The following is a 115343-nucleotide window of genomic DNA, read 5'->3' as shown; positions in this document are numbered from 1 at the left end:
ACGGTGGAGCAGACAGCAGATGACGCGCTTGAACGTCTCCAGCGGGGCGAGTCGGCTGCACGTGATCACATCGGAGACGGTGGTGTGCGATACGGACGCGTCGGGGTCCGCCATGGCGCTGACATCGGCGGCGAGCTTGTGGTAGGACCGCTTGCCGGCGGCTTCGTGCAGTGCCTGCACCTCGGCGTGCAGCCTGGTCAGGGCGCTGCCCGACCCTTGCCCAACCGGAGTGTGAGCGGGCATGGCGGGCATGGCCGGGGCTCTCCCTGCTGTCAGATCCTGTCAGAGAACCGCAATGCTGCCGCCCCTCCACCGCCCATGGCGATGATGCGACAAGCCTTTCACCCGTACGAGTGCGTTAGGCACGTCGGAACGTGGTGTCGACTGGTGAGAGCCGGTTGGTGCTCCGCCGCCGGCTTCGCACGACCGGGCCGCCGCAGACCGCTTGGGCAGCAGGGACGGCGGCCCGGTCCCCACCCGCAAGGGGGTACGTTGCATCCTAGGAAGCAGCGTCTTCAGCACACCGTTCCTGTTCAAACCCACCACCGGACGGCACAAGTGCGCTACCGTGCGCGCTGCCTTCTGCTCCTGTCGGCCCTCGTCGCGGCACTGACCCTCACGGGCCCGGCCGAAGCGGCCCCGCACGACGTGCCGGCCGCGCGCACCGCGGCGGCCTTTGCGCACCCCGCTCCGTCGGTCTCCGCCTCACCGGTCCGGGAGCCGTCCCCGCAGCCGGCGGATCTGAGCGCCGCCGGTCTCCTGCGGGCCAGTCTGCCCGGCTTCCTCGCGGGCCTGGCCTCCGGGACCGTCCTGGCCGTCGGCGGATGGATCGTCAAGAGACTGACGCGCCGCCGTTCGGCACCGTAGCCCGCCAGTCGGTCGCCTCCCGGCCGGCGGGGCCGGGAGGCGACCACTTCTCCTGACGTTCACGCGATCCCCCCATGAATGCGTTTATCCAGAAGACGATCCGGCATCGATCCGGCATTGATCCGGCGTATATCCAGCGTAGAAAAGCGATCCCTAACGTGGTGTTTGTCGCCGGGGAGAAGCCCGGGGCCGCCGCCGGAGACGGGGGCGCATGGGCACAGCTTATTGCCCGGGCAAGAACCGAGATTCCCGAGAGGAGGGACGCGATGAATCTGGCTCAGATCGACGCTTACTGTTTGGCCGACCCGGTGTTCTTCGATGCGCCGCAGCGCATCCAGGACGAGGACTCCCGCTGGACGCCGCCGCCGGTGGGCGACGGCACCCGGTCGGAGGACGCCGAGGACGTGTGGGTGCGGGTGTTCTTCGACCGGCCGCTGCCGACGCAGGGCTGGAAGATCCACATATCGGCCGCCGCCGACGCCGCCCAGGACATCCTCGACGCGACCGCCGCCGTCTGCACCTCCCGCCGCGTGACCTTCAAGTACCTGCGCAGCGGCCGACTGCTGTCGGCGTTCAACTCCAAGTACGCCCACCGTGGTTCCTCGGGGAAGTTCATCACCGTCTACCCCGCCCACGACGGGGAGCTGAAGGCGCTGCTGGACGACCTCACGGCCGCACTGGACGGGCAGCAAGGTCCCTACATCCTGTCCGACCTGCGCTGGAGCGACAGCAGCCCGGTGTTCGTGCGCTACGGGGCGTTCGCCGCGCAGTGGACCCACGACGGGGGCGACGTTCCCGTCATGGCCATCGTCCGGCCGGACGGAACAGCGGTTCACGACCCGCGTACCGCCGCGTTCACCCCTCCCGGCTGGGCACCGGTGCCCGACTTCATCCAGGACCGCATCGAACGGTTCACGGTGACCAGCCGCGTCGACCTGCCCTACGAGATCGTGCGACCGCTGCACTTCTCCAACGGAGGCGGGGTCTACCTGGCCAAGGACCCCGCAAGCGGGGACCAGGTCGTGCTGAAGGAAGCACGGCCCCTGGCCGGGCTCGACGCGGAAGGACTCGACGCCGTCGGCCGGCTGCAACGGGAGCACCGCATGCTCACCGCGCTGGCCGGAACCGGCCTCGTACCGCGCGTGCTGGGCTACGAGACCTACTGGGAGCACCACTTCCTGGTCCAGGAGTACATCGACGGCGACTCGCTGGCGAAGGCCACCGTGCTGCGCCTGCCGCTGGTGCGTTCCGACGCCACGCCGGATGCGTACGAGGAGTACACCCGCTGGGCGCTCGGCATCCTCGACAAGGTCGCCGCGGCGATGGCCGTCGTCCACCGCGAGGGGATCGTCTTCGGCGACCTGCACCCGAACAACATCATCGTGCGCCCCGACGACACCGTCACCTTCATCGACCTGGAAGCCGCCCACCCGGTCGGCGAGCGGCGCACCGGTCTCCTGGGCGCACCCGGATTCGCGGCGCCCGCCCACGTCACCGGCACGGACATCGACGCCTACGGCCTGGCCGCCCTGCGACTGGGCCAGTTCATCCCGCTGGGAGCACTGGCAGGGCTCGATCCGTCCAAGCCCGAACAACTCGCACGATGGGCACACGAACTCTTCCCCCTGCCCGCCGACCACGCCCATGACGCCGCCGGCGCCATGACGGCGATCGCCCGGACCACCGCACCGGCACCACACGGTCCGGACCCGGTCGGCAAGGACTGGGAGGAGAACCGGGCACGGCTCGTCGCGGCGATCACCGGCTCGGCCACCCCCTACCGGGGCGACCGGCTCTTCCCCAACGACCCCGAGGGATCACGGGAAGGCGGTGGCACCAGTCTCTCCCACGGCGCTGCGGGCGTCCTGTACGCCCTGCACGCCACCGGCCACGCCGTCGACCCCGCATGGACCGACTGGCTCACCACCACAACCCTGCGGAACATCGCCACCGCACCCGTCGGCTTGTTCAACGGCTCCTGCGGGGTGGCCACCGTCCTCGATCTCCTCGGACGGCACGACGAAGCCACCGGCATCCTGGACCGGGCCCTCGCCCGCACCGCCGAGCCGACCAGCCTCGGCCTGCTGACCGGACTGCCCGGCACGGGCCTGGCCGTCCTCGGGTTCCACGGCCGCACCGGCGACAGCGCCTACCTCGACCACGCCCGGCGCATCGCCGACCGCGTCGAAGCCGCACTCGCCCGCCCGACCGGCCCACGCCCGGGCGCGGGCCTCACGACCGGGGCAGCCGGATCCGCCCTGTTCCTCGCCCGCCTCCACGAACGAACCGGCGAGAACGGCTACCTCGACCTGGCCGACAAGGCGTTGCGCCGTGACCTCGAACAGTGCGAGGACACCGACGGCTCCCTGCAGGTCAACGACGGCTGGCGGTCCGTGCTCTACCTCGGCACCGGATCCACCGGCATCGGACTCGCTCTGGCGGCCTTCCTCCAGCACCGCGCCGACGCGGGCTTCACCGAGGCCCTCGGCGCGATCCGGAAGGCGGCACGCTGTCAGTTCACGGTGTTCCCCGGCCTGTTCGACGGCCGCGCCGGACTGCTGTACTTCCTCACGGCCGCCGGCCAGGACGAGGCCGACGACACCGCGCTCCGAGGCCACCTGCGCGACCTGTGGCGGCACGCCGTCCCCCACGGCGACGGCCTCGCCTTCCCCGGACAGCACCTGGTCCGGCTCTCGATGGACCTCGCCACCGGATCGGCCGGCGTGCTCCTGGCGATGGACGCCGCCCACCGCCGCACCGATCATCTCCTCCCCCTGCTCGGCGGTCCGGCACCGACCACCGCCGCCTAAAGCCTGCTGGGCCGATCCCGGCTCAGTGAAACCCCCCTACGAAAGGGAACCATCATGTCCATCCTGAACCTTCAGCAGCTTGAGATCGCCGAGGAGAACGAGGTTCTGCTGATGAGCAGCGCCAGCTTCCAGTGCCACAACACCAGCTTCGTGGGCTAATAAGCCGGCTCGTTTCTCATCACTGAAATCCACCGACGAAAGGGAACAACGATCATGTCTATCCTGAACCTTCAGCAGCTTGAGATCGCCGAGGAGAACGAGGTTCTGCTGATGAGCAGCGCCAGCTTCCAGTGCCACAACACCAGCTTCGTGGGCTAATAAGCCGGCTGATCTGGAACAGTGACGGTCCGTTCGCGGATCTGGACAGGCTGCGGGGCACTGCCCCGCAGCCTGTCCCGCTTGTGTGCAACCCAGGTCACGTCCTAGCGCCGCGGCCGCCAGCGCGGACCGGCGAAGCGTTGGAGGGCTGCTGCGAGGTCCGCCGGGACGGCGTCGACGACGGACAGGGGAAGGATGAAGAACCAGCCGTCGTGGCCGCGGAAGTACCGGGCCGGCTCGGGCGCGCCGGGGCGCAGCCGGACGTGCAGGGCGTAGATCTTGCTGTCCTTCTTGCGGTGGATGAGCTTGCGCACGGCGACGTCCTCCACGTCCGCCCACGCCAGCCGGTGCCGGCGGCGCCCCATGGTGAACGCGACGCTCTCCGCCGTCATGTGCAACTCCAGCAGCCGCGGCGGCATCAGCCAGCCGAGCAGCATGATCAGCACGCCGAAGCCGCAGCAGACGACTGCGGACAGCAGTGCCCTCGGCCAGTGGCCCTCCACACCGAAGCGGATGAACGCCATGGCGGCGAAGACCAGGAGCGACGGCCAGTGGGCGATGCGGAGCTGGCGCCGGCGGCTCCGGGCCGTGAACGTGTGCTCGTCGGCGTGGACCGTCCAGCCCTTGCGCGAGGACAGCGCGGACCGCTCCGCGTCGGCGACCAGGTCGCGAAATCCCGTGCCGGCCGTGGACGTGCCGGCCGTGGACGTGCTCGCCGGGGACGCGCCTGCCGCACGGGGCGACGGCTCGACGGGCTGCAGGGGCCGGCCGTGGACGGCGGGCGAGTACGACGCCGCGTGCGCCGGAGCCCCGGCAGCCAAGTGCTCCTGGAGCCGCAGGTGACGGAACCGGTAGACACCCCCGCTGCGCTGCAGCAAGCCCCCGTGGTGGGCGTCGCGCAGGAACTCCATCAGCGACCAGGGCACCCGCCCCACGGTCGCCAGGCATCCCTTCGCCATCAGCCAGCGGCTCCACGAACTCATCAGCAGCAGCATCGCCGAGGCGCCGAACCAGCCGGCGACGGCCCGTGCCAGACCGTCGTCGAACGTCCCGTTGCCGTACCAGCCCAGCGCTCCCTGCCCGATCCCGATCGCCACGGCGACCGTGCCCAGGGACAGTAGGGCGGCCGTGCGCTCGCTGCCCAGCACCTCGTCGGGCGTGCTCGCGTCCTCGGTGTCCGCGGGGGCGGCGATCGTGACCATGAGCAGGGGACCCACGACGGTGCTGCAGAGGGCCATCACCAGATAGGGCCGCGGATCGTGCGTTCCCAGAGCCATCGAGGTGAACAACCCGGCCGGGAGGACGACCACCGCGGACGCCTTCAGGGCCCGCCCCACGGAGGCGGCGCGGCCCGCCGAGCGCAGGGCCGCACCGATGCGGAACGGGTTGGCGCGCCGGCGCGGTTGCCCCCGCTTGAAGCCGAACCACACCTCCACGGCGATCCACACGCCCATGGTGTGGATCAGGCCGCCGCTCACGGCGAGCTCCAGGCCCCATCTCGTGGTGAACCCCGCGAAGGTTCCCGGCCGGGCGTCGGCTCTCTGGTGGTCCACGAACCAGCCGCCGGCCGTCGTGGCGACCTGTGACAGGGCGAGGCACACCACGAGGAGCGTGAGCGGCGTCATGAGGCGCACCAGGAGCGTGCGGTGCAGGTCCCACCAGGCCAGCTCGGTGGTACGGCGGCGGGAGAGGTGGCCCGCGAGACAGGAGAGCCAGTGCCGGGCACGCCGGTGGTTCCACTGCCGCGGGGCGTGCAAGCGGTCCGGAGCGTGGGGCTGCTGGGTGAACACCGCCGGAATGATCAGGTCGAGCAGGTGCTTCTCCACCTGCTCCCGGGAGGGGAACGGCCGGCGCACCAGGTCCAGCGGGTCGGCGGGCGGTGTGCGGAAGCCCTGCCGGGCCAGCCAGATCATCAACGGACTCGACAGGGCCTGCGCGACGGGACCGTCCGGCTGCCGGTCCACCGCGTCGAGCATCAGCTTCCATCTGCGGCGGGTCTGCGGCGCGGCGGAGTGCAGCAGATAGGCGGTGGCCTCCGCCAGCCCGACAGGCCGGGCCTCGATCACCGCGGCCCCCGCGATGGCCGCCCCCGTCCCCTCGCCCGCGCGGTACTCCCGGGTGCGGGACGTCAGGACGATCGCGTCCTCGTCGCCGAGGGCACGGTCGATCTCGCGCACCACCGCAGAACGCCGGTGCTGGGGCAGTTCGTCGAGCCCGTCGAGAACGGGAAGGATCCGCCGGTCCTGGACCAGCCGCGCCGCAGGATGCCTGCCGTCGACACGCGGCAGACCGGGATGGTCCTCGGCGATCCGCCGGGCCAGCCAGGCACGGAAGTGCTCGCGGTCCGGATCCCAGGATTCCAGGGTGAGGACGACGGGAACGGGAGACGTCTCACCGCCGCGCCCGTCCCCGGGCCGTGCGCATGGCCCAGGGGCGCCCGGTAAGCCCGGCGCGCCCGGTATTCGCCTCGCCCCCGGCAGGCAGCGTTCCACCAGCTCCAGCGTCAGCAGCACCGACAGCGTCGACTTGCCCGCGCCCGGTGCACCGAGCACCACCAGACGGCGGCGGGCCAGGCTGAGGAAGGTGTCCGCCATCCTCGCGATCTGAGAGCCGTGCTGCCGGCCGGAGTCCTCCTGACCGTCGTGCGGCGCGCCGTGCCGTGGCCCGGGCCACGATGCCTGCCAGTGCACGGACAAGGGCTCGGCCGATGCCAGGTCCCAGGCAGTGAGCTCCGCCGTCCACTGGGCGCGGATGCTGCGGGCCAGGGCCCACGCGGCACGCTCCAACGGCTCGGCGCCGGGCGGTAGGTGCACGCTGACGTTGCCGTGGACGTGCCCGATCTGCAGTACGTATTCCGCCGTGCCCTGCATGACGTTGTGGATACGTGACTCGTCTGCCATGACGGCATTGTGGGCCAGGATGACGCCTGATTCCCCTGTGTTGCACGGCACTTGGTGGGGCGATGTCCCCAACGGCCGTAACAGAACCGGGCGAACGTTCCAAGAAGGGCACTGCTTTCGTCGTCGGCGTCAGGACAGGGTGCCGACTACACCCTCCCGGGGGACCCGTCCCAACACGACTGGGTGATCGGGGGATTGGGACGTTTCCTGCATTCGCATTCCGCGTAACCTCCCGGAGGGATGACGAGGTCATGCACGGCTCCGGTGACGGCGCCGCACGCGCCGGGGTGGTCCGATGAGGGCCGGTCGTCATCGAGTCATCCCACAGGGAGGGAGCAACGATGGGATCCGCCGTGACGTTCGCGGAGCTGGGCCGCCTCTTCGGAGAGGAATTGCCTCCGCGGACGGTGCTGTCGAGCTTGTCGCCGGCAGGCGCCGATCACCCGTTGGAACCCATGCTGGTGAGGACGGAGCACGGTACGACCGTGCTCTATGCCTGCCAGTACCGACAGGATGCGGCCAGCCCCGGTCTTCTCGCCGCACTGGGATTGGCACCCAGTACCCCGGGGCACACCACGACGTGCATTCCCGCGGCCGTCTCCCGCCACTGACCGCCATTCGTCAAGGATGGCCGCTCGGATTACTGACCTGGGAATCCGAGAGCACAAGACCAGCGAGTGCGGAAACCAGAGAAAGGGAATGGAATGGAAAACGCCATCAGCTTCGAAGAGCTCGACGCCATCGCGGGAGAGGTGCTGCCGGAGCGCACCGTCATGGGCATCGTGGCCACTCCGTTCAACGCCCTCAGCGCCGGCCCCGACGGCGGCGCCGGCGCCGGCAGCGCCAGCAGCAGCTCCGCGGCGAACGCGGGCGGCGGCGTGTACGCCCCGGCCCCGAGCGACCACGGCACCACCATCCTGTCGTCCTGCCAGTCCATCGACCGGCAGGGGACACCGGGTCTGCTGGGCTCTCTCGGCCTGGGCTCCGAGAACCCTGCCAACAGCCTGACCTGCACCCCCGCGGCCGTCTCTAGCCACTGATCCCCTAGCGGACCGCCGAACGCGCCCGGCGGGGGAGGGCCGCTCCTTGGGCCCTTCCCCGCCGCGACGCGAGCCGTCGTCCGCCCCCACCTCCTGGAGAGCGCCCATGTCCCTGCCCTCCGCCTCGCGCACCGGCGAAGCCGGGCCGGCACCGGGGCGACGGCCGGCCCCGGCCGACCGGACGGGGGAGCCCGCTCTGGTGCCCGGCACCGAGCTGGTCGGCGAGTTCGAGGACTCCGGATACCGCGAGCCACCCCAGCTGGTCTGCCGTCCCGACGGTCAGCTCGTACGCCTTCCCACCCTGCTCTACCAGGTCGTCAGGGCCCTGGACGCCCGGCGCCAGGGCCGGGACGACCGGTCACCGCCCGACCGTGAACCGGTCATGGCCCGCGTCGCGGCCGAACTCAGCCGGGAAACGGGCCGGCAGTTCACCACGGAACACGTCGCCTTCCTCATCGACGAGAAACTCGCCCCGCTCGGCGTCACCAGCCACAGCGACGGCTCGCCGCCGCCCCCGACCCCCGGAAGCGACCCGTTCCTCGCGTTCCGGTACCGGATGGCGGTGCTGCCGGAGCGCATCACCTGGATCGTCTCCGGGCTCTTCGCCTGGCTCTTCCGCCCGGTGCTGGTCGTCCTCACCGTCGGTGCGTTCCTGGCGGGCGAGGCGTGGCTGTGGACGACACAGGAGACCGGCGCCGCACTGCAGGACGTGCTCACCTCCCCGGCGAACATCCTCCTCGTCGTCCTCCTGGCCATCGCCTCCTGCGCTTTCCACGAATTCGGCCATGGCGCAGCGTGCCGTTACGGAGGGGTGCGGCCCGGTGCCATGGGATGCGGCATCTATCTGGTCTGGCCCGCCTTCTACACGGACATCACCCACTCCTACCGGCTGGGCCGTGCGGGACGCATCCGGGCCGACCTGGGCGGCGTCTACTTCAACGCGCTGTTCGTCCTCGGTCTGCTGGCGCTCTATGGGGCAACCGGATTCGGGCCGCTCCTGGTGGCGATCCTCTCCGTCAACCTGGAAATCATCCAACAGCTGCTGCCCACGCTCCGGTTCGACGGCTACTACATCGTCGCGGACCTGGTCGGCATTCCGGACCTCTTCACCTACATCGCCCCCATCCTCAAGCGGGTCCTGCTGCGGCAACCGCAGGACGACCGGCTCCGGTCCCTCAAACGGTGGCCCCAGATCGTGGTCGCCGTCTGGGTCATGTGCCTGGTCCCCGTGCTCGTTCTGCAACTGGGCATGCTGGTCCTCAATCTTCCGCAATTGCTCCGGGCCGACTGGCAGAAGGTCAACCTGCTGATCGAGAACGCCGGTGCATCGGGCAACTACGCCCTCGGCATGACGTCGGCATGCCTCCAGATCCTGCTGCTCGCTCTTCCGCTCGCAGGCATCACGCTCGTGCTGGCGGGGCTGTCGCGTTCCCTCATCCGCTTCGCCTTCCGGCGCAAGAGCGCCGGTGGGGACGACCGCACCGTCCGGTCGGTGTCGTCGGTGTAGACCTGCGTGGATACGATCAAGGAGGTGAGGGCAGCCGGAAGCGAGTGCCTCGGGCCACGTGCCCTCCGCACCGCTGTCCCGCAAGGAGACCGACATGACCGACTGGATCACCACGCCGATCGAGCCCCACATCCTGCGCGGCGCCCTCGACGTGGAACGCACCGCGCACGGCGTACTGCCGCACCGGCTGCCCGCCCGGGCCCGAAAACAGTTCCCCGACGACGCCATCGCCATGGCCGAGACCAAGCCCTCCGGCGTGCGCCTGGCCTTCCGGACCCGGGCCACCGTCGTCGAGCTGGACGTGCTTCCCACGAAGATCGTCTACAAGGGCCTGCCCGGACCGCAGGACGGCGTGTACGACCTCCTGGTCGACGGCCGCAAGACCGCCCAGGCCACCGCGGCCGGCGGGAACGTCCGCACCCTCGACATGGCCACCGGGGCCGCGGCCACCACTCCCGGTCCGCCCGGCACCGTCCGGTTCGCCGAGCTGTCCGACGGCGAGAAGGACGTGGAGATCTGGCTGCCGCACGCGGAGACGACCGAGCTGATCGCCCTGCGCACCGACGCCCCGGTCGAGGACGCCGTGGACCGCGGTCGCAGGGTGTGGCTGCACCACGGCAGTTCCATCAGCCACGGCTCCTCCGCCGACAGCCCGACCGGGATCTGGCCGGCGCTGGCCGCCGCCCGGGGCGGCGTGGAACTGGTCAACCTGGGCCTGGGCGGCAACGCCCTCCTCGACCCCTTCATCGCGCGCACGATGCGGGACACCCCCGCGGACCTGATCAGCATCAAGATCGGCATCAACCTGGTCAACACCGACCTGATGCGCCTGCGCGCCTTCGCCCCGGCGGTCCACGGCTTCCTCGACACCATCCGCGAGGGGCACCCCACCACGCCGTTGCTGGTCGTCTCGCCCGTTCTCTGCCCCCTCCAGGAGGACACCCCGGGCCCCCTCGCACCGGACTTCGAGGGCGGGAGCATGCGCTTCCGGGCCATGGGCGACCCCTCGGACCCCTCACGGCTGACCCTCAACGTCATCCGGGCCGAGCTCTCCCGCATCACCGCCCAACGGGCGGACGAGGACCCGAACCTGCACTACCTCGACGGACGCTCGCTCTACGGCGAAGCGGACTTCGCCGAACTGCCGCTGCCCGACGGGCTCCACCCGGACACCGCCGGTCACCGCCGCATCGGCGAACGCTTCGCCGAGTGCGTCTTCGGCGCCGGCGGCCCGTTCGCCGCGGACACCGGTCGGTGAGCCGGAGCCGGGCCGCGAGCGCCGGCCGGACCCGTCCCGGCCCCCGGGTCAGGAGGTGAGGCGCTGCCGTTCGCGGTCCGGCCAGTCGGGCAGGCTCATCAGGGGCGGCAGTTCCGCCGTCCGGGCGGCGCGCGGGACGACCTCGCCCGGACGGTCGCCGGGCGTCATGACCACGCTGCCCCAGTGCTCGGGGAGCTCGCCGCCCAGGGCGCGGAACTCCGTCCGCAGGGCCACGTACAGGAGCTCGAACGCCTGCAACGAGATGTGGGCCCAGTTCCCTTTGACGTGTTCCTTGTAGCGGAGGTCGACCTGGCCGATGGCCGCGGCGCCGTGCCGGCGGCTGATCTGGTCGAGGATGCTGAACTCCGTGCCCCAGCCCACGGGGAAGACCAGCTCGGCCAGCGTCGAGCGCCGCGTGGCGTGCTCCCCGCTGAGGGGCTGGCGCATGCCGGCCAGTTCCGGGTGCAGCAGGGACAGCACCGGGCGGGCCATGGCCTCGGTGGTGCGACCTCCCTCGTAACGGTCGTAGAAGGCCCGCACGTGCTGGAGGGAGGCGTCGCGCAACAGCGGCCCGACCAGCCGGGAGACCTTGGTGGAGTCGAACTTCAGGTGGTCGCCGTCGATGAAGACGACGATGTCGCCCTCGCTGGCCCAGATGCCCTTCCACATGACCGAGCCCTTGCCGGAGTCCGGGATGTCGGCGACGGGCCCGGCCGTCGAGAAGCCGATCAGCCGGGCGCCGGCCCGGGCCGCGCGCTCGGCCGTGTCGTCGGTGGAGTCGTGATTGACGACCAGGACCTCGTCGACGGCGCCGACGGTCACGAGGTCCTCGACGACCGGTGCCACCACCCCCTCGATGGTCGCGCCGCAGTTGCGGGCCGGGATGACGACGGAGACGCGCAGGGGAGCCCCGGTGGCCGTCGTGCAGGCCCGCTTGGCGGCGGCGAGCTCAAGGGGACGGTCCATGCCGGACCTGAGGAAGGTCTTGATCGTCACTGTGCCCAGTCCCTCGTCGTTCCCATGCGACTCACCTCCCACAACGACCGTAAGCGGCGTGACAGCGCATCGATAGGCGCGCGCACCCATCCGGATGGAACCCGGGCGGCGTGCCCCCGGCTACCCCAGGCCCAGCGCCGGAGCGACCGTGCTGACCTTGGTGAAGACGGAGACCGGGTACTGGTCGTCGCAGTACTTGTTGCCCGTCGAGACGATGCCGATCAGGACGCCGTCGGCGACGAGCGGGCCGCCCGAGTCACCCGGGCAGATGCTGTCGGTCCGGCCCTTCGCGGACGTGCCGCAGACCTTCAAGGCGGGGTCGGTGGTGTTGGAGAACGGCTCGCAGGCCGCAAGCGGAGAGAGGGCGAGCGTGGCCTTCCTGAGCGTCCGGCCCTGGGTGGTGCCGTCGGTGTGGCCCCAGCCGTAGACGGTGGCGGTGCGCCCGGTGGCGTACAGCGCGGCGTCCTTCTCCGTCGCGACGCGCAGCGGCTTGTACGGGAGCTCCTTGTCCAGGGTGAGGACGGCCGCGTCGTGGACGAGGTCGGTGGTGTACTGCGGGTCCAGCTCGATGGCGGTGATGCGCCGCACCTGGCCGGCCGTCGACAGCCGGTCGGTGCGGCCGCCGACCACGGTCATCGCCGAAGGGCGGGCGGCGTTCGTCACGCAGTGCGCGGCCGTGAGCACCTTGGCGGGGGCGACGAGGGTGCCGCCGCACCACGCGCTGTCCTTGCCCTCCGGCGCGTCCGGGTTCTTGATCATCACGATGAACGGTGCGGCCTGGGCCGTGGTGGCCGAGCCCTGGTGCACGGCGGCGGCCGGCGTGGCGGCGACGCCGGTGACGGCCAGGAGGCCGGCGGCGGTCAGGAGGGCGGCGGTGAGGCGGCGCTCGGGCTTGGACATGAGGGATCCCCGCTGTCTGTCGGTGTGGTGCCGGTGGGTCCGGCCGATCTGGCCACGACCCTGCCCCGGGGACCGTCCCGGCTGCCAGAGGGGACGGCCGATGCGGGAAGCCGGAACGTTCTACGGCACCTCACCTGCGGAAACGGACGATCCTGGAACGCCCGGACGGGACGGCGACCGCGTCGGTCCGTGCAGGACGGTGCGGACCGTACGGTCCCCGGTCTCCTCGACCCACAGGCCGAGGAGACCCAGGGGGGCCCGGGCCCGTCGCGGGCGTCGACCGGTCAGTGACGCGGTGCCTTGTCCGGGCCGGGCGCCGGGACGGGATCCGGCTCGGGTTCGGGGCTGGGCGGCCGGGGGAGCGGAGCGGGATCCGGTGGGGTCTGGGCCCGGGGTGCCCGGCTGTCGGCTCCGGCCGGCTCGGTCGCTGTGCGCATGGGGTTCTCCTGTCGGAGCACGGGCCGCCGCCCCGGCCATGGGTCACAGCGGTGGCCGTCCTGTTCCCCACCAGGCTGGGCCTCCCGCCGCGGCCGCGCCACCCGTCACCGTCCGGGAGGGTCTGTCGAGCGGCGGGCGACGTCAGGAAGCGACCGATCTCGCGGGCCACGGTTGCGGGCTCGTCGAGCATGGACAGCACGTACGCGCCGGGCACCTCGGCGTACCGTGCCGCGGGCAGCAGCTCGGCCGACGGCGGCCGTGCTCGGGCGGCATCACACGATCGTCGGGCGACCGGGCAGGCCGGGCGGGAAGTTGCCGAAGCACCGGCGGCCCGGGCCGGCGGTCCGGAGCTACACGCAGAGCTTCTGCTCCCGCACCCACTCGGCGAGGATCTCGGCGCAGCCGTCCACGGAGTCGCGCCACGTGCGGTCGGCCCCGGCCCCGGCCTCGTCGCTGACGTGCTTGATCAGGCGGAGGGGGACGCCCTCGCGGTGGGCGACGGTGGCGAGCGCGTAGCCCTCCATGTCGACCAGGTCGGCCTGCTCGGCCAGGCGGGCGCGGGCGTCGGGGTCGGAGACGAACAGGTCACCGGTGGCCAGGGTCGGCCCGTCGGCACTGTTGAGGGTGACGGGCGCGCCGTACGTGCGGCCGGTGAGCGCCTGCAGGACGGGGGTGTCGAGGTCGTGCTGGATCACCTTGGCCACCTCGTGGATGCCCTCCCAGCCCGGGCGGAGGGCGCCGGCGGTGCCGAGGTTGATGATCTCGGAGGGCCGCTCGCCCCGGGCCAGCACCGTGGCCAGCGCGGCCGTCGCGTTGACCTTGCCTATGCCGGTGAGGAGGACGGGGAGATCGCCGTCGAGATGGGCGGCCTCCTCCCGGACGGCCACGACGAGCAGGGGGCGGTTGGGGTCGATCGTTCCGAGTAGACGCATGCGATCATGCTATTGACCCCGGAGGGCGAGCGGTGACCGGGTGCGGGTGACGCTTTAGGATCTTGTGGTCGGAGACCACGGGAGGAGCACGTTGCTGTGACGGGGCCGGCTGACCATCTGCCGCCGATGCCGGTGGCGGCGCCGCCTTGGTCGGCGCCGAGCGACATCGAGCAAGCGCTGCACGAGGCGAAGACGCGCGGCGACTGGCCCGCGTACTTCGACGTGCTGGCCGGCACCGACCTGTTCATGGTCGTCGCGCGCGCGAGCGCCGACGCCCACCCCGACTCGGTCGTCTTCACCCCGTCCTGGAACCCGCAGGCCCACATCGCCTGCCTGGCGGTCTTCACCGAGGGCATGCTGCCGGCGCCCGCCGAGGACCCGGTCTTCCAGGGGTACTCCCTGGGCTGGTACGCCCGGGTGTGGGAGGACCGCGACCCGCCGTTCCTCGTCGTCAACCCGGGCAGCCCCTGCGAGGGCGTCCTCCCGGCCACCCCCGCGCACCGGGCCGTGTGGCACCAGCACGCCGAACGCCTGACGACCGGCGACAGCTGCTGCAACCGGGTGCACGGGCGGCTGCGCGCCCTGCACGTGGGCGGCCCGCTGCACGGCCCCGTCGCGCACGGCCTCGCCTGCGGAGCACATCTGTCCGTCCGCAACGGGGAGCTCTGGAACGCCCTGGCCTACCACGGCGGGGGCTACCGCCACGAAAGGCGGCGGCTGGAGGACTCGTGGGGGGTCACCGGCCGGCAGGGCTGGCTGAATGCCCAGGAACAGCTGCTGAAGGCGGACATGGTCAGCGGCGTCTGGGAGTTCACCCTGGGCATCCGGCGCTCCCTCGCCCGCGACTTCGCGGGCCACGTCGACCTGGAGTACTGGCGCAACGCGGCCGAGCGCGTGATCCGGCAGCGGTCCGACCGGTCGGGCGATGTGGAGATCACACCCGAGGGCGTCACCACCGTCGAGGCTCCCGACGCGGCGGAGGTGGAGTCGCAGGTCACCGGCGTACGGAAGCTGATCGGCCGGATAGCCCGCTACGAGGCCCGCTTCCGCGCGGACGGGGTCCTGCCCGAGGGAGCCTTCGTGCGCACGGCGCAAGCATGGGACTACGGGCGGGCCTCCGGCATGGCCCGTTGGGGGCTGGGCGCGCGCTACTGCACCCTGCCGGAGGCCGAGCAGGCCGTGCTGCGCGCCGGCCGTGCGGCCCGGGCGAACTACCGCTCGTGGGAGGAGTTCTCCGCCGCCTTCATCCTCGGACGCTGCCTCCACTTCGACGAGGAGGAGTTCGGTCCCTGGTACACGGACATGCTCGCCGCGCACCAGGTCCTCAGCACCGACCCCGCCAGCCCTTGGCTCAACATCCCCTGGAAGTAGCGGCTCGCCCGGGCACGCGGGTCACGGTCCCTCGCCCCAGATCTTCCGGTAGGCGGCGCGGTAGCCGGGCGGGTCCCAGGTCGTGTGCCCGGCGCTGTTCGCGGCGGTAGCGATGTGCACGGGGGTGACGTAGTCGCTGGCCGGTTCGCCGGAGAAGGCGCGGTTGAATTCGTCGACGATCTGCCAGCCCTGTGCGGAGAGCGGCTCGGGAACGGTGGCCGCCTGGAACTGGCCGCCGTTGATGCGCTGGAAGGCGGAGGGATCGCCGTCGCCCGCGCCGATGTTGAAGGGGGCCGCGGTGCCCTTCCTGCGTGCTGCGCGCAGGGCCGGGGCGGCGTCGGCGAAGTACACGTCGTTGATGGCGACGGAGTGGGTCCACCGGTCCCCGAAGCGGGACAGGAGCGAGGAGACCGCCTGGGGGGTGCGGCTGCTCGTGTCCGGGATCGGGATGTTCTCCTCGTCCAGGACCTTCACGCCGGAACACGTGGCGAGCCCCTTCTTGATGAGCTCGGACTTGTTCCTGGCGAACGGGATGGAGGCGTCGGTGAAGACGACGGCCCCGGCCGTGCCGTGGGAGTGCGCGATGATCCAGTCCGAGCTGGCCTTCGCGACGTCCTCGACCCTGGTGGTGACGTTGGTGAAGAGCTCGGGGTCCTTGCTCGGGCCGGGGGAGCCGACGGCGTGCCAGCCGATGAGCGGGATGCGGTCCGCATGGGCCTTCGCGACCTGCTGGGACGTCAGCCGGGGGTCGAAGCCGCCGATGACGATGCCGGACGGCCGGAGGGCGATGGCCTGGCTGAAGGCCGCCTGGATGCCGGCGGGGGTGCCCTGGCCGTCGATCACCCGGGCGTTCCAGCCGATGGCCCGTGCGGCTTCCTGCACGCCCTGGGCGGTGCCCGCGACGCCGGGGTTGACCATGGTCTGCGCGACGTAGACGACGGACTTGCCGGGAACGGCCCGAGGCCCCCCGGCGGGAGCGCTCCCCCCTGCGGGATCGCTCTTCTCGGCCTGCCGGACGGCCGCTTCGGCCCTGGCCAGGGCGGCCGGGCAGCCGGCCCGGGCCGGCGCTGCGGAGGAGGGCGCCGCACCGGTCGAGGCACCGCGCTCGCAGCCGACGAGGAGGCCGGCCGCCAGGGCCAGCACGGCCGTGCCGAGGGGTGCGGTCGTGCGGCGTGCGCGCCCGGGCGGTGGTGCAGGGGAGGCGGACGGCCGGGTCACGGGGTGACCCTGGGCAGGTCGTGGAGGGACCGGGAGGGTTCCGCCCGCCGTTGCCGCAGTTGCCGGCGGGCCTCGTAGCCGGCCAGGCCGACGGCGATGAGCAGGGTGGTGCCGTTGAACAGCGGGGTGACCCAGAACTGGGCGCCGAGCTGGCCGATGCCGGCGAGGCCGATGGCGAGGACGGTGACGGCGACGAGGGTGCCCAGGGCGTTGGCCCGGCCGGGCCTGATCGCGGTGGAGCCGAGCAGGGCGCCGACGAAGGCGGGGAGCAGGTAGTCCATGCCGACGCTGGGGTTGCCGATCTGCTGCTGGGCGGCGAGCAGGACACCGGCGATGCCGACGACCAGGCCCGAGCCGGTGAAGGCGTGGACGACGTAGCGCCGGGAGGGGATGCCGACCAGGTCGGCGGCGCGGGGGTTGGACCCGATGACGTACAGGTACCTGCCGAGCGGCAGCCGCTCCAGGAGCAGCCACAACGCGGCGGTGAGGGCGAGGACGTAGAAGGCGGACACCGGCAGGCCGAGGAACCGGGAGTCGTAGAGGGCGGTGAAGCCGGCCGGCAGGCCGTCGGGGCCGGGGACGATGCGGGCCCCACCGGTGATCCAGCCGGTGAAGGCGTACATGATGCTGCCGGTGCCGAGGGTGGCGATGAAGGAGTCGATCCTCGCGAATTCGACGACGACGCCGTTGACGGCGCCGACGACCGCCCCGCCGAGGACCACGGCGAGGCAGGCGAGTGGCCAGGGCCAGCCTTCCGCGACGACGAGCTGCATCGTCATGACGTGGGCGAGTCCGAGACCGTAGCCGATGGACAGGTCGAACTTGCCGGTGGCGATGGGGATCGTCGCGCCGAGCGCGAGGAGGGCGGGGATCGACTGGCTGGAGAGGACGGCGGAGACGTTGTCCAGCGTCGGGAAGGTGTCCGGCAGGGCGAGGGAGAAGGCCAGGAAGAGCAGGGCGGTGAGGCCCAGGAGGCCGTAGGCGCCGACGAGGTGCCCGAACCGGCGGCTCAGCGGCGGACGCTCACGCGCGGGACGCGCAGGGTGGGGCCGGGGCGAGGAGGACGACGGGGAGGGCGGGGTCATCGTCCGGACGTCCCGGTGACGGCGGGCATGGCCGAGGCGGCGCGGGCGAGCGCGGTGACGGTGAGGGCGTCGCCGCTCAGCTCCACCGTCATGGTCCCGCGGACGAACACCAGGGCTCGATGGCACACGTGGGCGATCTCCTCGAAGTCGGTGGAGAGGAGCAGGACGGCCACTCCGCCGGCCAGCGCGTCCTGGAGCAGGCGGTAGATCGCCGCCTTGGCGCCGACGTCCACTCCGGCGGTCGGCTCCTCCAGGATCAGCAGGCGCCGGCTCAGCCTGAGCCACCGGCCGATCATGACCTTCTGCTGGTTGCCGCCGGACAGGGTGGCGATCGGCGCCTCGCTGTCCGGCGGGTGCACCGAGAACCGCTCGATCAGGCCGGTGGCCTCGGCGCGCTCGCGCCCGGGGCTGATCCAGTGGGTGGCGTGCAGGGCGCCCGCTTTGGGGTTGGCCAGGAAGTTCTCGCGCACGGTGAGCTCGGCGGCGCAGCCCTCGTCCTGGCGGTTGCTGGTGACGAAGCCGGTGCCCGCGCCGACGGCGTTCGTGACCGTGCCCGGCCGGTACGGCCGTCCGTCGAGGAGGGCCCGTCCGGCGAGGATCGGCAGGGAACCGGCGAGGGCGCGGCCCAGCTCCATGTGCCCGGCGCCGGTGAGGCCGACCATGCCGAGGATCTCGCCGGCGTGCAGCTGCAGGCTGACCGGCGCGGTGTTCTCGGTCCGCACGCCGTCGAGGACGAGGACGGCCGGGCCCGGGGCGGGAGGCGTGATGCGGTAGTTGTCCGGTTCGCGGCCCACGATGTCGTGCACCAGCCGGGCGGGGCCGTAGCCGGCGAGCGGGCCGTGGCTGACGATGCGGCCGTCGCGCAGGACGGCGAAGGTGTCGGCGACCTTGTGCACCTCGTCGAGCCGGTGGGTGACGAAGACGATGGCGTGGCCGTGGTCGCGCAGGGTGTGCAGCACGTCGAAGAGCCGGGCGCAGTCCGCGGCCGGGAGGCTGGCGGTCGGCTCGTCCAGGACGATCAGTTCGGCCCGGGTGCACAGCGCGCGGGCGATGGCCACGAGGGAGCGTTCGGCTCGCGTGAGGTCGGCGACGGCCGTGTCCGGGTCGAGGTGCGCGGCGACGATGCCCAGGGCCGCGGCGCACTGCCGGCGGGTCCGCCGCCAGGAGACCAGTCCCGCCCGCCGCGGGTACCCGGTGCCCAGGGCGATGTTCTCGGCGACCGTCATCCACTCCACCAGGCCCAGGTCCTGATGGATGAAGGACATGGTGCGGGTGGCCGCCTCGCTGCCGAGCGGATGCCCGGCCACGGTCACCCCGCCCTCGTCCGCGTGGTGGACGCCCGCGAGCACCTTGATGAGGGTGGACTTCCCGGCACCGTTGGGGCCGAGCAGGGCCAGGACGCTGCCGTGGTCGATGTCGAGGTCGACCGCGTCGAGCGCGAGGGTGCCGCCGAACCGCTTGGTGAGTCCGCGGATGCGGACGAGGGGCTCCGGGCCACGGCCTGGGGGAGGGGCGATGTCGGGGGTGTGGTGCACGGACTTCTCCGGGAGTGGGCTGTCCGGGCCGTCAGGGGACCAGCTGGTGCATATCCGTCATTTCTGCCATGCTACGGCCCGCTCCGCCCCGACGCCGGATGGGCCGTCAGATCGCCGGAATGTCGTCGATGTCCTCGAAGGACAGCTCGGCGAGGCCGGACTTCCCACCGGGCACCTCCAGGGGGCACTCGGCCCAGATGACCTTGCCCCCCGGGGTGTAGCGGGTGCCCCAGGACTGGGAGAGCTGCGCGACGAGGAACAGGCCCCGGCCTCCCTCGTCCGTGGTGGCCGCGTGGCGCAGGTGCGGGGCGGTGCTGCTGGCGTCGGCGACCTCGCAGGTCAGGGTGCGGTCGTAGAGCAGGCGCACCTGGATGGGACCGGAGGCGTACCGGACGGCGTTGGTGACCAGCTCGCTGAGCAGCAGCTCGGTGGAGAAACTGATCTCCTCCAGCCCCCACTCCGTCAACTTGCGGGTGACGGCCGAGCGCACGGAGGACACGAGCGCCGGATCGGCGGGCAGGTCCCAGGTGGCGATCCGGTGGGGATCCAGGACGTGGGTGCGGGCCACGAGCAGGGCGATGTCGTCGTCGGGGTGCTCGGGCACCACGCCCTCGACGACCGCCCGGCAGGTCTCCTCGGGCGGCCGGTTCGGGTGGGCCAGGGCGCGGCGCAGCTGCTCCAGGGCCTCGTCGAAATCGCGGTCGCGGTCCTCGATGAGGCCGTCCGTGTACAGCACGAGCTGGCTGCCCTCGGCGAGGTGGAACGCGGCGGTCTCGAAGGGGAGGCCGCCCAGCCCCAGGGGCGGGCCGGCCGGCAGGTCGGGGAAGGTGACGGTGCCGTCGGGGCGGACCAGCGCGGGCGGGCAGTGGCCGGCCCGGGCCATGGTGCACTCCTGCGACGTGGGGTCGTAGATGGCGTACAGGCAGGTCGCGCCGATGATGCCGGTGATCCCGGTGAACGGGTCGTCGCCGCACTCCTCCCGGTCCAGGCGGCCCACGAGGTTGTCGAGGTGGGTGAGGACTTCGTCCGGGGGGAGGTCCAGCTCGGCGAAGTTGCGTGCGGCGGTGCGCAGCCGGCCCATGGTGGCGGCGGCGTGCAGCCCGTGGCCGACGACGTCCCCCACGACGAGCGCGACGCGGGCGCTGGAGAGGGGAATGACGTCGAACCAGTCCCCGCCGACCCCGGACTCGGCGGGCATGTAGCGGTGCGCGACCTCGACGGCGTTCTGCTCGGGGAAGCCCTGCGGCAGCAGGCTGCGCTGCAGGGCGAGGACCATGGCGTGCTCGCGGGTGTAACGGCGTGCGTTGTCGATGCAGATGGCCGCGCGCGTGGCGAGTTCCTGGGCCAGCGAACGGTCGTCGTCCCCGAAGGGGGCGGGGTCCTGCGCCCGGTAGAAGCTCGCTATGCCCAGGGCGATGCCGCGGGCGAGGAGCGGGACGGCGATGAGGGAGTGGACGTTGTGGGAGAGGATCCGCTGGGCGGCCGAGCGGTCCTGGGAGACCCAGCCCGCGGCGGACCTCAGGTCGGGTTCCAGTACGGTCCGCCCGCTGGTCAGGCAGCGAAGCTGAGGGGTGGTCGGCCGGAGGTGCACCCGCTCCCCGGCGGGGTAGAAGGGACAGTCGTCGCGAATGCCGTGGACCACCGTGCGGTGGAGGTCCTTGGTGGGGTCGGTCGGTTCGTCACCCCGCAGTACCGCTTCGGGGAGGTCGATCGTGACGAAGTCGGCCAGGCGCGGGACGGCCATCTCGGCGAGTTCCCGGGCGGTGCGGCTCACGTCCAGGGTGGTGCCGATGCGGGTGCTGGCCTCGGACAGCAGCTCCAGGCGGCGCCGGGCCGCGACGGCGTACGCTCCCACCCCGGGCTCGCCCACCAGCACGAGTTGGCCGGCTGCCGCGTCGGCCGCACGGTCGGCGGCGCCGGGGAGTGCAGGAGCCCCGGGCCCGTGGGCCGTCGCGGCGGACCGGCCGGGTGCCGCCGTGCCGGGAGGGACGCCGCGCAGCTGCGCGGCGTCGGCCGGGGCCTGCTGCCCGAGGAGGCCCGGAGGGGCGTCGGCCGGGGCGGAGAAGGTCAGACGCTGCCGGCCCGAGGGGAGGATCGCCTCGATGACGACGCCCTCCACCCCGGAGGCACTGGTCACCGGGCGACTCAGCAAGGTGACCCGCCGGTCGCCGGGCAGGACCACCTCGACGGCGGCCCGCCGGCCCGAGGAGATCAGCTCGGTGGCCTTCTCCTTGAGGATCATCTGGTCACGCCAGCCCAGCCCGCTCGTGGTGAGCCCGCCCAGCTGCCCGTCGCCGGCCGGGACGCGGCGCCTGGCGTCGAGGTACGCCTGCAGCAGGGCGCGTTCCCGTGCCGAACTCTGCTCCAGCAGCCGCGCTTCGATGGCACTGGCCGCCTTGCGGATCACGATGTCGAGCGCCCCGTCCACATCGGTGTACGGGTAGCCGAAGCAGAGGACCCCCTCGATACGGCCGCTGAGCAGGTCCCTGATGGGAGTCGCCGAGCAGGCGTTCGACTGGGAGCGTTCGGCGAAGTGTTCGGCGCCGTAGACGTTGATGTGCCGCCGCTCCGCGAGCGCGAGGCCGATGCCGTTCGTCCCGCCGAACTTCTCGGCGAAGATGAAGCCCGGGACGCTCTGGATCGCGGCCAGATGCCTGACCTGGGAGGTGTCGCCGAAACGGCGCTGCAGCACCGCCCCGCGGCCGTCGGCGAGGGCCACGTTCATGTTCCTGCCCGCGAACCTGGCCTGCAGCCGGTCCAGGACGGGAGCCGCCGCGCGGACGAGACGCCCCTCCAGGTCGAGGTCCTGGGTGAAGGGCAGTTCGCACCCGTCGGGCGTCAGGCCCAGGGACTGGGAGCGCTGCCACGAATCGAGGATCTGGCTCCGTACCGTCCCCTCGACCGTCCCCCCGCGAAGGAACTGTTCACGGGCGAGCACGGGGCCGATGTCCTCTGCCACGAGCCCCATCCGGATCACTTCCCTCATCGGTACGCGCGCCCCTGGCCGCCACACCTGCGCCGGGCAGCTGCACTGTTGTTCCATTTTAGAACTTTGCTCACATAGCGGAACCGGGCACGGACGGCCGACCATCGCTACGGTCCGTCACAGGACCGCGACCGGAGTGACGGGCGAGCCCGTACCGCCCGGGATGTTCAGCGGGGCCACCAGGAACAGGAACGCGTGGCGGCCCGCCTCGGCGCAGGCGGCGGACAGTGCTTCCAGGTCGAGGTTGTCCAGCAGCGGCACACCCATCGCGGCGACCGCGAGGGCGTGGACGGGGGAGTGCACGCCCTCGACCGGCGAGGGGCGCACGTCGCTGTCGCCGTCGCCGCCGAGCAGGGCGATGCCGCGTTCCGCCAGCAGGGGCACGGAATCCGCGTGGAGGCCCGCGCACGCCGCGTCGGCGTCCCAGGCGCCCCGCTCCCGGCGGCGACGGAACCGGCCGACCCGCAGCAGCACCGCGTCGCCCTCGCCGATGTCCACGCCGAGCGCCGCCTCCGCGGCGACGATGTCCTCGGCGTGCACGGCCTCTCCCGGCTCCAGCCAGGCGCGCCCCTGAACGGCGGGCAGGTCGAGGAGCACCCCCCTGGTCACCAGGGGACCGAGGGTCGCGACGTCGCCGAAGCGGGCGCCGCCGGCGCCGACCAGCTCCCGCGCCGCACCGCCGTCGTAGAGCCGGCCGCGCAGGGCGACGTGGGAGAGCGCGTCCAGATGGCTGACGCTCTTGCCGTGGTAGTCGGCGCCGATGAAGTCCTTGTGGGTGGTGGGATCGGGAGCCTCGACGTCGCCGAGGTCGGACATGTAGTGCAGGGCGGGCCTGCGGTTGTCCGGCCCGCTCGCGGTGTCCCACGGCCGCGCCATCGGGACGACGACCCCGGACCGGACCAGGGAGGCGGCCTGCCGGACGCGGTCCGCGGTCACCCGGTTCCAGGCCCCCCGGCCGGCGTCCGCCCACCGGCCCCACGTACGGACCCTCGCGAAGAGGGCGTCGAACTCCTCGCGGGAGACGGCCGGGCCGTTGCGGACACCGGCCGGCGGGGGAGTGGGGTCATCGGTGGAGTGGCCGCTCGCCATGCGTCAGACGCTAACGCCCGGCCGGCGCGCCTGCGCGTCGGCCGGGCGAGCGGTGTCACTCCTGGCGGGGTGGGCGATGTCATTCCTGATGGCCTGCGGTCGCCTCCGGATGCACGCTGTCGCGGAGGACGCGCAGGCTGGCGAGGAAGGCCGGGAGCTGTTCGGGCGTCAGCAGGCCGGTGTACCAGCGCTCGATCGTGGCCAGGTAGTCCGGCAGGAGCTGCACGAGCCGGTCCGCGCCCTCGTCGGTCAGCACCGCGTAGGTGCTGCGGCGGTCTCCGGGGAAGGACTCGCGGCGCACCAGGCCGGTGCGCTGCAGGCGGTCGACGACGCGCGTGATGCCGCTCGTGGACAGGGACGTCTGGGCGGCCAGGTCGCCCAGACGCAGGCGTTGCCCGGGGGAGCGGCTCAGCCGCATCAAGGCGTTGAGGTCCAGTGACGACACGCCGTTCTCGTCCAGCACGGGCTGCAGTTTGGCGCTGAGCCCGGCATGGGCTTCCAGCAGGAGCCCCATCGCCGTGAGGCGGGGGTCGGTGAAGAGTTCCTCGGTGTCCACGTCCCGAACCCTACCCGAGACACTTGATGCGCGGATAGTTGACGCGAGGAATATCTCCGTGTAGTTATTTGCCTCAGCGATATTCCTCGCATCAACTAACTAGCTCTTGGAGAGTCGAGTCCCATGGCATCTCAGATGTTCGCGATCACCCAGCGTTCCTTCGGCGGCCCCGAGGTGCTGCACGGCACGCAGGCCGAGCGCCCGCAGGCCGGCCCGGGCGAGGTGCTGGTCCGGGTGCGTGCGGCGGGCGTGAACCCGGTCGACTCGGCCGTCCGCGCCGGGCGTTTCCCCCTGTTCACCGAGCCGCCCTTCGCCCTGGGCTGGGACGTCGCGGGCGAGGTCGTGGCGGTGGGCGAGGGAGTCACCCGGTTCGAGGTGGGGGCCGAGGTGTACGGCATGCCGCGGTTCCCGGAGGCCGCAGGTGCCTACGCCGAGTACGTCGTGGCCCCGGCCGGGCAACTCGCCCTCAAGCCCGCCGCACTGACGATGGCGGAGGCCGGCGCCCTGCCGCTGGCCGGGCTGACGGCCTGGCAGGCGCTGGTGGGCATCGCCCGGATCGAGGCCGGGCAGCGCGTGCTGATCCACGCGGCGGCGGGCGGTGTCGGTCATCTCGCCGTGCAGATCGCCAAGGCCCGCGGAGCCCACGTCATCGCCACGGCACGGGCGGACAACCACGCGTTCGTGACGTCACTGGGCGCGGACGAGGTGATCGATTACACGACGACGGACTTCGCGACCGCTGCCGGCCCGGTGGACGTCGTCCTCGACCTGGTCGGCGGCGAGTACGCCCCGCGCTCCGTGCGCACGCTCCGGCCCGGCGGTCTGCTCGTCACCACGGTCGGTCACCACCCTGGGATGACCGCCGAGGAGGCGGAGCAGCAGGGCGTCCGCTTCGAGACCGTGTTCGTCCAGCCCTCCGGCCCGGACCTGGAGAGCCTCGGCGAGCTGGCCGAGGCGCGGAAGCTCCGCGTCCACGTCGGACGGGAGCTTCCCCTCGCGGCCGCGGCCGAGGCCCATGAGCTCGGTGAGGCCGGCCGCGCCAAGGGCAAGACCGTCCTCATCCCCTGACGGTCCTCATTCCCCGGCGAGATTCCCCGGCGAGCCGGTCCCCTCGGGGGAGGACCGGCTCGCCGGGCGGGCGGATCAGGCCGACCGGCGGCGGCGCACGTACAGGACGCCCGCCCCCAGCGTTGCCAGGACGAACGCGCCGGAGGCGCCGGAGGCGAGGGGGACCCAGGAGCGGGACGGCGCGGCGGGCGCGGCCTGTTCCCCGGCCCGCGCCCCGGCCTTTGCTTCCGCCTGGCCCTCGGCTTGTGCCGTGGCCGGGGCGTAGCCGCCGGCGAGGCCCTTGCGGTCGTAGGACGAACCGGGCAGCTTGTCGCCGTAGCGCTTGGTGACGAGCTGTTGGTACGCCGCCAGGGTGATGCGCGGCTTGCCCTGCAGGGCCACCTCGGCCTCCTTGTTGAGGGGCTCGACGGTGCCGCTGCCGCTCAGCCGGTACCAGGCGTGGATCTGCGGCTCCATGAAGGTCTGTGCCTGGTCGGTGCCGCGTTCGGCGGCGCTGATGTCCGTGTCGCCGTCGCGGATGCCCGCCAGTTGCCAGCTCTGGCCACTGCCCTGCCCGCGGGCGAGCAGGACGGCGGCCTGGTGGCCGTTGGCGGCCGAGACGCGCGAGGCGAGGTAGGAGAGGCGCAGGGCGGACCCGGCGGTGGCCTTGGTCCTGCCCGTGACGAACTCGGGCGCGAGCTCGTAGAGGGGGACGGGCTTCTTGAGGTCGAAGCCGGGTGCGGCGCCGGCGGCCTGGGGGTTCTGCACGAGGCCGCGCGGGGCGCCGGCCGTGCCGCCGTCCGCGCCGGCGGCCGGAGTACGGCGCTCGGCGGACGTCAGGAACCGGGAGACGGTGTCGTGGACCTGGCCGGAGCGCAGCACCTGCTGGGCGGCGGTCACATCGGCCGGGGCAGGGGCGGCCGGCCCGTCGGCGGCCCGTGCGGGCACGCTCGCGCAGAGCGTGACGGCGGTGGCGGCGGCGAGCAGGGCGGCGGAGCGTCTGGTCGTACGGGTGCGGTTCATGCTCATGATGTCTCGTCTCCTAGCCGTGGATGCCGATGCGCGAGTGGGTCCACCGGAAGGAGTTGTTTCCGGCGTAGGTGTTGTAGTTCCACCAGGTGTAGGTCTGGGTGCTGGGCCAGGGGTCGCCGACCGCGACCATGTTGCTGGCGCTGTCGTAGCCGTAGATGACGTTCATGTGGCCGCCGCCGGAGGTCCAGCCGATGCGGACGGCGAACGGCCGCCCGTTCGCGATCTCGCTCTGGGTCTCGCCGAAGGAGGCGTTGCGCCACAGGTCGGTGCCGCTGTTGCGGAAGCCCATGTTGCGGAGGCCGTTGGCCATGTCGCCGAGCGTGGCGGGCTGGTTGTTGCAGTCCAGACCACCGTTGTTCTGGGCGGCCAGGCGGCAGAAGTCGTACTGGTTGTACTGGGTGTAGCCCCAGTAGTTGGCGATGGTCAGACCGGAGGCGTCCCAGCACCACTGGTCCCGGACCTGCTTCTGCATGCCGATGTTGAGGATCTTCTGCCCGGTGGGGCGGGAGGTGTCGCAGACCGGCAGGCCGCCGGTGTCCTCGCGGATGAACGCGTCGGCGAGGTAGTAGGTGCCGGACCAGATCCAGCGGGAGTTGTTCTCGACGACGTCGCCGGTGGTGCGACAGGCCATGGGAATGCGGTCGCCGACCCGGGAGGTGCCGGTGATGCCGGCGGAAAGGGACGGCGCGGAGCGCTGGTTGACGGTGCTGAAGTTGCCCTGCCCGCCGACGACCGTGCCGGAGACGACGGCCTGGGCCTGCGGGGCGATGCTCAGCAGCAACCCGCCGGACAGCGCGGTGGCCATGGTGGTCAGAAGCGCCTTCCTGCCCCTTCTGCGCCCTGGCGCATGAGCCGGTGTGCGGGTTGATATACGGGTTGACCTGCGGAATCTCTGCATGGGGGGTTCCTCTTTTGCTGCTGTGCCGTGGTGCTGCTCTGTCCGATGCGGCCGATGCCGCTGATTCAGGGGCGGTGGGCCCGGCGGCGCCGCAGGAGCCAGAAGGCGGCGATGCCGCCTGCGCCGGCGACCACCGCGACGGCGCCGAGAGCCACCGCTCCGGGCGCCGGCCCGTCCTCGGACGCGGTCCGCGGGGACCCGGCGGCCGCGGCCGTGTGCGCGGACGGGTCCGCCGCGGCCGGCGAAGCGGGGGCGGGTGCCGTGCTGCGCTGCGGCGCGACCGGGCCCGCCGGTGCGGGGGGGCCCGTGAGGGACGCGGGCGTCACCTCGGCCCGTTCCTCGGCGCGGCCGAGCGCCGGGAAGGCCGTCTGGGCCGTGAGCGTCCACTGGCCGGCGGGCAGGGCCTCGCTCGTGGTGAAGGTTCCGGGCTCTCCGGGAACCGGTACGAACCGCCAGGGGCCGAGCGTGGTGCCGTCGGCCGAGGTCGCGGTGATGGTGCCGGCGACCTTCTCGCTCACCGGGTGGCCGTCGTCCTCCCAGGTCGCCTTGGTGGTGGGATGGCCGGCGACGACGCCCGTGACGGTCAGATGGATGGTGTCGCCGTGGGCGTGCGCCGCCGTCCCGGACCCCAGGACGAGCAGGCCCGCGAGGGCGGCGGCCGCTGCCGTGAAGCGGCGATCGGGCATGAGGTGGTGACTCCGGTGTGTGGGGGTGTGCGGGGAAGGGGGAGGCGGGAAGGACGGCAGGGGCTCCCGCACGGCGGCCCCTGCCGTCGAGGAGTGGTTCAGGAGGCTTTCTGCAGGGCCCAGGTCTGGTAGCCGGAGCTGTCCGGCTTCTGGAGTTCGAGCAGCCACGCCCCGTAGTACGGCCGCTTGCCGACGCTCAGGACGAGCGAACCGTCGCCCGCCGCGAGGTGCAGGCCGTCACCGGAGCGCGTCAGCTTCCACTGCTGGGCGGCGTCGCCGGAGCAGGGCCGTTGCGCGACCCACTGGCCGGGGCTCGGAGCGCCGCCGAGCTGCAGGCACTTGCCGGACACCGCCGAGCGCAGCCGCACGCTGCCGCGACCGTTGTCGTCGAGGTACCACTGCTGGGGCGTGAAGCCGTTGGGCTGGGAACCGACGAGGACGGTGCCGTCCGCGGTCTTGCCGCCCCAGATCTCGGCCGCCAGTCCGGTGTGCCCGTTGGTCAGCGTGTACCGGGTGTCGGGCTTGGTGGTGGTGCTGCTCACGGGCGGGGTGTGGAACGTCACCGCACGGCCGGGCTTGGCGTCGCGTCCGGCCTGGTCGCGGACCGCGACGGCGATCGTGTAGTCGGTGTCGGGCCGCAGGTGGTGGATCCGCGCCGAGTTGGGCTGGACCCACGCCAGGTGGCTGCCGTTGAGCAGCAGCTGGTACCAGGCTGCGGAGGGCGCCGCGGGCCAGCTGACCACGGCCGAGTCGGACGTCAGCTGTCCGACGACGGGCACGGGGCCGGTCGACGGTCCGGTGCTGCCGGTCGGCTTGGGCGTGGGCGTGGGCGTCGGGTTGGGGCCGGGGTCGGGCCGCGTGCCGTTGCCGGTCATCAGGAACTGGTTGTTCGCGACGTTCCAGTGCGTGGCCAGGTAACTGCCGGGCTGCGGACTGGTGTGGAAGTAGTCGTCGTGGTTGCAGTCCAGACGCTCGTCGTGGCCCCGCTCGGTGCAGACGTTGCGCATGGCGGGGTAGTACGGCGCGTCCGAGTAGCACATGACGTCCCACTCGTCGGTGCAGTGCGCGGCGCGGCTGGTGTTCGGGGCGCTGTTGTTCACCGCGCCGAGGTTGTGCCCCAGTTCGTGCGCGGCGGTGGAGCCGCCCCAGCATCCGGCGTCCGTACGTCCGTAGGAGGGACCGAAGTTGCTGAGATTGCTGGGGCCGGGGCGCTCGTCACCGTTGAAGGTGCCGATGCCGCAGTACACCTTGGCGTCCGCGAAAATCATGTACTTGCGGTCGCGCCGGTCGAAACCCTTCGCCGCGAGCGCCGAGTTCATCGCGCTGAACTCCGACAGTGCGGAGTTCGGCACCTCGACGTTGAGCACGGACGGGGTGCAGTCGGCGCCGGTGACGAACCGGATGTGCCGTACGCCGCCGGTCTCCTGCGCGCTGGCGAAGTAGATGGTGTCGGCGTCGGCGGCCCACTTGCGGAACGAGCCCAGGTATTCGGCGTACCGGTCGTTGCCGGGAGCGTGCGCGTACACCACCTGCACGCGGTTGCCGGTGGTCCCGTCACCGTCGCACTGCACGGTCTGGCCGGAGGGCGCCGCCTTTCCGCCCGAGGTGCCCGGGGTGGGGGCCGGGGCGGCGGGTGGCGTCTTGGCGGCGGCGCTGCCGGCCTGGCGGGCGTCGACGGTGGCCGTGGTGCCGGCGGAGGGCTGCCCCGGGGACGCCTTCTCGGTGTCCGTGGCCGGGCGCTCCGGTGATGCGGCCGTGTCCTGGGTCTTCACGGCGGGCGGGGTGTCCTTGGCGATGTCCACGCCCTTGGGCGGCTTGTCGGGACCGTGCGTGCACCGGCCGTCGGTGGTCCGCAGGACACCGGCGCAGCGGTCGCCCTTGGGCGCGGGGTCCAGGCCCTTGTAGACGAGGCCCTGCGCACGGTCGTCGTTGGGTATTCGGGTCACCGGCTCCGGCGTCTTGTCGTGCGCGGGTGCCGGAGCCGGACCGTCGGCCGTCGCCTGTGCGGCGACGGTCCCGGGCCGGGACGACTCGTGGTCGAAGACGCCGCCGAGCACCGCCGCACCGGCCAGTGCTCCCGCTGTGACGGCCACCGCCGCGACGAACATGCCGCGTTTTCGTCGCCGTTGCCGAACCTGTCTTCTGCGTCCAGGCAAAGCCACTCCTCATTTCTGTGGGGGAGTTGTGGGGGTGGCCGGAAGTGTGCCAGAGCAGACGCTCCGTCAGACAGGGGCGTTTAGTGCGGCGTATTCGGGTGCATGCTTCAGGGAGATGAACGCGCGGCGGCGGAAGTGAAGTTCAAGTCCCCTTATTTTAAGGTTACTTGAATGGGCGGCCAGGAAAGGTCCATCCCAATGAGTGGCGATCCCCGCGGCCCTGCTTAATAAGATCGTTACCTCGGAATGACTGATTCCGATTGTGTGCAATTGCACAGCGTGGTGGGGTTATCACCCCTTGATCATCTTCTTGGGGAATTCTTTGAAGTAACCCGCGAGTAACTCAAGGGAGACGCGTGGGCCGCAATTCCGGCCGACCCGGGCAATCCCGGCCCCGGCCTGTCCGGGCCCGATGAGAGGGACGGGAGAGCCCCACGGCACCCCGCATACGCCGACGGCCGGCGGGTGGCCGTGGGCGGCACCGGATGCCGGAAGGCATCGGTTGCCGCACCACCGCCACCCGCCGGCCGCTGTGCCGGTTCGGGCGGGTCTGTCCGGATCAGGCCATCGGGGCCGGGTAGGTCGGGTACTCCACCCCGGAGACGTGCTGGACGACGCGGATGACCTGGCAGGAGTAGCCGAACTCGTTGTCGTACCAGAGGTAGAGGATGGCGTTGTCGCCGTCGACCTTGGTGGCGCCGGCGTCGACGATCGAGGCGTGGCGCGAGCCGACGAAGTCCATGGACACGGCGTCGGGGGCGGTGGTGAAGTCGATCTGGCGCTTCAGCGGCGAGTTCAGCGAGACGTCGCGGAGGTACTCGAGGACCTCCTCGCGGGTGGTCTCGCGCCCGAGCCGCAGGCTGAGGATCGCGATCGAGACGTCCGGCACGGGGACGCGGATCGAGCTGCCGGTGATCGGCGCCTTGAGGTCCGGCAGGGCCTTGGCGACGGCGGAGGCGGCGCCGGTCTCCGTGATGACCATGTTGAGCGGCGCGGAACGACCGCGGCGGTCGGCCTTGTGGTAGTTGTCCAGAAGGTTCTGGTCGTTGGTGAACGAGTGGACGGTCTCCACGTGGCCGCGCAGCACGCCGTACTCGTCGTCCATGGCCTTCAGCGGCGGGACGATGGCGTTGGTGGTGCAGGAGGCGCAGGACAGGATCTGCTCGTCCGGCTTGATCGTGTCGTGGTTGACGCCGTGGACGATGTTGGGGACGTCGCCCTTGCCCGGAGCGGTCAGGACGACCTTGTCGATGCCGGGACGGAGGTGCTTCGACAGGCCCTCGCGGTCGCGCCACTTGCCGGTGTTGTCGATGAGGATGGCGTTGTCGATGCCGTACGCCGTGTAGTCGACCTCGGACGGGTCGTTGGCGTAGATCACCTTGATCTCGTTGCCGTTGGCGACGATCGTGCTGGTCGCCTCGTCGACGGTGATCGTGCCCTGGAACTGGCCGTGGATGGAGTCGCGGCGCAGCAGGGAGGCGCGCTTGACGATGTCCTGGTCGCCGCCCTGGCGGACCACGATGGCGCGCAGGCGCAGACCGTTGCCGGAGCCGGCCTTCTCGATGAGCAGGCGGGCGACGAGGCGGCCGATGCGGCCGAAGCCGTAGAGGACGACGTCGCGCGACTCGCGGCGCTCGATCTTGTTGGCGCCCGTGGCGCCGGCGACGGCCTCGGCGGTGAATTCCTCCACCGAAAGACCGCGGTCGTCGGTCTTGTACGTCGCGGCGAGCATGCCGATGTCGATCTGGGAAGGGCCGAGATCGAGAGTGGTGAGAGCCTGCAGGAACGGGAGGGTCTCGGTGACCGAGAGCTCCTCGCCGGCTATCTGCCGGGCGAACCGGTGGGTCTTGAGAATGCTGACCACCGACTTGTTCACCAGGGAGCGGCTGTGAAGGAGGACCGTTACGTCCCGCTCCCGCTGCAGCTTCCCGATGATCGGGATCATCGACTCCGCGATCTCCTCGCGGTTCTTCCAGTTAGTGAACGCGTCTTCGTTGACAGTCACAGGCTTATCTCTCGATCGAGCTAGGCGGTGCTCATATGCTAACCCCACGCCGCTTTGATCAATCGAGCGGTGCCCCTGGGTGGGGTGCCGCGCTCCGAGGTCGGCTGCGTAAGGGGGGCGGGGATCGGGGGCCGCGAGGGGAAAGAATGCCCCGGTTTGACGCCTTTCGCCCCGATGTGGCCTTGCGTGATCTTCATCGATCACGGCTCTGATGTGATCCGCGTCAAGCGGCACGACGAGCCACCGCCGGGGGCCGGGGCCGGCGATGCTCGCGCGGCGCTCGTCCGTGACCGCCGAGCGGCCCCGCCGGGTCTCGCACGGCTGGGCGCCCTGACGGCGGCGCGCCGCGCTCTCTCCTCCCGGACAGCCGGCCGCAGCCCCGGCGCCAGGGCCGCAGCGGGTGCGCGGTGAGCTCGGGCCCCGGGCCCGTAGGCGGCTGTCGCCCGAGGGCAGCTGACTGTCCGTCGGCGGACGGGGCACCGGGCGTGCGGAGTCGAAAGGCCCGTGGTGCAGGATGACTTCTCGCGCCGGGTCATCTTCACGGTCCGGCGCGATCGTGATTTCTCGGAACAGGCAGGTACAAGGTGACGCATCGTTACTCCGGGCTTACGGCGGCGCTCGGCGCCGGCGCTCCGGTCTCCGGGAGCGAGAGGGGACGCCGGTGAACCGCGATCTGACGGCGCACGACGTCATCGTCGCCGGCATCGCCCTGGCCGCCGGCCTGGCCGCGGCCCTCGTGCTGCGGGTCATCCTGCGCTGGCTCGCCGAACGCGCCCGCAGGACCAAGTGGGCCGGGGACGACATCATCGTCGACTTCCTGCGCACGCTCGCCCCCTGGTGCGCGGTGGCGGGCGGTGTGGCCTCGGCGGCCGCGGCCCTGCCGCTGACCCGCTCGGTGGGCCACGTCGTCAACGAGATCCTGACGACGCTGGTCATCTTCACCGCGACGGTCGCCGCCGCCCGGGTGGTCGGTGAGCTGGTGCGGTCCGTGGCGCAGTCCCGGTCGGGTGTGGCCGGTTCGGCCACCATCTTCGTCAACATCACGCGCATCGCGGTCATGGCGATGGGCTTCCTCATAGTCCTGCAGACCCTGGGCATATCCATAGCCCCGCTGCTCACCGCCCTGGGCGTGGGCGGTCTCGCGATCGCCCTCGCGCTGAAGGACACGCTGGCCAACCTGTTCGCCGGCGTGCACATCCTCGTCTCGAAGACGGTCCAGCCCGGCGACTACATCCGGCTCAGCACCGGTGAGGAGGGCTACGTCGTCGACGTCAACTGGCGCAACACGGTGGTGGAGCAGCTCAACAACAACCGGGTCATCATCCCCAACGCCAAGCTCGCCGGCACGAACATGACCAACTTCACCCGGCCCGAGCAGAAGCTGTCGGTCACGTTGCAGGTGGGCGTCGCCTATGACAGCGACCTGGAGCACGTCGAGCGGGTCACGGTCGAGGTCGCCGAAAGCGTGATGAAGGAGGTGGCCGGCGCGGTCGCCGACCACGAGCCGGCCGTCCGGTTCCACACCTTCGGGGACTCGCGGATCGGCTTCACCGTGATCCTCGGGGTCGGCGAGTTCAGCGACAAGTGGCGCATCAAGCACGAGTTCATCAAGCGCCTGCACCAGCGGTACCGCACCGAGGGCATCCGCATCCCCGCGCCGGCGCGGGCCGTGTCCGTGCAGCAGAGCGCGGAGGCCCTGATCCCGCACCCCCGCGTCTCCCTCGACGCCCTGCCGGACAGCCCCGCAGCGACCGGCTGAGTGCCGTTCCCGCCCGTCACATGGCGTCGTCTCGCGCAGGGCTCTCCGGGACGGCGTCATGGGCGGGCGGCCCGTAGGAACGCCTGCCGGCCACGTACCACCAGACGGTCGCCAGCAGCAGGACGGCGGCCAGGGCGACGGGGGCGTAGTTGAAGCTCCGGGACGTCACGGGGTAGCTCTGCGGGAGCAGGAAGAGCACGGTCACGAACGCCACCCACAGCACGGCGATCCAGCCGACGAGCGTGCCCCGGCTGCCGAGCGTCCACGGGCCGGGCCGGAAGGCGCGGCGATGGCGCAGCCTCAGGTAGATGGGGACGGCGTAGGCAGGGGTGATGCCGATGACGTTGATGGCCGTGATCGCCCCGTACGCCGTGGGGCTGTAGAGGGAGGGCAGGGCGAGGACGCCGGCGACGGCGACCGACAGCCACACGGCCGGGCGCGGGGTGCCGGTACGGGCGTCGACCCGGCGCCAGGTACGGGAGCCGGGCAGGGCGCCGTCGCGCGAGAAGGCGAAGATCATGCGGGAGCACGCGGCGACCTCGGCGTTGCCGCAGAACAGCTGGGCGACGACGACGATCAGCAGCAGCGCCTCGGCGGCGGAGGTGCCGAGCGCGTCGAGGAAGATCTGGGCGGGCGGCACGCCGGTGCCGGAGTTCCGGGTCCCGGCGTAGTCCTGGATGGCGAAGGTCAGACCGGCCAGCAGGAGGAGCCCCGCACCCCACGACCACGCGATGGCGTGCATGATGCCGCGAGGCGCGTTGGTCCGGGCCCCGGTCGTCTCCTCGGACAGATGGGCGGAGGCGTCGTAGCCGCTGAAGGTGTACTGCGCGAGCAGCAGACCGATGAGGACCACGTACCACTGCGCGCTCCACCCGGTGTCGTTGACGAACGTGCCGAAGACGAAGGACGGCGACTGGTGGTGGCTCGGTACGAGGGTCAGCGCGCCCACGATGACGGTGACGCAGGCCAGATGCCACCAGACGCTGACCGAGTTGAGGACGCTGACGAGCCGCACGCCGAAGAGGTTCAGAACGGCGTGCAGCGCGAGGATGCACAGGAAGATCACGAACGTGGAGCGGGGCGTGGGGACGAAGCCCCACTGGAGGCCGGCGAAGGCACCGGCGAACTGGGCGGCCCCGTAGTCGATGCCGGCGATGGCCCCCAGCAGCCCCAGCAGGTTCAGCCAGCCCGTGTACCAGCCCCAGCGCCGTCCTCCGAGGCGGTCGGCCATGTAGTAGAGGGCGCCGCTGGTCGGGTAGGCGCTGGTGACCTCGGCGAGACCCGCGCCGACGAACAGCACCATCGCACCGACCGCGATCCAGCCCCACAGCATCACGGCCGGCCCGCCGGTGGCCAGCCCGAAGCCGTAGAGCGTCATGCAGCCGGAGAGGACCGAGATCACGGAGAAGGAGATGGCGAAGTTTCCGTGCCGCCCCATGCGCCGCGTCAGCTGGGGCCGGTACCCCAGCTGACGTAAGAAGGCGTCGTCCGACGGGGCGTCCTGTAACGATCGGCGGGCGGCACTGGACGATCTCGGGCCGAACACGGCAGTGACCTCCTGGGTGCGGAATCCGGATTCCGTCGCCCTGTGGGGGCGACGGAGTGACGGTGCGCGTCCGGCCGCGGCGGAGTGCCCGTCACCGAGCCCCCGCCGCAGCCCTTGGAACGTCTAACAGGACGATTGCGGCCTCTCCCGGCCGGCTGCGTCGAGCAGGAGTTTCGCGGCCACCGCCGCACCGTCGGTGCGGATCGTGCCGGCCACGGCGGTCGCTCGTGCGCGGGTCCCGGGGGTCAGGGCCGTGGTGAGGGCGGCCGACAGGGAGTCGACGGTCGGGGCCGGACCGTCGTGTGCCGCACCGATGCCCAGCTCGGCCACCCGGGCGGCCCAGTACGGCTGGTCCACGATCTGGGGCACCACCACCTGCGGCGCGCCGGCCCGGGCGGCCGTCGTCGTGGTGCCCGCGCCGCCGTGGTGCACGACGGCGGCCACCCGGCCGAACAGCGCCTGCTGGTTGACCTCCCCGACGACGTGGCAGTCGTCCCGGTCGTCGATCGGGGCCAGGCCGGCCCAGCCGCGAGCGAGAAGGACCCGGTGGCCCTGCGCGCGGACCGCCTCGATGGCCACCCGGGCCAGGTCCGTCGAGAGGTGCACGGCCATGCTGCCGAAGCCCACGTACACCGGCGGTGCGCCGGCGTCCAGGAACGCCTCCAACTCGGCCGGGAGCGGGCGTTCGTCCGGCAGGATCCACGCCCCGGTCTGGACGAGGTCGAGCTCCGTCATCGCCTGCCACGGGCCCAGGACCGGGTCGGCCGCCAGCCACGGCCGGTCGGTGAAGACGTGGTCACGGACGTTGTCCACCGGCGGCAGGCCGATCGCCGCCCGGTGGCGGTTGAGCGCCTCCCCGTACAACGCGTTCACGCGCTGGGCGTCCTGCTCCCACAGCACCTTGTGGTCGGTCTCCTCCCGCGGGGACGGGGTGCCCGGCCGCGGCCCCGGACGGAAGTGCCGCGACGGCAGTCCGAACGGATGGAAGCACGCGTACACGTAGGGGATGCCCAGTTTCTCGGCCACCGCGCGTGCGCCGGCCGGCATCAGGCCGGTGGCCAGCAGCGCGTCGCTCCCCTCGGCCGCCGCGGTGAGCGTTTCGAACCGCGCGGCGACCAACTCGGGCGCGAGCCGGAAGGCGTCCTGCGCCGTCGGCGGCCTCTTCCCGGTCACCACCGAACGCACCGACGGACCGAGCGGCACCAACTCCACGCCGACACCGGCCAGCAGCGCCGCGAACTCCTCGTCCGGAGGCGCGCACACCTGCGCCTCCGCACCGAGTTCCCGCAACCGCACCGCGAGTGCGGCCAGCGGTTCGACGTCCCCGCGTGAGCCCCACGTCGACAACACCACACGCATGTCGTAAATCCCCGTTTCTGCAGGTCCTGGCCTCGGCCGACCATGCTGGGGCACGACCCGGGTCTTGCCGCAAGCCCCCCGGTGCGCTATAGGTTGAGAAGGGCAGGGAGGAGAACTCCCTGCCTTTGCCCTGTGTCGTGTGTCAGCTCAGATGGCGGGCGAAGAACCGCAGCGAGCTGTCCACTTCGAACGCCGGCACCTCCCCGTGCCTGCCGGGGTTGGCGTGCAGGGTTTTCTCAGCCGAGGCCAAGGCGTCGAACAGCGCCAGGCTTTCGTCCCGCGGAACCATCTGGTCGTCCCACTGGACGAGGAACTGCACCGGCACGGTGATCCGCTCGGCGTCCTCGGCCAGCCCGTGCACGCCGAGCAGGCCCAGCTCCGCGGCGCGGATCCGCGGCTCCGCGGCGATGAGCGGGATGCCGAGGCCGCAGCCCATCGACATGCCGCAGTAACCCACCGGGCCGACGCCGACCCGGTCGAGGCGCTGGACCGCAGTCAGGACCGCCTGCCAGTCCGCGACGGCCTGACCGGCCAGATGGTGGTGCACGCCGGCGACCAGTGCGCCCGGACTCTCGCCGGCGGCCATGCCGGCCCGCATCCGGGCCGCTATCCGGCCGAACTCCTCGTCCTGGGGCCGGTCGCCGTGGTGGGGCGCGTCGATCGCGACGACCGCGAAACCCTCGGCGGCGTAGCGGCGTGCGCGGGACACCGTGCCGGGGGCCGTCTTGTGCTGCCCGCCGCCGTGGCCCAGCAGAATCAGGGGACGAGTACCGCAGGCGCCTTCCGGCGTCCACAGCACGCCGGGGATCTCGTCGAGGGTGAAGAACTGTTCGGTGACGCCGTCCGACGACGTCTGGGAGGTGAAGCGCATCAGCGTTTCAAGCCTTTCGGGAATGCCTTGTGCGGGCGCTCCCTAGGCCATGCAGAAGAGGGAGCCCCGACGCGTCACAGTGTTGATCGGACTCACCTCCTCGAATGTGCAGTGGTGCACGGCGACGCCGAAGCTATCACAAAGATCATTACGCGTCCCCGGCGTCAGGGGTGGATGCTCAGGTGGGTGAAGGCCGTGGTGTGACGGATGCCTCCGGCCAGCACGCAGTCCGTCGGCAGGCTCGCGGGGAGCGTCTGGATGACCTTCCTGGCGGTGGATCCCTTGCCGCGGCCGGAGATGACGACGCCGTCGAGCACCGCGGTGTTGACGCCCAGGAGCCGGGCGGACGGGCCGCTCCTGTAGGCGATCACCGAGGTGGAGCCGTCGGCGTAGCGCAGCTTTTCCCGGGACCGGTTGGAGGCGAGGAGCAGGCATGTTGCGGTCGTCGTGCCCTCGGTGTGGTACTGCGCAGTGATCCTGTGACCGGCCGGGTCGGCGCAGTGGTAGACCCCGTCGACGGTGACCGAGGTGGGTGCGGAGGAAAGGCCGAGCCCTCCGTACGTGATGTTCTCTCTGCCCGTGCAATCGAGCGGGGCAGGGGCGTGTGCCTGGCCGGCCGGGGCCCACGTGGTGGTCACTGCGACCAGGGCGAGGGAACACAGAGCGATCCGGACGCCGCGCTTACCGATCATCATGGGTCACCCTTCGGTCTGCTTCACGGCGCTGGGAACGGCGCCTTCTCCGGTCATCTCGCTACCCTCCGGCACCGGGGTTCCACCGGGTTCCCGCCGCCTCACCGAAGCACTGCCGACCACAGCGCCGCAGCACGCGCCTCCTTCACCCGGTGCGGTCCCGGGCGCCCCCTCGCAGCGGCTTCACGCCCTGTGCGCGCGCGACGGCGCGCGCCATGGTGAAGGGCTGTTCCACCGGCCGGAGCCCCGGCCCTGCGGAGGTGAGGGACTTGTGACCAGTGACGCGATCCCGCCGGGTCCGCAGGTGGCTTCCGTCGCGGTGGCCGCGCCACCGCACCGGCACCGCCAGCAGGACATCGCCGCCGTGTTCAGCGAAGCGTTCCTGTCCGCCGGCACCGCGGTGCGCCGGCAGTTCACCGGCATCGCCGCCCACACCGGCATCGAGTACCGCAACCTGTCCCTGCCCCTGGCCGAGTACCGTCGCCGGCGCAGCTTCACCGAGTACAACGAGGTGTGGGCCGCCACCGCCGCCCGGGTGGGACAGGAGGCCCTGACCCGAGCCCTCGCGGCGGCCCGCGTGCAACCGGAGGACGTCGGAGCCATCGTCAGCACGACCGCCACGGGCGCCTCGATCCCCTCCTTCGACGCCGGCCTCGTCCAGACCGTCGGCCTCCCGCGGGACGTCACCCGGATCCCCATGCTCGGCCTGGGGTGCGCCGGCGGGGCCGCAGGTCTCGCGCGAGTCCACGACTACCTGAGGGCCTTCCCGGACCGGGTGGCCGTCCTGGTGTCCGTCGAGCTGTGCTCGCTGGACTTCCAGTGCACGGACACCTCGCCACCCAATCTCGTGGCGACCAGCCTCTTCGGTGACGCCGGCGCCGCCGTCGTGGCCTTCGGCGCCCACCGCGCCCAGGCGGCCCCCGGCCCGGCCCTGCTGGCCACCCACAGCTTCCTCCATCCCGGCACCGAGCACCTCATGGGCATGCGCGTGGGCAGCAACGGCTTCGCCGTCTTCCTCTCCCCGGACACGCCCGACGTCATCGAGAAGCACCTCCCGGACGAGGTGCACGCCTTCCTCGCCGACCACCACGTGACCACCCGGTCCATCGCCACCTGGGTCGTCCACCCCGGCGGCCCGAAGATCATCGACGCGGTGTGCCGCTCCCTCGGCCTGTCGCCCGCCGCACTCACGCACACACGCGCCTCGCTGGCCGAACACGGCAACATCTCCTCCGCCTCCGTCCTCGACGTCCTCCGCAGAACCATGTCCACACCTCCCGGCCCGGCTCCCGGATCCCACGGTGTGCTCATGGCCTTCGGCCCCGGCTTCACCGTCGAGCTTCTCCTCCTCCGCTGGTGAGTACCCGGTGAGCACCTGGTGAGGCCGCGAGGGGTACGAGGTGCTCGTTGCACCCATGGAGTGGAGCCTGCTCCCCACAGGGAGTAGTGCAAGCCTGTTGCGCCGAGTACGACCCAGCGGCTGCTTTAAGGATGGGCACATGCCACTGCCCGCCCTGCCCCCGCTGCGCCTTCTGGCCCGTCGCATCGTCCCCGCCGTACTGGCCGCTCACGCCGTACTGGCCGCCGTCGCCCCCGCATCCGCTGCGCAGACGACCACCGGCTGCACACCGGCCGCCTGTGGTTCGGTCATCGTCGCCCCCCTCTCCCAGGCGCCCCCGGACAAAGGCCCCTGCACCAGCCCGGAACCCGTCGTGTGCATGATCCGCAGCGAGACGCCGAAGGAGCGCAGGGTCTCCCGTGAACAGCGGATCCGCTACCACGGGCTGCTGGAGGACATGGAGCGCAAGGCGTGCAGGATGCGGGCCCGAGGGCGCTCGGAGGAGGACATCGCCCGCACGCTGGTCCAGATGCGCAACGACGCCAAGGACATCGTCCGCGCCGGCATGACCCCGCAACAGGTCGCGGAGCTGGAGGCGCGCAACCAGGCGAAGTACGGCAACCCTCTCGGCCCGACGGCAGACCAGCTGTACGCCAAGTACGGTTCCTGGGAAGAGGTCAGTGCCGCCGCCACGCGCACGAGCGAGGCCGTGGACCACGAGCTCGGCCTGGAATTCCGCCACTGCTCCTGCGACGCCCTCCGGGCGGCCTGACACCGGTCGGAGACCGGCGGCCGAGGGCCGGAAAAGTGTTTGACGCCCGTCGGCCTCCGGCGATCGGATGGCCGCCCATGAGCACAGGGCAGATGCATCCCGGCCGGCACCCCATCGACGAGGACCTCGTGCGGCGGCTGATCGAGGGGCAGTTCCCGCAGTGGGCGGGGCAGACGGTCGAGCGGTTTCCGTCCGGTGGCACCGTCAACGCCATGTACCGCCTCGGCGACGACAGGGTCGTCCGGCTGCCGCTGGTACAGGGCGGAGCCGGGGACGTACTGGCGGAGCGGGAGTGGCTGCCCCGCCTCGGGGCCCGGCTGCCCACGGCCGTCCCCGAGGTGCTCGGGGCGGGGGAGCCCGCCGAGGGATATCCGTGGCCGTGGTCGGTGTACCGGTGGATGGCGGGGGAGACCCCCGAGGCGGGGGCGCTGAGCGAGCCCGTGCTGCTGGCCGGGGACCTTGCCGGGTTCGTGGCGGCCATGCGGAGCATCACCCTGCCGGGGGCGCCGCGGGCCCACCGCGGCGGCCCGCTCGCCTCGCTCGACGCGTCGACCAGGGCGGCGATCGAGGAACTGCGCGGGATCCCGCAGGAGGGCGTCGACTGCGATGCCGTTGCCGCTGTGTGGGAGGACGCGCTGCAGGCCCCGGCCTGGGACGGGCCGCCGGTGTGGCTGCACGCCGATCTGATGCCGGGCAATCTGCTGGTGGACGGCGGCAGGCTGACGTCGGTGATCGACTTCGGGTGCATGGGAGTGGGCGATCCGGCCTGCGACCTGTTCCCCGCGTGGAACCTCCTGCCCGCCGGAGCGAGAGGGGTCTTCCGCGAGGCGCTCGGCGTGGACGACGCGACCTGGAGCCGCGGCCGGGGCCGGACGCTCTCGCAGGCGCTGATCGCCCTGCCGTACTACCGGAAGACGAACCCGGCGATGGCGGACAACGCCCGGCACGTGATCCGGGCGGTGCTGGGAGAACGCCAGGCACGGCGGCAGCGGTGAAGGCGCCGGTTCGCGGTTCCGGCGGCCGGGGAGAGGGCCTCACGGGTGTGCGGTGCGGTGGAGGAGAAGGTAGCCGGCCGCCCGGGCGGTGATGCCGTAGCCGTGGGTACGGGCTTCCTCGATCAGCCGGGCCTGGTCGGCTTCGCCGATCGGCCAGCCCGTCGGGGGCACGGTGTCGAGCATGAGCCACTGTGGGTCGGGGCGGCTCCCGGAGAAGCCGAACACCGAGACCGTGGTGCGGTTGGCCAGCTGGGGAGCCAGGCGGTTGGACGCGCCGACGGTGGCCCCGTCCGGGATCAGGTGCATGATCCGGTGGGCGGTGGCGACACGCGGGGCGGTGCGCCAGGTGCCGGGGCGTGCGAGCTGGAAGAGTGGGAAGAGGGGCAGGAGCAGGGCGGAGACGAGCGCGGTGACGATCAGGCTGTACCGCCTCGCGCGCCGGTCCCGCGTGCCTTGCCGATCCCGCCCGTCGCTACCGTCCCGCTGGTCCCGCCCGTTGCGCGTACCGGCCGGGCGCCGGGTGAGGGCGTCCACGTATGCGGCGAAGACGATCGGCATGAGCACGGCGCTGTAGTGGAAGCCGGTGCCCCAGAAGAGGGGGTTGCCGGAGGTGAACCGCCAGCCGAGGGTGGGCACGACGGCCCAGAGCAGCGGTGAGCGCACGGCGAGGAACGCGGTCGGGGCGAGCAGGAGGATCAGGGTGAGGACCTTGTCCCCGGGCGCGAACAGGCCGAGCGTGTACCTGTACACCTGGCCGGTCGCACCGGAAGGCGTTCCGGCGGGCGCGGAGAGCATGCCCAGATAGGTGAAGTCCCCCTGCCGGAAGGCCGGGACGACCACCAGCACCTCCAGGAGCGTGCCGGCGAGGCCGGCCACGGCGAGGGCGGCGCCCAGCCGGCGGCCCCCGCGCCAGGCGATGAGGGCGCCGGTCACCGCGACGGTCAGCCCCAGGTCTTCCTTGACGAGCAGCAGGGGCAGCGCCCACAGTGCCGCGGCCCGCAGGCGGCCCTGGCCGAGCGCCGTCAGGGAGAACGCCAGGAGCGGGACGGCGAAGCAGACCTCGTGGAAGTCGAAGCCCACGGCGGAGGCGATGCCCCAGGACAGGCCGTACCCCAGCCCGATCACCACGGCCGGCCTCGTCCCCAGGTCGCGCTGCGCCCACCGGGTGAGGGGCACGACGGCCACGGCCATCAGGGCGGCCTGGGCCAGCAGCAGGACGAGCGGTGAAGGCCAGAGGCGGTAGAACGGCGCCAGGGTCGCCAGGATGGGAGAGAAATGGTCGCCCAGTTCCTGGAAGCCGGGACCCTTGAGCTCCACGACGGGCAGGTGTCCGTGGGCGTAGGAGCGGACGGTCTGCTCGAAGATGCCCAGGTCGTAACCCGCCGTCAGCATCCGCTGCTGGCGGCGGACCGACACTGCCGCGTACACCGCGAAGAGCAGGAGGCCCAGGAGCAAGCTCAGCCGGAGGCTCCCGGCCCGGTCCGGGCCGGCCCCGGTGGCCGTCGCCGAGCGGTGCCGGTGGATCAGACGCGGCACTGCGGCTCGTGGAGGCGTCATGAGCCCTCCGGGTGGCGGGGTCGACCGTGCGCGGAGCCGGGGGTGCCCGTGTACGTCGTGTTCAGGGCCGGACGGTCCGGCCCTCCACGATCATCATCGACCCGTCCCGGGCCCGCTACCGGCGCCGACCCGGGTGGGTGGCCGCGTACTCCGCCGCACCGCTGTGAAACGCTGCACCGAGATGCCCGGCAGGCCGGATCGCCGGGCCGGAAGCCAGGAAGCGCGGCGAAAGACACATGTCGAATCATTCGGGTCGTTCGAACTGGGCGTCTGCCCCTGCGGCCCACCGTGATGCCATCGAGGCGGAGACCGCCAGGTTCGTGGAGGTGGTCAAGGGCGCAGACCTGGCGGCCCCGGTGCCCGGCTGCCCGGGCTGGACGCTCGTGGACCTGGTCCGGCACGCCGGCAGCGTGCAGCGCTGGTTCTCCGTATTGCTGCGGCAGCTCGTCCAGGAGGCTCCGCGGAGCCGTGACGTCGACCTGCAGCTGCCGGCTCACGAGGACGGCTACGCCGACTGGCTCGCGGCGAGTGCGGCCGAGGCCCGGAGCGTCTTCGCGGTCACCGACCCGGACGCCCCGATGTGGGCGTGGGGCGCCGACCAGCATGCGAGGTTCTGGGTGCGGCGGATGCTGTTCGAGACCCTGGTCCACCGGGCCGACGCGGAGCTCGCGCTGGGACTGCGACCGGTGATCGACCGCGACCTCGCGACCGACGGTGTGGACGAGTTCCTGGTCAACCTGCCCTTCGCCGCGTTCTTCGCCCCCAAGGTCGCCGACCTCCGGGGTGACGGCGAAACGGTGCGCTTCCGCTGCACCGACACCGACGGCGACTGGCTGGTCCGTCTCCGGCCCGACGGCTTCGGCATCGACGGTATCGACGGGGGCGACGAGGGCGCCGCAGACGTCGCGGATGCTGCGGACGCCGCCGTGCAGGGAACGGCCGGGGACCTGCTTCTCCTCATGTACGGCCGTCTCGACCGGCGTTCGGACGCCTTCGAGGTCCGGGGGGACGAGGAGCTGCTGACGCGCTGGTTCGCCAACTCGGCGTTCTGAGGCCGGCTTCGCACACGGGCGGCCACGGGACGACGCCGAGTGGCCGCCCCACCCGATCGCTCCCACCCGGTCGCCCCCGCCCGATCGGCTACCCCGCGCGCCGCGTGATCAGCGCCTCCAGGCCGTCCAGGATCCGCTCCAGGCCGAAGGCCAGGGCCTGGTCCTGGGCGAGGGGCTCGGCCGCAGAGGCCATGGCGGACAGCAGGGACGGGTAGCCGTCGCCATGTTTCCGCATCACCTCGCCCAGAGCCGCCATGAGTTGGGCCTCGGGCCCTTCCGCGCCGGTCGCGCGTGACTGGAGGGCGATGCCGCGGACGTGGCTGGTCAGCAGGACCACCGCGTCCAGGCGCTCGGCGCCCGTGAGCCCCGTTCCGTCCAGCGCGGCCAGCGCGTGCTCCATCCAGGACAGCTCGTTCGGCCCCATGAGGCGCGGCCCGACCGTTGCGTCCAGCAGCCAGGGGTGGCGGGCGAAGACCCCGGCGAGGGCGCGGGACCAGCCCGTCAGACGGGCGCGCCAGTCGCCGGCCGCGGGTTCCGGCGCAGCGGCGATCGCCGTCTCCACCATCAGCGCGACGAGCTCCGCCCTGCCCGGGACGTAGCGGTACAGCGACATCTTCGTCTTCCCGAGCTGCTCCGCCAGCCGCTGCATCGACAGGGCGGACAGGCCCTCCGCGTCGGCGATCGTGACGCCCGCGCGGGCGATGCCGTCGAGGGTCAGCGCCGGCTTGGGGCCGCGCTTGGGCTGGGGATGCGGGCCCCAGAGCAGCCGCATCACGTCGTCGGCCATGACCTCTCCTCTTGTCTTCTTGCGGGAATCCAAAACTGTGTCTACCGTACACAATCAAGAAACAGTGTCCGCCGGACGCAGTTATTGAAGGGGTGGGTCCCATGGGCGAGAAGGTTCTGATCTCGGGTGCGAGCATCGCCGGTCCGGCGCTGGCGTACTGGCTCGGCCGCCACGGCTTCGACGTGACGGTCGTCGAGCTGGCCCCGGGCCTGCGCGAAGGCGGGCAGGCCGTCGACTTCCGCGGTGACACGCACCTGACCGTGCTGGAGCGCATGGGCGTGCTCGACGCCCTCCGGCGGATCCAGACCGGTGGCAGCCCCATGGTCTGCGTCGACGAGCGGGGGAAGACCCGGCTGCGCCTGCCCGCCGACTTCGCCGGCGGCGACATCGAGGTGCTGCGCGGCGACCTCGCCCGCGTCCTCTATGAACACAGCCTGCCGTACGCCGACTACCTCTTCGGCGACTCCGTCACCGAGCTCCGGCAGGACGCCGACGGCGTCCACGTCCGGTTCCGCAGCGGCCGGACCGGCACCTTCGACCTCGTCGTCGGCGCCGACGGGCTGCACTCCACCGTCCGCCGTCTCGCCTTCGGGCCGGAGGACGACTACGTCAGCCACCTCGGCTACTACGCGGCCACCTGGAGCCTGCCCAACCACACGGGCCTCGGCTTCGGCGAGGGGTCCGTCGGCGTCAACGTGCCCGGGCGCTTCGCCAGCGTCGGCACCGACAACCGGAATCCGGAGACGGCCCGCGCCTTCTTCGTCTTCGCCGCCGACCGGCTGACGTACGACCGCCACGACCAGGAGCAGCAGAAGGCGATCGTCGCCGAGGCGTTCGCGGGGGTCGGGTGGGACGTTCCGCGGCTCCTGGAGACCTTGAAGGGTGCGGACGAGCTGTACTTCGACTCCATCAGCCGGTCCGACGTGCCCCGCTGGTCCAACGGCCGGGTCGCCCTCATCGGCGACGCGGCCTGCGGAGCCACCATCGGCGGCATGGGGACGGGCACCGCCGTCGTCGCCGCGTACGTACTCGCCGGCGAACTGGCGGCGGCCGACGGGGACCACGCCCTTGCCTTCGCCCGCTACGAGGATCTCCTGCGGGAGTACGCCCAGGGCTGTCAGAAGGGCGGCGACCGCACCGGTAAGTTCCTCGCCCCGGGCCGGCTGGGAATCCGCATCCGCAACTGGATGCTGAGCCGGCCCCGCGTCCTCGACTGGATGCTGGAGGAAGGCAGGAAGGTCACCGGCATCGACCTCCCCGACTACGGGGACCCCGGGGCTGCCGGGTGCGGGCTGCGGGCCGGAGCCGGAGCCGGAGCCGGAGTCGAGGTCGGGGCCGGGGCTAGCTCTGCACCTCGCTCACCCAGGCCGTGAGGCCCGCCACGAACCCGTCCCGCTGGGTGGGCGTCAGGCCGTCCAGGGCGCGCAGCAGGGGTTCGCCGCGCAGGGCGACGAAGGTTTCGAGCGGCCGGCGGTACGACTCGGCCAGGGACACCAGGATCCGGCGGCGGTTCGCCGGGTCCTCGGTGCGCTCCACGATCCCGGCCCGGCTCAGGCCGCCGACCAGCTCGCTGGCGGTGGGCACCGACACGTGGAGCCGTCGGGCGATCTCGCTCACGGTCAGCGGCTCTCCGGCCATCAGCTGCGGCAGTACGGCACCGTGGCGCGGCGTCAGCCCGTGCGTCTCCATCGCGTCGCGCAGGGGTGCCGGCATGAGTCCCCGCACGACTGCACTGCGGAAGTACGGCTCCAGGAGCGGCACAAGGCCGACGATGCGGGCTTCGTCCGCGGTCGGGGTCCGGGGCGTCTTCCCGGTCTCGTGGGTGTCGTGCATACTACGAGTGTAGATGCTTTGGATATCCAAACTATTTGGATAGTCGAAAGGTGGTCTCTCGATGCCGTCGCTCAGCTACCGCGATGCGGTCAACGACGCACTGGAACGGATGGAAGACCTCGGGTACGAGCGGGGGAAGGGGGTCGACGTCGCCAATCACGGGCCGATGGGCGCCGAGGCGCTGGCCCTGCTCGGCCAGGAGGACGCGGTGGCCCGGTGGGTGGGGCGCTACCGGCGGGCGATGGAACACCACGAACCGCCCGCCGCCCGCTTCGGCCTCGACCCCGCGGACGAATCCTCCTGGCGTTCCGCGCTGGGGGAGTTCCACCGGGCCGGCGACTGGGAACTGCTCTTCGCCCGTGAGCTCGCCGAGGCGCACTGGCGCGAGGTCCTGGTCCGCTGGTGGCCGCGCCTGCTTCCGGGTCTCTTCGCCGGCCTGACGCACGGCCTGATCCGAACCGCCCACGCGGTGCGTGGACTGTACGCCGCGGGCGAGAAGCCGGAACCCCTCCAGCTGGCCGAATTGTCACGTGGGCTGGCGTACTGGGCCGCCCGCTACGCCGAGCTGCCCGGGCAGCCGCGGCTGCGTGGTTCCTACGGGCTGCCCGCCGCGGTCGCCGCGCTGCCCCGCATGCCGCAGGAGGGTGGCCTCGGTCCGGAAGGGGCCCGCCGGCGCCTGGACTCCCTTGCCCAGGTGCCCGCCTACGGCGACTCCTTGCAGTGGCTGGCCCCCGAGCAGGCGCCGCGCCTGCTGAGCGAGATGACGGCCCAGTTCGCCGACGTCTACCTCGGCCACCCCGAGGTGCCCCCGGTGCCGCTCATCCACGGCGTGACCGCGCCGGCGGCCGTACGCATCCTGTTCCCGCACCTGCCGGAGGCACTGCACGTGCCGACCCTGGCCCGGCTGTGGCAGGTGCAGGCGGCCTTGCTGCTGACCTTCACCGTCGACCGGCGCGACGAGGGCACGACGGCCTGGCGATCGGAGGTTCCCGACCTGCCCCCGATCGGCGAACTGGGCGCCCGGGCCGCCGAACACGGCGACGAGCACGTCATCAAGTTCACCGAGGCGTGCCTGCGCGAGTACGCGCTGAAGCCCGACCCGCGCTATCCGGCGGCCGCATACGCGGCGCTGCGGCGCATCACCCCGCTCGACGCCGGGGGTGGTGTCGGGGGCTGGAGCCGGACCGCGCCCTAGTCGCACGGCAGCATTGCCACCGCCGCCACCATCAACTTAGGCTTACCTAAGTAATGGTGGCGGTGGTGCGCGTGCGTCGTGCGCTCCTGCCGCGCCATGCCGCGCGCCGGGACGCGGCGCGAGACGGGCCACTGCGGAAGGGGCTGCACATGACCAGCGCGAAGCGTGACACGGGACATGACGCGACACCGGTGGGCTGGGCGGAGCGGGCCGCCGTGATGCAACTGGCCTTCGGGCAGATGGGGACGTACGTCCTGGGCACGGCCGTACGCCTGGGAGTCTTCGAGCAGGTGGGCGAGGGCGAGCGCACGGTCGCCGATCTCGCCCGCGTGCTCGGCACCCAGCCCCAGGCCACGCACCGCCTGCTGCGTGCACTGGCCGGCCTGCAGCTGCTCACCGAGACCGCACCCGGCACCTTCGCCACCACTCCGGCGGGCGATCTGCTGCGCTCCGGGGTCCCCGGCACGCTGGTGTCGGTCGCCCGGGTGTTCACCGATCCTTCGATGACGCGCGGCTGGGACTTCCTGGAGCAGAGCGTCCGGACCGGAGAGGTCGGATTCGAGGCGGCCTTCGGCACGGACTTCTTCAGCTACCTCAAGGAACGGCCCGAGCTGTCCGCGGAGTTCAACGCGGCGATGGGCCAGGCCACGCAGGTCGTGGCCGAAGTGCTCCCTGCACACTACGACTTCGGCCGCTTCGGGACCGTCGTGGACGTGGGCGGAGGCGACGGAACGCTCCTGGCCGCCGTCCTTCGCGCACACCCCGGGCCCCGGGGCGTCGTCTACGACACCGCGGAGGGACTCGCCCAGGCCCCCGCCCTGCTCGCCGACGGGAAACTCGCCGACCGCATCACCCTCACGGTCGGCGACTTCTTCGCGTCCGCTCCGGCCGGCGGCGACCTCTACCTGCTCAAGAGCGTGGTCCACGACTGGAACGACGAGCAGTGCGTCACCATTCTCCGGAACATCAGGGAGGTCATCCCCGACCACGGCTCCCTGGTGCTGGTCGAACCGGTCCTGCCGGCCGTCGTATCGGCCGAAACCCACGCCCTGACCTACCTCAGCGACCTCAACATGCTCGTGAACCTCGGCGGCAGGGAACGCACCGCGGACGACTTCGCCGGCCTGTGCACCGCGGCGGGCTTCACGCTCGACACCATCACCCCGCTGCCCCAGCCGAACGTCTTCCACCTCATCGAGGCGAAGCCGTCCTGAGTGGAGGGGTGTGGGCGTCCCGGTGCCGCTGTGCGACACCGGGACGGATGCACGAGCCACCCGGCCTGCGGCGGGGCCGGTCAGGGGCCGGTGTCGCCGGGGTGGGAGCAGAGCCCGCCGCGGTAGGTGCTGTCGTACCAGGCTCCCGTCGCGTCGAAGTCCAGGTTGGTGCGGCCCGGGCCGACGCAGCGGTGGTAGTCGCCGCGTGGCCACCGCTTGACCTGGATCCAGACGTTGGTGTCGTTGGCGCAGTGCTCGTAGAAGGCGCGTTCGCCGCCGGTGCCCTTGTTCCAGCCGCAGGCGTTGATCCTGTCGGGGGCCGCGCTCGCCGGCGCGGCCACCGCACAGGCCAGCGCACCGGCCAGCGCGAACGCGGCCAGGCCGAGCCGGGGGCCGCGGCGGGCGAACCTGGTGAATGATGAATCTTGAGCCTTCATGTCTCTTCTTCCTCTCGACCGAGGGAGGCGGTTGATGCCTTCGACGCCAGACTGGCCCGTATGCGCGCATCGCGGCCAGAGGCTTCGAAGGTGGTCGAAGAGGGAGAAAAGTATTACCGCGCTACGCCTTGCGGAGGCGGTCGATGATGCCGTCGAGATCGCGCGTGAACATGTAGTCGCGGACGAAGTGGCCGCCGGGCTCTTCGTGCCACTCGTGCGGGATGCCGGCGTTGCCGAGGAGGCCGCGGAACTCCCGCTGACCGGCCAGCACCTGGGTCTCGTTGGCCCTGTCGAACCAGTTGACCGGGTCGGGACTGGTTCCGGCCACGAGGAAGACCCGCTTGTTCCGGTAGCTCTCGATGCGCTCGACCGGGTTGTCGGCGCTGACCCTGGCCTGGTCCCACAGCGGCGCGCCGTAGACGGTGCCGCCACCCAGGTCCGCGGCCGCGGACGACAGGTTGGCCCAGTGGACGACGAGGCCGGAGTCGCGGCGCAGGCTGGCCGGGCCGGAATGCGCGCTCACGGACGCGAAGTGGCCGTAGTACTTGGCCGCGTACTTCAGCGCGCCGAAGCCGCCCATCGAGAACCCGGAGACGGCACGGCCGTCGTATTCGGCGTACGTCCGGAAGTTCGCCTCGATCCAGGGGAGCAGCTGGGCGATGTGGAAGGTCTCCCAGTTCCGCGGGCCGGTGCGGGAGCTGACCGGATTGGAGTACCAGCCGGCCCGGCCGCCGTCGGGCATCACGACGATGATCGGCTTGCCGGCCGTCCAGGCGCGGATGCCCTTGCGGTCGAAGTCGATGAAGTCCTCGGCGCCGCCGTGGAACAGGTAGAGGACGGGGTAGGTGCGGCCACTGGTGTGGTAGTCGTCCGGGAGCAGGACGTTGACGCCGGGGTTCCAGCCGATCGCGTCCGTCGCGAACCGGTAGTACCACATGCGGGGGTCGTTCTCGTTGCGGTCCACGATGCGCAGCCCGAAGCCGTCGCCGGCCGCACTGGCCGCCGATGCCGCGGCGACGACGCTCCCGCCGCCGAGAGCCATGGCCGCGGAGATTCCGCCGACGGCCTTCAAGACGCCTCTACGCGTGGGACGGTGCTCGCTCACCATGACCTCCTGGTCGGAACGTTCGGAAGGTGGGAAAGTGCGGAAAGTGATGACCTGGACTCGTGCGCGACGGTAGCCACGGCCGATGAAGGAACGATGACCCGACGCCGGGTGCGACGCCATGAACTCATGGCTCAAGGGGGAGTGACGACGTGAGCGGCAGGGAGCTGGTCTTCGGTCTCTACGCGGACGAGGCCGGCATGGAGTGGGTCCGCAACACCGTGAGGTCCGCGGCGGCCTCGCGCGGTGTCCGTGTGGTGCGCTGGGAGGAGAACGGGATCCCGGAGCCGGACGCGCGGGTGGAGGACCTGTACGAGGACCTGGCGGAGCAGTGGTCGTGCGAGCACCCGGGGGAGGACCCGGCGGGGCGGCGGCCGGTGGAGCTGCGCATCGGCTTGGCCTGCTCCCTGCGGATGTGGCGGTCACTGCGCAAGACAGTGCTACGGCGACTGTGTCCGCCGGACGGCACGCCCCACGTCTGCCGGGTCCCCTGGGCCGCCATGTGACGCGCCGGCGTCCACGGTCGGCCGGAAAGCGCCCCCGGAGGGCGCGTCGGCACGCTGTGCGGGGCGACACAGTGGCTGTACCGTGCCCAGCGTTTCCCATCGGCATGGGCTCCGTTCCCGAGCAGGAAAGGGCATTCGATGAGAAAAAGACACAGACGCATCGGCCGACTGGTCAGCGCCCTCGTGGCGTCGGCCTCGGCCGTGATGCTGCTGGGCACGGCCCCGACCCCCGCGACCGCCGCGAACCGGGTCGGCGTCACCGTCTTCGGTTCCTCCATAGCAGCAGCCCGCAACGCCGACGGGCGCCTGGAGCTCTTCGGCACCAACAGCGGTGACGGCGTCTTCCACCGCTACCAGACCCGTGCGGGCGGCTCGTGGTCGCCCTGGGCGCAGTTCGACGGCGCGCTGCGCGCCGTGGCCGCCGAGACCAACGCCGACGGCCGCATGGAGCTGTTCGGCGTGAACGGCGCCGGGAACATCTACCACCGCTGGCAGACCCCCGATTCCAGCACCCCGTGGTCCAACTGGGAGCAGCTCGACGGGCTGCTGACGTCCGTCGCCGTGGCCCGCAACGCGGACGGACGGCTCGAACTCTTCGGCACCAACAGCGTCGGGAACATCTTCCACCGCTGGCAGACGGCCATCGGCGGCCCCTGGTCGGGCTGGGAACAGATCGAGGGCGGCCTGACCCAGGTCGCCGCGGAAGCCAACGCCGACGGCCGCATCGAGCTCTTCGGCGTCAACAGCGCCGGATCGGTCTACCACAAGTGGCAGACCGCCCTCGGCGGGCGCTGGTCGGCCTGGGAGCAGCTCGACGGCCAGCTGACGTCCATCGCCGCGGCCCGCAACGCGGACGGACGCCTGGAGATCTTCGGCACGAACAGCGCCGACGCCGTCTACCACCGCTGGCAGACCGCCATCGGCGGCCCCTGGTCGGGCTGGGCGCAGTTCGACGGCGCGCTGAGCCAGGTCGCCGCCGAGACCAACGCCGACGGCCGCATCGAGCTCTTCGGCGTCAACAGCGGCGGCTACCCCTACCACCGCCGGCAGGCGGCCATCGGCGGCCCGTGGTCCGGCTGGGAGCTGTTCGACGGCCTGCTCAGGCCCTGATCAGGCCCCTGGTCCAAGGCGAAGACCTCCTACGGGCCGCCGGCCCGGGAGGTCTTCGCACGTCGTTGAACCGCGCCCCGGAGCGCCCGGCGCGACCAGGGCCTCCGGCCGCGCCGGACGGAGGGACGGAGCATGGACACGCACACGGACCCCGTCCCCCTGCACCGGCTGCAGGTCCCCCTCCCGCAAGTGCCGCCGTTCGCCATGGGTTCCTTCGACTCCCTCGGCCCCGACTCCCGCGCCGGCTATCCCCACCGGCACACGTTCTACGAGATCGTCTACGTCACCGGCGGTTCCGGGGCCCACGTCATCGACCTCGTCCGCCGGCCACTGAGCCCGCCCCACCTGTGCTTCCTGCTGCCCGGCCAAGTGCACTACTGGGAGCGGACGAACGACCTGCGCGGCGTGCTGATGCTGTTCACCGAGGACTTCCTGCTGGCCCGTCCCGGCGACCGGCAGCTCCTTCGCGCCCTCGGCGAGCGGTCCTGGCTGCACCTGACCGACGGCCCCGCCGCACCCGCCGCCCCGGGCGACGACCGCTGCGGCATCGGCTCGCTGGTCCGGTCCATGCACCAGGAGTACACCGCCAAGGGCGACGGCTACATCTCCGTCCTGGAGGCGTACCTGCACATCCTCCTCGTCCGGGCGCTGCGTCTGCCCGCCGTACGGGAGCCCGGCACGGCACCGGGCCGGGCCGCGGAGGTCTCCCGGGAGTTCGGGCTGCTCCTGACCGAGACCGCGGGGGCCGAGGGGACCGTCGGGGCCTACGCGGCACGTCTGGGCGTTTCGGTCGGCTACCTGAACGAGGTGGTGAAGCAGGCGACCGGACGGACCCCCGGCGAACTGGTGCGCGCGGCACGGACCCTGGAGGCGAAGCGGCTGCTGACGGGTTCGAGCCTGGGCGTGGGCCAGGTCGCGCGGCGGGTGGGCTTCACCGACCCCGCGTACTTCTGCCGCTTCTTCCGGCGGGAGACGGGGGTCAGCCCGGGAGCCTTCCGGCGCACGGCGGCAACGGCCGGGGGGCAGGACGCGCCCGCGACCCGCGGGAATCACCACGTTCACTGAACGGAGTCCATCGATCCGCCCGGCCGCCCTCCCTAGGTTCGTCCACGAGCCACTCACCCCCAGGAGGCCGACCATGGCGGACGAGCACACCCACACCGGCGACCCCGTACCCCCGGGGCGGCACCCGTTCAGCCGCAAGACGCTGCTCAAGGCGGCACTCGTCGCGGTGCCCATGCCCGCGCTGCTCGGCAGTGGCGTGGCCCTCGCGCGGGACCACGGCCCGTCGGACGCGCCCCTCGCCCCGACGCCGGTCTGCGACGACGGGGACGACCCGACGCCGTCACAGATCGAGGGCCCGTACTTCAAGCCGAACTCCCCCCAACGCGCCTCCCTGCTCGAACCCGGGACGCGGGGCACCCGGCTCACGGTCGGCGGCTTCGTCTTCGGACTGACCTGCCGCCCGGTCGCCCGCGCCCTGCTGGACTTCTGGCAGGCGGACGCGACAGGTGCCTACGACAACCGGGGATTCGGGCTGAGAGGGCACCAGTACACCGACGCGCGCGGGGCGTTCACCCTGACGACGATCGTCCCCGGCCTCTACCCGGGCCGCACCCGGCACCTGCACGTCAAGGTCCAGGCGCCCGGTGGCCCCGTCCTCACCACCCAGCTCTACTTCCCCGGCGAGCCCCGCAACAACACCGATCCGATCTTCCATCCGGCGCTGCTGATGAACGTCCGTCAGGCCGGCCCCGCGCTGCAGGCGACGTTCGACTTCGTCATCGGCGGAAGCCGCACGTAGCCGGCCGTGCCCGGCCACGGCCCGGTGCGGGTGCCGTCCCGCCGGACGACCGCCGCCCGCCCCGGGACGTACGGGGCGGGCGGCGGCGTGCGGGGTCAGTGGCAGCGGCCACCGGGTGCCGCCTCGCGGTGGCGGGCCACCGCACGGCGCAGGGCCCGGTCGACGGCGGGCAGCGCGTCGGCGACGTCCGTGTGGAGGACGTACTCCACCGTGGCCACGGTGTGCAGGCCCTGGACGAGGAAGGTGTACTCCCGGTCCCTCTCCAGCAGCAGGACGATCGGTTTGCCGAACGCGCTGGCCCAGCCCACCTCGATGTGCGTGCCGGGGGAGGCCGGGCAGCCGGGCAGGGCGACGAACGCGTCGGCCTTGCGGATCTCCTCCTGGTCGATGCGGGTGCACTCCTCCGGGCGCATGAGTTCCGCCCCCCACGCCTCCCGGCGGTGGGCGTTGTGGACGGAGAGCCCCTGCGCCTCGAAGTGTTTGATCAGGGTGTCGAAGGGGGCCCGGGCATCGCCGGGCATCTCCCCGGTGGCCGGGTCCAGGAGCTGGAGGAAGGGACCGGCGAGGAAGACCGAGCGGATGCCCGGCCCCTCCGCCGCACCGGGGCCGGCGCCGGTACTCGATTCGGTGGTCATCGGTCAGTCAGTCCTCGTCCTTGTCGTCAGTCCTCGCGGAAGCGCTGTCAGTCCTTGCGGAAGCACTGGATGTAGGCGTCGCCGCTCGTGCCGTGCGTGTACTCGGTGGTCTCGTACGCGACGTACGGGTGACGCTCGACGCGGATGCTGCGGAAGTGCGGCAGGTACTGCCAGCGCAGCTCCGGCCTGGTGCTGAAGAACGGGATGAACACCCCGCCGGGGCGCAGCACGCGCACGACCTCCGGCATGGTCCTCGCCCAGAGCTCCTTGTCCGTCCAGACGTCCATGTCCAGGGCCGGGTCGAAGAACATGCCGTCGATGCTCTCCGACGGCAGCTCGAAGACGCGCCGGAAGAAGTCGCCGCGCTCGATGGAGAGGGTGCCGGGCAGTTCCGGATGGCGGGCGCGGAAGAGGTCCTCGACCTCGTCGAAGAGCTCCAGCACCGTGTGGCTGCGCGTGGTGGGGTTGCCCGCGATGCGCAGGGCGGACAGCCCGAGGCCCAGCCCCACTTCGTAGAAGTCGTGGCCGTACTCGCACAGCATGTCGGCGCTCGCCCACATCAGGTCGCGCTCCCAGGCCTGCATGGCCTGTTCGCCGCCGATGCTCAAGGTCACCTCGCCGTCGTTCTCGACGAGCTCGATGGGGGGTGTGGTCTGGTTCTGCATGACAACCGTCCTTCGATCGGATGGATGGTGCCGGTGCTGCTGTCTTCACGTGCTGCGCGGGACGACTCCGAAGTGGCGCCGGGCGGTGGAGACGGCGAGGTCCTGCACGGCGAAGACCGTGAAGTAGTACGCCTGCGGCGCGGTCCCGGCCGCGAACCGCACCCGGAACGTCACGTCCCGGGGACGGTCGGCCGTGCCCCGGACCTTCACCGTGCGCGGCTCGACCACGGTGTCGTCGCGCAGGTAGGTCGGGACGAACAGGCCGAGCCGCACGGGACCGGGCCGGGACGCGGTGAGCTCGGCGCGCACCTCCAGCACGCCGCCCTGCTCCACCTCGTCGTCCGCGTGGGCCAGAAGGGCGGGCGCCCCGGGCACCCGGAACGTGACGTCACCGCAGCGCATGCAGACCGCGCACGTGGTGTCCAGGACGTACGGGAGCAGACCGCGCCGGGTGAACTCCTGTGCGGGCCGCCCGCAGTGACAGGTCACCTCGCGCACCCGTGGGTCGAGGGAGCTGCGGTCGCCGAAGTAGGCCGGATAGTTCATGATCTCGTTCTCGGGGTTCTCCGCGACCTGCTCGGTGACGGCGTGGTCGAGGGACTGCAGGTCCGCCGTGAGCGAAGCGAGGATCTCGTCGGGCGACTGGTCGGCGAGATGCGTGGGCCGGGCCGCCCAGAGGTCCACCTTGCGGGCGAGCTTCGTCAGCCGCGGGCGCAGCGCATGGTTGTGGGGCAGCAGCTCGGAGGCGAGCAGGGCGGTGAGCCGCCGGCCCACGGTGATCAGCAGCGGGTCGGGCCGGTGGTCGGCCGGCCGGGGCGCGGGAGGCGCTTGTCCCCCTTCGCCGTCCGGCATGCCGAAGCGCATGAACGCCGGGTACGGGTGCGACCCGGCCAGACTGGCGTTGAGGGTGTCGACGGAGTCCGCACCGGTGAGGGCGGCGCGCATCCACGCCACGTTCTCCGGCCGGTCGGAATCGTGGACGGACACGGCGGAGACGACCGTGCGGGCGGGGCCGTCGAGGGCGTTGAGCAGCAGCTGGTACTTGGGGTCGTAGAGCGCGAGGTCGGCGAGCGGGCCGCTGTTGCAGGCGCTGAGGACCACCTCCGCGGCCTCCACGCGGTGGAGGGGGACCAGCTTGTCCTCGGGCTTGTAGCACGGCAGCCCGTACGCGCAGCGGGGACCGAGGAGGCCCGGGACGGCGGGGACGGCGGGGTTGAGCCCGCAGATGGTGAACTCGCCGAGGTTGACGCTGTCGTCCTTGCCGTGGCCCTGGAAGACCACCCTGCGCCACCGGGTGCCGAGGATCTCGCCCTGGATGTCGGTCCGCTCGAAGTCACGGTCGTCGAAGACCCGCACGCCGGGCAGGTGGGGTGGGCGGTCGGTGTCGGTGAACAGGCCCAGCGCGTCCACCTCCTGCCTGGCGAAGGCGTACTGCTTGGCCACGTTCCAGGCCACCGAGGCGCCGTCGCGCCCGCTCAGCAGGGTCAGCGCGTGCCCGGCACCGCGGTAGGTGGCCAGCAGCAGCGCCCGTACGGGGGAGAGGTTGAGGCGGTCGTAGCGGCCGACGACGAGCAGCGTCCCGGGGTGGCGGTCGTGGAAGGAGGCCGCATCGTCGAGCTCCTTCTCGTCCACCCACCGGCGGGCGAACGGACCGGCCAGCTCTGCCACGCCCCCCGGCAGGTCCTCGGCCCCGAGCACGACACCCAGGTCCAGGGGCGCGGGCGTGCGGAGGCCGTCGTAGAGCCCGTTCGCCGCGGCCACGCCGGAGACGAGATCGGCACGGCCGTCGACCGGTACGGGAACGGGCGTCCGGCCGGGGGCCGCCAGGAATTCCGCAACGGCATCGGAGAACCGGTCGAGGGCGACCGGGCGGAACACTCCGGGCCCCGGTACGGCGGACGACCGCTGGTGCCGCTGGTCGCTGACGGCAGGGTTCATGGGGAGACACCTCGTGTTCGTGCGCTGACCCGGGGCCGGCCCGAGCGCGGGCCGGCGCGGGAGGGGGAGGGACGGGAAGGAGGGGAACGGGCAGGACCGGAGGGCCGGCAAGGCGGTGGGGCCCTGGCGGGCCGGCGGCCGCTCACGCCGCGTGCTCCGCCGCGACGACCGCACCGCGGCCCAGCAACTCCCGGCAGGCGAAGGCCAGAGCCGCTCCGGCCGCGGCCACCACCGCCGCCAGCGCGAACACTCCGCGCGGTCCGGCCGGATCCATCAGCAGCCCGCCCGCCTGCTGCCCCAGGGCGTCGCCCACCACGGTGGCCAGGGAGGCCCAGGTGAACGCCTCCGTCAGCAACCGGCTGTCGGCGACCCGGCTGACCAGGGTCATCTCACTGGCCGACACCAGGGCGATGGGCACACTGCCCACCGCCAGTGCCACACCCAGCGTCAGCTCGGACACGGCCAGCAGAGGCAGTGCCGTCCCCACGGCATAGGCCGACACCAGCCGCGGGAACCTCCGGTGCACCGCCACCTCCGACTGCGAGCGCCCCAGCCACAGGGCCCCCACCGCACTGCCGACGCCCCAGCAGGCGTATACGACACCCGTGCTGCCCGGCGATCCGTGGTCGTCGACGAACGCCGGAATGGCCAGCGTCATCAGCCCGATGGGCACCGCGCACACGGCCATCACTCCCGTGAGCGCCAGCATGGCCGGCTCCCGGAGAGGCCCCAGCAGGTGGTGCGGACCGTCGTCCGGCCGCGCGCCCTTCTCCCGGGGCTCCGAGGGAAGCCGGCTCATGGCGAGCCCCAGCGCTCCGACGCCGCCGATCGTCGCCACCGTCGCCAGGGCGAGCCCGGCGGACCCCGGGAGCATCAGGGCCGCCAGCATCAGCGGCGCACCGATCACGAGAACCTCGGTGAGCAGGGCCTCCCACAAGTAGGCGATCTCCCGCTCGTCGTCACGGAGCGGCAGCCGCGCCCACAGCGAGCGCATGCACGCGTTGGCGGGGGGCAGGGCCACGCCGGCGACGACGGCACCGACCGGCTGCGCCCAGTCGCCCGGCCGGGTGACCCCCACCAGCAGGCCCAGCGCCGACGGATAGACCAGCCCGGTCGCGACGAGCACCGGCCGCCGGCCCCTGCGGTCGACGTACCGTGCGACGAGGGGACTGCCGGCCGCCATGCCCAGGGTGTACAGCGCGGCCACCAGCCCGGCCTGTGCGTAACTGCCGCCCTGTTCCCGGACCACCAGCACCACGGCCAGCGACATGAGGTACACGGGCAGCCGGGAGACCACGCTCCAGCAGGCCGCCCCCACCACATGATGGCGCGTCAGCAGATTGATGAACCGGCGGGGCAACCCGTTCGTCACTGTCTCGGTCTCCGTTCGCTGGCGGTGCGGTCCGGCCGGGCACGGGGGTCACGGGTGCGCGGCGCCGGCCTCCCGGGGCCGCACGCTGGGCGCCACATCGATGGTGAAGGCGCCGAGGACCTCGCGCATGCGGTGCTCCACCTCGCCGATCGATGTGCCTGTCACATGGACGTACCCGGACGCGTTGTGCGAGGCGCGGCGTGCCGCGACCGCGTCACCGACGCCCACCTTGAGAACGGCGTCGACGACCCCGGGGATGCGCAACAGCTCCTCCCTGGGGGTGATGGCGCGGACGACGCCCGAGCCGGGCAGGGGGAGCAGCAGGTCGCCCGCGCAGCGGCGCTCACCGTACCGGAGGCGGGGGCGCCGGCCGAGGTAGACGTCGAGCGTGGCACCGAAGACGTCGAAGCCGTAGGCGTGCCCGTGGTTGGCGGTGATCTCGCAGCCCGCCAGCCGCACGCCGATCTCGCCCGCGTACACCGTGCCGTCGATCACGAAGAACTCCATGTGCACATAGCCGTGGTCCAGGCCCATGCCGGTGGCGATGCGCTGGAGCATGCCCCGCAGGTCCACGGGCGGGCCCTCGCCGGTGGCCACGCTGATGTTGGCGTTCATCGCACCGTCGACGATGTCCAGCGGACGGCACGGCATGGCGCTGGGCCAGGCGTCCAGCACCTCCCCGTCGTGGACGAGCGCGCACACCTCCCACTCGGTGCCGCCCAGGTACTCCTCGACCATCCACTCCCGCGTGCCGAAGACGGCCCGGTCCAGGCAGGTCGGCCCGGCCAGCCGGAAGGTGTCCACACAGGCGAAGGAGTCCACGGGCTTCAGGACCAGGGGCCAGCCGCACACCGCCGCGAACCGTTCGACGTCGGCCGCGTCCGTCACGCGCGCGTACCGGGCGGTGCGCAGCCCCACTTCCCGGAACTTGTCCTTCATGGCAGCCTTGTCCCGCACCCACGTCACCTGTCGTTCCGTCAGGTGCGGCAGGCCGGCCAGCGCCGCGAACCGCTGGGCGACGGCCTGCCGGGGCTCCGAGGGATTGCAGAAGCGGCCGGGCCGGGCGGGCAGTGCGGCCGCCCACTGCGTGTAGCGCCGGGCCTCCTCCTCCAGCGGCACGCCTTCGCGCACCCAGAACGCCGGCAGGTGCGCGGTCTCGCGCAGGTAGTCGTCCGGCAGGTCCCGGCGCACCTCGGCGAAGCGCAGCAGGACCAGCCGGCCGGCCAGGGCCCCGGCCGCGTAGCGGGTGAAGGTGCAGGGCCGGTCGTCGGCCATCAGCAGGACCGGGGCGCTCCCGTTCATACGGCCTCCAGGGTCTGGCGCAGGGTCTTGACGGCCAGGACCTGGTCCTGTTCGGAGAGCTCCGGCGACAAGGGCACGCACAGGGTGCGGCCGAGCAGGTCCCGGGTGCGGGCGAACCCGTCGCGGCTGAGCATCAGGGGCCGGTCGGGGGCGAGGCTCCAGGGGAAGCCGTCGGCGTAGAGGGAGCGCCGGCCGGTGATCACCGGGTGTTCCGGCAGGAGGTACTTGCCGAGGGTCCAGTTGGCGATGCCGCGCGCGGTGAGCGCGGCGACGGCCGCGTCGCGCAGTTCCCGGCTCTCCCAGCGGAAGCGCAGGCTGATCTTCACGTCCCCCGCGGCCCTCGGCAGGACCGTGAGGTCCGTGCGGTCCGGCAGGTCGTCCATGGCGATGGCGTACTGCCGCTCCAGGCCGGCGAGCAGCTCGTCGAGGTGGCGGAACTGCTGGAACTGGATGGCCGCCACGCCCTCGCTGGTGACGAAGTTCTCCCCGTAGTGGGCGTCCGCGTTCCACGTCGGGTAGCAGCCGGGCACCCGGGCGGACCCGTGGTCGTGGTAGCAGCGCATGGTCGCCCACGCGGCGGGGTCGCCGGTGACGAGCAGTCCGCCCTCGCCCGAGGTGAGCACCTTGTTGTGGTGGAAGCTGAACGTGCCGGCGTACCCGGCCGTCCCGGCGTGCCGGCCGTCGGGGAAGGAGGCGCCCAGGGCCTGGGCGCAGTCCTCGACGACGTACGGCACGCCTTCCGGCAGCCGGGCCACCGTCCCTTCCATGTGGGCGACGATCACCCGCTCGGTGCCGGGCGGCAGCAGCGCGGGGTCGAGGGAGAGGGAGTCGTCGACGTCGACGAGCACCGGGACCAGCCCGCTGGAGAGGACCGCCCCCGCCACCGCGACGAAGGTGACCGCCGGGATGTGCACGAGGTCGCCGGTGCGCGGCCGGGTGGAGATCAGCGCCAGCCGGAGGGCCTCGGTGCCGTTGTGCAGGGCCAGGACGTGCCGGGCGCCCAGGCGCTCGGCGACCCGGCGCTCCAGCCGGGAGGCGATGGACTCGCCCTCCGTCTGGTAGCGGAAGAGCACGGCGTGCTCGATCGCCTCGCGCAGCTCGTGCATGTCCGACCAGTCGAGGTAGTTGGCCCCGTAGGGCAGGAATCGCTGTCCCAGGCGCTTGTCGAGACTCATGGCGTATCAGGCTCCGTGATCGGGTACGCGGCGGCGTCGACGACCATCTCCTGGCCCCGGTAGTTGCGCAGCAGCAGGCCGTCGGGGTGGGGGGTGAAGTACGGCTGGGCGATGGGGATCTTGCCGATCATCGTGGTGAGGACGTACTGCGGCACCCCGAACCCGGTGATGTGGCCCTGCAGGCCCTCCATGATCTCCCAGCCCTTCTCCACGGAGGTCATGAAGTGCGAGACACCGGTGACGTTGTCGCAGTGGTAGAGGTAGTAGGGACGGACGCGGATGCGCAGCAGCTCCGTCATCAGCGTGCGCATCGTGGTGACGTCGTCGTTGATCCCGCGCAGCAGCACGGTCTGGTTGCCCACCGGGATGCCGTGGCGCAGCAGGCGGTCCACGGCGGCGGCGGACTCCGCGGTGATCTCCTTGGGATGGTTGAAGTGCGTGTTCAGCCACACCGGGTGGTGGCGCGCGAGCATCTCGCACAGGCCGTCGGTGATGCGCTGCGGCAGCAGCACGGGGAACCTGCTGCCGATGCGGATGATCTCCACGCTCGGGATCGCCCGCAGCCCGGAGACGATCTCCTCCAGCCGGGCGTCCTGGTACGACAGCGGGTCGCCGCCGGTGAGCAGCACGTCCCGGATCTCCGGGTGGTCGGCGATGTAGCGCAGGTCCTCGTCGAAGGACCCGCCCTCGTCGTCACGGAAGTAGGTGCCGGACACGTCGGTGGTGTGGAACTTGCGGGTGCAGTGCCGGCAGTAGACCGGGCACGCCTCGGTGATCAGCATGATCACCCGGTCCGGGTACTTGTGCACGACCCGGTTGGTCTTGCGGTAGTACATGTCCCCGACCGGGTCGACCTCGGAGCCGGGGAATTCCGTCAGCTCGCCCGGCGCGGGCACGGCCTGCAGCCGGACCGGGCAGGTGGGGTCGTCGGGGTCCATCAGGGACGCGTAGTACGGGGTGATGCTCCACCGGTACTTGCCGGCCGACCCGGCGACGGCCTTCTCCTCGTCGGGAGTGAGGCGGATCCAGCGCCGGGCCTTGCCGAGGGTGTTGATGCGTTTGCGCATGTGCCAGCGCCAGTCGTCCCACTCCGCCGCGGGGATGCGGGGCCGGAAGCCGGCGGGGTCTGCGGGCGCGTCGTGTTCGCCGGGTGTGCCGGACATGGCGGCTCCAGTGTCGACAGGCGATCGGTGACTCGAAGGAGGGGCGGCACCCCGGTCCACCGGTGGGTGGTCCTCGGGGCAGCGCGTTCACGGCGGGGCGAGCGAGAGCTGACGGACGCTGCGGGCGATGCGCTGGGCACCGCGGAGGTCGTCCGCGGCGGGTTCCGCCGCACGCCACAGCGCCTCGGGCGGGGGCGGCTCCGGCAGGGGGCCGCGGCCGTCGGCCACGGGCACCGGCACCACCCGGCTCACGCGCCCGGCCAGGGCTCTCTGTGCCTCGCCCAGTGGCGGCAGGAAACAGACGGGGGCGTGCCGCGCCCGGGCCAGCCCCACCGCCGCCAGCGTCGGGGAGGCCAGGAAGACCTCGCCGGCGGCGTGCAGCGCGTCGACGTCCACGTCGGCGGCACGGCTCAGCCGCGCCTCCCCGGGTGCGCCGAGGCCCCGGAGGGCGGAACGGACGGCGGCGAGCCCGGTGTCGCACACCACGTCGCAGTGTCCCGCCCGGTCCGTCGCCGCCCGGACCAGCGCCTGCAGCGGTCCGTCGGTGAACGCCCGCGCCTCGCCGCCGGGAACGCCCCACAGCGACAGGAGCAGCAGGGCGCCCGTACGGCTGCGGTCCCTGGCCGTGCGCGCGGGCGCGAGCGTCCCGGCGGCCCGGACGCCCGGCCCCGGCGGCCCGGGGGCCGGCAGCCAGCCGGGACGGTGCAGCCATCGCACCGCCCGGCCGGCCGCACCGGGCCTGCCGGGGTCCCGTTCGCCGGAGAAGAGGTGCACCACCGGTACGCCCAGGGCCAGCAGCCGCTCGGTGGCCGCCTCGTCGTCGCAGACCAGGGCTGCGTCCGGCGGAGCACCGGCGGACGCCTCGGTGGTGACGGCGAGTTCGCCGAGGTGCGCGGCGACGCGACGACGGGCGAGCAGGGAGTCCAGCTCGTCGTCCCGCGACACCAGCAGCACCCGCTGCCGTGCCGGGCCGGACCCCGGCGGCACCGCTGCGCGGCGGCCGGCGCCGTGGGTGCTCCGCCCGGCCCCCGGGCGGCTGCCGGAGGGCGGCGGGGCGTCCGCGCCGCCGGGGGTCAGTACCGCCACGGCGGCACCGTCCCGAGCCGGGCGATGTCGTCGCTGTATCCCGCGGCCGTCGTGGAGCAGCCCGAACACAGCTCGGGCCCGTGGGCGCGGAAGAAACCGGCGTGCGCCCGGAAGACGGGCGTGTCGAGCGCCACCGCGCCGTTCTCCCGCAACGGGGCACCGCCTGCCGGGCCGTGACCGGCCTCGCGGTGCGGCAGGCAGCTGCAGGCGTACATCCGCCCGAACCGCCCGTCGAGGTAGATGACGTCGTCCACGACGTGACACAGCGGCCGGGAGGCGCGCGGGGTCAGGGACTCGGTGAAGTACCGTTCCCGCTCCTCCTCGGTGTCCCCGTAGAACCGCTTGCCCAGGGGGACCAGGACGGTGTGCGGATCGGCGTCGTAGAGGGGGTCGCACACCTCCCGCACGTGGGAGGGGTCGGGGTAGGTGATGGTGCGGTCCAGCTTCAGGGCGGACAGCTCCCACTGCACCACGCCCGCTTCGGTGAGGACCTTCTGCAGCTGTGGCATCTCCGTGTAGTTGTGCGGCCCGACCACGGTGTTGACCCTCGGCAGCACGCCGAGCGCCGCGGCGGCGCGCAGCCCGGTCAGCCCGTTGTCGAACATGCCGGGGGAGCGGCGGTAGACGTCGTGGGTCGCTCCCGAGGCGCCGTCCAGGCTGACGATCACCTGGGCCAGGCCGGCTGCGGCGAGCCGTTCCGCCATCCTCGGCAGCATCATCCCGTTCGTGATGAGGGACATCCGCATGCCCGCCGCCGTGCCCCTGCGCACCAGCTCCACGACGTCCCGGTGCATCAGCGGCTCGCCCCCGGTGAAGCGCACGTACCGCACCCCGGCCGCAACGGCCTCGGGCAGCAGCTCGTCGAGGTCCTCGACGGAGAAGCGGTACGCGTCGCGGGAGAGCGCGAACTCGCACATGAAACAGTCGGCGTTGCAGGCTTCCAGGATCCTGATGAAGAGGTAGCGGTGACGCTCACGCATCGCGGCGGGGCCTTTCGGGTCGTTCACGGCAAGGGAAAAACGACCGACCGGGGCTGGCCCGGGGCGGACGGGTGCGGGCGTCAGGCGCCCGGGGCCGGCGTCCGCCCCACTATGGCCAGCAGCGCGTCGGCCACCTGGGCCGCGCCGCCGGTGCCGACGGCCGCGGTGAGAGCACCCCAGTCGGCGCCTCGCTCCGCCCGGCGCAGCGCGGCCAGGACGGCGGCGCGCAGGCCGGCCGTCCCGGGCGAGCCGTCCGCTCTCGCGGCCATGCGGCCGATGCCGCCGTAGATCAGCTCCAGGGCGTGGTCCTCGCCCTTCGCGCGCAGCCCGAGCGCCTCCTCCTCCCGGAAGACGCCCCCGGACCAGGCCACCCGTACGTCGGCGCCGACGGCCCGGCTGTGGGAGCGGCCGTTGAAGATCTGGCTGAGGTTCTGCGGCGGCAGGCAGACCGTGGGCACCCCCAGCCGGCCCGCCTCCAGCAGGGTGGTGAGTCCCGGAGAGGCGAGGAGGACGTCGCAGCGGGTCAGTTCGGACAGGAACCTGCTGTGGGGGAGCGGCCCCGCCGTGACCCGCAGCCCCGCAGGGGGACGCTCGACGAGGCCGGCGAGGAGGCCGGCCGGGAGGTTGCCGGCCAGGTGGGCCTCCTGCACGCCGTGGTCGGCCAGCGCGTCGAGGGCGGCGGGGACGACGACGCGTGGGTACGCCGTCCAGTCGGGGAGGCGGGGGGCGCCCAGGCCGCCCAGGCTGATCAGGGCCTTGCGCCAGGGCCGCGTGCCGGCCGTGCGGGGCGTCGTGGAGCAGGGGGCCGGGGAACCGGAGGGGACGCCGGCCGGGGGAGCGCCGATGACCGCCTCGACCCAGCGCAGCGACGCAACGGACGCCAGGATGCCCTCGCACTCGGGGGGAAGGCCGATGCACTGCTGGGCGCAGTAGACGGTCGCGTCCAGCGGCAGCGCCGCACGGTCCCCCTCGGTCCACAGGAAGGGCAGGCTGTCCACGAACACCGTCGGCACACCGGCCGCCTGCAGCGCCCTCGCGACCGCGCCGTCCAGGACGACCACGGCCGCCCGCACCCTGTGCGACCGCACGATCCGCCCGACGGCGGCACGCCGCTCGGCCGCAGCGTCCGGCAGGTCGTACCAGCGCTCGACGGAGTGCTCGGCCAGCAGGGGACGGCCGAGTCCGGAGGCGAGTCCGGTGAACCGCAGCGGCAGCCGTGCACGCTCGCGCAGCGCGGCGAGGACCGCGCTCAGCTTCCCCGAGCTGCCCCAGCCGAACTCCGCCCCCGCGAGGGCGACGGTGACGGGCTCGCGGCGGGGTACCGGCACCGGGAGAACGGCGGCCGGCCACAGGGCCGGCGGTCGTACGTCGGGAACACGGCGCATCGGTGCCTTTCCGGTTTCCTCGGGCGGGCGGCTGCCCGTCGGGCGAACGAAGGACGGACGCGCCGCGGAGAGCGGGAGCGGACGCGCTGCGAGCGAAAGGTGCCGGGGCCAACGTTCACGCATGCGTCCCCGCCGCACAAGGGCCCTATCGGCAGATTCCAGTCAGCAGAGGATGAGTCAGCTGACAGTAGATAAGTACGTTAAATCCTCTTTTAGTTGTCTCGGTGGCATGGGGCGCGAGGCCCGGGACGGCTCGTGTCGTATGAGGCGTCAGTGACGAGGGCGGGGGGCGCCGGGCCATGGCGTGCGCCGGGGGCGTGCATCCCGGCGAATGCCAACGGAGTGGCCTTAATGAGCCGGAGCCGGGCTTCCTGTGGCTAGGCTGCCCGCATGGGCTACCTAGAGGCCGGCGCCCTCGCCCACACCCTGGCCGACGGGCGCGAGCTGTTCCGTGACGTGTCCTTCCGCGTGCCGGGAGGCGAGACCGTCGCCCTGATCGGTGACAACGGCGCGGGCAAGACCACCCTCCTGCGCATGCTCTCGGGAGCACTGCCCGTCCCGCAGGGCACCGTGCGCCGCCAGGGGGCCGTTGCGGTCATGCCCCAGTTCATCGGCAGCGTCCGCGACGGCCGGACCGTGCGCGACCTGCTGCTGTCCGTGGCACCCCCGCCCCAGCAGGCGGCCGCGGCCGCCGTCGACGCGGCCGAACTCGCGCTCATGGAGAACGACGACGAGGCCGCCCAGCTGCGCTACGCCGAAGTCCTCACCTCCTGGGGGGAGGCCGGCGGCTACGAGTGCGAGGTGCTCTGGGACACCGTCACGGTCGCCGCCCTCGGCCTGCCCTTCTCCACCGCCCAGCACCGCGACGTCGCCACGCTCTCCGGCGGCGAGCAGAAGCGCCTCGTCCTGGAGGCGCTCCTGCGCGGCCCGGCCGAACTGCTCCTGCTGGACGAGCCGGACAACTACCTCGACGTCCCCGGCAAGCGCTGGCTGGAGGAACAGCTCCTGCGCACGCGCAAGGGCGTCCTGCTCGTCACCCATGACCGGGAGGTGCTGAGCCGCACGGCCACCCAGGTCGTCACCCTCGAAGGAGGTTCGGCCTGGACCCACGGAGGCGGCTTCGCGACCTGGCACACCGCCCGCGAGGCCCGCTGGGAACGGGTGGCGGAACTGCGGCGTCGCTGGAGCGAGAAGCACGACCAGCTCAAGGAACTCGTCCGCACCCTGCGGCAGCAGGCGTCGATCAGCGACGAGATGGCCTCCCGCTACCACGCCGCCCAGACCAGGCTGGCGAAGTACGAGGCGGCCGGCCCCCCACCGGCCCCGCCCCGGACCCAGCGCGTCGCCCCCGCCCTGCGCGGCGGCCGCACCGGCCTCAGGGCGATCACCTGCCGGAACCTCGAACTGACCGGCCTCATGCGCCCCTTCGACCTGGAGGTCTTCTTCGGCGACCGCGTCTGCGTCCTGGGCTCCAACGGCTCGGGCAAGAGTCACTTCCTGCGCCTGCTGGACGAGTCGGCCGACGACGCCCCGCCCACCGTCGGGCACTCCGGCGCATGCCGCCTGGGCGCCCGCGTACGTCCCGGGCTGTTCGCCCAGACCCACCGGCACCCGGAGTGGACGGGTCGCACCCCCGCCGACATCCTCGGCCGCGGCGACGGCGACCGGCAGGGGGTGGACCTGCAGGACGCCATGTCGGCCCTGAGCCGCTACGGGCTCGCCGGCGCCGGCCGGCAGCCCTTCGAGACCCTCTCCGGCGGGCAGCAGGCCAGGTTCCAGATCCTCCTCCTGGAACTGGCCGGCGCCACGCTCCTGCTCCTCGACGAGCCCACCGACAACCTGGACCTGATCTCGGCCGAGGCCCTGGAACAGGCCCTGAACGCCTTCACCGGCACGGTCGTCGCCGTCACCCACGACCGCTGGTTCGCCCGTGCCTTCAGCCGCTACCTGGTCTTCCGGGAGGACGGCCGGGTCGTGGAGACCGCCGAACCCGTCTGGGACGAGGGGCGCGTGGTGCGCGCCCGGGGGTGAGAGGACGGCTTCAGCGCCAGGCGGTCGTTCCCTTCGCCATCGAGGGCCCGGGCCGTTCCGGTGGGGCGGCGGGCGCGGCGAGGCGCCCCGTGCGGTGCAGCCCGTGGAGCGCCGCGGCGCAGGCGAGCCCGAGGGCGAGGAGCGCGAGCCAGGGGAGGGCGGCGGCTCCGGCGGCGCGGGCGGCGTCGAGTGCCGCGCCGGTGAGGAGGTTTCCGAGAGTGATGCCGATTCCGCAGATGGTGTTGTAGAGCCCGTAGTGGGTGGCCACCAGGCGGCCGCCGGAGAGCCGGACGATGGTGTCCATCTCGAAGGGGTAGGCGATCATCGTTCCCAGAGCCAGCAGGAGTGCGGCGAGGCACGGCGGCACGGCGGCGAGCAGCCACAGGCCGGGCCCGCCGGCCGGTACGGGCACGGCGGTGGCCAGGAGCAGGGGCACGAACGCCGCGCCCATGGTGAGCAGTCCCCTGCCGAGGGCCCGGCCCGGTTCCCTGCGGGCCTTGCACCAGGCGGTGACCTTGGTCTGGAAGAGGATCGTGCTCAGCCCCGAGACCGCGAAGAGGGCGGCGACGGCCGCGGTGCCGAACGTGCCGTCGCCGCCCAGCCGCCGTACCTCCAGGGGCAGGGCGAGGTAGACCTGGAAGGACAGCACGTACGAGCCGGTCATGGCTGCGGAGAACAGCAGGAAGGGCCGGTTGGCCAGGATGCCGCGCCACTGGGCCCGCAGGCCCTCCGCACCGGGGCCGGCGTCCTCCGTTCCGGCGCCCCGCCGGGCGGGCAGGGAACGGATCTGCACGAGGCTCAGCAGCGCGAAGATGCCGGCGGCGGTCAGGCAGGTGATGCGGAAGCCGACGCCGGTGAGGGCCATGCCTGCCAGCGGCCCGAGCAGGATGCCGGCCTGGTAGAAGACGTTGAACAGCGCGAAGGCTTCCACGCGGCGTTCGCCGGCGTCGGTGGCCAGGTAGGCCCGCACGGCCGGGTTGAACAGGGCGCCCGCGAGACCGGTGGCGGCGGAGGCGGCCAGCAGGGCGGGGAGCGAGTCGACGAGGCCGAGGGCCGCGAAGCCCGCCGTCCGCAGGAGACAGCCGGTGACGATCAGTGGTTTGTAGCCGAACCGGTCGGCCAGGGCGCCGCCGGCCAGGAACATGCCCTGCTGGCTGAAGTTGCGCACGCCCAGCACGAGTCCGACGAGCCATCCGGCCAGGCCGAGCGTTCCGGACAGGTGCGCGGCCAGGTAGGGCATCAGCATGTAGAAGCCGAGGTTGATGGTGAACTGGTTGACCATCAGCAGTTGGACGCTGCGGGGATGGGAGCGTATCTGCGTGAGGGTGTTGTTCACTTCGGACGCTCCTGCGTGCCCGTCCCGGCGGGGGCGCGGTCGCTCCGGGCGTCGTCGTCGGCCGGTGTGGTGCCGGTGAGGGTGAGCGGGTCGACGACGTCGGTGCAGCGTGTCCAGCGGGTGACTTCCTTCTCGTCGAGCCGGCCGACCACCTCCGGTTCGGACGCGGGCGGCTGGTCGAGCAGACCGTGGGCGGCGCAGTAGTCGTCGTCGTAGACGGTGCCGAGGTAGCGCTGCGGGCCGTCGGGGAAGACCGCCGCGATGCGGGTGTCCGCGGGCAGCGTGCGGGCCAGCCAGCCGGCGACCAGGGCGACCGCGCCGACGCTCCAGCCGCCGGTGGCGTAATGGGACGCCGCCAACTGGCGGCAGGTCCACACGGACTCGGCGGGGGCGACCCAGTGGATCTCGGAGAACTGGTCGTACGCGACGTTGCGGGGGTGGATGCTCGAACCGAGGCCGCGCATCAGCCGGGGCCGCGCGGGCTGGCCGAAGATGGTCGAGCCGATGGTGTCGACGCCGACGAGTTGCAGGCCGGGGAAGAGCTGGCGCAGCACGCGCGAGACGCCGGCGGAGTGGCCGCCGGTGCCGACGCTGCACACGAGCACGTCGATGTGGCCGAGCTGGGAGGCCAGTTCGAGGGCGAGGGGCGTGTAGGCGGTGGTGTTGTCCGGGTTGTTGTACTGGTCGGGGGACCACGATCCGGGGTGCCGGGCCAGGAGCCGGGCGACGCGGTCGCGGCGGGCCTGCTGCCAGCCGCCGGTGGGGTGGGGCTCGGAGACGACGTTCACCTGGGCGCCGTAGGCGGTCAGCAGCCGGGTCATCGACCGCTCCAGGCCGGGATCGGTGACGACCGTGACCGGGTGGCCGTGGACCATGCCGGCCAGCGCGAGGCCCAGCCCGAGGGTGCCGCTGCTGGATTCGACGATCCGGCCGCCGGGGCGCAGGTCACCGCGGGCGCGGGCTCGTTCGACCATGTGCAGCCCGGGGCGGTCCTTGATGCCGCCGGGGTTGAAGCCCTCCAGCTTCGCCCAGAACCCGCGGCCGGCAGGGGCCAGCGGCTCGGCCACCCGCAGCACGGGGGTGTTCCCCACCAGTGCGGACATGTCCTGCGCGCGGGCGGATCCCGTGGGGGAGGAGGCAGCAGGGATTGCAGAATGCATGGTTGTCGCTTTCGCTCGATGAGTGTCGGAGGGGGAGTGCTCATCTCGCGCCGGCCCGACCGGGAGAGGACCGTGCTCTCGGGGTGGTCGACGGCGCGGCGGTTACGCCGTGGCCGGTGCGTACGGCACGGCGGACAGGTGTCGGCGCCGGCAATCCGGGCACGCCCGGCCGGCTACGCGCAGGGCGTCGGGCGGTCGGTGAGAGCTTCGTGCGCCGGTTGCGGCAGGTGAGCGGGCCTAGATCCGCAGGACCGTCGAGCCGCCTGTCGTCGGCGGGTGCTCCATGGCGTCACCGGCCCCGGTCGTGCCCGTCACCGACGGATGCGGCGGCGCGGAGACGCCTCGGCACGACAGGCAGGAGAGGGGGAGGCCGACGCCGTGCTGCGGCTGGCCGGACATGCAGGTCTGTGCGGTGTGGCCGGGCTCGTGACCGTCATGCCCCTGGACGCCGCAGCGGTCCCCGGCCGCGTCGCCGGTCGCACCGCCGCTCGTGGGCTGCACCGGCCCGGACGGCCCGGGGCCGTCCGGGGCCGGGGCCTGGAAGGACGACGCGGCCGAGAGCGCGGAGACATGGCCTTCGGCGGATTCCGCACTCAGCCCGTGGGTGTAGAGCAGCCCCAGAAGCAACGCGGCCCACCACAGCATGCGCCGCGGACCCACCCGGGACGAGCGGGAGCGCAGCACACAGGAGGTGGGCCGGGCTGTGACCATGCCGTGATCGTACGGCTTTTCGTGTGGCCTGCCTATAGGGATGGCGGCCAGGGGACGCGGGTGGCGCAGGTGGCGGGCACTCGCTTGCGCGTTCGCTGCTGTTAAGGTAAGCCTTACCTACTCCGTATCGACATCGATCACCCTCTGGGGGACTCCGTGACGACTGCAGTTGCCGCTTCCGGAACGGTTGCCGTTCCCGGGGCAGCCGGCCGCGTGGACGTCCTCCGGGAGACCTACGCGCGGTTGACGGACGTGCTGCAGCCCCTCGTCCGCCTGGACGTGACGTCCCGGGCGCACGGTGCACAGGTCACCGGCGAGCGGCTCGTCCAGGACGCAACCCTTAGGGAGTGGCTCGTCGACATGGCGGGCCGGCGGATCGCCGACGACCACGGGGTGACGCCCCGTCGGGACGTCGCGGCCCTGGACGTGCTGCACCAGTACGCCTTCCTGGCCACGTCGGCCATGAGCGGGCCGTGGTTCCTGGAGCGGCGCGTGCCGTGGGTCGGGCCGGACGGCATCGGGTACGACGCGGCGTCGGGCTCCCTCACCGTCTCCCCCTCCTACATCAGCTGCCTGCCCGACGACCCGGCCGCCGGGCTGCCCGGCGTCCGCGTCGTCGCGGACGAGGAGCAGCTGCGCACGGTGCTGCGCCACGCCGTCGCCCACCACCTCGGACCGGTCCTGGAGGAGTTCCGGCCATTGCTGCGCCGGGGGCCCCGCGCGGTGTGGGGCCTGGCGACCGACGAGCTCGCCGAGAGCGTCTGGTACGTGGGCCGGATGACCGGCCAGGAGCGCCGTGCGGTGGAGGCGGCGAACGTGCTGCTGCCGGGCCGCACCGCGCCCTTCGTGGGCGTGGCCGGCTTCCGGCCCGCTGCGGACGCGGCCGAGGCGGCGACGGGCGAGGCCGCCCGCACCCGGAACACCTGCTGCATGTGGTACACGCTCGGCCCGGAGAAGGTCTGCGTCACCTGCCCGCGCCGCAAGCAGGGCTAGAGCGGGCGCTCCACGGGCAGCGCGGGCCGCCGGGGGGCGGGAGCGGAGAGCCGGTCGGCTCCCTGTGGCACGGGAACCGCGGCGAAGATGGCGTCCTGCTGTTCCTGGAGCTCCTTGGCCCGTTCGGGAGTGGTGCCGGGCAGGCGCTGCTCCTCGTACAGCTTGTGCGTGACCTCCTGGGCGTACTTGCTCGCCGGAGTGTGGAACTGGACCTCGAAGAGGTGCCCGGAGAAGGGTGCCTTCCAGGCCGAGTTGATCCCCTTGTAGCCCTTGGGCCGGCCCCACGTGTTGGACCACTTGGCGCTGTCGTTGCCCCATACGGACAGCAGGTGCGAGGCCGTGGCGACGCCGGTGGCGTAGCGGCCGTCGGGCCACTGCAGGGTGTAGCGCACCGAGTCCTTGATGTCGGCCAGGGCCTCGTTCACGCTCTGCCCCTGATGTTCCTTCAGGGACGTGGCGACCTTGCGCTTGAGCGAGTCCGGCGACTTCAGGCGGTGGTCGAAGCCGACCAGCTCGGCCGAGCTGAGCCGCGCGGCGGCCCGCACCTGGGGGCTGATGGCACGCTCGGCCTTCCTGGCCTGCGCCACGAACGCGTCGACGCGGGCGTTGTCCGCGGCGTTCAGCTCCAGACCGCCCTCGCCGTGCCAGCCGCCCCCGTCGTCGGCCCGGCCGGCCTTGCCCACCTTGTCGGTGAGGGATGCCGCCGTCTGTACGGCCGCGGCCTGGGCGCCGGGAGCCGTGCCCAGGCCGAGTGCCAGGGCGAGCGCGGCCGCGGCCACGGTGCGGGACGTCAAGGTGCCGACGTTCATGGGCGTTCTCGTTCCTCTCCCCAAGGGCGGTCCCGCGTGCTGTCCTCGCGGGGCTGACCGCATCCGGTGACTATTCCACCGGCTGGATCAACGGACCACTGCGTCCAGAGGGAACGGCTGGGTGGCCTGCGTCTTCCGGCCAGGTGCGGTGAGCGTGGGGTAGTCGGTGTAACCGGTGGCTCCGCCCACGTACATCGTGTACTTGTCGCGCACCGGGTTGAGGGGCGCGTCGACGCGGAGGCGTTCGACGAGGTCGGGGTTGGCGAGGAAGCCACGGCCCAGGGAGATCAGGTCGGCCCCCGCGTCCAGCAGGCGTTCCCCGGCGCTGCGTCCGCCGTCGGCGGGCAGCGGGGCCGGCCAGCCCAGGTCCGGGTTGGCCATCAGGACGCCGGGCCAGGCGTCGCGGACCGTGGCGAAGAGAGGGTTGGCGGGGTTGGCGAATTCGAGGTGGAGGTAGGCCAGGTCCATGTCCGCGAGGGCTTCGAGGAGTGCGGGGTAGAGGTGCCGGGTGTCGCCTTCCTCGATGCCGTTGACGGTGTTGGCCGGAGAGATGCGCACGCCCACCCGCTCGGGGCCTATCGCATCGGCCACGGCGCGGGTCACCTCCACCGCGAAGCGGATGCGGTTCGCCACCGGGCCGCCGTAGCCGTCGGTGCGGTGATTGGTGTTGCGTGCCATGAACTGGTGGAGGAGCTGCCCGTTGGCGGCGTGCACCTCCACGCCGGCGAAGCCCGCCGCGACGGCGTTGCGGGCGGCCCGGGCGAAGTCGGCGACCGTGGACCGGATGTCCAGTGCGGTCATCTCGCGAGGCGTGACGGAGGGCACGCGCCCGTCGGGGGTGTGGATCGTCTCCGGGAGCGGAACGGGGGAGGGCGCAACGGGAGTCAGTCCGCTGGTGAGCGGGTGGCCGATCCGGCCCCCGTGCTGGAGCTGCAGGAACATCCTGCCGCCCGCCGAGCGCACCGCCTCGGTCACGCCCCGCCACCCGGCCACGTGCGCCGGGCTGTGGATCGCGGGGATATGGGGGTAGGTCTGGCCCACGGCGTTCGGCGTGGTGCCCTCGGCGATGATCAGGCCGGCCGAGGCGCGCTGTGCGTAGTACGCGGTCATGAGGGACCCGGGGACGCCGTCGGCCCCGGCCCGGTTCCGGGTGAGCGGTGCCATGACCAGGCGGTTGGGCAGGTGGAGGGGGCCGAGGCGGGTGGGCTGGAAGAGGCTGGAGTCTACGGTCGTCTGCGTCATGCCCGTACCGTAGGAACTGACACAGGTGTCAGGTTCAAGTGCGGGGCGCGGCGGATGCGGCCGGGCCGCACGGACGAGGGGGACGGATGCGGATCGGAGAACTGGCCGAGCGCACGGGCGTGAGCGAACGCTCACTGCGCTATTACGAGAAGCAGGGACTGCTCACGGCCGAGCGGACCCCGGGCGGTCACCGCGAGTTCGGCGAGTGGGCCGTCGACCGGGTCATCCGCATCCAGGCCCTCTTCGCCGCAGGCCTGAGCAGTACGAAGATCGGGCAGTTGCTCCCCTGCATGCGGGACGCGGACGGGGGGCCGTCCGCGCGGGCGACGGGACGGCTCGTCGCCGAACTGGCCGAGGAACGCGAGCGGATGGACCTGCTGATCAGGGACCTGATCCGCTCCCGGGACGTCCTGGACGAGGCGATCGGCATGGCGGCCCGGCCTCATGAGGAGCTCGTCGGACCCTGAGCCCGGCCCCGCCCTCCCACGTCACCGTGCGCGCCCCGGAAGCATCTCCGCAGGCAATCCCCGCAGGCATCACCGGAACGCACCCCTCCGTATAAGTGGCCGAATCTGCTCTGGCAAGATCGTGCACCGCATCGTGCATCCGGCCGCCCGGGCGACCCGCTTCGGCCGGGCACGGGGAACAACCAACGGGGAAAGAGAGAAGAGACGCGCGCGTGGACTCGTGCCGTCCCGGCGACCGTGGGTGCCCTGGCGCTCACCCTGGCGCTGACCGGCTGTAACGATTCGGGTTCCGGGAAGAAGAGCCACGGCGGCTCCAGCTCCGGTTCGTCCGGCTCCCGTTCCGACGCGAAGGCGAAGGACGAGAAGAAGACCTACCGCCTGGGCGAGGCCAGCCCGGAGCAGGAAAGCGCCAAGCAGGCGTCCGACGGGGCCAAGTTCACCGTCACGCCGACCAAGGTGGAGACCGGCACCAAGGCCGACATGGACAACTCCGGCCTCAAGAAGGACGACGAGAAGGACGGCGCGAAGATCCCCGTCTACGTCTGGTCGACGCTCACCCACAAGAGCGGCAAGCCCATGGAGCTCGGCGACATGGACGACGACCTGGTCGTCCGCACCGACAAGGGCCAGCGCACCCGTGCCCTCATCGTCATCATGGGCGAGGCGAAGTGGCCCAACTGCCCGGCGACGGACCGCAGCAAGCAGATGAACCCGGGCCAGTCGGCGGAGGTCTGCACCGCCTTCCTCATCCCGGAGGGCCAGAAGGCGGCAGCGGTGGAGGTGACCCGCGGCTGGTACAAGGAGCCGCTGGAGTGGCCGGTCGCTTCCTGACCGACCGTCGCCCCCGGCGCGGGAAGGCCGGCCGCTCCCTCCCGGGAGCGGCCGGCCTTCCGGTTCTCGCACCGCCTCGTCGCGAGGCGTGGCGCGGCCGGTGCCGTCAGGCGCGGGCGGCGTCGACGTCGTACGTCTTGGCGACGTCGTCGAGGACCGAGTTGGCGCCGTAGAGGCCCACGGCGAGCATCCAGGTGATGTCGTTGGCCTCGTGGACCTGGCCCTTGAGCTGCTTCCAGAGCGGGTTGGCCTGGAACTTCTCCTGGCTCTTCTTCGAGGCGCCCTGCGGGTCGGGGTAGGCGGTGACGAAAATGTCGTCCGCGTCGACCTTCTTGATCTGCTCCTCGGAGATGTCGGCGTTGAAGCCGGTGCCCTTGGCGTCCTCGGGCTTGCCGAAGCCGAGGTCCTTCACGATGACACCGATGTAGGTGTCCTCCTTGTACAGGCGCGTCGGGCCGTCGACGAAGCGGACGACGGAGACGGAGGGGTTGGAACCCTTCTTCTTGCGGACGGCCTCGCCGACCGCCTTGGCGCGCTTGTCGAAGGCGGCGACCTTCTCGTCGGCGAGCTGCTCCTTGCCGAGCGCCTTGCCGACGAGCTTGAGGTTGTCCTTCCACGTCGCGCCGGTGTCCTCGGTGAAGACGGTGGGCGCGATGCCCGACAGCTGCTTGTACAGCTTCTCGTGACGGACCTTCGCGGAGAGGATCAGGTCCGGCTTGAGAGCCTGGATCTTCTCCAGGCTGGGCTCTTCGAGCATGCCGACCGGCTTGGCCTTGCCGCCGTACTTGGCCGCGTCGTCACCGAAGTAGGCGGGCAGCTTCTCGTCGGGGGAGGCGAAGGTCGTGTAGCCGACGACCTCCGACTGCAGGGCCAGCGTGGCGTCGACGAACGTCATGTCCAGCGCCACCACGCGCTTCGGAGCCTTCTTCAACTCCGTCTTGCCCATGGCGTGGTCGATGGTGCGCGGGAACGCAGCGCCGACGGCGGACGAGGACTTGTCGCCCTTGTCGTCCGTATCCTTGTCCGAGCCGCCGCCACAGGCGGCGGTGGCGAGCAAGCCTGCGGTGACAGCGACGGCTCCGACAGTGCGGCTGAAACGACTGAGCCACTTGGCTCTCATCGGCGAGGTCCCTTCATCTGTTCGCGTTGTGCGCCATAAGGATAGGCTCACCTAAGTGGCCAAAATTCGCCGTGGAGGGGATCGTGATCGAAGCGCTACCTGCGCCACCCGTAAAAAAGGGGAGGATGCAGCAGGTTGCGTCCGAAAGGGCAAGAAAACGGCGAATATGGACATTCGTCTTGGTGGGGCTGCTCGCCCTGGCGGTGCTGCTCAGCATCGGGCTGGGCGCCCAGCCGCTCGGCCCGGGCCAGATCTGGCACGGACTGTGGAGCGCCTCCGGCACCGAAGGGGACGTCATCGTCCGCTCGCTGCGCCTGCCCAGGACCGTGACCGCCCTCGTCGCCGGTCTCGCGCTGGGCGCCGCGGGAGCCCTGATGCAGGGGCACACCCGTAACCCCATCGCCGACCCCGTCCTCCTCGGCATCAGCGCCGGCGCGGGCATGGGCGTCGTGGCGTCCCTCTTCCTGATCGGCGTCAGCAGCCTGTACGGCTATGTGTGGTTCGGATTCCTCGGGGCCGCGCTCGCCGGCACCTTGGTGTACGCGGTGGGCGCGCTCACCCGCGGCGGTGCCACGCCCGTGACCCTCGCCCTGGCCGGCGCCGCCGTCCACGCCCTGTTCACGGCGCTCACCGCCGGCATGGTGCTCTTCGACCGGCAGGCCCTGGAGACCTACCGCTTCTGGACGGTGGGCTCGGTCAGCGGACAGCCCCTCGGCCTCACCCTGCAGGCCCTGCCGTTCATCGCGGTCGGACTGGCACTGGCCGCGCTGAACACCCCCGGCCTGAACGCGCTCTCGCTCGGCGAGGACGTGGCCCGGATGCTCGGCGTGCGCATCGGGCTGAACCGGGCGCTGGGCATGGCGGCCATCACGCTGCTGACCGGCACGGCGGTGGCCGTGTGCGGGCCCATCGGGTTCGTCGGCCTGGTCGGCACGCACATCGCCCGGTACCTCTCCGGGCCCGACTACCGCTGGATCGTGGCCCAGGCCGCGCTGATCGGCGCGACCCTCATGCTCACGGCGGACACCCTCGGGCGGCTGGTGGCCCGCCCCGGGGAGCTGCAGGTGGGCATCATGCTGGCGCTCATCGGCGCGCCGGTCTTCATCCAGCTCGTACGCCGCCGCCAGGCGGTGAGGATATGAGCGACACCTCGACACGGAACGGCGCGCCCGGGGCCGTCGTCCCCGGGCGCATTCCCCTGCGGGCCGGGCCCGTCTCCCTGGTGTGGCGCCCGCGCACCCTGTTCGTTCCGCTGCTGACGCTCGGCGTCCTCTTCCTCGGGGTGCTCGTCAACTGCGGCCGCGGTGACATCGACATCCCGGTCGGCGACGTGGCCCAGGCCCTCTTCGGCGGCGGGGACGAAGGCAACCGCATGGTGGTGACGGAGCTGCGCCTGCCCCGCTCGGTGACGGGCCTGCTCGTCGGCGCCGCGCTGGCGCTGGCCGGGGCCGTCATCCAGGGACTCGCCCGCAACCCCCTCGCGAGCCCGGACATCCTGGGCATCACGGCGGGTTCGGGCGTCGGCGCGGTGACCGTCATCGTCTTCGGCGGCGCCTACGGCGGCGTCGGCGGCACCCTCGCCAGCGTCGGCATCCCCACCGCCGCGATGGCGGGCGGACTGCTGGCGGCCGTGGCCGTCTACGCGCTGGCCGTGCGGCGCGGCCTGTCCGGCTACCGCGTGCTGCTGGTGGGCGTGGGCGTCAACGCCATCCTCACCAGCGTGCTGTCGTGGCTGCTGCTCAAGGCCGACATCGTCGACGCCGGGCGTGCGCTGTTGTGGCTCAACGGCAGCCTCAACGGCGCCTCGTGGGACACCCTGCAGCCGGTCATGTGGACGCTGCTGGTGCTCATGCCCGTGGCCCTGCTGCTCTCCTTCCCCTTCGGCGCGCTCGTCTTCGACGACGACACCGCCCGCGGCCTCGGCGTCCGCATGACGGCGACCCGGGTGGCGCTGCTGTTCACGGCCGTGCTGCTGACCGCCGCCGCGACCGCCGCCGCGGGGCCGATCGCCTTCGTGGCGCTGGCCTGCCCGCAGCTCGCGGTCCGGCTGCTGCGCACGGGCACGCCGCCGCTGCTCGCCTCCGCGCTGATCGGCGCGGCGGTCACGGTCTGGGCCGACGTGCTCGGGCGCACCGCCTTCGGAAACATCGAACTGCCCGTCGGCGTCCTCACCGCCGCACTGGGTGCCCCGTACCTGCTGTACTTGCTCATTCGGAGCGGAAGGGCCCGCACGTCATGACCGAGACCACCCGTACCCCGTCCGCGGCACCGCAGGACGCCGGCGCCGTGCGCCCCGAGGTGCGGTTGCGCGCCGAGGGGCTGACGCTCTCCTACGGAGAGCGGACGGTCGTGCGCGAGCTCGACCTCGACATCACCAACGGCACGGTCACGGCCATCATCGGGCCGAACGGCTGTGGCAAGTCCACGCTCCTGCGGGCCTTCGGGCGGCTGATGAAGCCCACCGCGGGGACCGTCCTGCTCGACGGCCGGCCCATCCACGGCATCCCCACGCGCGAGGTCGCCGAACGCGTGGGCCTGCTCCCGCAGTCGCCGGCGGCCCCCGAGGGGCTGAGCGTCGCCGACCTGGTGGCGCGCGGACGGCACCCGCACCAGAGCTGGTACCGGCGGTGGTCCTCGGACGACGAGGCGGCCGTCGAGCAGGCCCTGCGCGCCACGGGGATGTTCGAGCTGGCGGAGCGGACGCTGGACGAGCTGTCCGGCGGACAGCGGCAGCGCGCCTGGATCGCGATGGCGCTCGCCCAGGAGACCGAGCTGCTGCTGCTGGACGAGCCGACCAACCACCTCGACCTGGCGCACCAGATCGAGGTCCTGGACCTCGTGCGCGAGCTGCACCTGACGACGGGCCGCACCGTGGTCGTGGTGCTGCACGACCTCTCGCTCGCGGCGCGGTACGCCGACCGGCTGGTGGCGATGAAGGACGGGCGGGTGGTCGCCCAGGGCGCGCCGTCCGAGGTGCTCACCGAGGACCTGGTGGCGGAGGTCTTCGGGCTGCGCGCCCGGGTCCGGCTCGACGAGGAGACGGGCTCCCCGCTCGTCATTCCGCTGAGCCGGCACGGGGCCAAGGCGGCTGACGGGGCGTGAGGTCCTGCGGGGCCGGGGCGGTGCACGCAGGGTGAGAGTTGCACACGGCAGGCAATAGGTTAGCCTTACCTAAGTCGGTGGGTGGCGAGAAAGCACCTCCCCCCACCGGGCTTCACTCTGCCCGCCCAGCTCCGCTCGTGACCGAAGGATCCCACCATGCTGCGTGCTCGTCTCCTCGACCGACAGGCGCAACGTGAGTCCGCTGCCCGCACCTACGCCCGGTCCATCCCGGTGGCGCCCGTCGCCGCCTCCGGCGCCGAGGTGACCGGAGCCGACGGCCGTACGTACCTCGACTGTCTCTCCGGTGCGGGCACCCTCGCCCTCGGCCACAACCACCCGGACGTCGTCGCCGCGTTGCAGGACGTCATCGGCTCCGGCGCCCCGCTGCACGCCCTCGACATGATCACCCCGCAGAAGGACGCCTTCAGCGAGGAACTGCTCAAGCGGCTCCCCGGCACGCTGCACAACAACGCCAAGCTCCACTTCTGCAGCCCGGCCGGCACCGACGCCGTCGAGGCGGCGCTCAAGCTGGCCCGCAACGCCACCGGCCGCCAGGGCATCTTCGCCTTCACCGGCGCCTACCACGGCATGACGCTCGGCGCGTCCTCGGTGTCCGGCCCCGGCCGGATGCGCCGCGGCTCGGCCGAGTTCGGGCCGGCCGAGACTCAGCCCGTGACCCGGCTGCCCTACCCGTACGGCTACCGCTGCCCGTTCGGCGTCGGCGCCGACGAGGCGGGCGTGCTCTCCGCCCGCCTGATGGAGAGCTACATCACCGACCCCAGCAGCGGCGTCGGCAAGCCCGCCGCCGTCATCCTCGAAGTCATCCAGGGCGAAGGCGGCGTCGTGCCCGGCCCCGACGCGTGGCTGCGCGAGGTGCGCCGCATCACCGCCGAGCACGGCATCCTCCTCATCATCGACGAGGTGCAGACCGGCATCGGCCGCACCGGCGACTTCTGGGCCTGCGAGCGCGCCGGCGTCACCCCCGACATCCTCGTCACCTCCAAGGCCGTGGGCGGCGGCCTGCCGCTGGCGCTCATCGCCTACCGCCCCGACCTCGACACCTGGCAGCCGGGCGACCACACCGGCACCTTCCGGGGCAACACCCTGGCCATGGTCGCCGGCGAGGTCACCCTGCGGACCATAGCCGAGCAGCAACTGGCCGAGCACGCCGCCAAGCTGGGCGAGCGGATCCGCGCCGGCCTGCGCGAGCTGGCCGCCGACCACCCGCAGATCGCCGAGGTCCGCGGCCGCGGCCTGATGATCGGCGCCGAGCTCGTCGACCCCGCCGCCGAGCCGGACGCCCTCGGCTCCCGCCCCGGCAACCCGGCGTTCGCCCGCTCCCTGCAGCAGGCGTGCCTGGAGCGCGGCCTCATCCTCGAACTCGGCGGCCGCGGCGACACCGTGCTGCGCCTGCTGCCCCCGCTGGTCCTCACCGACGAGCAGGCCGACGCCGTGCTGAACCGCATCGCCGATGCGCTGTCCGCCGTCGCCGCGGAGCGTGCCGCATGAGCCAGGCCCCCCGCCCCGACGCCGTCGCCGACCCCGCGTCCCCGCACGCCCTGCGCCGGCTGACCTCCGTCGCGCTCGACGCCCTGGCCGACGGCGCCGCCGCCCGCGGCGGCCCGCTGCCGGCCGGCGGCCCGGACACGGTCGCCGCCCGCACCCGCGCCCTGTGCGCACCCGTCCTGCCCGACGAGGGCGTGGGCGCGGAAAACGCCCTCTACGGCATCGCCCGCGCGGCCGCCGAGGGCGCCGCCGACCCCTCCGACCCGCACTGCGTGGCCCACCTGCACTGCCCGCCGCTCGCGGTCGCCGCGGCGGCGGACCTGGTCGCCTCCGCGCTCAACCCGTCGATGGACTCCTGGGACCAGGCGCCCGCCGCCGCGGTCATCGAGGAGGAGGTCACCGCCGCCCTCGCGCACCTGGTGTACGCGGGCCGCCCGGAGCCCGACGCGGTCATCACCAGCGGCGGTACCGAATCCAACCTGGTCGCCCTGCTCCTGGCCCGGGAGCGGGCCCGCGCCACCGGCGCCCGGGCACTGCAGGTGTTCGTCGGCGCCAACGCGCACCACAGCGTGCGCAGGGCCGCGTGGATGCTCGGCCTGCCCACCCCGGTCGTCGTGGACTGCCCCGGCGGCCGGATGAGCCCGGCGGCACTGGACCGGGCGCTGGCCGACTGCGGCCCGGGCCCCGCCCTGGTCGTCGCCACGGCCGGCACCACGGACGAGGGCCTCATCGACCCGCTGCCCGAACTCGCCGACGTGGCGCGCACGCACGGCGCCGAGCTGCACGTCGATGCGGCCTACGGCGGACCCCTGCTCTTCAGCGAGCGGCTCGCGCCCCGCCTGGCCGGCATCGAGCACGCGGTGTCGGTCACGTACGACCTGCACAAGCTGGGCTGGCAGCCGGTCGCCGCCGGGGTGCTCGCGGTCGCCGACGCCGCCCTGCTGGAGCCGCTGTCGCTGACCGCGGACTACCTCAACGCCGACGACGACACCGAGGCCGGCCTGCCCGACCTGCTCGGCCGCTCCATCCGCACCTCGCGCCGCCCCGACGTCCTGAAGATCGCGGCGACCCTGCGCGCCCTCGGCCGACGGGGCATGGGCGCCACGGTGGAGCACTGCGTCGGGACCGCCGCGGAGTTCGCCCGCGCCGTCGACGACCACCCGGCGCTGCGCCTGCGGGCCGGCAGCCCCGGCATCAGCACCGTGCTGTTCCGGCCGGTGGCCGCCGACGCGCTGCCCCGCGAGGCGGGCGACGAGCTCGTCGCCGCCGTCCGGCGGGACCTGCTCGCCGAGGGACGGGCCGTCCTGGGCCGCGCCCTGGTGGCCGACGCCGACGGCACCCCTCGCCTGTGGCTGAAGGTGACGCTCCTTCACCCGCGCACCACCGCGGACGACCTGGGCGACCTCCTCAAGCTCGTCACCGAGCGGGCCGAGGCCCCCACGGCGGCCGGCATCGGCGGCTAGCGGTTCCGGGCGCGGCTTGGAATGCCGCCGGGAATGATTTAGCTTAGCCTCGCCTAACTAGTCGGGGGTGTCCGGTCGCACACAGGTGCGCCGGGCACCCCCGGGCCGCCCCGAGGGGAACCATGAACACCATCGCCATCGACGGCGGCACCGCCGTCATATCCAGACCGGACGCCCCGGCCCTGCGCGTCGAGCGTCACGACGGCCCGGCCGCCGCCGACCGCCTCCCGCTCTGGGTGGGCGCCTACGAGGACGTCTACGCCCACGCCCTCGACCTCAGCGACCACAACGACCCGCCGATCGCCGAGCGCCTGGAGCGCCACTGCGCCCGCCCCGGCTTCGAGCTCGTCGCCGCCTTCGACGAGGACCGCGTCGCCGGCCTCGTCTACGGCTACACCCTGCCCGAGGACTCCCTGTGGTGGGAGGGCCTCGCCCCCGCGCCCGACCCGGAGTTCGTCCGCGAACACCCCGGACGCACCGTCGGCGTCTGCGAACTCCTCGTCGGCGTGGACTGGCGCCGCGACGGCATCGGCGGCAGCCTCCTCAACGCCTTCCTCGCGCAGCGCCCCGAGGAGCGGGCCGCCGCCCTGGTCGCCGACGGCAACGCCGTCGTCCTCGGCCGCTACTCCGGCTACGGGTTCACCCCCGTCGGCACCATGGAGCCCTACCCCGGCTGGCGCCCGCACACCATGATCGTGCGCCCGCTGCGCCAGGGCTGACCCCGCAGGCCCCCGCACCGAACGTCCCTCCCCAGCAGCAAGGCAGCCGCCGTGTCCATAGAACTCCCGCCGTCCGCAGCGCCCCGCTCCGCCCACCCGCAGGACACCCTCCCCGCACACGTGCAGCGCCGGCTCCTCGAACTCGCCGGGACCGGAACCCCGGTGGCCGCCTACCTCTACGACGGTGACGTCGCCGCGGCCCGCGCCCGCGAGCTGCGCGCGGCCCTGCCCGCATGGGCGGCCGTCCACTACGCCGTCAAGGCCAACTCCTTCCCCGGCATCGTCGAGGCCCTCGCCCCGCACGTCGACGGCTTCGAGGTCGCCTCGCTGTCCGAACTCGCCCTCGCCACCGCCGCCAAGCCCACCGCGCCCGGCACCATGACGCCCGTCCTCGCGGCGGGCCCGGCGAAGTCCGTGCCCGTCCTGACCGGCCTGGTCGAGGCGGGCGCCGAGGCCATCAACGCCGAGAGCCCCCTGGAGCTGCACCGCATCAGCCGCATCGCCCAGGACCGCGGCACCACCGCCCGCGTCGCGCTGCGCGTCAACCCGGCCGAGATCCCCGTCACCGGCTCCCTCCACATGGGCGGCGCGGCCTCCCAGTTCGGCATCCCCGAGCCCGACGTCGCCGACGCCGTCCGCATCGCCCAGAGCCTGCCGGCGATCGACCTCATCGGCTTCCACATCCACGCCGCCTCCAACAACCTCGACGCCGAAACCCACGCGGCCTACGTGCGCTGGTGCCTGGAGTGGAGCGCCGCCACCGCCGCCCGGCACGGCATCGACCTCCGCCACATCGACGTCGGCGGCGGCATCGGCGTCGACTTCGAGGGGGACTTCCACGGCGAGAAGCCGTTCGACACCGTCCGCTTCGGCGAGCTCATGGCCGCCCTCGAACCCCCGGCCGGCGTCAAGGTCGCCTTCGAACCCGGACGCTTCCTCGTCGCCGACTGCGGCTGGTACGCCGCCGAGGTCACCGACGTCAAGCACTCCTACGGGCAGTCGTTCGCCGCCCTGCGCGGCGGCATCAACCACTTCCAGCTCCCCACCTCCTGGGACATCGTCCACAACGTCGCCGTCCTGCCCGTCGACACCTGGCCGCAGGACTGCCCGCGCCCCGAGGCCGCGGACGCCCGCGTCACGTTCGTCGGCGAGCTGTGCACCCCCGAGGACACCCTGCTGCGCGACGTCCGCGTCGACCGCGTCCGCGCCGGCGACATCGCCGTCTTCCCCTACGCGGGCTCCTACGGCTGGGAGTTCGCCATGCACTCCTTCCTCGGCCACCCCGTCGCCGACCGCATCCTGCTCTGAGCCGGGCCCCGAGCCCCGCCCGCACCCCGGAGTCCCCCGATGACCCACTCGACGCAGCCGCCCGCGGCCGCCGCCCCCGCCGGCCGACCCGACCCCCTTGACCACCCCGACGTGCTGCGCGCCGCCGACTCGGCGGCCACCGAGACGCTGCTGCGCGCCTACGTCCGGGAGACCGCCACCGACGTCCCCGCCGCCGGCCACGACCTGCAGCTCGACTTCCCCGCCAGCGGGCTGCGCCTGGGCGTGCCGGTCCGCTACCGCTCGGCCACCGGCTGGCACCGCTTCGGCGACCCGGTCGTCCTCGGCACGGGCCGGGACGTCCCCCCGCCCGCCGACGTCACGCTCGTCGCCTCGGCGGCCGTCCGCGAGTCCACCACCGGCCGCGGACACCCCGCCCACCTGGGCACCGACGCCGCCGGCCGGGTCCTGAACTCCGCCGGCCGCGTCGCCGCCCACCTGGCCGCCCGCCGCGCCGAGGGCGACGGCACCACCGGCCCCACCCCCCACCTCGACGCCGAACAGGCCCTCCTGCTCGGCCACCCCTTCCACCCGGCGCCCAAGAGCCGCGAGGAAGCGACCGAGAGGGAACTCGCGGCCTACTCGCCCGAGCTGCGGGGATCGTTCGCCCTGCACTGGTTCGCCGCCCACCCCGACATCGTGGTGGGGGAGAGCTGGGACGGCCGCCCGGTCGCCGACCTGCTGCGCCCGGCCGCCGCCGGCCTCGACCTGCCCGCGGGCACCGTGCCCGTCCCCGCCCACCCCTGGCAGGCCCGGGACGTCCTCGACCGGCCGGAGGTGCGGCAGCTCATCGAGGACGGCCTGCTCACCCCCCTCGGCCCCGCCGGCGCCCCCTGGTACCCGACGTCCTCGGTACGCACCGTCCACCGCCCCGGCGCCGACGTGATGCTCAAGCTCTCCCTCGGCATGCGCATCACCAACTCCCGCCGCAACAACCTCCGCGGCGAGATGCGCCTCGGCGTCAGCGCGGCCCGGCTGCTCGCCGCCGGCCCCGCCGACTGGCTGCGCGCCGAACACCCCGACTTCGCGATCCTCCGCGACTTCGCCTGGATCTCCGCCGGCGCCTCCGGCGCCGAGACCGGGCTGGAGACCGCCGTCCGCGACAACCCCTTCCACGGCGGCGACCGCGAAGGACTGTGCGTCGCCGGCCTGCTGGCCGAACGCACCGGCCCCGGCGACGGATCGGCCCCCCGCCACCGCTCGCTGCTCGCCGAAGCGGTGGCCCGCGCCGCGCACACCCACGCCACGTCGGTCGCCGAGGCCGCCGCCCGCTGGCTGGAGCGCTACCTCGACGTCCTCGCCGTCCCCCTCGTCCGGCTCCAGGCCCGCTACGGCATCGCCCTCGAACCGCACCACCAGAACACCCTCGTCGCCCTCGGCGAGGACGGCCTGCCCGCCGCCGGCTGGTACCGCGACAGCCAGGGCTACTACCTCGCCGAGTCCCGCGCCGCCGACATCGAGCGCCTCCTGCCCGGCGCCACCGACGACGTCGAGCTCGTCTTCGCCGACGCCTTCGTCGACGAACGCGTGGGCTACTACCTCTACATCAGCAACCTGCTCGGCCTCGTCGGCGCGCTCGGCGCCCAGGGCCTGGCCGACGAGCGGGACCTCCTGCGCGTGCTGCGCACCCGGCTGGAGCGGCTGCGCGCCGCCGAGCCCGGCGCGAAGGGCCTGCTGGACCTGCTGCTCGACACCCCGGTGCTGCGCTGCAAGGGCAACTACCTCACCTGCGTGGACGGGCTCGACGAACTCGTCGGCGACGTGCACACGCAGTCCGTCTACATCGACCTTCCCAACCCCCTCGCGGAGGCCCTGCGTTGAGCGCCCAGACCCCCTATGACCTCGTCGGCGTCGGCATCGGCCCGTTCAACCTCTCGCTGGCCGCCCTCGCGGACGGCGTCGCGGACCTGAACGCCCTCTTCCTCGACGCGAAGCCCGCCTTCTCCTGGCACCCCGGCCTGCTCATGGAGGGCACCACCCTGCAGGTGCCCTTCCTCGCCGACCTCGTGACCATGGCCGACCCCACCAGCCCCTGGTCGTACCTGAACTACCTGCGGTCCCACGGCCGGATGTTCCCGTTCTTCTTCTCCGAGCGCTTCCTCATCCCGCGCCGCGAGTACGACCACTACTGCCGCTGGGTCGCCGAGAGCCTGCCCTCCTGCCGCTTCGACGCCCGCGTCACCGCCGTCGAGTGGGACGAGGGCGCCGACGCCTTCGCCGTGACCCACCACTCGGCCGACGGCACCACCACCCGCGTCCTGGCCCGCCAGGTCGTCCTCGGCGTCGGCACCACCCCGGTGGTGCCCGAGCCGCTGCGCCCCCTGCTGACCGGCGAGCACCACGGCCGGGTGCTGCACAGCGCCGACTACCGCACCCACCGCGAGGCCCTCGCCGCCGCCGACGACGTCACCGTCATCGGGGCCGGCCAGTCCGGCGCCGAGGTCGTCCTGGACCTCATCCGCCGCCAGGACGGCCAGGGCCTCGGCGGCCCGTTCACCCGCTGGCTCGCCCGCACCCCCGCGTTCGCGCCGATGGAGTACTCCAAGATCGGCCTGGAGCACTTCACACCGGACTACATCCGCTACTTCCGCGGCCTGTCCGAGGAGCGCCGCGAGCAGCTCGTGCGCGAGCAGTGGCAGCTGTACAAGGGCGTCAGTGCCGACACCCTCGGCGCGATCCACGACGAGCTGTACGAGCGCACCATCGGCGGCGGCCGCCCCCGCGCGGACCTGCACCCGGGCGTCGAACTGCGCGCCGTCGAGACGGACGGCGACGGATACGTGCTGACGTGCCGTCACAGCCCGCAGGACAGCGAGTTCACCTTCCGCACGTCGGCGATCGTCGCAGCCACCGGCTACGCCGCCGTCCGCCCCGCCTTCCTCGACGCCATGGCAGACCTGGTGGACTGGGACGACCGGCAGCGCTACCGCGTCGACGGCGACTACCGGGTCGCCCTCGACCCGCGCGTCGGCGGCACCCTCTACGTCCAGAACGCCGAGATGCACACCCACGGCGTCGGCGCCCCGGACCTCACCCTCGGCGCCTGGCGCGCAGCCAAGATCCTCAACGCGGTGTGCGGCAGCGCCGTACTGCCCGTACCGGAGCAGGCCGCCTGGACGACCTTCGGCGCCCCCGGCACCGCCCCCGCGCCCGCCGCCGCGGAGCTGCGACCCAACCCGATCGGAACCCTCCGGTGACCGCGGCCCGGCAGGCCGGGGGAGCGGCACCCGCGCGATCGGGCCTGCCACTGCGGGCCGTCCTGATCGCCGTGATCGCGCTCTACCTGATCGCCGAGACCGCACTGGCCCCCTTCCTCCCCCAGCTCTTCGAGCGCCTCTACGGCGTCGACGACCCGGGGGCGACGGGCCTGTACCTGTGGATCTGCCGCATCGTGGGGCTGATCGCGCTCCCGCTGTGGGGGCTGGCGGCCCGCCGCCGGCCCCTGCACCAGCTCGTGGTCACCGGACTGTGCTCGGCGGCCGTCGTCGACGTCGTCCTCGGCTTCGCCCCGGGCTACGCCGCCTTCACCGCGCTGTCGGCGGCCTCCGTGGCCGCCAACGCCTCGCTGCTGCTCGCCTACCCGGCCTTCATCGCCGAGCACACCCGCAAGGCGGCCGCGGAGCAGAACGACGCCGAGCACGCCGAACTGGCCGCGGTGCGTTCCATCGTCCTCGTCTTCCACGTCGCGGCGGTCGCGGCGACCCTGGTGGGCGCGGGCGTGCTCGCCCTGCCCGACCCGCGGCTGGGCGTCTCGGCGTTCGCCGTCGTCGACGTGATCCTCGCCGTCCTCATCCTGCGCGTCCTGCGCCGGCTGCCGGCCGGGGAGAAGGAGGAGCCGGGGCCCGCGCCGGCCCGGACCGCCGGACCGCGCCGCAGCCGCTGGCTGCTGCTGGCGCAGGCCGCGCTGATCGGCGTCGCCTTCGACTTCGCGCTCGCCGTGGCCCGTCCGTTCTTCACCGAGTTCGCCGAGGACCTGGGCAGCGGCTCCCTGGGCGGCGCCGTGCTGTTCTTCCTGCCCAGCGTGGGCGCGCTGGCGACACTGCCGCTGGCACGCCGCTGCCACGACCGGTTCGGCCGCCGGCTGCTGCCGGTGTCGGCCCTGGTCTGCGCGGCCGGGTTCCTGTGGCAGTACGCCGCCGACGGCCTGCCCGCGCTCGTCAGCGGCCGGCTGCTGGCCGGCCTGGGGCTGGGACTCGCCCAGGTGGCCGTGGAGATGCGGATGTTCCAGACCACCGGCACGGAAGGCCCCGCCTTCACCGCCGTGGAGACCGTACGCTCCGCCGGCCTGCTCGCCGCCCCCCTGATCTCGGCGGCCGTCGTCTCCCACGACCTCGCCCTGCCGCTGACGGTCGCCGCCGCGGCCCTGGCCTGCGTCGCCGTGGCCTCCCTCGCGACGGCCCCGGCCCTCGCCGCCCCGGGCCCCGCGCCCCTTCCCCCCGCCCCCGAACCGATCCCCGTCACCGTCCCCGCCGACGCACCCGTGTACGCCAAGGAGTACGACCGATGAACCGCGCCACCCGAGACACCTGGGCCGAGGCAGGACGACGACTGCTGGTCAAGGCCGTCGAGGAGTTCGCCTACGAGGAGCTGCTGACGCCGCGGCCCGACGCGGCGGCCGGCGCCGACGCGTACCGCCTCGACTTCGCCGACGGCGTCCACTGGACCTTCCGTGCCACCCGCGGCACCTTCGCCACCTGGCGCCTCGCCGGCACGCCCGTACGCCACCCGGCCCCCGCCGACGGCGACGCCGGCCCCGAGCGGTTCCTGCTCGACGCCCGGGCCGTGCTCGGCTGGGACGGCCCCACCACCGCCGAGGTGCTGCGCGAGCTGACCGCCACCCGCCGCGCCGACGCACAGGCCCTCACCCGGGCCCTGCCCGCCGCCCGCCTCGCCGACCTGGACCACCTCGACCTGGAGGCCCACCAGGACGGGCACCCCTGCATGCTGCTCAACAAGGGCCGCCTCGGCTTCTCCGCCGCCGACTCGGCCGCGTACGCCCCCGAGACCGCCGACGCCGTCCACCTGATCTGGGCCGCCGTCCACACCGGCCTCGCCACCTACGCGGGCGTCCCGGGCCTGGACGCCGAGACCCTCCTGAAGGAGGAGCTCGACGACGACGTCCGCGAGCGCTTCGCCGCCACGCTGGAGACGGCCTGCGCCGACGGCCCCCACGCCCCGTCCGACTTCGCGTGGCTGCCGGTGCACCCCTTCCACTGGGACGAGGCCGTCGAGACCCTCTTCGCCTCCTACCTCGCCGACGGCCGCATCGTCCGGCTCGGCGAGAGCCCGGACCGCTACCGCCCGCTGCAGTCGATCCGCACCCTCGCCAACCTCGACCACCCGCACCGCCGCAACGTCAAGGTGCCCCTGCTCATCCGCAACACCCTGGTGTGGCGCGGCCTGAAGACCGAGCCCACGCACGCCGCCCCGGACGTCAGCGCCTGGCTGCACGGCATCCGCGCGAACGACCCGTTCCTGAGCGAGGAGCTGCGCTTCCACCCGCTCGGCGAGGTCGCCGCCGTCTCCGTGGCCCACCCCCTCTACGACGCGGTGACGGACGCCCCGTACCGCTTCCACGAGCTGCTGGGCGCCGTCTGGCGCGAGCCCGTGGGCGCCCTGCTCGGCGACGGCGAACAGGCCCGCACCATGGCCGCCCTGCTGAAGACCGGCTCCGACGGCCGCGCGCTCGTCAGCGAACTCGTGGAGCGCTCCGGCCTGACGGCCGAGAAGTGGCTGGGGACGTTCTTCGCCGCCCTGCTGCCCGGCCTGCTCCACTACCTCTACCGCTACGGCACCGCCTTCTGCCCGCACGGTGAGAACACCGTCGTCCTCTACGACGCGAACGACACCCCGATCGGCATCGCGGTCAAGGACTTCGCCGAGGACGTCAACCTCCTGCCCGGCGACCACCCCGAATACGCGGACCTGACCGAGCGCGCCGACCGCATCCTGCTCCGCTGGCCCGCCCACGAGCTCGCCCACTCCCTGCTCAGCGCCGTCTTCGCCGGACACTTCCGCTTCTTCGCACCGCTGGTCGCCGAGCACCTGGACGTGCCCGAGGACACCTTCTGGGCCATGGTCCGCGCCGAGATCGAGCGCTACCACGCCCGCTTCCCGGAGCTCGCCGACCGCTTCGACGGCTTCGGCCTCCTCGCACCCGACTTCGACCGGGTCGCCCTCAACCGCGAGCAGCTGCTCGGCGGCGGCTTCCACGACCGCGCCGAGAAGGACGAGGGCTTCGACGTCGTCCACGGCCGCGTCGCCAACCCCCTCGCCACCGCCGCTTTTGAGGAGGAGAAGTGATGACGGAGACCACCCCCTTCGACCGGCTGCGGGCCGAGGCCGAGGCCGGCCGCCTGGAAGAGGTCGTCGTCGCCGTCCCCGACCTGCAGGGCCGGCTCCAGGGCAGCCGCCTGGCGGCGCCCTACTTCCTCGACGAGGCCGCCGCGAACGGCTTCAACGCCTGCGTCTACCTGCTCGCCACCGACGCCGAGATGAACACCGGCCCCGGCTACGCCATCGACGCCTGGCAGAGCGGCTTCGGCGACTTCGTGCTGCGCCCCGACCCCGGCACGGTGCGCATGCCCGGCTGGGACCAGGGCACGGCCTTCGTCCTGGCCGACGCCACCTGGCCCGGCGGCGAGCCCGTACGCGTCGCCCCGCGCCGCATCCTCCGCGAACAGCTCGACCGGCTCGCCGGCCACGGCCTGACCGCCTTCGCCGGCACCGAGCTGGAGTTCCTGGTCTTCAACGACACGTACGCCCAGGCATGGGACCGCCGCTACCACGGCCTGGAGCCCGCCACCCGCTACAACGTCGACTACTCCCTCCAGGGCCTCTCCGGCGTCGAACCCCTCGTGCGCCGCATACGCCGCGAGATGACCCGGGCCGGACTGCGCATGGAGACCGCGCGCGGGGAGGTCCACCCGGGTCAGTACGAGATCGTCTTCCGCTACGACGAGGCGATGACGACCTGCGACAACCACGTCTTCTTCAAGAACGGCGTCAAGCAGCTCGCCGCGGAGGAGGGCAAGGCCGTCACCTTCATGCCGAAGTTCGACGAGGGCGAGGGCAACTCCTGCCACATCCACCTCTCGCTGCGCGGCACCGACGGTTCGGCCGTCCTCGCCGACCCGGCGGCCGAGGACGGCATGTCCGACCTCATGCGGCACTTCATCGCCGGACAGCTCGCCTGCTTGGCCGACTTCACGCTGCTGATGGCGCCCAACGTCAACTCGTACAAGCGGCTGCGCCCCGGGGCGTTCGCCCCGACGGGCATCGGCTGGGGCCGCGACAACCGCACCTGCCCCGTCCGCGTCGTCGGCTCCGGCCACTCCCTGCGCATCGAGCACCGCGTCCCGGGCGGCGACGCCAACCCCTACCTGGCCATGGCGGCCACCGTGGCCGCCGGTCTCTACGGCATCGAGAACGAACTCCCGCTCCCGGCGCCCCACGAGTCCAACGCCCTGGCCGACCCCTCCGTCCCCCGCCTGCCGAGCACGCTCACGGCGGCGCTGCACCGGTGGGAGAACAGCGCCTTCGCGGCCAAGGTCTTCGGCTCCGACGTCGTCGGCCACATCGCCCAGGCGGCACGGACCGAACTGGAGGCGTTCGAGAGCGCGGTCACGGACTGGGAGCGGGTGCGGGGCTTCGAGCGTCTGTGAGGTGACAGGGCCCCCGGGGCGCTGCGGCCGGTCCCGACTCCGGCCCACGGCGCCCCGGGGGCTTTTTCGGACCCGGAAGCGGACCGATTCCATCCGCCGACGCCGGGCCGCCGCCAGGTCGAGTCCGTCAGCGATTTCATCGTGCCTTAAACGCCTCTCGTAAGGATCACCGTGCCCCGGGCGGCCGTCCGGCCTCCCGGGGCCGTGGCGCAGCGAGCGCCGCGTTGGTGCCGCAGCCGCAGGCTGCCGGAGCGTGAGGAAGCACGTGGAATTCACCGACATGGCCGGCCTGAGCGTCCGGCCGGGGACGCTGACCGTCTGGCGCCCGGTAGCCGTCGACGAGCACCCCGCGTCCTGGAGGGCGGACGCGCGGCCCGCCTCCCACGCGCAGGAGGCGCACGTCACCCAGTGGCCGGCGGCGCCCCGCCCCTCGCCCTCCTGGATCGCGACGGCCTTCGAGCTCCCCGGGCCCCTGAGCACCGAGGCGCTGGAGACCGCGCTGCTGCTGTGGATCGACCGGCACGAGTCGCTGCGCAGCCACCTCGTCCCCGACGGGACGGGCCTGCGCCGCACCACGCTGGCACCGGGAGCGGCGGCCGTCCGGGGGTCGGTGGTCGGCACCTACCTCAGCGGTGACGCGCTGGCGCACCGCATCGAGGAGCTGTTCGACCGTGAAGCCGTGCCGCCGGGCTGGCCCTCGTACCTCTTCGCGACCGTGACGCACCCCGAGGCCACCACCCTCTACCTGGGCTGCGACCACTCCAACGTGGACGGCTACTCCATGGCCCTCGCCGCGTACGAGATACGCCGTCTGTACGAGGCCGCGCTGCACGGGATGCGGCTGGAGCTGGCCGAGGTGGGCAGCTTCCCGGACTTCGCCGCGCGCGAGCGGCAGGCGGCGGAGCTGGTGGGCGGCGACCACGAGACGGTGGTCCGGTGGCGCGCGTTCATGGAGGCGACCGGCGGGCGCATGCCGGACTTCCCCGCACCGGTCGAGGCGGACGAGGCCGGGTCCGCCCCCCAGCACAACGGCCTGGAGTGGCTGCTCGACGCCGACGAGGCGGCCGCCTTCGGCGCCCTCTGCCGCCGCGCCGGCGGGAGTTTCTGCGCCGGGCTGCTGGCCTGCCTGGCCATGGCGGCCGACGTGCAGGGCGAAGTCGCCCGCAGACGGGGGAGCTTCAGCACCCTCATGCCGTTCCACACGCGCAACCAGGCGCAGTGGACCTGGTCCGTGGGGTGGTACGTGGGACTGGCGCCCCTGCGGTTCGCGGCCCGCGCCGAGGACGGCTTCGCCGCCCTGACGGGGCGCGCCATGGCGGCGCTGCAGGAGGCCCGGCCGATGGCGGAGGTACCGGTCGCCAGGGTCACGGAGCTGCTCGGAGCGCCGGTGGAACCACGGTTCGTCGTCTCGTACATGGACTTCCGGCACGTACCCGGGGCCCGGCAGTGGACCGACTGGAAGGCCGCCATGGTGCGCAGTCACCGGATCCATCCGCACGAGGTCTACCTGTGGATCAACCGCACGCACGAGGGGGCCTACGTGAGTTTCCGCCACCCCCGTACGGAGCAGGCCGAAAAGGCGGTTCTGCGCTACGTCGAGGACGTCCGCCGGACCATGGCGGACGTCCTCGGCGGCCAGGAGGCGGCCGCATGAGGATGATCGAGATAACGGGCTACGCTCCCCGGCCCGGCGAACTGATCGGGTTCCGGCCCGTCGCCGGGGCCGTCGCCGCCGCGGCCACCGCGCCGGTGCACCCGGCCCCGCCCTCGCACCTGCAGGAGAACCACATCCGCCGGATCCTGGCCAACCGGGCCGCCGGCCGGGCCCAGTCCTCCTGGGTCGGCGTCGCCTTCGACGTACCGGGCCGGCTCGACACCGCCGCCATGGCCAGGGCCTTCGGCACGTGGGTGCGGCGCCATCCGACGCTGCTCACCTGGTTCACGCCGGACGGCGACCTGTTGCAGCGGCGCGCCGTCCCTGCCGAGGTCTTCGCCGTGGAGCCCGTCCCGCTCGGCACGTACGGCTCCGGCACGGACGTCAGGGACCGGCTGTGGCAGCACATCGCCTCGGGGACGAGCCCCTTGAGCTGGCCGTCCTTCGTGGCGGGCGCGGTACTGCGGGACGAGGGCGACACGTCGACCGTCTGGTTCGGAGTCGACCACAGCCACTCCGACGGGTACTCCGCAACCCTGGTCTTCGCGGAGCTGCGCGCCCTGTACGAGGCCGAGCGCTCCGGCGGTGAGGCCCTCCTGCCGCCCGTCGACTCCTACGTCGACTACTGCGTCCAGGACCGCGAACGCGCCGCGCTGATCGGGGCCGACGACCCCGGCGTGCGCCGCTGGGTGGACTTCTACCGCGCCGGACCGCCCCCCGGATTCCCGCTGGACCTCGGCACGGAGCCGGGCGCCGGCCACCCCGGCGTCCCGGTCGAAAGGGAACTCTTCGACGCCGCGGAGGCGGAGGCGTTCTCGGAGGTGTGCAAGCGCCTGGGGGCCGGGTTCATGGCCGGGGTGCTTGCCTCGCTCGCCGTCACCGGACACGACCTCGGCGGCGTCGAACGCTACCGGGGGCTGAGCGTCGTCCACACCCGGACGGAGCGGCGCTGGCAGCGTACCCAGGGATGGCTCGTCAACCTGATCCCGGTCGAGTTCCCGGCCGCGGACGGCTTCGGGAAGGCCGTCATCGAGGCGCAGGAGGCCCTCGCGACCGCGAGGGAGGCAGCAGGAGTGACACCGATGCGGGTCATGGAACTGGCACCCGAGCTGGCCGGCACCGTACAGCCCGGCACCGCGGCCGCGTACCCCATGGTCTCCTACCTGGACGGCCGGCACGTGCCGGGCTCACGCGACTGGGCCGCCGCGGACTACAACGGCCTGGAGGGCCCCGGCACCAGCGGGGAGGTGAACCTGTGGGTCAACCGCCTGTGGGACCGCACCTACGTCAAGACCCGCTACCCGGACACCCCCGCAGCCCGGCGCAACGTGCCCCGCTTCCTGAACCATCTGCGCGATGTGCTCCGCACGGTGGCGCGGACGGGAGACACCGTGACACGACTGTGACCGGAAGCGTGGCTTCCGCCACAGCCCGTCGTGGTCCGCTCTGATCTGCTGGGGCAGATGCGCCGCGCTCCCCTCTCCCTTCCCGCCCTCATGGCCGGCGTCCTCCTGCTTGCGGGGTGCGGATCGGAAGGGGCCGGGTCGCACAGCGGCGGCCCGGAGCGCCCACAGGTGCCCGGCTCCCCCAACCGTCCTGACGGTTCGTCCTGCGGGGCCGGGTCCGCCGGCGGCGCGTCCGTCCCGCCGGGAGACCCCTCCGAACGGGAGAAGGACGGGGTCAGGATCACCGGTGTGAGCCGGGGCGCAGGTCACTGCGCCGAGTTCGAACTCACCAACCACGAGGCCGGACCGTTCACCTACACGATCACCTTCACCTTCCTGTCGGGTGCCGGAGAGGCGCTGGCGAGCCAGAAGGAGACGGTCCCGTCCGTCGGGCCCGGCCGGACCGTGAAACGCGCCGTCACCATGAGCGGTACGGGCCCGCTGCCCTCCGGCACGCGCGGGCCGGCCCGGGTGAAGATCGCCGAAGTGAGGAGCGTCCCCACCGGCGAAGCATCCTCCCGGGGCGGCCCCTGCCCGCCCTCGGGAGTCCGCGTGTACGCCGATGACGGCGATGCCGCCATGGGACTCCGCGTCGTGGGCATCCACCTGGAGAACTGCGGAAGCGGTACGACACGGCTCAACGGCTACCCCCGGCTCCAACTCCTCGACAAGGCCCACCAGCCCGTCGACGGCGTGACGATCCTCCAGGGCGGCGGCTCCATCGCCACCGGCACCGGAGCCGACGGCGCCCCTCAGCCGCTGGCCCTGGAGCCGGGCGAGCGCGCCCACGCCACCCTGGTCTGGCGCAACACCGTCGAGGGCGGCGCCGGCGACCCCGTGAACGCCCCGTACGTGAGGGTGCGGGCGACGCCCGGCGACGCCCCGGTGATGGTGATCCCGGAGCTCGACCTGGGTACGACGGGGAGACTCGGCACCGGTCCCTGGAAGAAGGACGGGACGAAGCCGCCGGGACGTCCGTAAGAGGGCCCTCGCCGGCGTGGAGACGGCTTTGGCCCGCGTCGTGTCACGACTCGCTGCGGAGCCCTTCGACGAAGGTGTCGACCACCGCGGCCTGCGTGTCCGCGGGGAACCGCTGAGGGTCGAACAGGGCCTGGACCACCAAGCCGTGGACGAAGGCGACGGCCGCCGCGGCGAGGTGGTCGACATCGGCGGTGGCCGGGATCTCGCCGAGCGTGCGCGCGGCTTCCAGGTGGGGGCGGAGTGCGGCGCGCATGCGGACGTAGCGCTCTCCCTGGTCGGCGCAGAGGCCCTCGTCGGCCAGGGCCAGATCCCATGAGCTGACCCAGATCCGGTTGCGTGCGGTGTTGTCCCGGCCGATCGGCAGGGTGTCCAGCAGGACGACGCGGAGCGCGGCCAACCCCTCCTGAGGGCGGGCGCGTCGGGGGCGGTCGGCGCTGCTCTTCTCCAGGAGTTCGAGAGCGTGGACGACCAGAGCGCGTTTGGTCGGGAAGTAGTGCATGAGCAGTCCGGTGGAGACGTCCATCTCGGCCGCCACGGCGCGCAGCGTCAGGCCGCCGAACCCCTTCGCGGCCAGCACGCGCCACACGGCTTGCGAGACGTCCCCACGGCGGGCTTCGTGATCGACAGGAGCAGGTGCCATGGGGCTAGGATACGTACCGAACGCTCGTTATGTATCTCGATCGCAGACGGAGGACCACGTGTTCGCCCTACCGCTCGACGACAACGCCCAGCTGCGCCCCCTGGAGACTTGGCAGGCCCAGGAGTTCCTCGACCACATGGATCGAGCGCGGCCCACGGTGGACCCCTGGATCCCGTGGGCGACGCGCAGCACCGACCTGGAGTCCGCGACCGCCGTCCTCCAGGGCTACGCCGACAACCAGGCCAAGGACGCGGCCCGCATCTACGGAATCTGGCTGGACGACGTGCTGGTGGGCGGCGTCATGTTCCCGCACTTCGACGCCGCCCTGGGCGTCTGTGAGGTCGGCTGCTGGCTGGAGGCGGCGGGGGAGGGCCGCGGACTGGTGTACCGCGCGAGCCGCATATTGATCGACTGGGCCTTCCGGGAGCGCGGAATGAGCCGCGTGGAGTGGCGGACCACCCCCGCCAACCAGCGCAGCATCGAGGCGGCGCGCCGCCTCGGGATGACCCGCGACGGCGTGTTGCGCCAGGCGTACCCGTACCGGGGAGTCCGGCACGACAAGGAGGTCTGGTCCGTCCTCGCCGAGGAATGGCGCGGCTGAAGCGGTACCGCGTGGTCAGGGGCGGGGCCGGATGCCACGTGAGTGCGTGACCCGGCCCGTCAGGAGGCGCCGGCGCGTCGGTGGCGGCGCGTTCCTGGGCGGCAGGAAGAGCCAGACCAGCACCGCTCCCGCCAGCGTGATCCCGGCTGCCGTCAGTGAGGTGACCCGCATGGCCGAGACGAAGGCGTCGACGGCCCGTTCGGCGAGGGCGTCGCCCCTGATCCCGAGGCCGTCGGCGACGGTGAGCGCACCGGCGACCGACTCCTCGGCGAGCGGGCGCAGCGCGGGCGGCACGGGGCGGAGGTGACCGTGGACGCCGCTGCGGTACTGGGAGGCGAGGAGGGAGCCGAGGACGGCGACACCGAGTGCTCCGCCCACTTGCCGGAGGGAATTGACCAGGGCGGCGCCCGCACCGGCCGTGCGGGTGGGCATCGCCGCCATGGCGGAGGCGGTTGCGGCGGGCATGACGTAGCCCATGGCACTGCCCATGAGGAAGAAGAGCGCCTCGCACTGCCACAGGGGCGAGTGCTGGTCGAGGGCGCTCACACCGAGGAAGGTCACGGCCGTCATCACGAGCCCGGCCGTGCACACGGTGCGCACGCCGAGGCGGCGGGCCAGAGCGGTGCTGTGCGGGGAGAAGGCGAGCTGGGCGACGGCGAGGGGCAGGAGGCAGCAGCCGGCCTGCAAGGAGGAGTAGCCGCGCGCGCTCTGGAGGTAGAAGATCATGTAGAAGGACGAGCCGAGCAGGCCGAAGAAGACCACGGTGATGGCGCCGACGGCTGCGGAGAAGCGGGCGCGGCGGAAGCAGCGCAGGTCCATCGCGGGGTGGGTGCTGCGGCGTTCCCACAGGACGAAGGCGGTCAGCAGGGCGAGGCCGCCCAGGGTGCCTGCCCACACGCGCGGTGAGGTCCAGTCGTCGAGTTCGCCGCCTTCGATGATGCCCAGGACGAGCAGGCCGAGGCCCGTGACGCACAGCAGCACGCCGACCGGGTCGAAGCGCCGGGGTGCGGGGTCGGCGGATTCGGGCACCACGAGAGCGACGGCCACGGCCCCCACGAGCACGATGGGGAGGTTGATCAGGAAGAGGGAGCCCCACCAGTAGTGCTCCAGCAGCAGCCCGCCGGTGACCGGCCCGATGGCCACGGCGAGGCCGGCCGATGCGGCCCACACGCCGATGGCCTTGGGGCGTTCGGCGGGCGGGAAGACATGGGTGATGACGGCGAGGGTGGCGGGTACGACCAGCGCGGCGCCGATGCCCATGCCGCCGCGGTAGAGGATGAGCTGGCGCGCGTCGGGGGCGTAGGCCGAGGCGGCGGAGAAGGCGCCGAAGACCAGCAGCCCGGCCAGGAGGGCGCGCTTGCGGCCGAAGCGGTCGGCGGCGAGCCCGGCCGTGATCAGGAGGGTGGCGAAGACGAGGGTGTAGGAGTCGACGGACCACTGCAGGTCACCGGAGGACGCGCCGAGTCCGTCGGGTGCGGGGAGGGCGAGCGTGCGCAGCGCCACGCTGATGATGGACGTGTCGAGGACCGTGAGCACCAGGCTGACGACCAGACAGGCCAGGATCCGCCACCGGTGCGGGTCGGCCGTGGGCTTCGCCAGCATGAGGTCGTCGCGCTCGTTCTGTAACACGGACTCCGCATCTCCCCCCCGGCCGGGCGGCCCGTCGCCACGACAACGGTAGGCACATGCGAAAAACAGATCAAGTACGCCTAAAAATGGGATAAGCATCCTTTCTGGGATCGCTTGACGGCGCGCCGCCCCGGTCGGGACTGTTGGTGACGGCGCACCGCAGGGAGCACACCGCAGGGGGGCGAAGAGCGCGCAGGCGTGCCGCGGCCCTCCAGCGCTGTGCATCCACTGCTGTGCGTCCGTGACACCCCTGTGCCGATCGGAGGGCCTGCACTCTGAATGCGCCGTCGTCTTCCCCGCCCCCCTCGCCCGGGCCGTCCTTCGAGGACATCCGCACGGTCGTCAACGACCTGGTGCCCTTCCAGAAGTTCGCTGGTGTCGAGGTCACGGACCTCGCCGACGGCCGTGCCGTCGCCGCGCTGCCGGAAGGCGGCGACACCCTCAACCACGTGGGCACCCAGCACGCCGCCGCCCTCTTCCTCGTGGCCGAGGCCGCCGCGGGGTCGGCTCTCGCCGGCGCACTGAGGGAACGCATCACCGGCATCTCCTTCGTCCTGCGGCAGTCGGCGATCTCCTACGACAAGAAGGCCGGGGGGACGATCCGGTCGGTGGCCACCGTGGTGGACGCACACCTGCCGGCACGGGTCGCCGGGCTCGCCGCCGGCGAGCGGTTCGAGGCCGTGGCGCGGTCCCTCCTCCACAACGCCCAGGGGGAGACCGTGGCCGAAGCCGTGTTCACCTACCACTGCCGCGTGCTGGCCGCATGACGCAACGCCGCACGCACGAAGGGAAGAAGAGCCCGGTGAGCTCCCTGGAACGGTACGACCTGCCGGCCGCGAAGATCCCCAAGCGCTGGTACAACGTCCTCCCCGACCTGCCCCGCGTCCCCGACGACGTCCTCGACCCGGACACCGGGAAGCCGGTCGGGCAGGAGTTCATGGAGCAGCTGCTGCCCAAGGCCCTCGTCGCCCAGGAGACCTCCCTGGAGCGCTGGATCGCCATCCCCGAGGACGTCCGCGCGGCCTACCGCCTCTGGCGGCCGACCCCCCTCTACCGGGCCCACGCCCTCGAACGCCACCTGGACACGCCCGCGGAGATCTACTTCAAGTACGAGGGGGCCAGCCCCTCCGGCTCGCACAAGCTCAACTCCGCCCTGGCGCAGGCGTACTACGCCCGGCTGGAGGGCTGCGACCGGCTCGTGACGGACACCGGCGCCGGCCAGTGGGGCAGCGCCCTGTCCATGGCGTGCAGCGTGTTCGGCATCAAGGCGCTCGTCTACATGGTCCGTGCCAGCTACGAAGGCAAGCCCTACCGGCGGCACTTCATGGAGACCTTCGGCCAGCAGGTGCTGCCCAGCCCGGGCCCGCACACCGAGTTCGGCCGCACCCTGCTCAAGCAGGACCCCGACCACCCCGGCTCCGAGGCCACCGCGGTGACCGAAGCGCTGGAGACCGTCCGGCAGAACCCCGGCGACCGCTTCTCCATGGGCGCCTTCGCCGGCCACGTCCTGCTCCACCAGACCGTCGTCGGCCTGGAGACCCGCGAACAGCTGGAGGAGCTCGGCAAGCACCCCGACTTCCTCGTCGCCTCCGTCGGCTGCGGCAGCAACATGGGCGGGTTCGCCTTCCCCTTCGTCGGCGACAAGCTCGCCGGGCAGGACATCACCATCCTCGCCGCCGAACCGGCCGCCTGCCCCACCCTGACCAGCGGCACGTACCGCTACGACTTCGCGGACGCCGGCGGCCTGGGCCCCATGGTCCGCACCTACACGCTCGGCCACGAGTTCGTCCCGCCGCCCATCCACTCCGGCGGTCTGCGCTACCACGGCGCCGCCCCGCTCGTCGGCCTCGCCCGGCACGAGGGGCTCCTCCAGTCGCGGGCCTACGCGCAGAAGGCGGTCTTCGAGGCGGGCACGCTCTTCGCCCGGCTGCACGGTCTGCTGCCCGCGCCCGAGACCGCACACGCCATCCGGGCCGCCATGGACCTGGCCGTGGAGTGCCGCGAGCGGCGCCGCCCCGCCGTCATCGTCTTCTGCTACAGCGGCCACGGGCTCCTCGACCTCGGGGCCTACGGCTCGTACCACGCCGGGGAGATGGCGGACGCGGAGCCGTACGAGACGACCCCCGCGGACGACCCCGGCCCCGGCCCCTGCCCCGCCGCCGTCCAGGCCGGGAGGTGACGTGATGTACACCTACGACCAGTACATCGACGGCAGGGACCGGCCGGGTGCGGCCTGGACGTACTGCCTGGACGCCGGCGCCTTCCTGACCGACCCGCGGGAGACCTTCGGCCGCAAGCGCCGCCTGGAACGGGCGGGCGGCCACGGCCCCGGGGACGACCTGAGCGGGATCACCGGCCGGATGGCGCTCAGCGGGCCCGACGACATCGCCGACGCCCTGCGCGCCGCACACGCGGCCCGCCGCGAGTGGGCCCGCACCGACCTCGACACCCGCATGGAACTCGGCCCGCGGCTCCACGCGGCCCTCAAGGCCCGCCACGACGAGCTGCTGTCCCTCCTGATCTCCGAGGGACACCCGCGCCGCCTGGCCGAGTGGGAGATCGCCGGCATGCTCACGGGCAGCAGCAAGGAGACCGTCTCCTTCTACCGCAGCCAGCTGGAGCAGCACTTCGACAGCACCGGCCGCTCCCTGTCCCTGCTGCGCAAGCCCGACGGGGTGGTGTGCCTCAACCCGCCGCAGAACGCGGCCGCGTCCAACTCGTTCCTGGGCACGGCCGCTCTCGGCGCCGGCAACACCCTGGTCGTCAAGGCCCCGCGCACCGCCCCCCTCGGCGTCGCGTTCATCTACCGGGAACTGGTCGCCCCCGTCCTCGACGAGCTGGGAGCGCCACCCGGCACCGTCAACCTGGTCTCCGGCGCCACCCGGCCGATGCTGCGCCAGTGGCTGGCCAGCCCGTACACCGACGACATCATGTTCTTCGGCGACAGCGCCACCGGCCTGGAATTCGGCACCGAATGCGTCACGCACGGCAAGAAGCCCGTTCTGGAACTGTCCGGCAACGACGTCCTGGTGGTGTGGAACGACGCCGACCTGGAGGGCGCGGTCGAGGCGCTCACCGAGTGCTTCTACGGCTCCGGGCAGATCTGCATGGTGCCCAAGTGCGCCGTCGTCCACCCGGACGTCGCCGACGCCCTCCTGGAGGAGCTGACCGCCCGCTGCGGTGCCCTGCGCCCCGGCTACCCCGACGACCCCAACGTCCTGCTCAGCCCGGTACTGAAGACCGGCGCCTTCCACGAGGCGCTCGCCGACGCCGAACGCCACGGCTGCACCGTCCTGTGCGGCGGCCGCCGGGTGGACGTGATGGGCGAGCCGTCGCCGACCGGGGCCTTCGTGGAACCCACCGTGGTCCGGGTGGACGGACTGCGCGACGCCCGCCGCATCCGGGCCGTGCGCGAGGAGACCTTCTTCCCGCTGCTCCCGGTCGTCGTGCCCGACGAACGCGACGACACCCGCGAACTCCTCGACTCCGTCATCGACTTCGTCAACGACAACGAGTACGGGCTGCGCAACTCCCTGTGGTCCGGCGACGAGAAGGTCATCACCGCGTTCGTCCGCCAGGTCACCAACGCCGGCCTGCTGAAGGTCAACGACTCCCACATCGGCTTCGTCCCCTACCTCGGCACGCACGGCGGCACCGGCCGCACCGGCGGCCCGTACGGCGAGCTGAACTACCCCATCCTGCGCACCTCCCACCTGCAAGGGGTCTCCGTACGGACGGACGGTTCCCGCCCTGCCCCCGCATGACCCGGGCCGCCTCCCACCCCGCGCAACCGAAGGAAGGACCCGATGCCCACCCCCTGCGACCAGGAGCAGCCGGCGCGCGCCGCGCAGCGGCGGTGGAGGCGGCCGCGCCGCCCGGACCGGCTGACCGCCCGGCTCGCCGGAACGGTCGGCCGCCGCAGGGTGGTCGTCACCGGTGCCTCCGGCGCCATCGGCGGGCAGCTGGCGGTGCTGCTGGGACAGGCCGGTGCCGATCTCGTCCTGCTGGGCCGGAACAGGACGGCGCTGGCCGAGACCGCCCGCCGTACCGAAGAGGCCGGCGGCACGGCGCGCGTCTGTCCCGTCGACCTCACCGACCCCGCGGCCGTCGCCCGCTTCGCCGACCGGCTGACCGCCGAGTGCGGCGCCGCCGACGTCCTGGTCAACAACGCGGGACGCTCCATCCGGCGCGGCGCCGTCAACGCCCTGGACCGCGCGCACGACTACCGCAGGATGATGGCCGTCAACTACTTCGGCGCGGTGGACCTCACCCTGCGTCTGCTGCCCGGCATGCACGAGCGCGGCCACGGCCACATCGTCAACGTCGCCACGATCGGACGGCAGCTCGGCATGGGCCGCTTCACCGCCTACAACCCGTCCAAGGCGGCACTGGAGGCGTTCGGCCAGTCGCTCGGCGCGGAGCTGCGCCGCGAGGGCATCCGGGTCAGCACCGTGCACCTGCCGCTGGTCCGCACCCCGATGAGCGCCCCCACCACCGCGTTCGCCCGGCTGCCCGCCCTCGACGCCCGGCAGGCCGCCCGCATGATCGGCACCGCACTGGTCACCGGCACCCCCCGGGTCTCCACCCCGCTGGGCACCCTCGGCGAACTCCTCGGTGTCGTGGCCCCCCGCGCCCTGCTGGCGCTCGCCGCCCTGGAATACCGCTACCTGCCCGAATCCCCCGGTGCCGCGCGCAACCCCGCACGCACGACGGGGAGGGACGCCTGATGAGCGAACGGCCCCCGCACGCCGACGCCCTCCGCCGCGCCCTGGACGCGCCCACCGTGGCCGACGCCTTCGACCTGACCGCCGACGCCGTCGCCGACCACCCCGCACTGCGCGGACCGGACGGACAGCACTACACCTGGGGCGCCTACCGGTCCGCCGCACGGCGGTGCGCCGCCGGGCTGGCCCGGCTCGGCCTGCGGCCCGGGGACACCCTCGGGCTGCTGCTGGGCAACCGGCCCGAATTCCACATCGTGGACGCGGCCGCGATGACGATCGGGGTGACCACCTGCTCGCTCTACCCCACCGCCCCCCAGGAGGAACTGCGCCACCAGGCCGACGACTCGCGCATGAGCGTCCTGGTGTGCGACGCGGCCGGACGGGAGCAGGCCCAAGACCTCCTGCGCGACTGCCCCGGGCTGCGGGAGACGGTCACCGTCGGCGGCCCGCACGGCCTCGGCGCACTCCTCGACGCCCCCGGGTCCCACCCGTACCGCCACCGGGTCCGGCCCGACGACATCCTGACCGTCGTCTACACCTCCGGGACCACCGGAGCGCCCAAGGGAGCCGAGCTCACCCACGGCGCGGTGCGCGCCACCGGGCGGGCCTTCCTGGAACGGGTGCCGCTCCCGGCCGGCAGCCGGCTCGTCTCCTACCTGCCCATGGCGCACATCGCCGAGCGCTGCTGCTCGCACTACCTGCCCATGGTGCTCGGCGCCGACGTCACCTGCTGCCCCGAGGCGGACCGCCTCTTCTCCGTGCTGCCCCGGGTGCGGCCGCACTGGCTGTTCTCCGTCCCCCGCATGTGGGAGAAGCTGCGCACGCGCCTGCTCGCCGAACTCGCCACCGCACCCGAGGACTTCCGGCGCGGGGCTCTGCGGGCCCTGGAACTCGGCGAGGCCCTGGCCCACGGCGAGGACGCGGCCCACGGCGAGGACGCGGCCGTGCGCGCCGAGTACGCGCGGCTGGAGGCCGGCCACCTGGCGCCCGTCCGCACCCTGCTGGGGCTGGACGAAGCACGGTTCGTCCATGTGGGCGCGGCGCCGGTCGCCCCCGCCACGATGGCCTTCCTGCGCGCCCTCGGCCTGCCCGCCGGCGAGATCTGGGGCATGACCGAACTGTGCGCGGCCGCCTGCGTGACCGTCTCCGGACGGCACCGGATGGGCTGGATCGGACCACCCCTGCCCGGTGTCGAGCTGCGCACCGCCGACGACGGCGAGGTGCTCGTCCGCGGCGCCACCACCATGCGCGGCTACCGCGGCCGGCCCCGGGAGACCGCCGAGGTCCTCGACGCCGAGGGCTGGGTGCACACCGGGGACCTCGGCGAGGTGGCGGACGACGGCGCGCTGCGCATCACCGGCCGCAAGAAGGACCTCATCGTCAACGCCTACGGCAAGAACATGTCGCCCGCCCGGATCGAGGAACGGATCGGTCACGGCGAACCCCTCATCGACCAGGTGTTTGTGATCGGCGACGGCCGCCCGTACAACACCGCTCTCATCACCCTCGTCGCCCTCGGCAGCGGCAGCGGCAGCGGGAGCAGCGACACCGACACCGACACCGACCGGATCCGCCGCGCCGTGGCCCACGGCAACCGGCACCTGTCCCGCCCCGAACGGGTCCGGCGCTTCGCCGTCGTCGAGAACACCTGGACACCGCACTCCGGGCTGGTCACGCCCACCCTGAAGATGCGGCGCCGGGCCATCGGCCGGCACTACCGCGACCTCATCGACACCCTCTACGCCGGCGGCGGCCTGACCCCCCTGGAGGACTGACCATGTGCCCCCCGGCACCCACCTCCCGCTCCGCCCCGCCCGTCGCCGCCACGGCCGCCCGGCTGGGCGAGCGACTGGCCGGCAGCGGCCCGCAGGCCACGCCCCGGGCGCCGTTCACCCTGGACGCCATCGCCTGCCTGCCCACCGCCACGCCCGGCGACGTCGCCCTGGCCTGTGAGCGGGCCCGCGCCGCGCAATGCTCCTGGGCCGCGCGGGACGCGAGCGAACGGGCCCGTGTCCTGGGACGCGTGCACGACCTGTTGCTGGACCGGCGGCGCGAGGCCATGGACCTGCTGCAGTGGGAGACCGGCAAGGCCCGGGCCCACGCCTTCGAGGAGGTCGTCGACGCCGCCGGCGTGTGCCGCCACTACGCGCGCCGCGCCCCGAAGTTACTCGCCCCGCGCCGCCTGCCCGGCGCGCTGCCGCTGCTGACGACCGTGCGCGAACTGCGGCACCCCAAGGGCGTCGTGGCCGTCATCACCCCGTGGAACTATCCGCTCAGCCTGAGCGTCACCGACGTCGTCCCCGCCCTGCTCGCGGGCAACGCCGTCGTCCACAAGCCCGACACCCAGACCGCGTGCACCGCCCTGTGGGCGCGCGCGGTGTGCGCCGAGGCAGGGTTGCCGGAGCAGCTGTGGCAGATCGTCGTCGGCGAACCGGCCGACGTCGGGCCCGCGCTGGTGGCGGGCGCCGACCACCTGGCCTTCACCGGCTCGACGGCGGCGGGCAGGGTGCTGGGCCGCATGGCAGCGGACCGGATCATCGGCTCCATGCTCGAACTGGGCGGCAAGAACGCCCTGGTGGTCCTCGCCGACGCCGACGTCGAACGGGCCGCGGCCGGCGCCGTGCGGGCCTGCTTCACCAGCGCCGGACAGCTGTGCATGGCGGCCGAACGGATCCTCGTCCACGCCGGTGTCCACGACCGCTTCCTCGACCGTTTCCTGGACCGCGTCGCCACCCTGCGCCTCTCCGCCGCGTTCGACTTCGGCGCCGACATGGGCTCGCTCACCACCCACCGCCAGCTCGACCGCGTCACCTCCCACATCGGCGAGGCCCTGGACAAGGGGGCCCGCCTGCTGAGCGGCGGCCACGCACGCCCCGACATCGGACCGCTCTTCCACGAGCCGACCGTCCTGGCCGACGTCGCCCCCGGCACGGCCGTCCACGACGAGGAGACCTTCGGCCCTGTGGTGTCCGTCCGCCCCTTCCACGACGACGAGGAGGCGGTCGCGCTGGCCAACGACGGCCCGTACGGCCTGAACGCCAGCGTCTGGAGCCGCAGCCCGGCCCGGGCCGCCGCGCTCGCCGCCCGGCTGTCGGCCGGCACCGTCAACATCAACGAGGGCTTCCGCACCGCCTACGTCTCCTACGCGGCCCCCATGGGCGGCCGCGGCCACTCCGGGACCGGCCACCGGCACGGCAGCGGGGGCCTGCGGCAGTACACCGACCGTCAAGTCGTCGCCCGCGCCCGGGCCGAGTTGTTCGACCCCCGTCCGGGCGCCGATCCCGAGCGGCACACCGAGCGGCTGACCGCACTGCGCCGGACGATGACGAGGCTGGGACTGGGATGACGCACTTCAGCTGCTTCCTGGCCGGCGGGAACGCGATGGTGGCCTCCTGCGCCGAACTGCTCCTGGACCGCGGCCACCGGGTGCTCGGCGTGGTGTCCGCCGACGCCGGCGTCCGCGACTGGGCCACCCGCAGCGGGCTGCCCGTGACCGGGTTCGGACCGGAGCTGGAGGAACGGCTCGCCGCCGAGCCGTTCGACCACCTCTTCAGCGTCGCCAACCTGCGCATGCTGCCACGGCGCGTCCTGGAGCTGCCGCGGGGCCTGCCGGTCAACTTCCACGACGGTCCGCTGCCCCGGCACGCCGGTGTGCACGCCACCACGTGGGCGCTCCTGCAGGGCGAGGCCGTCCACGGCGTCAGCTGGCACGTGATGACGGAGGAGGCCGACAGCGGCGACGTGCTGGCCTCCCGCGAGGTCCCGGTGGCGCCGGGGGAGACCAGCGCGACGCTCAACGTGAAGTGCCTGGAGGCGGGCATCGACGCCTTCGCCGAGCTGGCCGACGCGCTGGCGGCCGGCCGCGTGCGGCGTCGGCCCCAGGAGCTCGCGCGACGCACCTTCCACGGCCGCCACGAACGGCCGCCCGGCGGCGGCCTCCTGTGCTGGGACCGGCCCGCGGAAGCCCTGGACGCCGCCGTCCGCGCCCGCGACTTCGGGCCGCACGCCAACACGTTCGGCACGGCCAAGGCCCTCCTCGGCGACCGCCCCGCCATCGTCAGCGGACTGACCATGTGCCCCAGCCGCTCGGGACGGCCTCCCGGCACGGTCCTCGCCACGCCGGACAGCGGCACCGTCACCGTCGCCACGGCCGGCCACGACGTACGGCTGACCACGCTCACCACCCCACTCGGCGCACCCGCCCCGCACGCGCTGCGGCCCGGGGACGTGCTCCCGGTCCCGGACGCCGCCCTGCTGGACGCCGCCGGCCGTGCCGAGGCGGCGAGCCTGCGCGACGAGCCGCACTGGGTGAGGCGGCTCTCCTCGCTGGAGCCCGCCGACCTGCCCCACCGCGCCGACGGCGGCCCAGCCGAGGCCGACGTGCCCGTCCCCGACGGCGCACGGGACCCCCACTGGCTGCTGGCGGCCCTCCTCGCCTTCCTCGTCCGCGTCGGCGTCACCCCCGGCACCGACGTACGACTGCGATCGGCCGGCCCGGGCACCGGCCACCCGGCCGTCGACGCGCTCTACGCGGACTGGATACCCCTGCGCATACCGCCGCTGGACGGGCGCGGCATCACGGCACTGCGGGACCACGCGGTCCGGGAGACGTCCGGCCGCGCGCCGTTCCCGCACGACCTGTGGACCCGGCACCGCCGGCTGCGCACGGCCGCCCGGGAACTGCCCATCACCCTGGAGATCACCGACGACGGCCCCGCCGAGGCCCCACCCGGCACCGCACTGCTGATCCGCATCCCCCGCAGGACGGGCCCCTGCCGGTGGGTGGGCCCCGCCGGCCCGCTCGCCGCATACGCCGCCGCCTACCTGCGCGCGCTCGACCGGGCACCCGACAGCGATCCCGCCGCCATCCCGCTGGGCACCGACAAGGCCCGGCGCGCCATGGCCGCCTGGAACGACACCACCGCCGACCTCCCGCCCGGCACCACCGTCCACCGCATGGTCGCCCGGCAGGCCCGGCTGCGCCCCGGCGCCCCCGCCGTGACCTGCGCCGGGCAGACCCTCACCTACGGCGAACTCGACCGCCTGTCCTCGGCCTGCGCCGGACACCTGCGGGCCCGCGGCGTGGGGACCGGGCAACGGGTCGCCGTCCACCTGGACCGCACCACCGACCTGACGGTCGCTCTCCTCGGCATCATGAAGTCCGGCGCCGCCTACGTGCCGCTGGACCCCCTCTACCCGCCCGCCCGCATCGCCACCATGGTCACCGACGCCGCGCCCGCCCTGCTCGTCACCGAGGAGCGCCTGGCCGGCACCCTGCCCACGACGGACGCCGACATCCTGATCCTGGACCGGGAGCGGGCCGCCGTCGAGGCCGCCGCGCCCGAGGACGGCATCGACGTCCGGCCGGAGACGGACGCGTACGTCATCTTCACCTCCGGCTCCACCGGCCGCCCCAAAGGCGTGCGGATCAGCCACCGGGCCCTGGCCAACTTCGTGCGCGCGATGGCCCTGACGCCCGGCTTCACCACCGGGGAGCGGCTGCTCGCCCTCACCACGCCCTGCTTCGACATCGCCGGCCTGGAGCTCTACGTCCCCCTGGCCACCGGCGGACAGGTCGAGCTCGCCCCGGCGGAGACGGCGGCCGACGGCTTCCGGCTGCGCACCCTGCTGGAGCGCTGCCGCCCCACCACCGTGCAGGCCACGCCCGCCACCTGGCGCATGCTGCTCGACGCCGGCTGGCAGGGACAGCCGCCCGGCGCACCGCTGCGGATGCTGTGCGGGGGCGAGGCACTGCCGCCGGACCTCGCCCGGGACCTGCTCGCCCGGGGCGGCAGCCTGTGGAACCTCTACGGACCCACGGAAACCACGATCTGGTCCGCGGCCGCCGAAGTGCTGCCGGGCAGGCGCCCCCTGATCGGGCCGCCGGTCGCCAACACCCGCTTCCACGTCCTGGACCCCGGGCGGCGGCCGCTGCCGCCCGGGGTGCCCGGCGAGCTGTACATCGGCGGGGCGGGCGTGGCCTCCGGCTACCTGAACCGGCCGGACCTGACGGCCGAGCGGTTCCTGACCGTGCCCCAGGACCCCGGGACCGTCTACCGCACCGGCGATCTCGTCCGCCAACGCCCCGACGGACACCTGGAGTTCCTCGGCAGGGCGGACGGACAGGTCAAGGTGCGCGGCCACCGGGTCGAGACCGGCGAGGTCGAGACCGCGCTGCGCGGCCACCCCGCGGTGGACCGGGCCGTGGTCGCCGTGCGCGACGGGCGGCTGGTCGGCTACGTCGTCCCGCGCGGAACCCCGGCCACCGCCGGCGAGCTGCGTGCCCACCTGGCCGCCTGCCTGCCCGGCTACATGATCCCCTCGGTGTTCGCGACGCTGGAGAGCATCCCGCTCACCGCCAACGGCAAGACCGACCGTGCCGCCCTGCCCGCCCCCGCACCACGCCCTGTGGAGGCCGGGCCGCACGCTGCGGGGACCGGGCCGCCCGGCCGCCGCGAACGGCTCGTCGCCGAGATCTGGCGGGACGTGCTGCAACGGGACCGGGTCGGCGTCGACGACAACTTCTTCGAGGTCGGCGGCGACTCCCTGCTGCTGATGCGCGTCATGGCCCGGCTACGGGAACGGACGCGGCAGCCGCTGACCCGCGTGGAGATGTTCATGTACCCGACGATCCGCTCGCTGGCACGCCGCCTGGACGACCCCGGCCCACCACCGGCGGAGCCGGCACGCCGCCCGGCCGGCCGCGCGGCGTTGGGCGAGCTGCGCCGGCGCCGCCACCACTGACCGCCGACGAACCGCAACCGGACAGGGAAGGGGGAAACGGACGTGCGCGTGTGTACCGTCTGTGCCCTGAAGGAGAACCACCCGGGCATCCTGCTCGGTGACGACGGGGTGTGCAGCCTGTGCACGCTGGACTTCGCCGGCGAACTGATGGAGAACTTCACCTACACGAACCGGGTCTTCCAGGAATTCACCCGCAGCGGCCCCAATCCGCACGGCGACCACGACTGCCTGTTCATGTACAGCGGCGGCAAGGACAGCACCTACATGCTGGACAAGTTCGTCAACGCATACGGCAAGCGCGTCCTCTCCTACACCTTCGACGTCCCCTTCGAGAGCACGCACGCCGCGGAGAACATCCGGCTGGCCAGGGAACGGATCCCCGCCACCTACGTCGTCGACTCCGACGACGACACCATCAAGGCGATGATGCGGGAGGTCTTCAACCGGACACCGGCCAAACCCGGCACGTACCTGGACGAGAAGCTGCCCTGCGTCTCGTGCCGCTCCTTCTTCGTCATCCGGGCCGTCCTCCACGCCTTCCGCCACCGCATCCCCTACGTCGTGCTGTGCGCCGACCCGCAGCAGATCCTCACCATGGAGTCCGACGTGCGGGAGGTGGTCCGCGGCTTCTACCGGACCTTCGGGCGGCGGATGACCGGGGAGCTGTTCCGGGGCGAGCTGGAGGAGATGCTCTTCGCCGACGACGGCGAACTGCCCCGGATCGTCTTCCCGTACATCGCCCTGCGCTACGCCTACGACCCGGACCGCATCGTCACCGAGCTCAAGGAGAAGGGGCTGTACGCCTCGTCGCCGATGGAGACGCACTGCACCCTCTTCCCGCTGCTGAACTACTACTCCTTCACCAACTGGGACTGCATGTTCTACAAGCTGAACGCGGCCAGCCAACGACGTTCGGAACGGCGCAACGAGAACCACCGGCGCTCCACGTTCAGCATCACCTTCCCGCGCGCGGCCGACCTCCCCCTGATCGAGGAACGGCTGAAGCGGGTCGTCCTCGACATCGCGGGGAGTCGCGGTGACCCTGCCGCCCAGGAACGCGAACTCGTCGTCCTCTTCACGCGGCTGGGCGCCTCCGACGACGCGGCGCGCTTCGTGGCCCGCGGCTTCCTCACCATGCGCACGACCGCGACGGACCTGGGCATCACCCTGCGGAGCACGGGGGCGCGGGCATGACCGACTGCGATGTGGCGATCGTCGGAATGGCCTGCCGGTTCCCCGGGGCCCCCACCGTGGAGGCGTTCTGGGACCTCCTGCGGGAGGGCCGGGAGAGCGTGCGCTTCCCCACCGAGGACGAACTGCCGGCAGCGGGGGCCGGGCCGGCGCGCCCGGGGTTCGTCCGGGCGGTCCAGGGCATCGAGGGCGTCGAGCTGTTCGACGCCGCCCACTTCACGATCCCCGACGACGAGGCCGAGATCCTCGACCCCCAGCACCGGCACTTCCTGGAGTGCGCACTCGCCGCGCTGGAGGACGCCGGTTACGACCCGGGCACCCACCCCGGAGAGATCGGCGTCTTCGCCGGCGCCGGCATGAACACCTACCTGCCGGGCAACCTCGCCGACCGCTACGCCACCGGGTCCTCGCTCGGCCGCTACCGGCTCATGCTCGCCAACGACAAGGACTACCTCGCCACCCGTGTCTGCTACAAGCTCGACCTGCGCGGCCCCGGCATCACCGTCGGCACCGCCTGCTCCACCTCGCTGGTCGCCGTGCACCTGGCCTGTCTGAGCCTGCTCGCGGGGGAGTGCGGCATGGCCCTGGCCGGCGCGGTCCACCTGCGGATGCCGCAGGACGAGGGCCATGTGCACCAGAAAGGGATGATCTTCTCGCCCGACGGGCACTGCCGGGCCTTCGACGCCGACGCGCGCGGCACCGTGCTCGGCAGCGGCGTCGGCGTCGTCCTCCTCAAGCGGCTCGACGAGGCGGTGGCCGACGGCGACACCGTGCACGCCGTGATCAAGGGGACGGCGGTGACGAACGACGGTGCGGCCAAGACCGGTTTCACCGCACCCGGCGTCGAACGCCAGGCGGCAACGGTCCGCGAGGCCCAGCGCGTCGCCGGCTGCCCGCCGGAGACGATCGGCTACGTCGAGGCGCACGGCACCGGGACCCCGCTCGGCGACCCCATCGAAGTCGCCGCCCTCAACCGGGCGTTCGGGCCCGTCGGAAACCCGGCGTCCGGGGCCACCGGAGCGGGCTGCACCGTCCTCGGCTCGGTCAAGACCAACATCGGGCACCTCGACGTCGCCGCGGGCATGGCCGGACTGATCAAGACGGCGCTGATGCTCCGCCACTGCACCCTCGTGCCCAGCCTCCACTTCCGCACCCCCCACCCCGACATCGACTTCGCCGCGGGCCCCTTCCGGGTCGGCACCGAGACCGTGCCCTGGCCGGACGGGGACGGGCCCCGGCGGGCCGGCGTCAGCTCGTTCGGCGTCGGCGGCACCAACGCGCACGTGGTTCTGGAGGAGCCGCCCGCCCCCGTGACCACCCCCGCCCCGCGAGCGGCCGAGCCGCTGCTGCTCTCCGCCCGCACCCCCGAGGCCCTCGCCCGCGCCACCGGCAACCTGGCACGCCACCTGCGCCGCCGCCCCGGCCTCGCCCTGGACGCGGTCACGTACACCCTGGCCGCCGGCCGCCACCACCACGTCCACCGGCGGGCCGCGGTCTGCACCGACACCGGCGACGCGGCGCTCTCGCTGGCCATCCTGGACCCCGAGCGGGTGTGGACCGGACGCAGCGACCAGAGCCCCGACGGCTTCGCCCTCGTCCTCCCCGGCACCCCCGCCACTCACGGCGCCGCGGAACTCTACGCCGGACTGGACGACTTCCGGCACGTCGTGGACTCCTGCGCCGCGACGCTCGGGACCGACCCCGACGCCGTCCTGGCCGACGACGCCCTGGCCGCGTTCGTCGTCCCCTACGCACTGGCCCGGATCTGCCGCGCGTGGGGTGTACGGCCCGCCGCGGTCGTCGGCTGGGGCACCGGACGGACCGTCGCCGGCTGCCTCGCCGGAGTGCTCGCAGCCGACGACGCGCTGGCCCTGAGCGCCGGGCGCCCTGTCCTCCCCTCGTGCGCCGCACCGGACATCCCTGTGAGCCACGGCGCGCGCTGGCTGCGGCCCGACGAGGCGACGGACCCGGAGACCTGGACCCGGCCCGCCACCGGCGAAGGGGACCGGCCGACGACGGACACCCTGCTGAAGGAGGACGGGCTGGCCCCCCTCACGCTCGACCTCACCGGCCGTGACGCCGCGCACGTCCTGCTGGAGACCCTCGCCCGGGCCTGGACCCAGGGCGCCGACATCCGCTGGGAACGCTGGTACGGTCACGGCCGGCGACGCCGGGTGCCCCTGCCCACCTACCCCTACGAACGGCGCCGCCACTGGGCCGAACCGCCCTCCCGGCGCACCGGGCCCACCGGCCACCCCGACGACCTGCGCCGCCGCGTCGAGGAGGCCGACCCCGCCGAACGCAGCGCAATCCTCCAGGACTTCCTGCGCCGGCAGACCGGCCGCCTCCTCGAACCGGAGGACGGCCGGCAGGACGGCCGGCCGGGCGACCGGCTCCCCGGCGTCGACGACAACCTCTTCCACCTCGGAGCCGACTCCCTCGTCCTCATCGACATCGTTGCCACCCTCGGCACCGCCCTGGGCCGCAGCCCCTCCTCCTCGTCCTTCTCGTTCGACGACCCGCCCACCCTCCGCGGCCTCGCCGACCGGGTCGCCGCGTCCTGGCGGAAGGGATGAACGACGCCGTGACCGGCTGGCCCATCGCCGGCACCGGCGCCGTCAGCAGCGTCGGCGCCACGACCGCCGAGGTCTTCACCGCCTTGTGCGCCGGACGCGGAGCACCGCGCCCGGTACGGGCCTTCGACACCGCCCGGCTGCGCACCCGCCACGCCTACGAGATCACCGACCCACCGCAGCAGCCCGCGGCCTGGCTCTGCCGTGCCGTCGCCGAAGCCCTCGCCCAGGCGGGGATGCCCGACGACCTCTGCGACGTACCCGTCCTGGTCGGCACCGCCCTGCGCGACCTGCGAGGGGCCGAACGCGACTGGACGGAGGGCCGTTCCGCCCCGCCCGACCCGCACTTCGGCCGGATCCTGCGGGACCGCTTCGGGGCCTGCGACACCCACACCTTCGCCGGCGCTTGCTCCGCCTCGTTGTACGCGCTGGCACTCGCCGCCGACCTGCTCGCCGCCGGGCGCGCGGACACGGTCGTGGTGGCCGGCGTCGACACCATCACCGCCAGCATGTACGCCCTGCTCGACCGCGCCCAGCCAGGCGCGCCCCGAGAGGTCCGCCCCTTCGACCGCGACAGCGGCGGCCAGTTGCTCGGCGACGGCGCCGCCGCCGTCGTCCTGCGCCGCCCCGGCACGGCCCCGGCCCGCGCGGTGCTGCACTCGGTCGGCCTGTACTGCGATGCGGGCCACGTCACCGCGCCCTCCGCCGACGGGCTCGCCGCCGCCCAGCGCCAGGCCCACGACCGCGCCGGGATCACAGCCCGGGACGTCGGCCTCGTCCTCGCCCAGGGCACGGGATCCCCCCACAACGACCGGGCCGAGGCACAGGCCCTGGCCCGTGTCTTCGGCCCGGAGGGAGACGGTCCGCTGATTGCCGCCGTCGAGGGCATGACCGGCCACACCTCCGGCTGCTCGGGGCTGCTCAACACCGTGCTCGCCGTCGAGTGCCTGCGGCATGGACGGACACCCCCCGTCGTCGGTCTCCGCGACCCCATCGAAGCGGCCGCCGGGCTGCGCTTCAGCACGGGAGGACGAGTCGAACCGACGTATGCACAGGTGAACTCCTTCGGCTTCGGCGGGGTCAACGCCGTCGCCGTCCTCGGCAGGGCGGCGTGAGGCCCGTGGCGGATCCGGTGGTCACCGGGACCGGCGTAGCGCTCCCCGGCGCGCGGTGCGCAGCCGACCTGCTCGCACTGACGTACGGATCGGCCCGGCCGGTGCCCGAGCCGTGGCCTTCCCGCGACCGGGACACGCGGTTCAAGGACCGTGCGACCCGGCTCGCCCTCATGGCGGGCGAGGCCGCGCTGACCGCTGCGGGACTGCTCGACGCCGGCGGCCCGACGGTGCCGGGGGAGGAGGTCGGCGTCATCGTCAGTTCCAACCTGGGCACCCTGGACACGGTGTGCCGGGTGACCGAG

At 72.9% G+C, this 115343-nt stretch carries 92 protein-coding genes and 1 pseudogene (2 of these 93 only partly in view); 50 read left to right on the top strand and 43 right to left on the bottom strand.

Features of this window, described 5'->3' with window-relative positions:
* A protein-coding gene (locus IE182_RS06915; protein WP_190108736.1) for a coiled-coil domain-containing protein crosses the window boundary here: on the bottom strand, positions 1-243 show its beginning. 1290 nt of this gene lie to the left of the window's left edge; the window shows 243 of its 1533 coding nt (coding positions 1-243); it begins with the start codon at positions 241-243; its stop codon lies off the left edge, out of view.
* 315 nt (positions 244-558) lie between these two features.
* Here IE182_RS06915 and IE182_RS06910 point away from each other — a divergent pair, with 315 nt between their 5' ends.
* Entirely contained in the window at positions 559-867 is a 309-nt protein-coding gene (locus tag IE182_RS06910) for a hypothetical protein (RefSeq protein WP_190108735.1), read from the top strand.
* A 266-nt stretch (positions 868-1133) separates the two neighbouring features.
* Positions 1134-3677, top strand: coding sequence for a class III lanthionine synthetase LanKC (gene lanKC / locus IE182_RS06905; RefSeq protein WP_190108734.1), 2544 nt, complete (start codon positions 1134-1136; stop codon positions 3675-3677).
* A 422-nt stretch (positions 3678-4099) separates the two neighbouring features.
* Here the strand turns inward: lanKC and IE182_RS06900 are convergent, their stop codons facing one another.
* On the bottom strand, positions 4100-6895 hold the full coding sequence (locus IE182_RS06900; RefSeq protein WP_190108733.1) for a hypothetical protein: 2796 nt from the start codon (positions 6893-6895) through the stop codon (positions 4100-4102).
* A gap of 704 nt (positions 6896-7599) precedes the next feature.
* Here IE182_RS06900 and IE182_RS06895 point away from each other — a divergent pair.
* The 3 genes from IE182_RS06895 to IE182_RS06885 all read left to right on the top strand — a co-directional run bounded on the left by IE182_RS06895 (position 7600) and on the right by IE182_RS06885 (position 10700).
* Positions 7600-7935 (top strand): hypothetical protein, encoded by a 336-nt coding sequence (locus IE182_RS06895; RefSeq protein WP_190108732.1) that lies wholly within the window; start codon positions 7600-7602, stop codon positions 7933-7935.
* A gap of 106 nt (positions 7936-8041) precedes the next feature.
* Positions 8042-9442, top strand: coding sequence for a zinc metalloprotease (locus tag IE182_RS06890; protein ID WP_190108731.1), 1401 nt, complete (start codon positions 8042-8044; stop codon positions 9440-9442).
* 94 nt (positions 9443-9536) lie between these two features.
* On the top strand, positions 9537-10700 hold the full coding sequence (locus IE182_RS06885) for a GDSL-type esterase/lipase family protein (protein ID WP_190108730.1): 1164 nt from the start codon (positions 9537-9539) through the stop codon (positions 10698-10700).
* 48 nt (positions 10701-10748) lie between these two features.
* Here IE182_RS06885 and IE182_RS06880 read toward each other — a convergent pair whose 3' ends face one another.
* From IE182_RS06880 to IE182_RS06870, 3 genes are all read right to left on the bottom strand, one after another.
* Positions 10749-11696, bottom strand: a complete 948-nt coding sequence (locus tag IE182_RS06880; RefSeq protein ID WP_190108729.1) for a glycosyltransferase — start codon at positions 11694-11696, stop codon at positions 10749-10751.
* A gap of 120 nt (positions 11697-11816) precedes the next feature.
* Complete coding sequence (locus tag IE182_RS06875; protein ID WP_190108728.1) at positions 11817-12596, bottom strand: S1 family peptidase; 780 nt, start codon at positions 12594-12596, stop codon at positions 11817-11819.
* 788 nt (positions 12597-13384) lie between these two features.
* A complete protein-coding gene (locus tag IE182_RS06870; RefSeq protein ID WP_190108727.1) occupies positions 13385-13966 on the bottom strand; it encodes a nucleosidase in 582 nt (193 codons plus the stop codon).
* Between the two features lie 126 nt (positions 13967-14092).
* Between IE182_RS06870 and IE182_RS06865 the strand changes: the two genes are divergently transcribed.
* The gene (locus tag IE182_RS06865; RefSeq protein WP_190108790.1) at positions 14093-15337 is read left to right on the top strand and encodes a DUF1266 domain-containing protein; all 1245 of its coding nucleotides are present in this window, start codon (positions 14093-14095) and stop codon (positions 15335-15337) included.
* 21 nt (positions 15338-15358) lie between these two features.
* Here the strand turns inward: IE182_RS06865 and IE182_RS06860 are convergent, their stop codons facing one another.
* The 6 genes from IE182_RS06860 to IE182_RS06835 form a co-directional block, all read right to left on the bottom strand.
* Positions 15359-16480, bottom strand: coding sequence for a substrate-binding domain-containing protein (locus IE182_RS06860; protein ID WP_190108789.1), 1122 nt, complete (start codon positions 16478-16480; stop codon positions 15359-15361).
* 71 nt (positions 16481-16551) lie between these two features.
* Positions 16552-17640 carry an ABC transporter permease gene (locus IE182_RS06855; RefSeq protein WP_190108726.1) on the bottom strand — a complete coding sequence of 363 codons (1089 nt, stop codon included), beginning with the start codon at positions 17638-17640 and terminating at the stop codon, positions 16552-16554.
* A complete protein-coding gene (locus IE182_RS06850) occupies positions 17637-19175 on the bottom strand; it encodes a sugar ABC transporter ATP-binding protein (protein ID WP_190108725.1) in 1539 nt (512 codons plus the stop codon). Before IE182_RS06850 ends, IE182_RS06855 begins: the two co-directional genes overlap by 4 nt.
* 106 nt (positions 19176-19281) lie before the next feature.
* Complete coding sequence (locus tag IE182_RS06845; RefSeq protein WP_190108724.1) at positions 19282-22143, bottom strand: SpoIIE family protein phosphatase; 2862 nt, start codon at positions 22141-22143, stop codon at positions 19282-19284.
* Positions 22144-22278: 135 nt separating this feature from the next.
* On the bottom strand, positions 22279-23250 hold the full coding sequence (locus IE182_RS06840; protein WP_190108723.1) for a cyclase family protein: 972 nt from the start codon (positions 23248-23250) through the stop codon (positions 22279-22281).
* 79 nt (positions 23251-23329) lie between these two features.
* Positions 23330-23806 (bottom strand): MarR family winged helix-turn-helix transcriptional regulator, encoded by a 477-nt coding sequence (locus IE182_RS06835; protein ID WP_229844628.1) that lies wholly within the window; start codon positions 23804-23806, stop codon positions 23330-23332.
* Between the two features lie 123 nt (positions 23807-23929).
* Between IE182_RS06835 and IE182_RS06830 the strand changes: the two genes are divergently transcribed.
* Positions 23930-24874, top strand: coding sequence for an NADP-dependent oxidoreductase (locus tag IE182_RS06830; protein WP_229844627.1), 945 nt, complete (start codon positions 23930-23932; stop codon positions 24872-24874).
* A 75-nt stretch (positions 24875-24949) separates the two neighbouring features.
* Here IE182_RS06830 and IE182_RS06825 read toward each other — a convergent pair whose 3' ends face one another.
* From IE182_RS06825 to IE182_RS06805, 5 genes are all read right to left on the bottom strand, one after another.
* The gene (locus IE182_RS06825; protein ID WP_190108722.1) at positions 24950-25882 is read right to left on the bottom strand and encodes a hypothetical protein; all 933 of its coding nucleotides are present in this window, start codon (positions 25880-25882) and stop codon (positions 24950-24952) included.
* A 13-nt stretch (positions 25883-25895) separates the two neighbouring features.
* The gene (locus IE182_RS06820; protein ID WP_229844626.1) at positions 25896-26690 is read right to left on the bottom strand and encodes a papain-like cysteine protease family protein; all 795 of its coding nucleotides are present in this window, start codon (positions 26688-26690) and stop codon (positions 25896-25898) included.
* Between the two features lie 158 nt (positions 26691-26848).
* Positions 26849-27469, bottom strand: coding sequence for a hypothetical protein (locus tag IE182_RS06815; protein WP_190108721.1), 621 nt, complete (start codon positions 27467-27469; stop codon positions 26849-26851).
* A 98-nt stretch (positions 27470-27567) separates the two neighbouring features.
* Complete coding sequence (locus IE182_RS06810) at positions 27568-29577, bottom strand: RICIN domain-containing protein (protein ID WP_190108720.1); 2010 nt, start codon at positions 29575-29577, stop codon at positions 27568-27570.
* Between the two features lie 607 nt (positions 29578-30184).
* Positions 30185-31630 (bottom strand): glyceraldehyde-3-phosphate dehydrogenase, encoded by a 1446-nt coding sequence (locus tag IE182_RS06805; RefSeq protein ID WP_190108719.1) that lies wholly within the window; start codon positions 31628-31630, stop codon positions 30185-30187.
* 661 nt (positions 31631-32291) lie between these two features.
* Between IE182_RS06805 and IE182_RS06800 the strand changes: the two genes are divergently transcribed.
* The gene (locus tag IE182_RS06800) at positions 32292-33389 is read left to right on the top strand and encodes a mechanosensitive ion channel family protein (protein WP_190108718.1); all 1098 of its coding nucleotides are present in this window, start codon (positions 32292-32294) and stop codon (positions 33387-33389) included.
* A 16-nt stretch (positions 33390-33405) separates the two neighbouring features.
* Here the strand turns inward: IE182_RS06800 and IE182_RS06795 are convergent, their stop codons facing one another.
* The 4 genes from IE182_RS06795 to IE182_RS06780 form a co-directional block, all read right to left on the bottom strand.
* The gene (locus IE182_RS06795; RefSeq protein ID WP_229844643.1) at positions 33406-34857 is read right to left on the bottom strand and encodes an amino acid permease; all 1452 of its coding nucleotides are present in this window, start codon (positions 34855-34857) and stop codon (positions 33406-33408) included.
* Between the two features lie 201 nt (positions 34858-35058).
* Positions 35059-36294, bottom strand: coding sequence for a glycosyltransferase (locus IE182_RS06790; RefSeq protein WP_190108716.1), 1236 nt, complete (start codon positions 36292-36294; stop codon positions 35059-35061).
* A 142-nt stretch (positions 36295-36436) separates the two neighbouring features.
* A complete protein-coding gene (locus IE182_RS06785; protein ID WP_190108715.1) occupies positions 36437-37165 on the bottom strand; it encodes a dienelactone hydrolase family protein in 729 nt (242 codons plus the stop codon).
* A gap of 164 nt (positions 37166-37329) precedes the next feature.
* The gene (locus tag IE182_RS06780) at positions 37330-37860 is read right to left on the bottom strand and encodes a hypothetical protein (protein WP_190108714.1); all 531 of its coding nucleotides are present in this window, start codon (positions 37858-37860) and stop codon (positions 37330-37332) included.
* Between the two features lie 268 nt (positions 37861-38128).
* On the opposite strand from IE182_RS06780, the gene IE182_RS06775 reads away from it, so the two are divergent.
* From IE182_RS06775 to IE182_RS06765, 3 genes are all read left to right on the top strand, one after another.
* Positions 38129-39217 carry a type III polyketide synthase gene (locus tag IE182_RS06775; RefSeq protein WP_229844625.1) on the top strand — a complete coding sequence of 363 codons (1089 nt, stop codon included), beginning with the start codon at positions 38129-38131 and terminating at the stop codon, positions 39215-39217.
* A 139-nt stretch (positions 39218-39356) separates the two neighbouring features.
* A complete protein-coding gene (locus tag IE182_RS06770) occupies positions 39357-39968 on the top strand; it encodes a hypothetical protein (protein WP_190108712.1) in 612 nt (203 codons plus the stop codon).
* Positions 39969-40045: 77 nt separating this feature from the next.
* Positions 40046-40963, top strand: a complete 918-nt coding sequence (locus tag IE182_RS06765; RefSeq protein WP_190108711.1) for an aminoglycoside phosphotransferase family protein — start codon at positions 40046-40048, stop codon at positions 40961-40963.
* A 39-nt stretch (positions 40964-41002) separates the two neighbouring features.
* On the opposite strand, the gene IE182_RS06760 is transcribed toward IE182_RS06765, so the two are convergent.
* Positions 41003-42520, bottom strand: coding sequence for a DUF2079 domain-containing protein (locus IE182_RS06760; RefSeq protein ID WP_190108710.1), 1518 nt, complete (start codon positions 42518-42520; stop codon positions 41003-41005).
* A gap of 236 nt (positions 42521-42756) precedes the next feature.
* On the opposite strand from IE182_RS06760, the gene IE182_RS06755 reads away from it, so the two are divergent.
* Positions 42757-43572: a maleylpyruvate isomerase family mycothiol-dependent enzyme gene (locus IE182_RS06755; RefSeq protein WP_190108709.1), complete on the top strand. Its 816-nt coding sequence runs from the start codon at positions 42757-42759 to the stop codon at positions 43570-43572.
* Positions 43573-43660: 88 nt separating this feature from the next.
* On the opposite strand, the gene IE182_RS06750 is transcribed toward IE182_RS06755, so the two are convergent.
* Positions 43661-44359: a TetR/AcrR family transcriptional regulator gene (locus IE182_RS06750; protein WP_190108708.1), complete on the bottom strand. Its 699-nt coding sequence runs from the start codon at positions 44357-44359 to the stop codon at positions 43661-43663.
* 101 nt (positions 44360-44460) lie between these two features.
* On the opposite strand from IE182_RS06750, the gene IE182_RS06745 reads away from it, so the two are divergent.
* Positions 44461-45732: an FAD-dependent monooxygenase gene (locus IE182_RS06745; protein WP_190108707.1), complete on the top strand. Its 1272-nt coding sequence runs from the start codon at positions 44461-44463 to the stop codon at positions 45730-45732.
* Here the strand turns inward: IE182_RS06745 and IE182_RS06740 are convergent.
* Positions 45701-46192, bottom strand: coding sequence for a MarR family winged helix-turn-helix transcriptional regulator (locus IE182_RS06740; RefSeq protein WP_190108706.1), 492 nt, complete (start codon positions 46190-46192; stop codon positions 45701-45703). The genes IE182_RS06745 and IE182_RS06740 overlap by 32 nt on opposite strands.
* Positions 46193-46253: 61 nt before the next feature.
* Here IE182_RS06740 and IE182_RS06735 point away from each other — a divergent pair, with 61 nt between their 5' ends.
* Together IE182_RS06735 and IE182_RS06730 are read left to right on the top strand one after the other, a co-directional pair.
* The gene (locus IE182_RS06735) at positions 46254-47387 is read left to right on the top strand and encodes a questin oxidase family protein (protein ID WP_190108705.1); all 1134 of its coding nucleotides are present in this window, start codon (positions 46254-46256) and stop codon (positions 47385-47387) included.
* Positions 47388-47536: 149 nt separating this feature from the next.
* Positions 47537-48601, top strand: a complete 1065-nt coding sequence (locus IE182_RS06730; protein WP_190108704.1) for a methyltransferase — start codon at positions 47537-47539, stop codon at positions 48599-48601.
* A gap of 80 nt (positions 48602-48681) precedes the next feature.
* Here the strand turns inward: IE182_RS06730 and IE182_RS06725 are convergent, their stop codons facing one another.
* Together IE182_RS06725 and IE182_RS06720 are read right to left on the bottom strand one after the other, a co-directional pair.
* Complete coding sequence (locus tag IE182_RS06725) at positions 48682-49038, bottom strand: DUF6355 family natural product biosynthesis protein (RefSeq protein ID WP_190108703.1); 357 nt, start codon at positions 49036-49038, stop codon at positions 48682-48684.
* Between the two features lie 121 nt (positions 49039-49159).
* Positions 49160-50146, bottom strand: coding sequence for an alpha/beta hydrolase (locus IE182_RS06720; protein WP_190108702.1), 987 nt, complete (start codon positions 50144-50146; stop codon positions 49160-49162).
* A 149-nt stretch (positions 50147-50295) separates the two neighbouring features.
* Between IE182_RS06720 and IE182_RS06715 the strand changes: the two genes are divergently transcribed.
* From IE182_RS06715 to IE182_RS06700, 4 genes and pseudogenes are all read left to right on the top strand, one after another.
* Positions 50296-50649 carry a hypothetical protein gene (locus tag IE182_RS06715; RefSeq protein ID WP_190108701.1) on the top strand — a complete coding sequence of 118 codons (354 nt, stop codon included), beginning with the start codon at positions 50296-50298 and terminating at the stop codon, positions 50647-50649.
* 138 nt (positions 50650-50787) lie between these two features.
* On the top strand, positions 50788-51759 hold the full coding sequence (locus IE182_RS06710; RefSeq protein WP_190108700.1) for a PLL family lectin: 972 nt from the start codon (positions 50788-50790) through the stop codon (positions 51757-51759).
* Between the two features lie 132 nt (positions 51760-51891).
* Positions 51892-52824 (top strand): helix-turn-helix domain-containing protein, encoded by a 933-nt coding sequence (locus tag IE182_RS06705; RefSeq protein ID WP_190108699.1) that lies wholly within the window; start codon positions 51892-51894, stop codon positions 52822-52824.
* A 73-nt stretch (positions 52825-52897) separates the two neighbouring features.
* Positions 52898-53545, top strand: a pseudogene (locus IE182_RS06700) (dioxygenase family protein); the annotation flags it as partial.
* Between the two features lie 113 nt (positions 53546-53658).
* On the opposite strand, the gene IE182_RS06695 reads toward IE182_RS06700, so the two are convergent.
* The 10 genes from IE182_RS06695 to IE182_RS06650 form a co-directional block, all read right to left on the bottom strand.
* Positions 53659-54198, bottom strand: a complete 540-nt coding sequence (locus IE182_RS06695; protein ID WP_229844623.1) for a nucleoside 2-deoxyribosyltransferase — start codon at positions 54196-54198, stop codon at positions 53659-53661.
* A gap of 47 nt (positions 54199-54245) precedes the next feature.
* Positions 54246-54863, bottom strand: a complete 618-nt coding sequence (locus IE182_RS06690) for a class I SAM-dependent methyltransferase (protein WP_190108697.1) — start codon at positions 54861-54863, stop codon at positions 54246-54248.
* A gap of 45 nt (positions 54864-54908) precedes the next feature.
* Positions 54909-56801 (bottom strand): hypothetical protein, encoded by a 1893-nt coding sequence (locus IE182_RS06685; RefSeq protein ID WP_190108696.1) that lies wholly within the window; start codon positions 56799-56801, stop codon positions 54909-54911.
* 142 nt (positions 56802-56943) lie between these two features.
* Positions 56944-58173: an MFS transporter gene (locus IE182_RS06680; RefSeq protein WP_190108695.1), complete on the bottom strand. Its 1230-nt coding sequence runs from the start codon at positions 58171-58173 to the stop codon at positions 56944-56946.
* A 48-nt stretch (positions 58174-58221) separates the two neighbouring features.
* Positions 58222-59475 (bottom strand): ATP-grasp domain-containing protein, encoded by a 1254-nt coding sequence (locus IE182_RS06675; protein WP_190108694.1) that lies wholly within the window; start codon positions 59473-59475, stop codon positions 58222-58224.
* A complete protein-coding gene (locus tag IE182_RS06670; RefSeq protein ID WP_190108693.1) occupies positions 59472-60650 on the bottom strand; it encodes a DegT/DnrJ/EryC1/StrS family aminotransferase in 1179 nt (392 codons plus the stop codon). Before IE182_RS06670 ends, IE182_RS06675 begins: the two co-directional genes overlap by 4 nt.
* Positions 60647-61813: an arginine 2,3-aminomutase gene (gene blsG / locus IE182_RS06665; RefSeq protein ID WP_190108692.1), complete on the bottom strand. Its 1167-nt coding sequence runs from the start codon at positions 61811-61813 to the stop codon at positions 60647-60649. Before blsG ends, IE182_RS06670 begins: the two co-directional genes overlap by 4 nt.
* A gap of 87 nt (positions 61814-61900) precedes the next feature.
* Positions 61901-62899, bottom strand: a complete 999-nt coding sequence (gene blsF / locus IE182_RS06660; protein WP_229844622.1) for a CGA synthase-related protein — start codon at positions 62897-62899, stop codon at positions 61901-61903.
* Positions 62887-63879, bottom strand: a complete 993-nt coding sequence (blsE, locus tag IE182_RS06655) for a cytosylglucuronate decarboxylase (protein ID WP_190108691.1) — start codon at positions 63877-63879, stop codon at positions 62887-62889. The genes blsF and blsE overlap by 13 nt, the downstream gene beginning before the upstream one ends.
* A gap of 80 nt (positions 63880-63959) precedes the next feature.
* Positions 63960-65207 (bottom strand): hydroxymethylcytosylglucuronate/cytosylglucuronate synthase, encoded by a 1248-nt coding sequence (locus IE182_RS06650; RefSeq protein ID WP_229844621.1) that lies wholly within the window; start codon positions 65205-65207, stop codon positions 63960-63962.
* Between the two features lie 447 nt (positions 65208-65654).
* Between IE182_RS06650 and IE182_RS06645 the strand changes: the two genes are divergently transcribed.
* Positions 65655-67295 (top strand): ABC-F family ATP-binding cassette domain-containing protein, encoded by a 1641-nt coding sequence (locus tag IE182_RS06645; RefSeq protein ID WP_190108689.1) that lies wholly within the window; start codon positions 65655-65657, stop codon positions 67293-67295.
* 10 nt (positions 67296-67305) lie between these two features.
* Here IE182_RS06645 and IE182_RS06640 read toward each other — a convergent pair whose 3' ends face one another.
* The 3 genes from IE182_RS06640 to IE182_RS06630 all read right to left on the bottom strand — a co-directional run bounded on the left by IE182_RS06640 (position 67306) and on the right by IE182_RS06630 (position 70502).
* The gene (locus tag IE182_RS06640) at positions 67306-68631 is read right to left on the bottom strand and encodes an MFS transporter (protein ID WP_190108688.1); all 1326 of its coding nucleotides are present in this window, start codon (positions 68629-68631) and stop codon (positions 67306-67308) included.
* A complete protein-coding gene (locus IE182_RS06635; RefSeq protein ID WP_190108687.1) occupies positions 68628-69791 on the bottom strand; it encodes a PLP-dependent cysteine synthase family protein in 1164 nt (387 codons plus the stop codon). The genes IE182_RS06640 and IE182_RS06635 overlap by 4 nt, the downstream gene beginning before the upstream one ends.
* Positions 69792-70028: 237 nt before the next feature.
* The gene (locus IE182_RS06630) at positions 70029-70502 is read right to left on the bottom strand and encodes a hypothetical protein (RefSeq protein WP_190108686.1); all 474 of its coding nucleotides are present in this window, start codon (positions 70500-70502) and stop codon (positions 70029-70031) included.
* Between the two features lie 156 nt (positions 70503-70658).
* Between IE182_RS06630 and IE182_RS06625 the strand changes: the two genes are divergently transcribed.
* Positions 70659-71495, top strand: coding sequence for a (2Fe-2S)-binding protein (locus IE182_RS06625; protein ID WP_190108685.1), 837 nt, complete (start codon positions 70659-70661; stop codon positions 71493-71495).
* Here the strand turns inward: IE182_RS06625 and IE182_RS06620 are convergent.
* Positions 71492-72304, bottom strand: coding sequence for an ATP nucleotide 3'-pyrophosphokinase (locus IE182_RS06620; protein ID WP_190108684.1), 813 nt, complete (start codon positions 72302-72304; stop codon positions 71492-71494). The genes IE182_RS06625 and IE182_RS06620 overlap by 4 nt on opposite strands.
* Positions 72305-72391: 87 nt before the next feature.
* The gene (locus tag IE182_RS06615; RefSeq protein WP_190108683.1) at positions 72392-73546 is read right to left on the bottom strand and encodes an alkene reductase; all 1155 of its coding nucleotides are present in this window, start codon (positions 73544-73546) and stop codon (positions 72392-72394) included.
* 86 nt (positions 73547-73632) lie between these two features.
* Here IE182_RS06615 and IE182_RS06610 point away from each other — a divergent pair, with 86 nt between their 5' ends.
* Together IE182_RS06610 and IE182_RS06605 are read left to right on the top strand one after the other, a co-directional pair.
* Positions 73633-74013, top strand: a complete 381-nt coding sequence (locus tag IE182_RS06610; RefSeq protein WP_190108682.1) for a MerR family transcriptional regulator — start codon at positions 73633-73635, stop codon at positions 74011-74013.
* A 237-nt stretch (positions 74014-74250) separates the two neighbouring features.
* Complete coding sequence (locus IE182_RS06605) at positions 74251-74844, top strand: hypothetical protein (RefSeq protein ID WP_190108681.1); 594 nt, start codon at positions 74251-74253, stop codon at positions 74842-74844.
* A gap of 106 nt (positions 74845-74950) precedes the next feature.
* Here the strand turns inward: IE182_RS06605 and IE182_RS06600 are convergent, their stop codons facing one another.
* Positions 74951-75964 carry an ABC transporter substrate-binding protein gene (locus IE182_RS06600; protein WP_190108680.1) on the bottom strand — a complete coding sequence of 338 codons (1014 nt, stop codon included), beginning with the start codon at positions 75962-75964 and terminating at the stop codon, positions 74951-74953.
* 182 nt (positions 75965-76146) lie between these two features.
* Between IE182_RS06600 and IE182_RS06595 the strand changes: the two genes are divergently transcribed.
* The 15 genes from IE182_RS06595 to IE182_RS06525 all read left to right on the top strand — a co-directional run bounded on the left by IE182_RS06595 (position 76147) and on the right by IE182_RS06525 (position 95824).
* Complete coding sequence (locus IE182_RS06595) at positions 76147-77106, top strand: FecCD family ABC transporter permease (protein WP_229844620.1); 960 nt, start codon at positions 76147-76149, stop codon at positions 77104-77106.
* A complete protein-coding gene (locus tag IE182_RS06590) occupies positions 77103-78203 on the top strand; it encodes a FecCD family ABC transporter permease (RefSeq protein ID WP_190108679.1) in 1101 nt (366 codons plus the stop codon). The genes IE182_RS06595 and IE182_RS06590 overlap by 4 nt, the downstream gene beginning before the upstream one ends.
* On the top strand, positions 78200-79066 hold the full coding sequence (locus IE182_RS06585; RefSeq protein ID WP_190108678.1) for an ABC transporter ATP-binding protein: 867 nt from the start codon (positions 78200-78202) through the stop codon (positions 79064-79066). The genes IE182_RS06590 and IE182_RS06585 overlap by 4 nt, the downstream gene beginning before the upstream one ends.
* Positions 79067-79222: 156 nt before the next feature.
* Positions 79223-80575, top strand: a complete 1353-nt coding sequence (locus tag IE182_RS06580) for a diaminobutyrate--2-oxoglutarate transaminase family protein (RefSeq protein ID WP_190108677.1) — start codon at positions 79223-79225, stop codon at positions 80573-80575.
* The gene (locus IE182_RS06575; protein WP_190108676.1) at positions 80572-82035 is read left to right on the top strand and encodes a pyridoxal phosphate-dependent decarboxylase family protein; all 1464 of its coding nucleotides are present in this window, start codon (positions 80572-80574) and stop codon (positions 82033-82035) included. Before IE182_RS06580 ends, IE182_RS06575 begins: the two co-directional genes overlap by 4 nt.
* Before the next feature lie 122 nt (positions 82036-82157).
* Positions 82158-82754 carry a GNAT family N-acetyltransferase gene (locus IE182_RS06570; RefSeq protein ID WP_190108675.1) on the top strand — a complete coding sequence of 199 codons (597 nt, stop codon included), beginning with the start codon at positions 82158-82160 and terminating at the stop codon, positions 82752-82754.
* A gap of 51 nt (positions 82755-82805) precedes the next feature.
* Positions 82806-84062, top strand: a complete 1257-nt coding sequence (locus IE182_RS06565; RefSeq protein WP_229844619.1) for an alanine racemase — start codon at positions 82806-82808, stop codon at positions 84060-84062.
* Between the two features lie 39 nt (positions 84063-84101).
* On the top strand, positions 84102-85901 hold the full coding sequence (locus tag IE182_RS06560) for an IucA/IucC family protein (RefSeq protein WP_190108674.1): 1800 nt from the start codon (positions 84102-84104) through the stop codon (positions 85899-85901).
* Positions 85898-87277, top strand: coding sequence for a lysine N(6)-hydroxylase/L-ornithine N(5)-oxygenase family protein (locus tag IE182_RS06555; RefSeq protein ID WP_190108673.1), 1380 nt, complete (start codon positions 85898-85900; stop codon positions 87275-87277). Before IE182_RS06560 ends, IE182_RS06555 begins: the two co-directional genes overlap by 4 nt.
* On the top strand, positions 87274-88587 hold the full coding sequence (locus IE182_RS06550) for an MFS transporter (protein ID WP_190108672.1): 1314 nt from the start codon (positions 87274-87276) through the stop codon (positions 88585-88587). The genes IE182_RS06555 and IE182_RS06550 overlap by 4 nt, the downstream gene beginning before the upstream one ends.
* Positions 88584-90383 carry an IucA/IucC family protein gene (locus IE182_RS06545; protein WP_190108671.1) on the top strand — a complete coding sequence of 600 codons (1800 nt, stop codon included), beginning with the start codon at positions 88584-88586 and terminating at the stop codon, positions 90381-90383. Before IE182_RS06550 ends, IE182_RS06545 begins: the two co-directional genes overlap by 4 nt.
* A complete protein-coding gene (locus IE182_RS06540) occupies positions 90383-91744 on the top strand; it encodes a glutamine synthetase family protein (protein ID WP_190108670.1) in 1362 nt (453 codons plus the stop codon). Before IE182_RS06545 ends, IE182_RS06540 begins: the two co-directional genes overlap by 1 nt.
* Positions 91745-91997: 253 nt before the next feature.
* Positions 91998-93398, top strand: coding sequence for a condensation domain-containing protein (locus IE182_RS06535; RefSeq protein ID WP_190108669.1), 1401 nt, complete (start codon positions 91998-92000; stop codon positions 93396-93398).
* The gene (locus tag IE182_RS06530; protein ID WP_190108668.1) at positions 93395-94804 is read left to right on the top strand and encodes a condensation domain-containing protein; all 1410 of its coding nucleotides are present in this window, start codon (positions 93395-93397) and stop codon (positions 94802-94804) included. Before IE182_RS06535 ends, IE182_RS06530 begins: the two co-directional genes overlap by 4 nt.
* 288 nt (positions 94805-95092) lie before the next feature.
* Positions 95093-95824: a DUF4232 domain-containing protein gene (locus tag IE182_RS06525; RefSeq protein WP_308432080.1), complete on the top strand. Its 732-nt coding sequence runs from the start codon at positions 95093-95095 to the stop codon at positions 95822-95824.
* Positions 95825-95867: 43 nt separating this feature from the next.
* Here IE182_RS06525 and IE182_RS06520 read toward each other — a convergent pair whose 3' ends face one another.
* Positions 95868-96464, bottom strand: coding sequence for a TetR/AcrR family transcriptional regulator (locus tag IE182_RS06520; RefSeq protein WP_190108666.1), 597 nt, complete (start codon positions 96462-96464; stop codon positions 95868-95870).
* 58 nt (positions 96465-96522) lie between these two features.
* On the opposite strand from IE182_RS06520, the gene IE182_RS06515 reads away from it, so the two are divergent.
* A complete protein-coding gene (locus IE182_RS06515) occupies positions 96523-97065 on the top strand; it encodes a GNAT family N-acetyltransferase (protein WP_190108665.1) in 543 nt (180 codons plus the stop codon).
* Positions 97066-97080: 15 nt separating this feature from the next.
* Here the strand turns inward: IE182_RS06515 and IE182_RS06510 are convergent, their stop codons facing one another.
* Positions 97081-98694, bottom strand: coding sequence for an MFS transporter (locus IE182_RS06510; RefSeq protein WP_229844618.1), 1614 nt, complete (start codon positions 98692-98694; stop codon positions 97081-97083).
* 275 nt (positions 98695-98969) lie between these two features.
* Here IE182_RS06510 and IE182_RS06505 point away from each other — a divergent pair, with 275 nt between their 5' ends.
* The 11 genes in view from IE182_RS06505 to IE182_RS06455 are tightly spaced (at most 42 nt apart) and all read left to right on the top strand, a layout consistent with a single transcriptional unit that may run on beyond the window.
* Entirely contained in the window at positions 98970-99461 is a 492-nt protein-coding gene (locus IE182_RS06505) for a DUF4442 domain-containing protein (RefSeq protein ID WP_308432081.1), read from the top strand.
* A 35-nt stretch (positions 99462-99496) separates the two neighbouring features.
* Entirely contained in the window at positions 99497-100873 is a 1377-nt protein-coding gene (locus tag IE182_RS06500; protein WP_229844617.1) for a TrpB-like pyridoxal phosphate-dependent enzyme, read from the top strand.
* A 4-nt stretch (positions 100874-100877) separates the two neighbouring features.
* Positions 100878-102458 (top strand): aldehyde dehydrogenase family protein, encoded by a 1581-nt coding sequence (locus IE182_RS06495; RefSeq protein ID WP_190108662.1) that lies wholly within the window; start codon positions 100878-100880, stop codon positions 102456-102458.
* Between the two features lie 42 nt (positions 102459-102500).
* The gene (locus tag IE182_RS06490; protein ID WP_190108661.1) at positions 102501-103421 is read left to right on the top strand and encodes an SDR family NAD(P)-dependent oxidoreductase; all 921 of its coding nucleotides are present in this window, start codon (positions 102501-102503) and stop codon (positions 103419-103421) included.
* Positions 103421-105193: an AMP-dependent synthetase/ligase gene (locus IE182_RS06485; protein ID WP_190108660.1), complete on the top strand. Its 1773-nt coding sequence runs from the start codon at positions 103421-103423 to the stop codon at positions 105191-105193. The genes IE182_RS06490 and IE182_RS06485 overlap by 1 nt, the downstream gene beginning before the upstream one ends.
* Complete coding sequence (locus IE182_RS06480) at positions 105190-106764, top strand: succinic semialdehyde dehydrogenase (RefSeq protein WP_444544988.1); 1575 nt, start codon at positions 105190-105192, stop codon at positions 106762-106764. The genes IE182_RS06485 and IE182_RS06480 overlap by 4 nt, the downstream gene beginning before the upstream one ends.
* Complete coding sequence (locus tag IE182_RS06475) at positions 106761-110162, top strand: amino acid adenylation domain-containing protein (protein ID WP_190108658.1); 3402 nt, start codon at positions 106761-106763, stop codon at positions 110160-110162. Before IE182_RS06480 ends, IE182_RS06475 begins: the two co-directional genes overlap by 4 nt.
* A gap of 42 nt (positions 110163-110204) precedes the next feature.
* A complete protein-coding gene (locus IE182_RS06470) occupies positions 110205-111356 on the top strand; it encodes an adenine nucleotide alpha hydrolase family protein (RefSeq protein ID WP_190108657.1) in 1152 nt (383 codons plus the stop codon).
* Positions 111353-113929 carry a type I polyketide synthase gene (locus tag IE182_RS06465; RefSeq protein WP_190108656.1) on the top strand — a complete coding sequence of 859 codons (2577 nt, stop codon included), beginning with the start codon at positions 111353-111355 and terminating at the stop codon, positions 113927-113929. Before IE182_RS06470 ends, IE182_RS06465 begins: the two co-directional genes overlap by 4 nt.
* Before the next feature lie 8 nt (positions 113930-113937).
* Positions 113938-115041 carry a beta-ketoacyl synthase N-terminal-like domain-containing protein gene (locus tag IE182_RS06460; protein ID WP_229844616.1) on the top strand — a complete coding sequence of 368 codons (1104 nt, stop codon included), beginning with the start codon at positions 113938-113940 and terminating at the stop codon, positions 115039-115041.
* A 5-nt stretch (positions 115042-115046) separates the two neighbouring features.
* Positions 115047-115343, top strand: the beginning of a protein-coding gene (locus IE182_RS06455) for a beta-ketoacyl synthase N-terminal-like domain-containing protein (RefSeq protein ID WP_190108654.1). Its footprint extends 813 nt past the window's final position; the window shows 297 of its 1110 coding nt (coding positions 1-297); the start codon lies at positions 115047-115049; its stop codon lies off the right edge, out of view.

This window comes from Streptomyces cinnamoneus (genome assembly GCF_014650495.1).
GTDB lineage: Bacteria > Actinomycetota > Actinomycetes > Streptomycetales > Streptomycetaceae > Streptomyces > Streptomyces cinnamoneus.
The sequence above is the reverse complement of the archived record's forward strand: the minus strand, read 5'-3'. Positions and strand labels throughout refer to the sequence as shown.

What these genes read in the sequence shown, in the direction of transcription:
- lanKC (WP_190108734.1), top strand. Translation starts at nt 1,134, where the DNA reads ATGAATCTGGCTCAGATCGACGCTTACTGTTTGGCCGACCCGGTGTTC.
- IE182_RS06900 (WP_190108733.1), bottom strand. Translation starts at nt 6,895, where the DNA reads ATGGCAGACGAGTCACGTATCCACAACGTCATGCAGGGCACGGCGGAA.
- IE182_RS06895 (WP_190108732.1), top strand. Translation starts at nt 7,600, where the DNA reads ATGGAAAACGCCATCAGCTTCGAAGAGCTCGACGCCATCGCGGGAGAG.
- IE182_RS06890 (WP_190108731.1), top strand. Translation starts at nt 8,042, where the DNA reads ATGTCCCTGCCCTCCGCCTCGCGCACCGGCGAAGCCGGGCCGGCACCG.
- IE182_RS06885 (WP_190108730.1), top strand. Translation starts at nt 9,537, where the DNA reads ATGACCGACTGGATCACCACGCCGATCGAGCCCCACATCCTGCGCGGC.
- IE182_RS06875 (WP_190108728.1), bottom strand. Translation starts at nt 12,596, where the DNA reads ATGTCCAAGCCCGAGCGCCGCCTCACCGCCGCCCTCCTGACCGCCGCC.
- IE182_RS06870 (WP_190108727.1), bottom strand. Translation starts at nt 13,966, where the DNA reads ATGCGTCTACTCGGAACGATCGACCCCAACCGCCCCCTGCTCGTCGTG.
- IE182_RS06865 (WP_190108790.1), top strand. Translation starts at nt 14,093, where the DNA reads ATGCCGGTGGCGGCGCCGCCTTGGTCGGCGCCGAGCGACATCGAGCAA.
- IE182_RS06855 (WP_190108726.1), bottom strand. Translation starts at nt 17,640, where the DNA reads ATGACCCCGCCCTCCCCGTCGTCCTCCTCGCCCCGGCCCCACCCTGCG.
- IE182_RS06845 (WP_190108724.1), bottom strand. Translation starts at nt 22,143, where the DNA reads ATGGGGCTCGTGGCAGAGGACATCGGCCCCGTGCTCGCCCGTGAACAG.
- IE182_RS06840 (WP_190108723.1), bottom strand. Translation starts at nt 23,250, where the DNA reads ATGGCGAGCGGCCACTCCACCGATGACCCCACTCCCCCGCCGGCCGGT.
- IE182_RS06830 (WP_229844627.1), top strand. Translation starts at nt 23,930, where the DNA reads ATGGCATCTCAGATGTTCGCGATCACCCAGCGTTCCTTCGGCGGCCCC.
- IE182_RS06825 (WP_190108722.1), bottom strand. Translation starts at nt 25,882, where the DNA reads ATGAGCATGAACCGCACCCGTACGACCAGACGCTCCGCCGCCCTGCTC.
- IE182_RS06820 (WP_229844626.1), bottom strand. Translation starts at nt 26,690, where the DNA reads ATGGCCACCGCGCTGTCCGGCGGGTTGCTGCTGAGCATCGCCCCGCAG.
- IE182_RS06815 (WP_190108721.1), bottom strand. Translation starts at nt 27,469, where the DNA reads ATGCCCGATCGCCGCTTCACGGCAGCGGCCGCCGCCCTCGCGGGCCTG.
- IE182_RS06810 (WP_190108720.1), bottom strand. Translation starts at nt 29,577, where the DNA reads ATGTTCGTCGCGGCGGTGGCCGTCACAGCGGGAGCACTGGCCGGTGCG.
- IE182_RS06790 (WP_190108716.1), bottom strand. Translation starts at nt 36,294, where the DNA reads ATGCGTGTGGTGTTGTCGACGTGGGGCTCACGCGGGGACGTCGAACCG.
- IE182_RS06785 (WP_190108715.1), bottom strand. Translation starts at nt 37,165, where the DNA reads ATGCGCTTCACCTCCCAGACGTCGTCGGACGGCGTCACCGAACAGTTC.
- IE182_RS06780 (WP_190108714.1), bottom strand. Translation starts at nt 37,860, where the DNA reads ATGATGATCGGTAAGCGCGGCGTCCGGATCGCTCTGTGTTCCCTCGCC.
- IE182_RS06770 (WP_190108712.1), top strand. Translation starts at nt 39,357, where the DNA reads ATGCCACTGCCCGCCCTGCCCCCGCTGCGCCTTCTGGCCCGTCGCATC.
- IE182_RS06765 (WP_190108711.1), top strand. Translation starts at nt 40,046, where the DNA reads ATGAGCACAGGGCAGATGCATCCCGGCCGGCACCCCATCGACGAGGAC.
- IE182_RS06760 (WP_190108710.1), bottom strand. Translation starts at nt 42,520, where the DNA reads ATGACGCCTCCACGAGCCGCAGTGCCGCGTCTGATCCACCGGCACCGC.
- IE182_RS06755 (WP_190108709.1), top strand. Translation starts at nt 42,757, where the DNA reads ATGTCGAATCATTCGGGTCGTTCGAACTGGGCGTCTGCCCCTGCGGCC.
- IE182_RS06750 (WP_190108708.1), bottom strand. Translation starts at nt 44,359, where the DNA reads ATGGCCGACGACGTGATGCGGCTGCTCTGGGGCCCGCATCCCCAGCCC.
- IE182_RS06745 (WP_190108707.1), top strand. Translation starts at nt 44,461, where the DNA reads ATGGGCGAGAAGGTTCTGATCTCGGGTGCGAGCATCGCCGGTCCGGCG.
- IE182_RS06740 (WP_190108706.1), bottom strand. Translation starts at nt 46,192, where the DNA reads ATGCACGACACCCACGAGACCGGGAAGACGCCCCGGACCCCGACCGCG.
- IE182_RS06735 (WP_190108705.1), top strand. Translation starts at nt 46,254, where the DNA reads ATGCCGTCGCTCAGCTACCGCGATGCGGTCAACGACGCACTGGAACGG.
- IE182_RS06730 (WP_190108704.1), top strand. Translation starts at nt 47,537, where the DNA reads ATGACCAGCGCGAAGCGTGACACGGGACATGACGCGACACCGGTGGGC.
- IE182_RS06725 (WP_190108703.1), bottom strand. Translation starts at nt 49,038, where the DNA reads ATGAAGGCTCAAGATTCATCATTCACCAGGTTCGCCCGCCGCGGCCCC.
- IE182_RS06720 (WP_190108702.1), bottom strand. Translation starts at nt 50,146, where the DNA reads ATGGTGAGCGAGCACCGTCCCACGCGTAGAGGCGTCTTGAAGGCCGTC.
- IE182_RS06710 (WP_190108700.1), top strand. Translation starts at nt 50,788, where the DNA reads ATGAGAAAAAGACACAGACGCATCGGCCGACTGGTCAGCGCCCTCGTG.
- IE182_RS06705 (WP_190108699.1), top strand. Translation starts at nt 51,892, where the DNA reads ATGGACACGCACACGGACCCCGTCCCCCTGCACCGGCTGCAGGTCCCC.
- IE182_RS06695 (WP_229844623.1), bottom strand. Translation starts at nt 54,198, where the DNA reads ATGACCACCGAATCGAGTACCGGCGCCGGCCCCGGTGCGGCGGAGGGG.
- IE182_RS06690 (WP_190108697.1), bottom strand. Translation starts at nt 54,863, where the DNA reads ATGCAGAACCAGACCACACCCCCCATCGAGCTCGTCGAGAACGACGGC.
- IE182_RS06685 (WP_190108696.1), bottom strand. Translation starts at nt 56,801, where the DNA reads ATGAACCCTGCCGTCAGCGACCAGCGGCACCAGCGGTCGTCCGCCGTA.
- IE182_RS06675 (WP_190108694.1), bottom strand. Translation starts at nt 59,475, where the DNA reads ATGAACGGGAGCGCCCCGGTCCTGCTGATGGCCGACGACCGGCCCTGC.
- IE182_RS06670 (WP_190108693.1), bottom strand. Translation starts at nt 60,650, where the DNA reads ATGAGTCTCGACAAGCGCCTGGGACAGCGATTCCTGCCCTACGGGGCC.
- blsG (WP_190108692.1), bottom strand. Translation starts at nt 61,813, where the DNA reads ATGTCCGGCACACCCGGCGAACACGACGCGCCCGCAGACCCCGCCGGC.
- blsE (WP_190108691.1), bottom strand. Translation starts at nt 63,879, where the DNA reads ATGCGTGAGCGTCACCGCTACCTCTTCATCAGGATCCTGGAAGCCTGC.
- IE182_RS06645 (WP_190108689.1), top strand. Translation starts at nt 65,655, where the DNA reads ATGGGCTACCTAGAGGCCGGCGCCCTCGCCCACACCCTGGCCGACGGG.
- IE182_RS06635 (WP_190108687.1), bottom strand. Translation starts at nt 69,791, where the DNA reads ATGCATTCTGCAATCCCTGCTGCCTCCTCCCCCACGGGATCCGCCCGC.
- IE182_RS06630 (WP_190108686.1), bottom strand. Translation starts at nt 70,502, where the DNA reads ATGGTCACAGCCCGGCCCACCTCCTGTGTGCTGCGCTCCCGCTCGTCC.
- IE182_RS06620 (WP_190108684.1), bottom strand. Translation starts at nt 72,304, where the DNA reads ATGAACGTCGGCACCTTGACGTCCCGCACCGTGGCCGCGGCCGCGCTC.
- IE182_RS06615 (WP_190108683.1), bottom strand. Translation starts at nt 73,546, where the DNA reads ATGACGCAGACGACCGTAGACTCCAGCCTCTTCCAGCCCACCCGCCTC.
- IE182_RS06610 (WP_190108682.1), top strand. Translation starts at nt 73,633, where the DNA reads ATGCGGATCGGAGAACTGGCCGAGCGCACGGGCGTGAGCGAACGCTCA.
- IE182_RS06600 (WP_190108680.1), bottom strand. Translation starts at nt 75,964, where the DNA reads ATGAGAGCCAAGTGGCTCAGTCGTTTCAGCCGCACTGTCGGAGCCGTC.
- IE182_RS06590 (WP_190108679.1), top strand. Translation starts at nt 77,103, where the DNA reads ATGAGCGACACCTCGACACGGAACGGCGCGCCCGGGGCCGTCGTCCCC.
- IE182_RS06585 (WP_190108678.1), top strand. Translation starts at nt 78,200, where the DNA reads ATGACCGAGACCACCCGTACCCCGTCCGCGGCACCGCAGGACGCCGGC.
- IE182_RS06580 (WP_190108677.1), top strand. Translation starts at nt 79,223, where the DNA reads ATGCTGCGTGCTCGTCTCCTCGACCGACAGGCGCAACGTGAGTCCGCT.
- IE182_RS06575 (WP_190108676.1), top strand. Translation starts at nt 80,572, where the DNA reads ATGAGCCAGGCCCCCCGCCCCGACGCCGTCGCCGACCCCGCGTCCCCG.
- IE182_RS06570 (WP_190108675.1), top strand. Translation starts at nt 82,158, where the DNA reads ATGAACACCATCGCCATCGACGGCGGCACCGCCGTCATATCCAGACCG.
- IE182_RS06560 (WP_190108674.1), top strand. Translation starts at nt 84,102, where the DNA reads ATGACCCACTCGACGCAGCCGCCCGCGGCCGCCGCCCCCGCCGGCCGA.
- IE182_RS06545 (WP_190108671.1), top strand. Translation starts at nt 88,584, where the DNA reads ATGAACCGCGCCACCCGAGACACCTGGGCCGAGGCAGGACGACGACTG.
- IE182_RS06540 (WP_190108670.1), top strand. Translation starts at nt 90,383, where the DNA reads ATGACGGAGACCACCCCCTTCGACCGGCTGCGGGCCGAGGCCGAGGCC.
- IE182_RS06530 (WP_190108668.1), top strand. Translation starts at nt 93,395, where the DNA reads ATGAGGATGATCGAGATAACGGGCTACGCTCCCCGGCCCGGCGAACTG.
- IE182_RS06520 (WP_190108666.1), bottom strand. Translation starts at nt 96,464, where the DNA reads ATGGCACCTGCTCCTGTCGATCACGAAGCCCGCCGTGGGGACGTCTCG.
- IE182_RS06495 (WP_190108662.1), top strand. Translation starts at nt 100,878, where the DNA reads ATGTACACCTACGACCAGTACATCGACGGCAGGGACCGGCCGGGTGCG.
- IE182_RS06490 (WP_190108661.1), top strand. Translation starts at nt 102,501, where the DNA reads ATGCCCACCCCCTGCGACCAGGAGCAGCCGGCGCGCGCCGCGCAGCGG.
- IE182_RS06485 (WP_190108660.1), top strand. Translation starts at nt 103,421, where the DNA reads ATGAGCGAACGGCCCCCGCACGCCGACGCCCTCCGCCGCGCCCTGGAC.
- IE182_RS06475 (WP_190108658.1), top strand. Translation starts at nt 106,761, where the DNA reads ATGACGCACTTCAGCTGCTTCCTGGCCGGCGGGAACGCGATGGTGGCC.
- IE182_RS06465 (WP_190108656.1), top strand. Translation starts at nt 111,353, where the DNA reads ATGACCGACTGCGATGTGGCGATCGTCGGAATGGCCTGCCGGTTCCCC.